General features: G+C 68.9%; 99 protein-coding genes and 1 tRNA gene (2 of these 100 cut by a window edge). 35 read left to right on the top strand and 65 right to left on the bottom strand.

The genetic code is table 11. The features are described from left to right. The 3 genes from dksA to ACMGER_RS17265 all read right to left on the bottom strand — a co-directional run. Nucleotides 1–467, bottom strand: the 5' portion of a protein-coding gene (gene dksA, locus ACMGER_RS17275) for an RNA polymerase-binding protein DksA (protein WP_436813397.1). It extends 1 nt beyond the left edge of the window; only the first 467 of its 468 coding nucleotides appear in the window; it begins with the start codon at nt 465–467; its stop codon straddles the left edge of the window (only 2 of its three bases are visible, at nt 1–2). 734 nt (nt 468–1,201) lie between these two features. Next, on the bottom strand, nt 1,202–1,906 hold the full coding sequence (locus ACMGER_RS17270) for a hypothetical protein (RefSeq protein ID WP_436813396.1): 705 nt from the start codon (nt 1,904–1,906) through the stop codon (nt 1,202–1,204). A 180-nt stretch (nt 1,907–2,086) separates the two neighbouring features. Continuing rightward, nucleotides 2,087–2,599: a host attachment family protein gene (locus tag ACMGER_RS17265; protein ID WP_436813395.1), complete on the bottom strand. Its 513-nt coding sequence runs from the start codon at nt 2,597–2,599 to the stop codon at nt 2,087–2,089. 90 nt (nt 2,600–2,689) lie between these two features. On the opposite strand from ACMGER_RS17265, the gene serS reads away from it, so the two are divergent. The 5 genes from serS to ACMGER_RS17240 are packed head-to-tail and all read left to right on the top strand — an operon-like array spanning nt 2,690 to nt 7,142. Next, a complete protein-coding gene (gene serS / locus ACMGER_RS17260; RefSeq protein WP_436813394.1) occupies nt 2,690–3,970 on the top strand; it encodes a serine--tRNA ligase in 1,281 nt (426 codons plus the stop codon). Between the two features lie 7 nt (nt 3,971–3,977). After that, nucleotides 3,978–4,322: a DMT family protein gene (locus tag ACMGER_RS17255; RefSeq protein ID WP_436813393.1), complete on the top strand. Its 345-nt coding sequence runs from the start codon at nt 3,978–3,980 to the stop codon at nt 4,320–4,322. A 36-nt stretch (nt 4,323–4,358) separates the two neighbouring features. Further along, nucleotides 4,359–5,690 carry a 30S ribosomal protein S12 methylthiotransferase RimO gene (rimO, locus tag ACMGER_RS17250; protein WP_436813392.1) on the top strand — a complete coding sequence of 444 codons (1,332 nt, stop codon included), beginning with the start codon at nt 4,359–4,361 and terminating at the stop codon, nt 5,688–5,690. 45 nt (nt 5,691–5,735) lie between these two features. Then, nucleotides 5,736–6,677: a hypothetical protein gene (locus ACMGER_RS17245; RefSeq protein ID WP_436813391.1), complete on the top strand. Its 942-nt coding sequence runs from the start codon at nt 5,736–5,738 to the stop codon at nt 6,675–6,677. A 33-nt stretch (nt 6,678–6,710) separates the two neighbouring features. After that, a complete protein-coding gene (locus ACMGER_RS17240) occupies nt 6,711–7,142 on the top strand; it encodes a YbaN family protein (RefSeq protein WP_436813390.1) in 432 nt (143 codons plus the stop codon). 9 nt (nt 7,143–7,151) lie between these two features. Here ACMGER_RS17240 and ACMGER_RS17235 read toward each other — a convergent pair whose 3' ends face one another. Both ACMGER_RS17235 and tpiA read right to left on the bottom strand, forming a co-directional pair. Then, nucleotides 7,152–7,346 (bottom strand): hypothetical protein, encoded by a 195-nt coding sequence (locus ACMGER_RS17235; RefSeq protein ID WP_436813389.1) that lies wholly within the window; start codon nt 7,344–7,346, stop codon nt 7,152–7,154. Between the two features lie 99 nt (nt 7,347–7,445). After that, on the bottom strand, nt 7,446–8,195 hold the full coding sequence (gene tpiA, locus ACMGER_RS17230) for a triose-phosphate isomerase (protein ID WP_436813388.1): 750 nt from the start codon (nt 8,193–8,195) through the stop codon (nt 7,446–7,448). Between the two features lie 114 nt (nt 8,196–8,309). On the opposite strand from tpiA, the gene ACMGER_RS17225 reads away from it, so the two are divergent. Together ACMGER_RS17225 and trpE are read left to right on the top strand one after the other, a co-directional pair. Beyond that, the gene (locus tag ACMGER_RS17225; RefSeq protein ID WP_436813387.1) at nt 8,310–10,265 is read left to right on the top strand and encodes a SurA N-terminal domain-containing protein; all 1,956 of its coding nucleotides are present in this window, start codon (nt 8,310–8,312) and stop codon (nt 10,263–10,265) included. A gap of 1 nt (nt 10,266) precedes the next feature. Continuing rightward, complete coding sequence (gene trpE / locus ACMGER_RS17220) at nt 10,267–11,754, top strand: anthranilate synthase component I (RefSeq protein WP_436813386.1); 1,488 nt, start codon at nt 10,267–10,269, stop codon at nt 11,752–11,754. A gap of 145 nt (nt 11,755–11,899) precedes the next feature. Here the strand turns inward: trpE and ACMGER_RS17215 are convergent, their stop codons facing one another. Beyond that, nucleotides 11,900–12,352, bottom strand: a complete 453-nt coding sequence (locus ACMGER_RS17215; protein WP_436813385.1) for a hypothetical protein — start codon at nt 12,350–12,352, stop codon at nt 11,900–11,902. Nucleotides 12,353–12,431: 79 nt separating this feature from the next. Between ACMGER_RS17215 and ACMGER_RS17210 the strand changes: the two genes are divergently transcribed. From ACMGER_RS17210 to moaC, 4 genes are read left to right on the top strand one after another with little or no spacing between them, the layout of a single operon-like run. Further along, nucleotides 12,432–13,016: an anthranilate synthase component II gene (locus ACMGER_RS17210; RefSeq protein ID WP_436813384.1), complete on the top strand. Its 585-nt coding sequence runs from the start codon at nt 12,432–12,434 to the stop codon at nt 13,014–13,016. Next, nucleotides 13,013–14,008 carry an anthranilate phosphoribosyltransferase gene (gene trpD / locus ACMGER_RS17205; protein WP_436813383.1) on the top strand — a complete coding sequence of 332 codons (996 nt, stop codon included), beginning with the start codon at nt 13,013–13,015 and terminating at the stop codon, nt 14,006–14,008. The genes ACMGER_RS17210 and trpD overlap by 4 nt, the downstream gene beginning before the upstream one ends. Beyond that, complete coding sequence (gene trpC, locus ACMGER_RS17200; RefSeq protein WP_436813382.1) at nt 14,005–14,781, top strand: indole-3-glycerol phosphate synthase TrpC; 777 nt, start codon at nt 14,005–14,007, stop codon at nt 14,779–14,781. Before trpD ends, trpC begins: the two co-directional genes overlap by 4 nt. After that, a complete protein-coding gene (gene moaC / locus ACMGER_RS17195) occupies nt 14,778–15,254 on the top strand; it encodes a cyclic pyranopterin monophosphate synthase MoaC (protein ID WP_436813381.1) in 477 nt (158 codons plus the stop codon). Before trpC ends, moaC begins: the two co-directional genes overlap by 4 nt. 250 nt (nt 15,255–15,504) lie before the next feature. Here moaC and ACMGER_RS17190 read toward each other — a convergent pair whose 3' ends face one another. Further along, nucleotides 15,505–16,278: a winged helix-turn-helix domain-containing protein gene (locus ACMGER_RS17190; protein WP_436813380.1), complete on the bottom strand. Its 774-nt coding sequence runs from the start codon at nt 16,276–16,278 to the stop codon at nt 15,505–15,507. A gap of 235 nt (nt 16,279–16,513) precedes the next feature. Here ACMGER_RS17190 and ACMGER_RS17185 point away from each other — a divergent pair, with 235 nt between their 5' ends. After that, a complete protein-coding gene (locus ACMGER_RS17185; RefSeq protein ID WP_436813379.1) occupies nt 16,514–17,878 on the top strand; it encodes a serine hydrolase in 1,365 nt (454 codons plus the stop codon). Nucleotides 17,879–17,912: 34 nt separating this feature from the next. Then, complete coding sequence (locus ACMGER_RS17180; protein WP_436813378.1) at nt 17,913–18,683, top strand: hypothetical protein; 771 nt, start codon at nt 17,913–17,915, stop codon at nt 18,681–18,683. A gap of 72 nt (nt 18,684–18,755) precedes the next feature. Here the strand turns inward: ACMGER_RS17180 and ACMGER_RS17175 are convergent. Then, nucleotides 18,756–18,845: transfer RNA gene (locus tag ACMGER_RS17175), tRNA-Ser, on the bottom strand. A gap of 134 nt (nt 18,846–18,979) precedes the next feature. On the opposite strand from ACMGER_RS17175, the gene hspQ reads away from it, so the two are divergent. Continuing rightward, nucleotides 18,980–19,360, top strand: a complete 381-nt coding sequence (gene hspQ, locus ACMGER_RS17170) for a heat shock protein HspQ (protein WP_436813377.1) — start codon at nt 18,980–18,982, stop codon at nt 19,358–19,360. A gap of 58 nt (nt 19,361–19,418) precedes the next feature. Here the strand turns inward: hspQ and ACMGER_RS17165 are convergent, their stop codons facing one another. Beyond that, complete coding sequence (locus tag ACMGER_RS17165) at nt 19,419–22,010, bottom strand: TonB-dependent receptor plug domain-containing protein (protein ID WP_436813376.1); 2,592 nt, start codon at nt 22,008–22,010, stop codon at nt 19,419–19,421. A gap of 268 nt (nt 22,011–22,278) precedes the next feature. On the opposite strand from ACMGER_RS17165, the gene rplU reads away from it, so the two are divergent. The 12 genes from rplU to lptG all read left to right on the top strand — a co-directional run bounded on the left by rplU (nt 22,279) and on the right by lptG (nt 33,721). Continuing rightward, nucleotides 22,279–22,659: a 50S ribosomal protein L21 gene (rplU, locus tag ACMGER_RS17160; RefSeq protein WP_436813375.1), complete on the top strand. Its 381-nt coding sequence runs from the start codon at nt 22,279–22,281 to the stop codon at nt 22,657–22,659. 23 nt (nt 22,660–22,682) lie between these two features. Further along, on the top strand, nt 22,683–22,952 hold the full coding sequence (gene rpmA, locus ACMGER_RS17155) for a 50S ribosomal protein L27 (RefSeq protein WP_233786138.1): 270 nt from the start codon (nt 22,683–22,685) through the stop codon (nt 22,950–22,952). Between the two features lie 150 nt (nt 22,953–23,102). Beyond that, nucleotides 23,103–23,657, top strand: a complete 555-nt coding sequence (locus tag ACMGER_RS17150) for a GNAT family N-acetyltransferase (RefSeq protein WP_436813374.1) — start codon at nt 23,103–23,105, stop codon at nt 23,655–23,657. A 64-nt stretch (nt 23,658–23,721) separates the two neighbouring features. Further along, the gene (locus ACMGER_RS17145) at nt 23,722–24,300 is read left to right on the top strand and encodes a TetR family transcriptional regulator (RefSeq protein WP_436813373.1); all 579 of its coding nucleotides are present in this window, start codon (nt 23,722–23,724) and stop codon (nt 24,298–24,300) included. Between the two features lie 4 nt (nt 24,301–24,304). Next, entirely contained in the window at nt 24,305–25,357 is a 1,053-nt protein-coding gene (obgE, locus tag ACMGER_RS17140) for a GTPase ObgE (RefSeq protein WP_436813372.1), read from the top strand. 112 nt (nt 25,358–25,469) lie between these two features. Then, nucleotides 25,470–26,579 carry a glutamate 5-kinase gene (gene proB / locus ACMGER_RS17135; RefSeq protein WP_436813371.1) on the top strand — a complete coding sequence of 370 codons (1,110 nt, stop codon included), beginning with the start codon at nt 25,470–25,472 and terminating at the stop codon, nt 26,577–26,579. A 187-nt stretch (nt 26,580–26,766) separates the two neighbouring features. Continuing rightward, nucleotides 26,767–27,666: an NAD-dependent epimerase/dehydratase family protein gene (locus ACMGER_RS17130; protein ID WP_436813370.1), complete on the top strand. Its 900-nt coding sequence runs from the start codon at nt 26,767–26,769 to the stop codon at nt 27,664–27,666. Nucleotides 27,667–27,734: 68 nt separating this feature from the next. Further along, nucleotides 27,735–27,980 (top strand): acyl carrier protein, encoded by a 246-nt coding sequence (locus ACMGER_RS17125; RefSeq protein ID WP_436813369.1) that lies wholly within the window; start codon nt 27,735–27,737, stop codon nt 27,978–27,980. Between the two features lies 1 nt (nt 27,981). Next, nucleotides 27,982–29,244, top strand: coding sequence for a serine palmitoyltransferase (gene spt / locus ACMGER_RS17120; RefSeq protein WP_436813368.1), 1,263 nt, complete (start codon nt 27,982–27,984; stop codon nt 29,242–29,244). A gap of 102 nt (nt 29,245–29,346) precedes the next feature. Next, a complete protein-coding gene (locus tag ACMGER_RS17115; RefSeq protein ID WP_436813367.1) occupies nt 29,347–31,323 on the top strand; it encodes an ATP-binding protein in 1,977 nt (658 codons plus the stop codon). Nucleotides 31,324–31,424: 101 nt separating this feature from the next. Beyond that, nucleotides 31,425–32,624, top strand: a complete 1,200-nt coding sequence (lptF, locus tag ACMGER_RS17110) for an LPS export ABC transporter permease LptF (protein ID WP_436813366.1) — start codon at nt 31,425–31,427, stop codon at nt 32,622–32,624. A gap of 5 nt (nt 32,625–32,629) precedes the next feature. Beyond that, nucleotides 32,630–33,721, top strand: a complete 1,092-nt coding sequence (gene lptG / locus ACMGER_RS17105; RefSeq protein WP_436813564.1) for an LPS export ABC transporter permease LptG — start codon at nt 32,630–32,632, stop codon at nt 33,719–33,721. Between the two features lie 159 nt (nt 33,722–33,880). On the opposite strand, the gene ACMGER_RS17100 is transcribed toward lptG, so the two are convergent. Continuing rightward, nucleotides 33,881–34,990: a fatty acid desaturase family protein gene (locus ACMGER_RS17100; protein ID WP_436813365.1), complete on the bottom strand. Its 1,110-nt coding sequence runs from the start codon at nt 34,988–34,990 to the stop codon at nt 33,881–33,883. Nucleotides 34,991–35,110: 120 nt separating this feature from the next. Here ACMGER_RS17100 and ACMGER_RS17095 point away from each other — a divergent pair, with 120 nt between their 5' ends. After that, nucleotides 35,111–36,262 carry a GNAT family protein gene (locus ACMGER_RS17095; RefSeq protein WP_436813364.1) on the top strand — a complete coding sequence of 384 codons (1,152 nt, stop codon included), beginning with the start codon at nt 35,111–35,113 and terminating at the stop codon, nt 36,260–36,262. Between the two features lie 253 nt (nt 36,263–36,515). On the opposite strand, the gene xth is transcribed toward ACMGER_RS17095, so the two are convergent. The 6 genes from xth to ACMGER_RS17065 form a co-directional block, all read right to left on the bottom strand. Continuing rightward, nucleotides 36,516–37,289, bottom strand: coding sequence for an exodeoxyribonuclease III (xth, locus tag ACMGER_RS17090; protein ID WP_436813363.1), 774 nt, complete (start codon nt 37,287–37,289; stop codon nt 36,516–36,518). A 10-nt stretch (nt 37,290–37,299) separates the two neighbouring features. Continuing rightward, nucleotides 37,300–37,641, bottom strand: coding sequence for an iron-sulfur cluster insertion protein ErpA (gene erpA, locus ACMGER_RS17085; RefSeq protein WP_436813563.1), 342 nt, complete (start codon nt 37,639–37,641; stop codon nt 37,300–37,302). Between the two features lie 61 nt (nt 37,642–37,702). Next, the gene (locus ACMGER_RS17080) at nt 37,703–38,896 is read right to left on the bottom strand and encodes a M23 family metallopeptidase (protein WP_436813362.1); all 1,194 of its coding nucleotides are present in this window, start codon (nt 38,894–38,896) and stop codon (nt 37,703–37,705) included. Between the two features lie 112 nt (nt 38,897–39,008). Then, nucleotides 39,009–39,803 carry a ferritin-like domain-containing protein gene (locus ACMGER_RS17075; RefSeq protein ID WP_436813361.1) on the bottom strand — a complete coding sequence of 265 codons (795 nt, stop codon included), beginning with the start codon at nt 39,801–39,803 and terminating at the stop codon, nt 39,009–39,011. Beyond that, entirely contained in the window at nt 39,800–40,264 is a 465-nt protein-coding gene (locus ACMGER_RS17070) for a peroxiredoxin (protein WP_436813360.1), read from the bottom strand. Before ACMGER_RS17070 ends, ACMGER_RS17075 begins: the two co-directional genes overlap by 4 nt. After that, nucleotides 40,264–42,933, bottom strand: a complete 2,670-nt coding sequence (locus ACMGER_RS17065; protein WP_436813359.1) for a bifunctional [glutamine synthetase] adenylyltransferase/[glutamine synthetase]-adenylyl-L-tyrosine phosphorylase — start codon at nt 42,931–42,933, stop codon at nt 40,264–40,266. The genes ACMGER_RS17070 and ACMGER_RS17065 overlap by 1 nt, the downstream gene beginning before the upstream one ends. Nucleotides 42,934–43,002: 69 nt before the next feature. Between ACMGER_RS17065 and ACMGER_RS17060 the strand changes: the two genes are divergently transcribed. After that, nucleotides 43,003–43,194, top strand: coding sequence for a hypothetical protein (locus ACMGER_RS17060; RefSeq protein ID WP_436813358.1), 192 nt, complete (start codon nt 43,003–43,005; stop codon nt 43,192–43,194). Here the strand turns inward: ACMGER_RS17060 and ACMGER_RS17055 are convergent. From ACMGER_RS17055 to ACMGER_RS17045, 3 genes are all read right to left on the bottom strand, one after another. Next, nucleotides 43,178–43,813: a sigma-70 family RNA polymerase sigma factor gene (locus ACMGER_RS17055; protein ID WP_436813357.1), complete on the bottom strand. Its 636-nt coding sequence runs from the start codon at nt 43,811–43,813 to the stop codon at nt 43,178–43,180. The two genes, ACMGER_RS17060 and ACMGER_RS17055, sit on opposite strands and share 17 nt — an antisense overlap. A gap of 79 nt (nt 43,814–43,892) precedes the next feature. Beyond that, nucleotides 43,893–44,039 (bottom strand): hypothetical protein, encoded by a 147-nt coding sequence (locus ACMGER_RS17050; protein ID WP_436813356.1) that lies wholly within the window; start codon nt 44,037–44,039, stop codon nt 43,893–43,895. Nucleotides 44,040–44,082: 43 nt separating this feature from the next. Then, nucleotides 44,083–44,886 (bottom strand): response regulator, encoded by an 804-nt coding sequence (locus ACMGER_RS17045; protein ID WP_436813355.1) that lies wholly within the window; start codon nt 44,884–44,886, stop codon nt 44,083–44,085. A 240-nt stretch (nt 44,887–45,126) separates the two neighbouring features. Here ACMGER_RS17045 and ACMGER_RS17040 point away from each other — a divergent pair, with 240 nt between their 5' ends. The 3 genes from ACMGER_RS17040 to ACMGER_RS17030 all read left to right on the top strand — a co-directional run bounded on the left by ACMGER_RS17040 (nt 45,127) and on the right by ACMGER_RS17030 (nt 47,272). Further along, entirely contained in the window at nt 45,127–45,294 is a 168-nt protein-coding gene (locus ACMGER_RS17040) for a NepR family anti-sigma factor (RefSeq protein WP_436813354.1), read from the top strand. A 10-nt stretch (nt 45,295–45,304) separates the two neighbouring features. Continuing rightward, on the top strand, nt 45,305–46,876 hold the full coding sequence (locus ACMGER_RS17035; protein ID WP_436813353.1) for a sensor histidine kinase: 1,572 nt from the start codon (nt 45,305–45,307) through the stop codon (nt 46,874–46,876). A 261-nt stretch (nt 46,877–47,137) separates the two neighbouring features. Further along, the gene (locus ACMGER_RS17030; protein ID WP_436813352.1) at nt 47,138–47,272 is read left to right on the top strand and encodes an entericidin A/B family lipoprotein; all 135 of its coding nucleotides are present in this window, start codon (nt 47,138–47,140) and stop codon (nt 47,270–47,272) included. A 38-nt stretch (nt 47,273–47,310) separates the two neighbouring features. Here the strand turns inward: ACMGER_RS17030 and tatC are convergent, their stop codons facing one another. The 8 genes from tatC to argS form a co-directional block, all read right to left on the bottom strand. Then, the gene (gene tatC, locus ACMGER_RS17025) at nt 47,311–48,090 is read right to left on the bottom strand and encodes a twin-arginine translocase subunit TatC (RefSeq protein WP_436813351.1); all 780 of its coding nucleotides are present in this window, start codon (nt 48,088–48,090) and stop codon (nt 47,311–47,313) included. Further along, nucleotides 48,087–48,491: a Sec-independent protein translocase protein TatB gene (gene tatB, locus ACMGER_RS17020; protein ID WP_436813350.1), complete on the bottom strand. Its 405-nt coding sequence runs from the start codon at nt 48,489–48,491 to the stop codon at nt 48,087–48,089. The genes tatC and tatB overlap by 4 nt, the downstream gene beginning before the upstream one ends. A gap of 58 nt (nt 48,492–48,549) precedes the next feature. Continuing rightward, nucleotides 48,550–48,774: a twin-arginine translocase TatA/TatE family subunit gene (locus ACMGER_RS17015; RefSeq protein ID WP_436813349.1), complete on the bottom strand. Its 225-nt coding sequence runs from the start codon at nt 48,772–48,774 to the stop codon at nt 48,550–48,552. A 27-nt stretch (nt 48,775–48,801) separates the two neighbouring features. Next, a complete protein-coding gene (gene scpB, locus ACMGER_RS17010; RefSeq protein ID WP_436813348.1) occupies nt 48,802–49,377 on the bottom strand; it encodes an SMC-Scp complex subunit ScpB in 576 nt (191 codons plus the stop codon). After that, nucleotides 49,374–50,102 carry a segregation and condensation protein A gene (locus ACMGER_RS17005; RefSeq protein ID WP_436813347.1) on the bottom strand — a complete coding sequence of 243 codons (729 nt, stop codon included), beginning with the start codon at nt 50,100–50,102 and terminating at the stop codon, nt 49,374–49,376. The genes scpB and ACMGER_RS17005 overlap by 4 nt, the downstream gene beginning before the upstream one ends. A gap of 18 nt (nt 50,103–50,120) precedes the next feature. Further along, nucleotides 50,121–51,125: a beta-N-acetylhexosaminidase gene (gene nagZ, locus ACMGER_RS17000; RefSeq protein WP_436813346.1), complete on the bottom strand. Its 1,005-nt coding sequence runs from the start codon at nt 51,123–51,125 to the stop codon at nt 50,121–50,123. A 604-nt stretch (nt 51,126–51,729) separates the two neighbouring features. After that, nucleotides 51,730–52,458, bottom strand: a complete 729-nt coding sequence (locus tag ACMGER_RS16995; protein WP_436813345.1) for an SPOR domain-containing protein — start codon at nt 52,456–52,458, stop codon at nt 51,730–51,732. Beyond that, nucleotides 52,455–54,185 (bottom strand): arginine--tRNA ligase, encoded by a 1,731-nt coding sequence (gene argS, locus ACMGER_RS16990; protein ID WP_436813344.1) that lies wholly within the window; start codon nt 54,183–54,185, stop codon nt 52,455–52,457. Before argS ends, ACMGER_RS16995 begins: the two co-directional genes overlap by 4 nt. A gap of 208 nt (nt 54,186–54,393) precedes the next feature. Between argS and ACMGER_RS16985 the strand changes: the two genes are divergently transcribed. Continuing rightward, complete coding sequence (locus ACMGER_RS16985) at nt 54,394–54,720, top strand: hypothetical protein (protein ID WP_436813343.1); 327 nt, start codon at nt 54,394–54,396, stop codon at nt 54,718–54,720. 179 nt (nt 54,721–54,899) lie between these two features. On the opposite strand, the gene ACMGER_RS16980 is transcribed toward ACMGER_RS16985, so the two are convergent. The 37 genes from ACMGER_RS16980 to ACMGER_RS16800 all read right to left on the bottom strand — a co-directional run bounded on the left by ACMGER_RS16980 (nt 54,900) and on the right by ACMGER_RS16800 (nt 106,275). Further along, a complete protein-coding gene (locus ACMGER_RS16980) occupies nt 54,900–56,054 on the bottom strand; it encodes a DUF1501 domain-containing protein (protein WP_436813342.1) in 1,155 nt (384 codons plus the stop codon). A gap of 5 nt (nt 56,055–56,059) precedes the next feature. Beyond that, on the bottom strand, nt 56,060–57,571 hold the full coding sequence (locus tag ACMGER_RS16975) for a DUF1800 domain-containing protein (RefSeq protein WP_436813341.1): 1,512 nt from the start codon (nt 57,569–57,571) through the stop codon (nt 56,060–56,062). Between the two features lie 95 nt (nt 57,572–57,666). Further along, the gene (locus ACMGER_RS16970; protein ID WP_436813340.1) at nt 57,667–58,836 is read right to left on the bottom strand and encodes a deoxyguanosinetriphosphate triphosphohydrolase; all 1,170 of its coding nucleotides are present in this window, start codon (nt 58,834–58,836) and stop codon (nt 57,667–57,669) included. Next, on the bottom strand, nt 58,833–60,512 hold the full coding sequence (locus ACMGER_RS16965; protein WP_436813339.1) for an SPOR domain-containing protein: 1,680 nt from the start codon (nt 60,510–60,512) through the stop codon (nt 58,833–58,835). Before ACMGER_RS16965 ends, ACMGER_RS16970 begins: the two co-directional genes overlap by 4 nt. A gap of 152 nt (nt 60,513–60,664) precedes the next feature. Then, nucleotides 60,665–62,140: a cell division protein FtsZ gene (gene ftsZ, locus ACMGER_RS16960; RefSeq protein WP_436813338.1), complete on the bottom strand. Its 1,476-nt coding sequence runs from the start codon at nt 62,138–62,140 to the stop codon at nt 60,665–60,667. A gap of 114 nt (nt 62,141–62,254) precedes the next feature. After that, on the bottom strand, nt 62,255–63,517 hold the full coding sequence (ftsA, locus tag ACMGER_RS16955; RefSeq protein WP_436813337.1) for a cell division protein FtsA: 1,263 nt from the start codon (nt 63,515–63,517) through the stop codon (nt 62,255–62,257). A 15-nt stretch (nt 63,518–63,532) separates the two neighbouring features. Then, nucleotides 63,533–64,417, bottom strand: coding sequence for a cell division protein FtsQ/DivIB (locus ACMGER_RS16950; protein WP_436813336.1), 885 nt, complete (start codon nt 64,415–64,417; stop codon nt 63,533–63,535). Then, a complete protein-coding gene (locus ACMGER_RS16945) occupies nt 64,414–65,331 on the bottom strand; it encodes a D-alanine--D-alanine ligase (protein ID WP_436813335.1) in 918 nt (305 codons plus the stop codon). Before ACMGER_RS16945 ends, ACMGER_RS16950 begins: the two co-directional genes overlap by 4 nt. After that, nucleotides 65,328–66,230, bottom strand: coding sequence for a UDP-N-acetylmuramate dehydrogenase (gene murB, locus ACMGER_RS16940; RefSeq protein ID WP_436813334.1), 903 nt, complete (start codon nt 66,228–66,230; stop codon nt 65,328–65,330). Before murB ends, ACMGER_RS16945 begins: the two co-directional genes overlap by 4 nt. Beyond that, nucleotides 66,227–66,421, bottom strand: a complete 195-nt coding sequence (locus ACMGER_RS16935) for a hypothetical protein (protein WP_436813333.1) — start codon at nt 66,419–66,421, stop codon at nt 66,227–66,229. The genes murB and ACMGER_RS16935 overlap by 4 nt, the downstream gene beginning before the upstream one ends. Next, nucleotides 66,418–67,830 (bottom strand): UDP-N-acetylmuramate--L-alanine ligase, encoded by a 1,413-nt coding sequence (gene murC / locus ACMGER_RS16930; protein ID WP_436813332.1) that lies wholly within the window; start codon nt 67,828–67,830, stop codon nt 66,418–66,420. Before murC ends, ACMGER_RS16935 begins: the two co-directional genes overlap by 4 nt. Beyond that, complete coding sequence (gene murG / locus ACMGER_RS16925) at nt 67,827–68,936, bottom strand: undecaprenyldiphospho-muramoylpentapeptide beta-N-acetylglucosaminyltransferase (protein ID WP_436813331.1); 1,110 nt, start codon at nt 68,934–68,936, stop codon at nt 67,827–67,829. Before murG ends, murC begins: the two co-directional genes overlap by 4 nt. A gap of 10 nt (nt 68,937–68,946) precedes the next feature. Continuing rightward, nucleotides 68,947–70,164: an FtsW/RodA/SpoVE family cell cycle protein gene (locus tag ACMGER_RS16920; RefSeq protein ID WP_436813330.1), complete on the bottom strand. Its 1,218-nt coding sequence runs from the start codon at nt 70,162–70,164 to the stop codon at nt 68,947–68,949. Further along, nucleotides 70,161–71,549 carry a UDP-N-acetylmuramoyl-L-alanine--D-glutamate ligase gene (gene murD / locus ACMGER_RS16915; protein ID WP_436813329.1) on the bottom strand — a complete coding sequence of 463 codons (1,389 nt, stop codon included), beginning with the start codon at nt 71,547–71,549 and terminating at the stop codon, nt 70,161–70,163. The genes ACMGER_RS16920 and murD overlap by 4 nt, the downstream gene beginning before the upstream one ends. After that, a complete protein-coding gene (mraY, locus tag ACMGER_RS16910; RefSeq protein ID WP_436813328.1) occupies nt 71,546–72,616 on the bottom strand; it encodes a phospho-N-acetylmuramoyl-pentapeptide-transferase in 1,071 nt (356 codons plus the stop codon). Before mraY ends, murD begins: the two co-directional genes overlap by 4 nt. After that, nucleotides 72,616–74,007 (bottom strand): UDP-N-acetylmuramoyl-tripeptide--D-alanyl-D-alanine ligase, encoded by a 1,392-nt coding sequence (locus ACMGER_RS16905; protein WP_436813327.1) that lies wholly within the window; start codon nt 74,005–74,007, stop codon nt 72,616–72,618. Before ACMGER_RS16905 ends, mraY begins: the two co-directional genes overlap by 1 nt. Next, nucleotides 74,004–75,419 (bottom strand): UDP-N-acetylmuramoyl-L-alanyl-D-glutamate--2,6-diaminopimelate ligase, encoded by a 1,416-nt coding sequence (locus ACMGER_RS16900; RefSeq protein WP_436813326.1) that lies wholly within the window; start codon nt 75,417–75,419, stop codon nt 74,004–74,006. Before ACMGER_RS16900 ends, ACMGER_RS16905 begins: the two co-directional genes overlap by 4 nt. Before the next feature lie 248 nt (nt 75,420–75,667). Then, nucleotides 75,668–77,377, bottom strand: coding sequence for a peptidoglycan D,D-transpeptidase FtsI family protein (locus ACMGER_RS16895; RefSeq protein WP_436813325.1), 1,710 nt, complete (start codon nt 77,375–77,377; stop codon nt 75,668–75,670). Next, the gene (locus tag ACMGER_RS16890) at nt 77,374–77,958 is read right to left on the bottom strand and encodes a hypothetical protein (protein WP_436813324.1); all 585 of its coding nucleotides are present in this window, start codon (nt 77,956–77,958) and stop codon (nt 77,374–77,376) included. The genes ACMGER_RS16895 and ACMGER_RS16890 overlap by 4 nt, the downstream gene beginning before the upstream one ends. Beyond that, on the bottom strand, nt 77,958–78,908 hold the full coding sequence (rsmH, locus tag ACMGER_RS16885; protein ID WP_436813323.1) for a 16S rRNA (cytosine(1402)-N(4))-methyltransferase RsmH: 951 nt from the start codon (nt 78,906–78,908) through the stop codon (nt 77,958–77,960). The genes ACMGER_RS16890 and rsmH overlap by 1 nt, the downstream gene beginning before the upstream one ends. Next, nucleotides 78,905–79,351: a division/cell wall cluster transcriptional repressor MraZ gene (locus tag ACMGER_RS16880; RefSeq protein ID WP_436813322.1), complete on the bottom strand. Its 447-nt coding sequence runs from the start codon at nt 79,349–79,351 to the stop codon at nt 78,905–78,907. The genes rsmH and ACMGER_RS16880 overlap by 4 nt, the downstream gene beginning before the upstream one ends. A gap of 368 nt (nt 79,352–79,719) precedes the next feature. Continuing rightward, nucleotides 79,720–82,785 carry a TonB-dependent receptor gene (locus ACMGER_RS16875; RefSeq protein WP_436813321.1) on the bottom strand — a complete coding sequence of 1,022 codons (3,066 nt, stop codon included), beginning with the start codon at nt 82,783–82,785 and terminating at the stop codon, nt 79,720–79,722. A 501-nt stretch (nt 82,786–83,286) separates the two neighbouring features. Next, the gene (locus ACMGER_RS16870) at nt 83,287–84,009 is read right to left on the bottom strand and encodes a 3'(2'),5'-bisphosphate nucleotidase CysQ (protein WP_436813320.1); all 723 of its coding nucleotides are present in this window, start codon (nt 84,007–84,009) and stop codon (nt 83,287–83,289) included. 8 nt (nt 84,010–84,017) lie between these two features. Next, nucleotides 84,018–85,979 carry a sulfate adenylyltransferase subunit CysN gene (cysN, locus tag ACMGER_RS16865; RefSeq protein ID WP_436813562.1) on the bottom strand — a complete coding sequence of 654 codons (1,962 nt, stop codon included), beginning with the start codon at nt 85,977–85,979 and terminating at the stop codon, nt 84,018–84,020. Between the two features lie 77 nt (nt 85,980–86,056). Further along, nucleotides 86,057–86,956, bottom strand: a complete 900-nt coding sequence (gene cysD / locus ACMGER_RS16860; protein WP_436813319.1) for a sulfate adenylyltransferase subunit CysD — start codon at nt 86,954–86,956, stop codon at nt 86,057–86,059. Between the two features lie 59 nt (nt 86,957–87,015). Continuing rightward, nucleotides 87,016–88,074, bottom strand: a complete 1,059-nt coding sequence (locus tag ACMGER_RS16855; RefSeq protein WP_436813318.1) for a potassium channel family protein — start codon at nt 88,072–88,074, stop codon at nt 87,016–87,018. Between the two features lie 177 nt (nt 88,075–88,251). After that, nucleotides 88,252–91,407, bottom strand: a complete 3,156-nt coding sequence (locus ACMGER_RS16850; protein ID WP_436813317.1) for a TonB-dependent receptor — start codon at nt 91,405–91,407, stop codon at nt 88,252–88,254. A gap of 162 nt (nt 91,408–91,569) precedes the next feature. Then, nucleotides 91,570–93,201, bottom strand: a complete 1,632-nt coding sequence (locus tag ACMGER_RS16845) for an alkaline phosphatase D family protein (RefSeq protein WP_436813316.1) — start codon at nt 93,199–93,201, stop codon at nt 91,570–91,572. Nucleotides 93,202–93,405: 204 nt separating this feature from the next. Beyond that, the gene (locus ACMGER_RS16840; RefSeq protein ID WP_436813315.1) at nt 93,406–96,669 is read right to left on the bottom strand and encodes a TonB-dependent receptor domain-containing protein; all 3,264 of its coding nucleotides are present in this window, start codon (nt 96,667–96,669) and stop codon (nt 93,406–93,408) included. A gap of 95 nt (nt 96,670–96,764) precedes the next feature. Then, nucleotides 96,765–97,763 carry a FecR family protein gene (locus ACMGER_RS16835; protein WP_436813314.1) on the bottom strand — a complete coding sequence of 333 codons (999 nt, stop codon included), beginning with the start codon at nt 97,761–97,763 and terminating at the stop codon, nt 96,765–96,767. Beyond that, on the bottom strand, nt 97,732–98,334 hold the full coding sequence (locus ACMGER_RS16830) for an RNA polymerase sigma factor (protein ID WP_436813313.1): 603 nt from the start codon (nt 98,332–98,334) through the stop codon (nt 97,732–97,734). Before ACMGER_RS16830 ends, ACMGER_RS16835 begins: the two co-directional genes overlap by 32 nt. Before the next feature lie 109 nt (nt 98,335–98,443). Further along, nucleotides 98,444–99,529, bottom strand: coding sequence for a hypothetical protein (locus ACMGER_RS16825; protein WP_436813312.1), 1,086 nt, complete (start codon nt 99,527–99,529; stop codon nt 98,444–98,446). A 171-nt stretch (nt 99,530–99,700) separates the two neighbouring features. Further along, complete coding sequence (locus ACMGER_RS16820) at nt 99,701–100,654, bottom strand: N-acetylglucosamine kinase (protein WP_436813311.1); 954 nt, start codon at nt 100,652–100,654, stop codon at nt 99,701–99,703. Then, nucleotides 100,651–101,793 (bottom strand): SIS domain-containing protein, encoded by a 1,143-nt coding sequence (locus ACMGER_RS16815; RefSeq protein ID WP_436813310.1) that lies wholly within the window; start codon nt 101,791–101,793, stop codon nt 100,651–100,653. Before ACMGER_RS16815 ends, ACMGER_RS16820 begins: the two co-directional genes overlap by 4 nt. Next, nucleotides 101,786–103,069 (bottom strand): D-tagatose-bisphosphate aldolase, class II, non-catalytic subunit, encoded by a 1,284-nt coding sequence (locus ACMGER_RS16810; RefSeq protein ID WP_436813309.1) that lies wholly within the window; start codon nt 103,067–103,069, stop codon nt 101,786–101,788. Before ACMGER_RS16810 ends, ACMGER_RS16815 begins: the two co-directional genes overlap by 8 nt. Nucleotides 103,070–103,138: 69 nt before the next feature. Next, nucleotides 103,139–104,059: an EamA family transporter gene (locus ACMGER_RS16805; protein WP_436813308.1), complete on the bottom strand. Its 921-nt coding sequence runs from the start codon at nt 104,057–104,059 to the stop codon at nt 103,139–103,141. Continuing rightward, nucleotides 104,056–106,275, bottom strand: a complete 2,220-nt coding sequence (locus ACMGER_RS16800) for a glycoside hydrolase family 36 protein (protein ID WP_436813307.1) — start codon at nt 106,273–106,275, stop codon at nt 104,056–104,058. The genes ACMGER_RS16805 and ACMGER_RS16800 overlap by 4 nt, the downstream gene beginning before the upstream one ends. Nucleotides 106,276–106,447: 172 nt before the next feature. Here ACMGER_RS16800 and ACMGER_RS16795 point away from each other — a divergent pair, with 172 nt between their 5' ends. Continuing rightward, nucleotides 106,448–107,524: an amidohydrolase family protein gene (locus tag ACMGER_RS16795; RefSeq protein ID WP_436813306.1), complete on the top strand. Its 1,077-nt coding sequence runs from the start codon at nt 106,448–106,450 to the stop codon at nt 107,522–107,524. A 113-nt stretch (nt 107,525–107,637) separates the two neighbouring features. Here the strand turns inward: ACMGER_RS16795 and agaR are convergent, their stop codons facing one another. Next, nucleotides 107,638–108,417, bottom strand: a complete 780-nt coding sequence (agaR, locus tag ACMGER_RS16790) for a transcriptional repressor AgaR (RefSeq protein WP_436813305.1) — start codon at nt 108,415–108,417, stop codon at nt 107,638–107,640. A gap of 178 nt (nt 108,418–108,595) precedes the next feature. On the opposite strand from agaR, the gene ACMGER_RS16785 reads away from it, so the two are divergent. Then, on the top strand, nt 108,596–111,499 hold the full coding sequence (locus ACMGER_RS16785) for a TonB-dependent receptor (RefSeq protein WP_436813304.1): 2,904 nt from the start codon (nt 108,596–108,598) through the stop codon (nt 111,497–111,499). Between the two features lie 150 nt (nt 111,500–111,649). After that, nucleotides 111,650–112,023: the beginning of an aminodeoxychorismate synthase component I gene (gene pabB / locus ACMGER_RS16780; RefSeq protein WP_436813303.1), read on the top strand. Its footprint extends 1,375 nt past the window's final position; the window shows 374 of its 1,749 coding nt (coding positions 1–374); its start codon is at nt 111,650–111,652; its stop codon lies off the right edge, out of view.

Raw genomic sequence — 112,023 nt, 5'->3', positions numbered from 1 at the left:
CAGTCGTCACGCGAGACGCGCTCGTTGCGCTCGTGCCGCTCCTGCGCCTCGACCGTCATCGTCGCGATCGGCCGCGCCTCCAGCCGCGCGAGCGAGATCGGCTCGCCGGTGACCTCGCAATAGCCGTACTCGCCCTCGTCGATCCGGCGCAGCGCCGCGTCGATCTTGGCGATCAGCTTGCGCTGGCGGTCGCGGGTCCTGAGCTCGATCGACCAGTCGGTCTCGCTGGTCGCGCGATCGGCGAGATCGGCCTCGCGCAGCGAGTCGGTCTGGAGCTGGGACAGCGTCCCCTGCGCCTCGCGGTAGATCGCTTCCTTCCAGGCATTGAGCTTCTTGCGGAAATATTCCTGCTGCCGCGGATTCATGAACGGCTCGTCGGCGCTCGGCCGATAGCCGTCGGTGCCTTCGTCATTCGCTGGAACGCGCCAGGCCTCGAAATCGCCCGACGGATCAAGAACAGTGGCCATCCCCAACTCTCCAAACCGGCTTTCCCCGGTCCGAGACCGCCCCGGGAGACCGCCTTTTCCCTGCGTGGCCTATAGGGAAAGCCGCGGCCCTCCACAAGCGGCCGGTCATTCTTTCCACAGCTCTATTTCGCCGGAGATCGCGAGGCGCTGAGCGGAGCTGCCGGCGGATGTTGAGGAATGGCCGGGAAACGCCCCGTCCGTCGCACCAAGTCGCTGAAAATGTCCCCGAATAGAACATTAACCATGATCTCGAGCGGCGCCCCGCGTGATTTTTGCAAATTGGGACCGGAACCATGGTTAATGCCGTTGCACTTAACGCTTTGTTCTGCACTTCTTTCGCATGGCGCAACGGATAGCTGCATGACGCAGCGGCCGCGCTGGACGGAAGAGTGGGACATGTCGGTACGGATGGCTCTCGCTAAATTGTGCGCCTGCGCGGCAGGGGGGGCGCTGGTCGGTGGCGGCGCGGTGCATGTCGCCGAGCAGGCGCAGGCCAAGCGCATCTATTCGAGCAAGGTCGCCAAGCCGCGAATCGTGAAGAAGCGCGTCGTGCGCAAGGTCCGTGTCGCTGCGCGCCCGGTGTGCCGGGCGGCACCGGGGACCAAGATCACCCGCAGCTATATCGGCACCGGCGCGTCGCGGCGGCTGCGCTGCATCGTCACCCGCACCACGACCACCACGACGCCGGCGGTGGTGATGACCGCGCAGGGCGCGCCGATCCCGCTGCCCCCGCCCTACACCGGATCGAGCGGCGAGATGCCGATCGTCGCAGGCGGCGGCGGTGGCGGTGGCGGCACCGTGCTCGGCGGCGGCGGTTTCGGAGGTTTCGGCGGCGGCTTCTTCGCCGGCGGCTTCTTCGGCGGCGGTGGCGGCGGTTCGGGTGGGGTCGTCATCTCCTCGACCTCGTCATCGACGGGCGGGTCCACCTCCACCTCGACCGGCGGTTCGTCGACGTCGAGCGGAGGCTCGTCGACATCGACCGGCGGTTCCTCCAGCTCGACTTCGAGCGGCGGCTCCTCCTCCTCCACGTCGAGCGGCGGTTCCTCGTCATCGACGTCGAGCGGCAACGTCAGCTCGACCTCGTCCTCGGGCAACGTCAGCTCCACCTCGTCCTCGGGCAACGTCAGCTCCACCTCGTCGTCGAGCGGCGACGTCTCGTCCTCGACCTCGTCGAGCTCAAGCGGCGACGTGTCCTCGTCGACCTCGTCCTCCACGTCATCCTCGTCGTCGGGCGACGTCTCGTCGTCGACCTCATCATCGACATCCAGCTCGACCTCCTCCTCGACGAGCAGCGGATGGTCGTCCAACGGCGGCTGGAGCTCGAACGGCGGCCACGGCAGCAGCACCAGCAGCTCGAGCAGCGGCAACCCGACGCCGGTACCGGCGCCGCCGATGGTCCTGCTGTTCGGCGGCGCCGCCGCGGCGCTGGTCGCCCGCAAGCGCTTCGCCAAGAAGGTGGCGGCCGCGAAGGATTGAGCCGCGCCGCCATTAGAGCCTCGGATGCAGCGGAATCGTGCTCCTGCGAAGGCAGGAGCCCTGGACCACTGGCGTATCGCTCGCCGCCTGAGCTCCTGCCTTCGCAGGAGCACTAGCACTGCTTCAATCCGAGCAAGAGGATTCTAGTCGGCGGCGGTCAATGCCTGTTCGATCTGCGGAACGGTGTGGCCGGTCAGGTCCTTGCCGATCTCCGCCGCCAGCCGGTCGCTGACCTCCTTGTGATAGTGTTTCCTGAGCTCTCCCAATGTCTTGGGCGGGGCGACGATGATCAGCGATTCGAAATCGTTGCGCAATGCGCGTTCCCTGAGCAGCGCCGCGGTCTCCGCTGCGAAGCGATCCTCCTCGAGCTGGTGGAAGTCGGTCTCCTCCATGCTCCCGCGCGAGGGCGCGAACTGGGCGCCGCCGCCGCGGGCGTGCATCGATCCGTTCCGCGCCACCGCGGGCGCGCCGGGGCCCGACTGGGTGGAGGAAGCGCGGCCGGCGGCATCGCTCTTCTGCTCGCCGTCCCTAGGATTGGGCTTCACCTCATGGTGCTCGACCTGCAGGTTGATGCGACCGGCGTCACCTTCGTTCCTCAGCATCAGCATCTTGCGACCGTCGGCGACGACGACCACCGCATCGTGCGGAACTCGCATGGGCTTCTCCTCTTTCTCGTTGCCGTCAACCAACGCCCTGGGTTCCGCCGGGGTTGCGCCGCTCACCGCCCCCCGCCATAGCCCCGCCCCATGCACGACATCCGCCTGATCCGCGACGATCCCGCCGCCTTCGACGCCGCGCTCGCCCGCCGCGGGCTGGAGCCCCAGGCCGCCGGCCTCGCCGCGCTCGACGAGCGCCGCCGCGCGCTGATCACCGAGATCCAGGTGGGCCAGGCACGCCGCAACGAAGCCTCCAAGGCGATCGGCGCGGCCAAGGCGCAAAAGGACGAGGCGACGGCGCAGGCGCTGATGGCGGAAGTGGCGGCGCTCAAGGAGCGGCTGCCCGCGCTCGAGGACGAGGAGCAGCAGGTTGGGCACGAGCTCACCACCCGCCTCGCCTCGATCCCCAACCTGGCGCTGGCCGACGTGCCCGACGGCGCCGACGAGACCGACAACGCGCTGGAGAAGACCGTCGGCGAACCGCCGGTCCTTGCTTTCGAGGCGAAGGAGCATGACGCGCTCGGCCCCGCGCTCGGGCTTGATTTCGAGACCGGCGTGGCGCTCGCGGGCGCGCGGTTCACACTGCTGCGCGGGCCCGCCGCCCGGCTCCATCGCGCGCTGGGCCAGTTCATGCTCGACACGCTGACGCGCGAACACGGCTATGAAGAAGTCGTGCCGCCGCTGCTGGTGCGCGACGAAGCGGTCTACGGCACCGGCCAGCTCCCCAAGTTCGCCGAGGACCTGTTCAGGACCACCGACGGCCGCTGGCTGATCCCGACCGCCGAGGTGAGCCTCACCAATATCGTCCGCGAGCAGATCCTCGCCGAGGAGACGCTGCCGCTGCGCTTCGCCGCGCTCACCCCCTGCTTCCGTTCGGAGGCGGGCGCCGCCGGACGCGACACGCGCGGCTATATCCGCCAGCACCAGTTCGAGAAGGCGGAGATGGTCTCCGTCACCACCCCCGAACAGTCCGAGGCCGAGCATGAGCGGATGACCGCCGCCGCCGAGGACATATTGACCCGGCTCGGCCTCCCCTTCCGCCGCATGAAGCTGTGCACCGGCGACATGGGCTTCTCGGCCGCCCGGACCTACGATCTCGAAGTGTGGCTGCCCGGCCAGGGGCGCTATCGCGAGATCTCGAGCTGCTCGACCTGCACCGACTTCCAGGCGCGCCGCATGAATGCGCGCTGCCGGCCGGCGGGTGAAAAGGCGACGCGCTTCGTCCATACGCTCAACGGCTCGGGGCTGGCGGTGGGACGCACGCTGGTCGCCGTGATCGAGAACTACCAGCAGCAGGACGGCGCGGTCGCGGTGCCCGAGGCGCTCCAGCCGTATCTGCGCGGCCTCAACCGACTCGAACCCAGCGCCTGAGCCGGCGATGATCGAGCGCATCGCTCCGATCCTGATGCTGCTCGCGTCGAATGTATTCATGACGTTCGCCTGGTACGGTCACCTGCGCTACAAGGCGCAGCCGCTCGCGATCGTGATCGTGGCGAGCTGGGGGATCGCCTTCCTCGAATATTGCCTCGCCGTTCCGGCCAACCGCCTCGGCAGCGCCGTCTATTCGACCGCCCAGCTCAAGGCGATGCAGGAGGTGATCACCCTCACCGTCTTCGCGGTCTTCTCGGTCCTGTGGCTGGGCGAGCGGTTCACCGTCAATCATGCCGTCGGTTTCGCGCTGATCGCGCTCGGCGCCTGGTTCGTATTCCGGGGGCCGCTCTAGCTTTTTGCGCGCAATTCACTATGTGCGCGCGCACTCATGGCAACCCAACTCCCTCGGCCGCCCCGCGTGGGCATGGTGTCGCTCGGCTGTCCCAAGAACCTGGTCGACAGCGAGCGCATCCTCACCAAGCTGCGCGCGGATGGCTATGCGATGTCGCAAAACTATGCCGGCGCCGACGTGGTGCTGGTCAACACCTGCGGTTTCCTCGACAGCGCCAAGGAGGAGAGCCTGGAGGCGATCGGCGAGGCGATCGCCGAGAACGGCCGCGTCATCGTCACCGGCTGCTTCGGGAAGGAGGCCGAGGTCATCCGCGAGCGCTTCCCCAATGTCCTCGCGATCACCGGCGCCCATGAATATGAGCAGGTCGTCGAGGCGGTGCACGAGGCTGCGCCCGCCGTCCCGTCGCCCTATCTCGACCTGGTGCCGGAGGCGGGGCTCAAGCTCACGCCGCGCCACTACAGCTATCTGAAGATCTCCGAGGGCTGCAACCACCGCTGCGCCTTCTGCATCATCCCGAGCCTGCGGGGCGACCTCGTCAGCCGCCGCCCCGACGCGATCCTGCGCGAGGCCGAGAAGCTGGTCGCCGCCGGCACCAGGGAGCTGCTGGTGATCAGCCAGGACACCTCGGCCTACGGCGTCGACATCCGCCACCAGCCCCGCATGTGGAAGGGCGGGGAGGTGCGCGCGCACATGACCGATCTCGCCCGCGAGCTGGGCAGGATCGCGCCCTGGGTGCGGCTGCATTACGTCTATCCCTACCCCCATGTCGACCAGGTCATCCCGCTGATGGCCGAGGGGCTGGTGCTCCCCTATCTCGACATCCCCTTCCAACATGCGAGCGAAAAGGTGCTGCGCGCGATGAAGCGCCCGGCCAACAACGCCAAGGTGCTGGAACGGCTGCGGAACTGGCGCAGCATCTGCCCCGATATCGCGATCCGATCGACCTTCGTGGTCGGTTTCCCCGGCGAGACCGAGGAGGATTTCCAGTTCCTGCTCGATTGGCTCGACGAGGCACAGCTCGATCGCGTCGGCGCCTTTCGTTTCGAACCGGTCGAGGGCGCCAGTGCCAACGCCCTCCCCGATCCGGTGCCGGAGGAAGTCAAGGAGGAGCGCTACGCGCGCATCATGGCGAAGACAGCGGCGATCTCCGCCGCCAAGCTCCAGGCGAGAGTAGGTCGTACGCTCGACGTGATCATCGACGAGGTCGGCGAGGATGGCGCCACCGGCCGCTCCACGGCGGACGCGCCCGAGATCGACGGTCAGGTGTTCCTGCGCGATGCCGGCCACCTCGCTGCGGGCGACATCGTCCGCGTGACGATCGAGGACGCCGACGAGCACGACCTTTATGGCGCGCCGGTAACGGCTTAAGCGCCTCCCGGTCGCCCGAAAGGGCTCGCAGGAATAGGGGGTGGCATGGGTATGAGGTCGCTGATCGCGCTGGCGACCTTGTTCATGGTCGGTGCCGGCCCCTCCGACATCGCCGTCGCCCATATCGACCCGCTGACGGTCGCGGACGACGATTTCGCGCGCCACCGCGACCCCGCCGAATGGCGCGGGCTGGAGGCGAGCCGCATCACCTTCACCGAGGAGCGCGCGACCTGGCGGCTGTGGCGCATCGCCGATCCGGCGCGGCCGCAAGGGCCGCTCTGGTTCGTGCCTCACGACAACGAGAATGCGGGTTTCGAGGCGGCACTGGCCGCGGTCCGCCGATATGGCGGCACGCTGATCGCGGTCGATTCCGGCGTCGCCGGACAGCGCGACGGGCAACGGCTCAACCGCGCGGTCAGGTTCGGGCGGCCGATCGATCCCAACCGCAACTTTCACGACGGCCTGCCGCGCTATCCTTCGCAGGTGCTGGCGGCGGTCGTAGAGGGCGCCTGGCCGATCATCGCGCTCCACACCAACGCCAGGGGCTATGATCCCACCGATTCGACCTGCCCGCCCGAAGGCGACACTTCCGGCAACGGCATCATCTCGATCCGCTACTGCGATGCCACGCTGCGCCCGAGCCGGTCGCAAGGCCGCGCCTATCCGTTCGACGATGACGATACGGTCGCCTTCGCCACCTATCTCGCCACGCAGTCGGAAAGCGACGCCTTCTGCAACGACGCGATGCTCGCCGCCGACTTCAACGTGGTGCACGAACGGGTCGTCAACAGCGACGGCTCGCTGTCCAACTATGCCGTGCTTCACCACCTCGATTACCTCAACTTCGAGACGCAGGACCGCGGGCTCGACCCCGCCGAGCTGGCGAAGGCGCGCGACCGGCTGCTGTGGATGATCGACCGCGCCATGGGCATGTGCGCCGGGCCCGAAAAGCGGCCGAGCCCCCTCCCCGCCCTGACATTCCGCTGATAGGCTCCCGTCGGTGCCGAGGGAGACGATCGCGTGAACAAGCGGACCGGACGCGATGCACCGTCTGAACGGGAACCTCCGCGCTCAGGCGAGCTCTCGCGACCTGTGTGGCTGGCGCTGGGCTGGCTGTTCACGGCGCTCGGCTTCATCGGCGCGCTGCTGCCGCTGATGCCGACGACGATCTTCCTCATCCTGGCCGCCGGCTGCTTCGCCCGCTCATCGCCGCGGCTGGAGAGATGGCTGCTCACGCATCCGCGCTTCGGCCCGACCCTCAGGGCCTGGCGTGAGGACGGGGCGATCAGCCCGCGCGCGAAGGCGATGGCGTGCGGCGGGATCGCGCTCGGCTATGCGCTGTTCTGGTGGGGAGCGCGGCCGAGCCTCACGGTCGACCTGATCGTCGCCGCCGTGATGGTGGCCTGCGCCGCGTTCATCCTCAGCCGGCCCGCTCCGAGGCCGGTCGAATGAAGGGCGCCGTCAGCCGCGGACGCGGCGCCGGACGGGCGGGACCAGGGGCTGCGGCGTTTCGCCGCGCTCCAGCGCTGCCGCGCGTTCGGAGAATTCCACCGCCAGCTCCTCGAGCCCCTGCCGCGTCTCCTCGTCCCCGACCGCCCTGGCCAGGCGCAGACATCTGAGGGCTTGCTCATGCAGGAACAGGATTTCGGGAAGCATGGCGGCGGACTCGGCTGGTTCGGCGCCTCAGAGCGCGCAACCAGTCGATCTGGCAAGTAAACTCCTGTAAAATCTCGCCATCCGATCGACGAGGGGAAATTATCCGATCCGCGCCGCCGCCTCGACGATGGGCACGAACTTGGCTGCGGTCAGGCTGGCGCCGCCGACCAGCGCACCGTCGACATCGCTGGTACGCATGATCGCCTCGGCATTGTCGCCGGTCACGGAGCCGCCGTAGAGGATGCGGATGCGGTCCGCCGCGTCGCCGACCATCATCCGCATCTTGGCGCGCGCGATCGCATGGATCGCGGCGATCTCGTCCAGCGTCGGCGTGCGTCCCGTGCCGATCGCCCAGCGCGGCTCGTAGGCGAGCGTCAGCCAGTCGCCGTCGGCATTCTCGGGCAGCGACTTCTCGATCTGCGCCTGCACCACGCGCTCGGCGCGGCCGGCGTCGCGCTCCGCCTCGGTCTCGCCACAGCACAGGATCACGCGGAGGCCCTGGCGGTACGCCGCCGCGGCCTTGGCCCAGGCGTCATGGCTGGTCTCAGCATGGTCGGCGCGCCGCTCCGAATGGCCGACGATAGTGAAGACGCCGCCGGCCTCCCTCACCATCGCGGCCGAAATGTTGCCGGTGTGCGGCCCTTTGTCGTTGGCGTGGACGTCCTGAGCGCCGATCGCGAGACCGGGCTGACGCTCGGCGGCGAAGTGGATCAGCGTCGCCGGCACCGCCAGGGCGACGTCCACCGCCGGTGCCGCCTTCGCCGCCGCGGCGATCGTGTCGAGCTCGATCAGGCTCGCGCGGTCGCCGTGCATCTTCCAGTTCCCCGCCACCAGCTTGCGTCGCGTCATGTTCTCTCCATCGGCTCCTATGTCCCGGATAGCGCGGTGGCGCTTGCACACAAGCTTGATGGCGCCCGCGCACCCCCCTAAAGCGTCGCCTTCCACCGATTGCGCAAGGCCGCCATGCTCAGCTTATTCCGCCGCATCATCTATTCGCGCTTCGGCGTGATCATCACGCTCGGCGTGCTGGCGATCATCGCGCTGGCCTTTGCGGCGGGCGACATCACCGGGCTGCGCGGCAGCAACCAGGGTTCGCTGCTCGGCGGCAACGTGGCCGAGGTCGGCAAGGTCAAGATCGGCGAGGCGGAGCTGCGCTCGCGCGTCAACGTCGCGCTCGACGCCTATCGCCAGCAGCAGCCGGCGCTCGACATGACGACCTTCGTCAACGGCGGCGGTCTCGACGCCGTGCTCGGCCGCACGATCGACGGCCTGGCGCTGCAGGAGTTCGCCCGCTCGGTCGGCATGGCGATGAGCAAGAAGGCGGTCGACGGCGAGATCGCGAGCATCCCTGCCTTCCAGGGCCCCGACGGCAAGTTCAGCCAGCAGGCCTATGACAACATCCTGCGCCAGCAGCGTCTCACCGACCAGCAGATACGCGAGGACATCGTCCGCGAGGCGCTGGCGCGCCAGCTGCTCGCGCCGACAATGGGCGCCTCGCAGGTCCCGGAGCAGCTCGCGCTGCCCTATGCCTCGCTGCTGCTCGAGCGGCGGCAGGGTACGATCGGCTATATCCCGGTATCGGCGGTCGACTTGGGCGCGCCGCCGCCCGATGCCGAGCTGCAAGCCTATTACAACCGCAATCGCGGCCGCTACACGCTCGGCGAGCGCCGCGTCGCGCGCTACGCGATCGTCCGCTCCGCCGACGTCGCCGCCAACGCCAAGCCGACCGAGGCGGAGATCGCTGCCGCCTACAAGAGCCAGGCCCCCCGCTTCGCCGCGACGGAGAAGCGCAGCATCACCCAGGTGGTGGTGCTCGACCAGTCCGGCGCCAACGCGATCGCGGCCAAGGTCAAGGCAGGCACGTCGATCGACGCCGCCGCGCGCGCCGCAGGCCTCGAACCGAGCAAGTTCACCGGGCTCGACAAGGCCGCCCTCGCCCGCCAGACCGCCCCGGCCGTGGCCGACGCCGCCTTCGCCGCGCCGGGGGGCGCGGTGATCGGGCCGGTGCGCTCGCCGCTCGGCTGGCACGTCGCGAAGGTCGACAATGTCGAGGCGGTGCCTGCCAAGTCGCTCGAACAGGCACGTCCGGAGCTCGTCGCCGAGCTGACCAAGACCAAGACGACCGAGGCGCTCGCCAAGATCCACGACAGCATCGACGACGCGATCGGCGAGAGCGCGACCTTCGACGAGATCATGGCCGACGCCAAGCTGAAGGGCGAAGCGACCAAGCCGCTGCTCGCCGGCGGCGTCGATCCCGATACGGCGCCCGGCACCAATCCCGATCCGCTGATCGCGCGCATCGCCGGCGCGGCCTTTACCGCCGAGCCGGGCGACGCGCCACAGCTCGTGCAGATCGATGCGGACGGCAGCTTCGCGGTGGTGGGCGTGGGCCAAGTGATCCCGGCCGCGCCGCGCCCACTGGCGCAGATCAAGCAGCAGGTGCTCCGCGACTTCGCGATCGACCGCGCGCTCAAGACCGCGCGCGAGCAGGCGGTGCAGGTGGTCGCGAAGGCCGGCAAGGGCATGTCGCTGGCGCAGGCGCTGGCCGAGACCAGGCTCAGGCTGCCGCCGACCCAGCCGCTCGACATCTCCCGCGCCCAGCTCGCCGCCCAGCGCGCGCAGCTCCCGCCGCCGGTCGCGCTGATGTTCTCGATGCGCGCCAAGACCGCGAAGATGGTCGAGGCGCCCAATCGCAGCGGCTGGTTCGTGGTCTATCTCGACCAGATCCACGAGGGCAATGCCAAGGGCAACAGGGCGGTGATCGACCAGACCCGCGCCGGCCTCGGCAGCGTCTCAGGCCGCGAGCTGGCGGAGCAGTTCACCGCTGCGGTGCGGGCGCATGTCGGCGTCAAGCGCAACGACGGCGCGATCGCCAAGGTGCGCGGCGAGCTCACCGGCGGCGGGGCGGGCGTGCAATAAGGTGACGGAGGGCGTTGCCGAAGCGCGCGCGGCGCTCGCCGCCGGGCGGCCCGCGCTGCTGTGGCGCCGGCAGGTCGCCGACACCGAGACGCCGGTCGCGGCGGCGCTCAAGCTGATCGAGCCGGGGCGCGGCGACTTCCTGCTCGAATCGGTCGAGGGCGGGTCGGTGCGCGGGCGGCACAGCCTGATCGGGCTGGCGCCGGACCTGGTGTTCCGCGCGCGCGGCGATGCCGCCGAGGTCAACCCGGACTGGCTCACCGATCGCGACGCCTTCGCGCCGGCCGCGGAGCCGGCGCTGGCGGCGCTGCGCGCGCTGGTCGCCGAATGCCGGATGGAGGTGCCGCCGGAGCTGCCGCGCGCGCTCGCCTGCCTGGTCGGCTATTTCGGTTACGAGACGGTCGGCCTGGTCGAGCGCCTGCCGCGGGCGCCGGCGAGTCCGCTCGACCTGCCCGACATGATCTTCGTGCGGCCGACGGTGCTGCTGGTGTTCGACCGGCTCGCCGACGCGCTGTTCCTGGTCGCGCCGGTGTGGCCGGGCGGATCGATCGATGCCGCGGTGGAGCGGCTCGACGCCACCGCCGCGCGCTTGGCCGCCGCGCAGCTGCCGCCGCCGGTGCGCGCCGATCATGCGGCGGTGGAGCCGATGCCGGTGCTGCCGGAGGGGCGCTATCGCGAGATGGTGCTGCGGGCGAAGGACTATATCGTCGCCGGCGACATCTTCCAGGTGGTGCTCGCCCAGCGCTTCGCCGTGCCCTTCACGTTGCCGCCGTTCGAGCTCTATCGCTCGCTCAGGCGCGTGAATCCGTCGCCGTTCCTCTACCACCTCGACCTGCCCGGCTTCGCGCTGATCGGCTCGAGCCCGGAGATCCTGGTACGCGTGCGCGACGGCGAGGTGACGATCCGCCCGATCGCCGGCACCCGCCCGCGCGGCCACACCGCCGCCGAGGACGAGGCGAACCGCGAAAGCCTGCTCGCCGACCCCAAGGAGCGCGCCGAGCATCTGATGCTGCTCGATCTGGGCCGCAACGACGTGGGACGCGTCGCTTCGGCGGGATCGGTCAAGGTGACCGAGAGCTACGGCATCGAATTCTATAGCCACGTCATGCACATCGTCTCGAACGTGGTCGGCCGGTTGCGGCCCGACCGCGACGCGCTCGACGCGCTGTTCGCGGGCTTTCCCGCCGGCACCGTCAGCGGCGCGCCCAAGGTGCGCGCGTGCGAGATCATCGCCGAGCTGGAGCCGGAGACGCGCGGCGCCTATGCCGGCGGGGTCGGCTATTTCTCGCCGGACGGGAGCATGGACAGCTGCATCGTGCTGAGGACCGCGGTGGTGAAGGACGGCATGATGCACGTCCAGGCCGGCGCCGGCATCGTCGCCGACAGCGACCCCGCCTATGAGCAGCGCGAATGCGAGGCCAAGGCCGGGGCGCTCATCGCCGCCGCCCGAGAAGCCGTGGCGCGGGCGGGCGAGGCGGGGTTCGGGCAGTAAATTCCCTCTCCCGACGGGAGAGGGAGGGAGCCGCGAAGCGACGGAAGGGTGAGGGTGTCTACGCCGGCGAGGTCACCCTCACCCTTCCCACCGCCTTCGGCGGCGGGCCCCTTCCCTCTCCCAAAAGGGAGAGGGATTCTGCGAATCAATCCTCCGGATCGACCTGCTGGCCGTTCTTCTTCGCCGCCTGCTCGGCCGCCCAGGCCTGCAGCATCTTCATCGTGCAGCCGGTCTGGCCGTTGGTGCCGATCGTCGAGCAGCTGTTCGGCAACACCTTGCGACCATCCTCCATCGCGCGGTCGGCCTTGACCGCCCAGGAGGTGCTCGGCGCGGTCTGCTTGGGCCGGTCGCGGAGCTGCTTGGGGATGCGATAGGGCTCGTCGAGCGTCGAGCAGACGACGATCTCCTCCGCGGTCGAGCGGGGGCAGGACTGGCCTGGCGTCAAGGTAACGCTGCGCACGCGCTTCACCTCGCCGCCCTGGGTGTCGGCCACGGTCTGATTTTGCCCCTGCGTCTTTGCCTGGGCCTGGGCCGGCGCCTGGTCCTGAGGCAGCGCCGGAGCGGCAGCGAGCAGCGCGGCGATCAGCGGAACGATCATTCGGGGAGACTCCTCGGGCTTTCAACGCCTCAAGCACAGCGCATGTTGCGCTCTCCTGAACGGCGGCTATGGCGAAATCATGATCCTGGTCGTCGACAATTACGACAGCTTCACCTGGAACCTGGTCCATTATCTGATGGAGCTGGGGGTCGAGGTCGAGGTGGTGCGCAACGATGCGTTGACCGCAGCCGAGGCGCTCGCGACGGGCGCCAGCGGCATCCTGCTCTCGCCAGGGCCGTGCACGCCCAACGAGGCGGGCATCTGCCTCGACATGGTCGCCGCCTGCGCCGAGGCGCGCCGGCCGCTGCTCGGCGTGTGCCTGGGGCATCAGGCGATCGGCCAGCATTTCGGCGGCAGGGTCGTCCGTGGGGGCCTGATGCACGGCAAGACCTCGCCGGTGCGTCACGACGGCACCGGCGTGTTCGCGGGGATTCCGTCGCCCTTCACCGCGACTCGCTACCATTCGCTGATCGTCGAGGAGATGCCGGACACGCTGATCGTCAATGCCGCCGCCGACGACGCGAGCGTGATGGGGCTGCGTCACCGCGACCTGCCGATCCACGGCGTCCAGTTCCACCCGGAGAGCATCGCCACCGAGCACGGCCATGCCCTCCTCGCCAATTTCGTCGCGACGACCGGCGACAACCGCAGGGCGGCGGCGTGACCACCTTCGCCCGCCTGCCCGATCCCGCGACACCGCTCAGCCACGAATCGGCGGCGCAGGCCTTCGCCGACATCCTCGACGGCCGCGCCAGCGAGGAGGCGATCGCGGCTTTTCTCATCGGCCTCACCGAGCGCGGCGAGACCTCGATCGAGATCGCCGAGGCCGCGCGGGCGCTGCGCGAGCGGCTGATCCCGATCGCAGCCCCCGAAGGCGCGATCGACGTGTGCGGCACCGGGGGCGACGGCCACCACACGCTCAACGTCTCGACTGCGGTCAGCCTGGTGGTGGCAGCGTGCGGCGTGCCGGTCGCCAAGCATGGCAACCGTGCCGCCTCGTCCAAGGCCGGGGCCGCCGATACGCTGGAGGCACTCGGCCTCGATATGGAACGTGCCGGAGGGCAAGCGGAGGCGACGCTCCGCGATCTCGGTATCTGCTTCCTGTTCGCCGCCAACCATCACCCGGCGATGCGCCGTATCCAGCCGATCCGCCAGCGCATCGGCCGGCGCACCATCTTCAACCTGATGGGCCCGCTCGCCAACCCGGCGCACGTCACGCGCCAGCTGCTCGGCATCGCCCGGCCGGATTATGCCCCGGTCTATGCCGAGGCACTCGCCAGCCTAGGCACGACGAGCGCGGCGATCGTTTCCGGCGAGGAGGGCCTGGACGAGCTCTCCGGCGCCGGCCCCAGCATCGTGCTCCGCGTCGGCTGCCCTGCCCTGCCCGACCGCATCGTGCCCGAAGACGCCGGTCTCGCCCGCTCGCCGCTCAGCGAGATCCGCGGCGGCGACCCCGAATATAACGCGCTGGCGCTGCGGCGGCTGCTCAAAGGCGAGCCGAGCGCCTATCGCGACGCGGTCGTCCTGAACGCCGCCGCCGCGCTGGTGATCGCAGGCCAGGCCGCCGACCTCAGGGAAGGCGCGGCCACGGCCGCCGCCGCGATCGACACCCAAGCGGCCGAAAAGCTGCTCGACGCCTGGATCGCCTACGCATGAGCGACATGCTGACCCGCATCCTGGAGGTGAAGCGGCAGGAGGTCGCCGAACGCAAGGCGCGCGCGACGGTCGCCGATCTCGACGCCCGGCCGACCACGCCGCCGCGCGGGTTCCGGGCGGCATTGGAGAGGGCTTTTCCGAGCCACGCCCTGATCGCCGAGATCAAGAAGGCGAGCCCCTCCAAGGGCCTGATCCGTGCCGATTTCGATCCGCCGGCCCATGCCCGCGCTTATGCGGCCGGAGGCGCCACGTGCCTGTCGGTGCTGACCGACGAGCGCTTTTTCCAGGGCGCCGACGACTATCTCGTTGCCGCCCGCGCGGCCTGTCCGCTGCCGGTGCTGCGCAAGGACTTCATCATCGATCCCTGGCAGGCTGCCGAGGCGCGATCGCTCGGCGCCGACGCGATCCTGGTCATCGTCGCCGCGCTCGACGACGGCCAGATGGCGGAGATCGAGGCCGCCGCGATCGAGCGCGGGATGGATGCGCTGGTCGAGGTGCACGACGAAGCCGAGCTCGATCGCGCACTTCGCCTCAAGTCGCGGCTGATCGGGGTCAACAACCGTAATCTCAAGGATTTCACCGTCGACTTCGCCCGTACCTATGAGCTCGTCGGCCGTGCGCCGGCGGACTGCACCTTCGTCGCCGAGAGCGGCCTCGCCACCCGAGCCGATCTCGACGCGATGGCCGAACATGGCGTGCGCTGTTTTCTGATCGGCGAGGCGCTGATGCGCCAGCGGGACGTCGAGGCGGCGACGCGGGCGCTGGTGGGATGAGCGAGCTCACCCACCTCGACGAAACCGGCGCCGCTCGGATGGTTGACGTTGCCGGCAAGCCCGTCACTGCCCGCCGCGCGGTGGCGACGGGCCGCATCACCATGTCCGCAGACGCGGCGGCGGCGATCCGGGAAGGAGCGGTCAAGAAAGGCGATGTCCTCGCGACAGCCCGAATCGCCGGGATCATGGCCGCGAAGCGGACGGCGGAACTGATCCCGCTCTGCCACCCGCTGCCGCTGACCAGCGTCGCGATCGACCTCGAAGTCGGCGATACCTGGATCACCGCCACCGCCTCCGCTGCGACCGATGCGAGGACCGGCGTCGAGATGGAGGCGCTCACCGCCGTCACCGTTGCGCTGCTGACGATCTACGACATGGCCAAGGCGCTCGACAAAACCATGGCAATCGATGGCGTGCGGCTGATCGAGAAGACCGGCGGGAAGTCCGGCGACTGGCACGCACCGGAACGCTGAGGATCGTTGCCGGCCGCGCTTTGCCGCGCTGATCCCTGATATCTGGATCGTTTCGCAATGGAGGGAGAAAAGACCCGCCGATACACAAGGACGCGGTGCACGGCTGTGTGTGGCGGGCCACGCCCGATGAAGATGAGCACTACACCTACGCTGTAGCACTACGATCGTAGCCGAGCATGCGTTCGCCGGGCCAAGCAGCCGTGGCGCGTAGCACTACACGATCCCAAGCTGGCCGCGGAAGGAACTGCGCTCAGGCCCGCTGATCGAGGGCGTGCGCCAAGGCAATGGCCATCCGCTCGGCAAGCTCGCGTTGCAGCGGCACATAGTCGTTGCTGTCGGTCCTGGCGGCAAACTCGCCCGTCCACAGTATGCCGCCGTTTCCTTCCTGCACGAGCGTCAGCGTGACGACGGTGCGTGCTGGAGTCTGCCGGACGCCGACGCGAACATGCAGGTCTGCCCGGCTGCCGTCGGCGATGAGACCATAGCCTTCGGGCAAGCGGCGGCTGGCCTGTGCCAGAAAGCTTTCGCGAAGGCCGGCGTTGAACTTCGGGAACAGGACATATTCGCACAGTCCCCGCACCGGCTCGATTGCGATCCGCTGCTGTGGAGCGGGCATGCCGATCTGCGCCCATACCGCGCCGCCGGCGACAAGCGTCGCGAGCGCACCGCCTGTGATGGCAAGCCATCCGAGCCGGCGCCGCGGCGGATCGGCGGTCACCTCGGCAAGAGCACCAATGAAGCGATAGCCTGAGCGCGGCCGTGTCTGGATGTAGCGCGGCGTCTCCGCATCGTCGTCGAGCAAGGTACGAATCCGGCGAATGCAGGTGTTCAGCGCCGCGTCGCCGCCCGTGCCCGCGCGCGGCCAGAACCGATCGAGCAGCTCCTGACGGCTGACGATGCAGTCGCGATACGCGATCAGATAGGCCAGCACCTCGACCGTCTGCGGCGATGCCTCGAGCCGGACCGCGCCTCGAAAGACGCGGAGCGCGGCGGTATCAAGCCGAAACTCATCGAAATGGATCATTACCCGATCCTACAACGGCACTAGCCATCTCGAAAGATGTCAGACCAGGTCACGAGATGTCATTGGGCCTTTTCCTTCCAGGCGGGTACCAATTGCCGCGATGTCGAGACCGCCGGTCACCCTCCCCTTCAGTCGCCGCCATATGCTCGGCTTCACCCTGTCCGGCATTGTCGCGGCGGTGACACCGCCGTCGCGCGCACCGGCGCGTCCGGTTTCCGGAGACGTAGCAAGGGACATGGATTCCATCCTCGATAGCACCGTATCGGCCTATGGCACCGTCGGCTATTCGGTGGCAGTGCTTCGCGGCGGCACGCTGGTCCATGCCCGTCACGCGGGGCTGGCGGACCGCGACACCGGGACGCCTGTTACCGGCCGCTCCGTCTATCCGATCTTCTCCATCTCGAAGCTATTCTTGGTCGTTGAGCTGCTCAAGGCCGCGGAGCGCGGCCGCATCGATCTGGCGATGCCGCTCCGCAAGATCCGCTCCGGATTGCCCGAGGCCTGGCAGGAGATAACGCTCGCGCAGGCTATCGCGCATGTCTCGGGGCTGCCGGACTATTTTCCCAATTTGGTCACACCGAGCGTGGATACGGTCTTCGCGAGGCTGCGCGACCGGCCGTTGCGCTTCGCCCCGGCGACGCGCAACGACTACAACCAGACCAATTTCCTGCTCGCGCGCGAAGCGCTGGAGCAAGCGACCGGCATATCGCTGACGGCGTTGGTCGCGCGGCAGCTCGAGGGGGCCGGGATGCGCCACACGGGTTATCATACCGGCTATCCCGGCGGCACGGTTTCGCTGCCGGGCTTGGTGACCAGCTATCGGCCGCTTGCGAAGCGCGATGGTCCGCCGGCGCGCCTAACCGTTCCCTCCTGGCCCGAATATATGTTCGCCTCGCTGGGCGTCTTCACCACGCTCGCCGACATGATAGGCTGGAGCCGGGCGCTGCTCCGCGGCGACCTTTTGCCTGTCGAGGCGCTGCGGGCATCCTGGGCGCCGTTCGCGATGACATCGGGCCGACCTGCATCGCATACTCATGGCTGGGAATATGCGCGCCATGACGACGTCACCATCGTCGGACATGGCGGCGACAATCGGCTGGCCTGGCGGCACTTCTTCCGCACGGCCGATCCGGACGACTGCGCTACCGTGATCTATTTCGACAATGGCGGCCGCATGAGCTTCGACAGCCACCGTGTCGCCGCCTTGCTGGCTGACCGTGTGATGCCCGGCGCCGCAGGCCCGGCCGAAATTCATGAGGAGCGCCTCTACCGCGGGCTCGCATCGGGCCATTGGGGCGAAGCGATCGCCGAGCTGCGCGCGGCCGTCTCCGGCGCAGGTGCGGAGGCAATCGTCAATCGCGTCGGCTACGACGCGCTCTATCGGTTCGATCCGCATACGGCGCTGCTGCCGTTCGGGTGGAATGCGCGGCAGTTCCCGAATTCGTCCAATGCCCATGACAGCCTGGGCGAGGCCCATCACGCAGCTGGAAACCTTGCCGATGCCCGCCAAAGCTACGCGCGTGCCCTGGCGCTAGACCCGGGCAACACGCGCATCCGGACGGTCCTGAACCAGCTCGCCTCGCAGCCGCCGACCCAATGACCATTGTCCAATCCGAATAGAGCGAGGATCATCGATGTGCTTCCGATTTGTCAGCTGGATGGGTGTTGCGTTTCTACTGGTAGGCGGCGCAAGTCCCGCGCTGGCCGATCCGACCGAGATAGAGGTGCGTGTCCTTGCTCGGGGCGCCAAATTCCTTGGCGGCTATCAGGCGCCGGTACGCGTCATCCTGACCGACGCTGACACCGGCGAGGTGCTCGCCCAGGGCCTGACCTCGGGCACCACCGGCGACACGCAGCGCATCCTGAGCAGGGGCGACGACAGCGGCGGCAGGCTCTCGACACCCGACTCCGCGGTCTTTCGCGCCACGCTCGACCTCGACCGCCCGCAACGGGTCACCGCAAGCGTTACCGGTCCGCTGAGCCAACCACAGGCAGCGACAACCGCGACGAGCACACAATGGATCCTACCTGGCCGCAATCTTACCGCCAAGGACGGGTGGCTGCTGGAGCTGCCCGGCTTAATCGTCGATGTGACAACGCCGGCCGCTTACCAATCGGTGACGGCCGGTACGGTCGTTCCGCTGCGCGTGAGCGTGACGATGCTGTGCGGCTGCCCGATTTCGCCGGATGGCCCCTGGCGCGTCAGCGATACCGGTGTCGAAGCCTTCGTCGAGGTGGACGGTGCGCCGCCGCGCAGGCTCACGCTGGATTTCGACGCGGCGACCTCAATGTTCGGCGCGTCAATTCAAACGGAAAGGCCCGGACTGCACGAAGTCGAGATCCGCGCATGGATGGGGCCGAGCAACAATGCGGGTGTATCTCGTGTCGCATTCTTCGTCCGCTAGTCCACCGCCCTGTGCCGTCGCATTTACTACGCTGGCGTAGCTGCTGCGGCTTATGGGCAGGATACGGCGGTGTGGCGGAGAGGGAGGGATTCGAACCCTCGGTACGGTTACCCGCACAACGGTTTTCGAGACCGCCCCGATCGACCACTCCGGCACCTCTCCGCACGAGATCGGGCGCACCACGGCGGCTTGTTGAGGAGCCGCCGCCGGTCGTTGGAGCCGGGGCGATTAGCGGAGAACATCGGCGGCCGCAAGCGCTCGCTTGTGCAGGGGCGAAAGCGCATTAGATTACCGTCATGACTCACCTTCCCACCCGCACTGAGGCCTTCGAACCCGGCGTACCGATGCCGCCGGTAGCGAGCGCGCGTTTCGCGATCGGCGAAGTGGTGCGCCACCGCATGTTCGACTTCCGCGGGGTGATCTTCGACGTCGATCCCGTCTTCGCCAACAGCGAGGAATGGTATGAGGCGATCCCCGAGGACATCCGCCCGCGCAAGGACCAGCCCTTCTACCACCTGCTCGCCGAAAATGCGGAGTCGAGCTACATCGCCTATGTGAGCCAGCAGAACCTGGTTCCCGACGACAGCGATGAGCCGATCGACCATCCGGCGATCAGCGGACTGTTCGACCGGTTGGTCGACGGCCGCTACCGGCTGAGGCGCGAGCACCGGCATTGAGGACGCCAGAAGGGGGCGCGAGGCCCCCTTTTCCGTCTGAGGCGGGTTTCCCGTCGCCTCAGAAATTGAATGCGGCGCGGCCGTACAGGAAGCGGCCGTTGAAGCCGAACGGCGAGAAGCTCGAATAGGGCAGATAATAGCTGTTGGGCGTGAACGGCGCGACCAGCGGCACGCGGTCCGGATAGACGTCGAACACATTGTCCGCACCCACCGCCAGCTCGATCCCATCGAGCGGGCGCACCCGCACCTCGACGTCGGTGACCCATTTCGGCGACAGCGTGTAATCTCCCGCGACGCTGCCCTTGGGCGCATCGATCGCACCGCCGGTGCCGGGCGAGAACACCTCGCCATAGCGGTTGGTGCGCAGCGTCGCGCCGACCGGTCCCAGATCCCAGTCGAGCGCAAGGTTGAGCTTGGTCTTGGGCTGGCCGTCGGTCAGGCGATAGCTCTCGGTGCGGCCGAACAGCACGATGCCCGGCAGCGACGGCAATTCGGCGCGGTCGGTGATCCTGGTCTTGTTGTAATTATAGCCGGCAGTCAGCACGAACTTGCCCGCGCCGAACTCCGGCAGACGATAGGTGCCGACGATGTCGACGCCTTGCGTGCGCGTATCGACACCGTTCACGAAGAACCGCGCCGAGGTGACGTTGGTGATCCCCGCCCCAGTGAGCAGCGCGACCACCGCCGCGCCGGTGAGGTTCTCCGTCAGCGTCACCCGGTCGTCGATCTTGATGTTGTAATAGTCGGCAGTGATGCTGAGCCCGCGCACCGGATTGAGCGCGATGCCGCCGGCAAGGTTGAGCGCCTTTTCCGCCTTGAGCTGCCTGCCGCCGAGCGCTAGGCCGACCGGGCTGGTCGCCGGGAAGGTTCCAACCTCGATCAGCTGACCGCCGGTCAGGTTGGTCGAGGTGGTGGTGAAATATTGCTGTGCTAGGCTCGGCGCGCGGAAGCCGGTCGAGATCGACCCGCGGATCGCGAACCCCTTGATGGGCTCGAAGCGGGCGGCCGCCTTGCCGTTCACCGTGTCGCCGAAGTCCGAGAAATGCTCGTAGCGGCCGGCGAGCTGGACGGTGAAGGCGTCGCTGACGTCGGTATCGAGCTCGACATAGCCGGCGAAGCTGTCGCGCGAGACGTCGACCTCGTTGTTCGGGCGGAAGCCGGGGAACACCTGCGCCCCGCCCGCGGCGTTGTAGGGCGCCGCCGAATAGGGGCCGTTGATGTAGCTGTTCACGTCGCCGGCGGTGATCTTGAAGTTCTCGTTGCGCCACTCGGCGCCGAAGGCGATTCCCAGGCGCTTGACGAAATCGACGGCGAGGTCATGGGTGACGTCGAGGTTCGCGGTGGTCTGGCCGAAGGCGAGCCCGCCCGCGTCGAACTTGCGCGGGCTGGCGACGCCGCCGAGCGACGCGTTCCAGCTGTTGCTGACGCCATAATTGAGCTCGTTGGAGCCATAGACGATCGACAGGTCGGCGTTCCATCCTTGCGCGAACTCGCCCTTGACGCCGACCGCGCCGGAGACGTCCTCGATCTCGCTTTCGATGAACGGCAGGTAGCCGTCGGGATAGAAGGGGACGAACGTGCTGGTCGAGGCGGCGAAATCGCGATTGCGCGAATCGTTCGATCGGCGGAAGAATCCCGCGCCCGAGGCATCGCGGATGCCGTAGCTGCCGAAGCCGTAGAGCTCCCAACCGGCGCCGAGGTCCGCCCCCGCGTTGACGAAGAGGTTATAGTCGGTCGCCTTGCCGTCGCCATATTGGTGGTTGAACCGGTCGAAGGTCAGCTCGCGTGCGTCGCCGACATCGAAATACTGCCGACGCGGATCGGCGCCCGAGCGGTTGGTGGGATCGCGGTCGCGGAACTGGGCGGAGAAGGTGAAGTAGCCGCTCTCACCGATCGGCAGGCCGAGGCGCGTGGCGAGCGTCAGTGTCTCTCCGTCGTGACGGGTACGCTCGTCTCCGTAATCGAGCTGGAGGATGTCGCCCTGCGGATTGGCGCCGGGAGCGGCCACCGCCGGCAAGCCGGCGGGACCGGTCACGACGCCGCGGACGTCGTAGACGTCATCCATCGTCGTGACGTACTTGCCCCAGGTGACGGAGCCGCTGACGCCCTCCTTGCGCGAGAGCTGGATGTTGATCACACCGGCGATCGCGTCCGAGCCATATTGCGAGGAGGCGCCGTCGCGCAGCACCTCGATGCGGTCGATCGCGATCGGCGGGATCTCGTTGAGGTCGACCGAGGTCGAACCGCGCCCCACCGAGCCGTTGAGATTGATGAGCGCCGACTGGTGGCGCCGCTTGCCGTTGATCAGCACCAGCGTCTGGTCGGGCGCGAGACCGCGCAGCGTCGCGGGCCTGAGCGAATCGGTGCCGTCGGTGAGCGACGGCTGCGGGAAGTTGAACGACGGGACGAGCTGGTTGAGGACCTTGTTGGTCTCGGTATAGCCCGAGTTCGTAAGCTGGTCGCCGCCGATCACGTCGATCGGCACCGGGCTGTCGGCGACGGTGCGGCCGCCGATGCGGGTACCGGTGACGACGATGGTATCGGCCGGATCGTCGCTGGGCGGTGGGGCCTCCTGGGCGAAGGCGGGGCCGGCGGCGAGCGCGATGGCGGAGACGCCGACCGACAGAATCGCGACGAGGGGATGACGCATGGCTCGGAACTCCCTGTTCGATCGACGGGAGCCGTGCCGCCCCCTGTCACGATCAACCTGAGCCGCGACGGGTCATGTCACAAGATCGTCATCTTTCGCCGTCCAGTAGAAAGCCTATCGTTGTTGCAACGCGGCAACACGCCGTTGCCGACGCCAAATCGCCGCGCGACGGTTGACAGAAGCGCCGCTCTCGATTAGCTGCGCCGTTCCTCCCGTGCCGGTGTTCCGGTGCGGGGCCACGCATTTTGAGAAGAGTTCGAGAAAGCCCATGTTCGCAGTCGTGCGCACGGGCGGCAAGCAGTATCGCGTTGCCGCTGGAGACAAGATCGTCGTCGAGAAGATCGACGGCGAGGCCGGCGCGTCGGTGACGCTCGGCGACGTGCTGCTCGCAGGCGAGGGCTCGGAGCTGCAGCCGACCGACGGCCTTACCGTCGCGGCCGAGATCGTCGCCCAGGCGAAGGGCGAGAAGGTGGTGATCTTCAAGAAGCGCCGCCGCCACAACTATCGCCGCAAGGCCGGCCACCGCCAGCAGCACACGATCCTGAAGATCGTGTCGATCGGCGCCGCCGAGAAGAAGGCGAAGGCCGCACCGAAGAAGAAGGCGGAAGAGGCCCCGGCCGCGGACGACGCGGCTGCGGCGCAGGCTTAAGAGATCAAGCGAGAGTATAGGCAATGGCACATAAGAAAGCAGGCGGCTCTTCGCGCAACGGTCGTGATTCGGCCGGCCGCCGTCTCGGCGTGAAGAAGTTCGGTGGCGAGGCTGTCGTCGCCGGCAACATCATCGTGCGCCAGCGCGGCACCAAATATTATCCGGGCACGAACGTGGGCATGGGCAAGGACCATACCCTCTTCGCGCTCGTCGACGGCCGCGTCGCGTTCAAGGACGGCAAGCTTGGCCGCAAGTTCTGCACCGTCGAGATGATTCCGGCCGCGGCCGAATAACGGGCAACCATCCGGGTTGCCCACCAGGGCGACCCGGGTTCCGACATCGGAACCAGCACAAGGGAGACGGGTCGCCCCGGCTCCCTTTTTTCTTGCTCCCTCCCACCGGTCGCCCGCCGCGGGCGTGCGACGAAGACGAGGAGAGTGCCGATGTTCGCGAGGACACCAAGACTGACGCTGCGGCCCGGCTGGGCGGAGGACGCCCCTGCCCTCGCCCGCGCGGTCGCGCACGAGAGCGTGGCGACGAAGCTGTCGCGCCTGCCGTGGCCCTATACCGAGGTGGATGCCGCGGCGTGGCTGACGATGGAGCGCGGCCCGGACGACGTCTTCTGCCTCATCCTCGCCCATGAAGGCGGCGAGCAGCCGCGGCTTGTCGGTGCCATCGGCCTGCACCCCGCCGGCGAGGGCGCGCACGAGATCGGCTATTGGCTGACGCCCGACGCCTGGGGGCGCGGCTATGCGACCGAGGCGGGCAAGGCGATGCTCGGGATCGCGCGCTACGGCCTCGGCGTGCGGCATCTCGTCTCCGGCCATTTCGTCGACAACCCCGCCTCGGGCCGGGTGCTGCGCAAGCTCGGCTTCCGGCCGACCGGGCGGATCGAGCGGCGCGAGTGCCGCGCGCGCGGGCGTCGCGTGCCGTGCGCGACCTACACGCTCGACCTCGCCGCCGAGGACGAGCGACCGGCGATGTGCATGGCGGCATAAAGCCCTTTCCCCTGAAGGGGAGAGGGAGTTTTCTTTTACAACGACTTGGCTCTACAGACCTCCAATGCTCGCCGCCCGCAAACGCCTCTCTCCCGAAGAATCGCGCGATGCCGCGCTCGACGCCGCGCGCGCCTTGCTGGTCGAGCAGGGGCCGCAGGCGGTGACGCTGAAGGCCGTCGCGGCGCGGATCGGGCGCACGCACGCCAATCTCCTCCACCATTTCGGCTCGGCGGCGGGACTGCAGCGCGCGCTGATCGAGCGGATGGCGGATTTCATCACCACCACCATCCGCGAGGCGGTGTTCCGCGCCCGGGAGGGCGACCATAATCCACGCGAGGTGGTCGATCTCGCCTTCGACGCCTTCGGCCGGGGCGGCGGCGGCGCGCTGGCGAGCTGGATGATCCTGTCGGGCAACGAGGACGCCCTCGATCCGATCCTGACTGCGATCCACGACCTGGTCGAGGAGCTTTCGCAGGATCATTCCAAGGAGGAACGGCCGATCCAGGACGAGACGCTCCAGCTCGTGCTGATGGCGCTGGGCGATGCGCTGCTCGGCGGCCCGATGGCGCGCGCGCTCGGCCTTCCCCGCGAGCGCGCCCGCGAGATCGCGCGCGCCGCGCTCATGCACGACCACCAGGACTGAGCGAATGCATTTCCTCGATCAGGCCAAGATCTATGTCCGCTCGGGCGCAGGCGGCCCCGGCGCGGTCAGCTTCCGGCGCGAGAAGTTCATCGAGTACGGCGGTCCCGACGGCGGCGACGGCGGCAAGGGCGGCGACATCGTGTTCGAGGCGGTGGCCGGTCTCAACACGCTGATCGACTTCCGCTACACCCAGCATTTCCGCGCCCCGCGCGGCAAGGGCGGCGCCGGCGCCAACCGGACCGGCGCGGGCGGCAAGGATCTGGTGATCAAGGTGCCGGTCGGCACGCAGATCCTGGCCGACGACGAGGAGCGCACGCTGCTGCTCGACATGACCCGGATCGGCCAGCGCGAGGTGTTCCTGAAAGGGGGGGACGGCGGTCGCGGCAACATGAGCTACAAGAGCTCGACCAACCGCGCCCCGCGCCAGCACGGCACCGGCTGGCCTGGCGAGGAGGCCTGGGTGTGGCTGCGGCTCAAGCTGCTCGCCGACGCGGGGCTGCTCGGCCTGCCCAATGCGGGCAAGTCGACCTTCATCAACGCGGTGTCCAACGCCAAGGCCAAGGTCGGCGAATATGCCTTCACTACTACGCGGCCCCAGCTCGGCGTGGTGACGCACAAGGGGCGCGAGTTCGTGCTCGCCGACATCCCCGGCCTGATCGAGGGCGCGGCCGAGGGCGCCGGGATCGGCGACCGATTCCTGGGGCATATCGAGCGCTGCCGGGTGCTGCTCCACCTTGTGGATGCCCATGGGGATAACCCTGTGGATGCCTATCGCGTGGTCCGTCAGGAGCTCGAAGCCTATGGCGCCGACCTGACGGGCAAGCCCGAGGTGATCGCGCTCAACAAATGCGACCTGCTCGACGAGGAGCTGACCGAAGCACTGTCCGCCGAGCTGGCCGAGGCGAGTGGCGCAGAGGTGCTGCCGATCTCGGGCGCGACCGGCGCGGGCGTCGAGGCGGTGCTCGACCGGCTGATCGAGGCGATCGGACCGGGCGAGCCCAGCCCGGTGCCCGAGCAGGACGAAGGCGAGGACGCGGTGGAATGGTCGCCGGTTTAAAGGACCTCTCCCCTTCAGGAGAGAGGGTTGGGAGAGGGGCTTGGTCCCAAGCCGCTACGCCTGAGGCACTGCCCCTCTCCCCGACCCTCTCCCCGCAAGCGGGGAGAGGGAGATGAGCGCCTTCTCTCCCGCCGCCTGTCCGCGCCTGATCGTCAAGATCGGGTCGGCGCTGCTCGTCGATCCGTCCGGTGCGATCCGCAGCGCATGGCTGGCCGGCATCGCCGCCGCGATCGCCGAGCGCACCGCCGCCGGACAACAAGTCGCGATCGTCTCCTCGGGCGCGATCGCGCTCGGGGCACGACGGCTCAAGCTGGTCAAGGGCGGCCGCGCCAGCCTGGAGGACGCGCAGGCCGCCGCCGCGACCGGGCAGATCGCGCTCTCCTCTGCCTGGGCGGAAGCGCTCGGCGCACATGGACTCACCGCCGCGCAGATGCTGGTGACGCTCGACGACCTCGAGGATCGCCGTCGCTATCTCAACGTCGCCGCGACGCTGGGCCGGCTGCTGAAGCTCGGCGTCGTGCCGGTGATCAACGAGAACGACAGCGTCGCGACCGAGGAGATCCGGTTCGGCGACAACGACCGTCTCGCCGCGCGCGCCGGCGCGGCGGCGGGGGCGAGCGGCGTGGTGCTGCTGTCCGACGTCGACGGCCTCTACGACCGCGACCCGGGCGCGCCCGGCGCGGTGCACATCCCCTTGGTCGAGCGCATCGACCGGCGCATTGTCGCGATGGCAGGTACGGGTTCAACGTCGGGCATGGGTTCCGGCGGCATGGCGTCGAAGATACAGGCAGCACGCATCGCCACCGCCGCGGGTGCGCATCTCGCGATCGTCTCGGGTCAGGCGGAGCGGCCGCTCGATGCACTGGACGGCGGGCGCTGCACCGTGTTCCTGGCCGAGAAGGCGGCGCCGGCGCGCAAGGCATGGCTCGCCGGCGGGCTCACCGCCAAGGGCGCGATCCATGTCGATGCCGGCGCGGCCAAGGCACTCGGGCAGGGCCGCAGCCTGCTCGCCGCCGGCGCGACGCGGATCGAGGGGCGATTCGCGCGGGGTGATCTCGTCACCATCGCCGGGCCGGACGGGACCATCGCGCGGGGCCTCGCCGAATATGACGCCGCCGACGCCGCCCGCATCGCCGGCAAGCGCAGCGACGAACATGCCGCGATCCTGGGCTATGCGGCGCGCTCGGCTCTGGTCCATCGCAGTAACATGGCGCTGGTGTGAGTATGGCAGCTTCAGGAGGTAAGCCCCTCCCCTTCAGGAGTGTCAGGTGAACCGCGCCCCGCGCGGTTCAGGTCAGGCCGGGGGCCTGACCGACCTGACACCGGGCTGGGGTGGGGACTATCCTCGGGCGAGCTGGCTTGCGGCACTCCCCCACCCCAACCCCTCCCCTGAAGGGGAGGGGCTTTAGATGAAACTCGCGGTCACCGGAGGCACCGGCTTCGTCGGCGGTCATCTGCTGCATCTCGCGATCGATGGCGGCCATGAGGTCCGTGCCCTCACCCGCCGGCCGCAAGCCGAACGCACAGGCATCGCTTGGATCGAAGGCACGCTCGACGACGATGCTGCGCTCGGCCACCTCGCCGAAAGCGCCGATGCGGTGATCCACGTCGCCGGTGTGGTCAACGCACCCGACCGCAAGGGCTTCGTCAGAGGCAACATCGAGGGCACGCGCAAGATGCTCGCCGCCGCGGAGAACGCGGGCGTCCGCCGTTTCGTCCACGTCTCCTCGCTCGCCGCGCGTGAACCCCAGCTTTCGGTCTACGGCTGGTCCAAGGCCGAGGCCGAGAAGCTGGTCACCGCCTCGCCGCTATCCTGGAGCGTGGTCTGCCCGCCCGCGATCTACGGGCCCGGCGACATGGAGATGCTCGAGCTGTTCCGGCTCGCCAGACGCGGCCTTGCGCTGCTGCCACCGGGCGGACGGCTGTCGGTGATCGAGGCGAGCGACCTCGCCCGCCTGCTCCTCGCGCTCGCCGCCACCGATGAGCGCCTCAGCTTCGATGCCGACGACGGCAAGCCCGGCGGTTGGAGCCACGAAGAGTTCGCACGGGCGATCGGCGATGCCGTCGGCCGCCGTGTCGCAACCTTCGCCGTGCCCCGGCCGATGCTGATGGCCGGGGCGCAGCTCGACCGGCTGATCCGCGGCAAGCGCGCCAAGCTCACCCCCGACCGCGTCGCCTATTTCTGCCATCAGGATTGGGTGATCGATCCCGCGCGCCGTCCGCCCGCGCGGCTCTGGTATCCGCAGGTGCCCACGCCCGAGGGTCTTGCCGCCACCGCCGCCACCTACCGCGCGGCCGGGCTGCTGTGATCCCGCCGCAGGCGCGACAAGCTTCAGCCCCATTTGCCTGCCACTCCGCACCGAACTAAGGACCGGCCATGAACGACCGCAATCAGATCTTTGAGACCGTCAAGGCGCAGATCGAACCCTTCAACAAGAAGGGTGTCACCTTGACCGAGAGCACCACCTTCCAGGGCGACCTCGAGTGGGACAGCCTGACCGTGATGGATTTCGTCGCGGCGATCGAGGACGAGTTCGACATCATCATCACGATGAACATGCAGGCCGAGATCGAGACGGTCGGTCAGCTCGTCGACGCCGTCGCCAAACTCAAGGACGCGTGACGTGACCGAAGCCGCCGCCACCGCCGACGCGCCGCCCGAGAATCCACCCGCGGTCCCCGCCGAGCGCGATCTCTTCTCCAAGTTCGACCCGCTGATCGCCGAGCGCGAGGCGCTGCTGGCGAGCGGCGTGCGCGATCCCTTCGCGATCGTGATGGACGAGGTGAAGTCCCCCACCCTCGCTGTCATCAAGGGCAAGGAGACGATCCTGCTCGGGACCTACAACTACATGGGGATGACCTTCGACCCCGACGTGGTGCAGGCAGGCAAGGACGCGCTTGACGCGTTCGGTGCAGGCACCACCGGCAGCCGCGTGCTCAACGGCACCTACCAGGGCCACAAGGAGGTCGAGGAGGCGCTGAAGGAATTCTACGGCACCGAGCACGCCATGGTGTTCTCGACCGGCTACCAGGCCAACCTCGGCATGATCTCGACGCTCGCCGGCAAGGGCGAGTACATCATCCTCGACGCCGACAGCCATGCCTCGATCTACGACGGCTGCGCGATGGGCAATGCCGAGGTCGTCCGGTTCCGCCACAATTCGGTCGAGGACCTCGACAAGCGGCTCGGCCGCCTGCCCGCCGAGGCCGGCAAGCTGGTGGTGCTGGAGGGCGTCTATTCGATGCTCGGCGACATCGCGCCGCTGCCGGAGATGGTCGCGGTCGCCAGGAAGCACGGCGCGATGATCCTGTGCGACGAGGCGCACGGCATGGGTTTCTTCGGCCCCAACGGCCGCGGCGTCTACGAAGAGCTGGGCTGCGAGGGCGACATCGACTTCGTCGTCGGCACCTTCTCCAAGTCGGTCGGCACCGTCGGCGGCTTCTGCGTCTCCAACCATCCGAAGTTCGAGGTACTGCGGCTCGTCTGCCGGCCCTATGTCTTCACCGCCTCGCTGCCGCCGTCGGTGGTCGCGACTGCGGCGACCTCGATCCGTAAGCTCATGTACGCGGGCAACAAGCGCGCGCACCTGTGGGAGAATTCCCGCCGGCTCCACACCGGCCTCAGGGAAATGGGCTTCACGCTCGGCACCGAGACGCCACAGTCGGCGATCATCGCCGTGATCCTGCGCGATCAGGACCAGGCGGTCCGGATGTGGCAGGCGCTGCTCGAGGGCGGGCTCTACGTCAACATGGCGCGTCCGCCCGCGACGCCTGCGGGCACCTATCTCCTGCGCTGCTCGCTCTGCGCCGAGCACACGTCGGACCAGGTCGAGACCATCCTCGGCATGTTCCGCGCCGCCGGACAGGCGGTCGGCGTCATCGGCTGAGAGCCAGTTGAAATGCGCCGTCAGGCACATTTCAAGACAGGCTCTGACCGCGCGAAAGCGGCGCTTTGCCCCGCGCTTCGGGCCATGTAAGATAGGCGCGGAATGACCGAACGGGCCGCAACCGGGGGCGCGGGCCTGCTCCACGCGCACTGGCGGGCGATCATGATGCTGGTCGCCGCGCTGCTGAGCGCCGGCGTGCTCATCGCACTGATCGTGGTACTGGTCGGCGCCAACCGCGAGCGCGACGCGGCTCTGCGCGCGCAATCGCACAGCTATGAGGTGATGATCATCACCCGCAGCCTGTCGGGCAGGATGGCGCAGGCGGAGGCGGCGCTGGGCCGCTTCGTCATCAGCGGGGACAAGTCGCTCGGCCAGCTCTTTTCCGACGAATGGGTGCAGGCGGGCGCCCAGATCGACCGGCTTGACCGCATCACCAACGACAATCCCACGCAGCAGGGCCGCGTGTTCGCGCTGCGTCAGGCCTATCGCGAGCGCAGCGACCAGCTCTCGCTGATCGCGCTGTCGACGAGCTACAAGAAGAACGCCCAGGCGCTGGCGCTCTATTATGAGGCGCGCAACAGCCCGGCGCTCGCGCGGATCGAGACGCTGCTCGACGGCTTCATCACTACCGAGCGCGAGCTGCTCGACACGCGCACCGCCGCGGCCAATGTCAAGGTCGAGCAGTCGAATTTCGCCGCCAAGATCTTCGCGGCGTTCGGCGTGCTGCTGGTGCTTGCGACGATCGGCTTCGGCTGGCTGGCGATGCAATCCTCGGAGGAACGCGCCCGCGCCGCCGCCGAGGCGGAGGCCGAACGGATGCGCGCCGGCGAGCTGGAGGCCGCGGTCGAGGTCGCGACGCACGAGCTCCATGCCGAAGCGCGCGAACGCGAGGCCGCCGAAGCCAAGCTCCGCCAGATGCAGAAGCTGGAGGCGGTCGGCCAGCTCACCGGCGGCATCGCCCATGATTTCAACAACATGCTGGCTGTCGTTCTCGGCGGGATCGAACTGGCGCGACGCCGCTTCCTCGAAGGGGACAAAGACAAGGACGTCATCCGCCACCTCGACAGCGCCGAGGAGGGCGCCAGCCGCGCCTCCGCGCTCACCAGTCGCCTGCTCGCCTTCGCCCGCGCCGAGCCGCTGCTGCCGCGCTCGGTCGATCCGGCGACGCTGATCCGCGACATGTCCGACCTGCTCGACCGCACGCTCGGCGACGGCGTCCAGATCGACGCGAGCGGCCTCACGTCGAGCTGGAACGTCTGGGTCGATCGGGATGGATTCGAGAATGCGATCCTCAATCTCGCCGTCAACGCGCGCGACGCGATGGAGGGACGCGGCCGGCTGACCATCTCCACGGGCACCGCGGCGCTCGCCGACAACGAAGTGGGGCGATGCGCGGTGGGCGACTATGTCGCGATCAGCATCCGCGACACCGGCTGCGGCATGGCACCGGAGGTGCTCGAGCGCGTGTTCGAGCCCTTCTTCACCACCAAGCCGATCGGCAAGGGCACCGGCCTCGGCCTCAGCCAGGTGTTCGGCTTCGCTCGACAATCGCAAGGCGACGTGGCGATCGCGTCCGCGCCTGGCGAGGGCACCACCGTGACGATCTACCTGCCGCGCGACATCTCCGCCGAGGTAGGTCTTTCCGCCGTGGCGCCCGCGGCCGTCGAGGAGCCGCTGGGCTCGCCCGGGCAGCTCGACATCCTGGTGATCGAGGACGACCGACGCCTGCTCGCCGCCACCGTCGAGCTGCTGCGCGAGCTTGGCCATCGCCCGGTCGCGTGCGGCGATCCGGCCGCGGCGCGCGTCGCCGCCGACGCAATGGAGTCGATCGACCTCGTCATCTCCGACGTGCTGATGCCGGGGAAGACCGGCCCCGAGCTGGTCGCGGAGCTGACCACCGCCATTCCCGACATCGCGGTGCTTTACGTCACCGGCTATGCGGGCGACGAGCGGGAGGCGGCGGGATTCGGGGACTATGAGGTGCTGCGCAAGCCCTTCACTCTCAGCGCCCTCGCCCGCGCGATCGAGACCGCCACCGCCGGCCGCACCATCCCGCCGCCCGCGATCGCGGCGGAGTAGCCATTTCCTGCCTCCGGCTGCCCAACTTTCCTTTTGCGCGTTACGACCGCGCCACTATAGCCTCTCCAGCCCAGTTTCCCGGAAGCCCGTCACCGCCCAGCATGACCTCGATCGATCGCTATCTCGCGCGGCTGATCGCGGTGCCGCTGTTCTCGACGCTGGTGATCGCGGCGATGCTGCTGGTGCTCGACCGCATGTTGCGCCTGTTCGACTTCGTCGCGACCCAGGGCGGACCGGTGAGCGTGGTGTGGAAGATGCTCGCCAACCTGCTGCCCGAATATCTCGGGCTCGGCATCCCGATCGGGCTGATGCTGGGCATTCTCCTCGCCTTCCGCCGGCTCGCCACCACGTCCGAGCTCGACGTGCTGCGCGCGGTGGGGATGAGCTACACGCGGCTGCTGCGCGTGCCCTATATGTATGCGATCGCGCTCGCGCTGGTGAACCTCGCGATCGTCGGCTTCGTCCAACCCTATGCGCGCTATGCCTATGAGGGGCTACGGTTCGAGCTGCGCTCGGGCGCACTCGGCGCCTCGATCAAGGTCGGCGAGTTCACCAATTTCCCCAACAACATCACCGTCCGCATCGAGGACAGCAAGGACGGCGGCCGCGAGCTCTCCGGCATCTTCGTCTACAGCCGGCTCAAGGACGGCAGCTCCTACGCGGTCACCGCGGAAAAGGGCCAGTTCCTGCGCACCGAGGACATGGAATCGATCGTGTTCCGCCTCACCAACGGCACGCTCGTCCAGCACACGAACGATTCGCCCGTCCCGCGCGTGCTGACCTTCAGCTCCCACAGCATTCCGATCGCGCTGCCCAAATACGGCAGCTTCCGCGGCCGTGGCGGCCGCAACCTCGAGCTCACTCTGCCCGAGCTCGCCCGCATCGGCGCCGATATCCGGGCGCCGGAGGAACTGCGCGACACCAGCCGCGCCGCCTTCCACTTCCGTCTGGCGGAGGTCGCGACGATGTTCCTGCTGCCGCTGCTCGCGGTCGCGCTCGGCATCCCGCCCAAACGCTCGACCTCGTCGCTCGGCGTGTTCCTGTCGATCGTGATGCTGGTCAGCTACCACAAGATCAACGAATATGGCGAAGCCCTGGGCGGGCTCGGGCGGATCGACCCGCTGTTCGCGCTCTGGGGCCCGTTCGCTGTCTTCGCCGCGCTGGTGCTGTGGATGTATTATACCGTCGCCCATGTGCCGGGCGGGCAGCCGATCGGCGTGCTCGAGCGCGGCTTCTCCAAGCTCACGGCGGCGATCCTGCGGCGCCTGCCCGGCCGGCGCCGGCGGGAGGCGGCGGCATGAACAACATGCCCAGTTTTTTCCCGTCGCGCACGGTTACGCTCTACATGGCGCGGCTGTTCCTGACGCGCACCTTCGCGATCCTGTTCGCGCTCGTGCTGGTGCTGCAGGCGCTCGATCTCCTGTCCGAAACCGGCGACATCCTCGCCCATCCGGGCAACGGGCAGGCGCAGATCCTGCAATATGTCAGCCTGCGCGTGCCGCAGATCATCGCGCAGTTCCTGCCCTTCGCCGTGCTGCTCGGCACGATCATCACCCTGTCGACACTCAACCAGAATTCGGAAGTGATCGCGCTCAAGGCCTCGGGCCTGTCGGCGCATCAGGTGTTGGCGCCACTGATCGTGGCCAGCATCGGCGTCGCCGCCATCTCGTTCGTGTTCAACGACCGCGTGGTGAGCCGCGCCACCGCGACGCTCGGCCAGTGGCAGCGCGTCGACTACGGCCCGCTGCCGGTCGACCGCGGCGAGCGCAGCAACGTCTGGGTGCGCGCCGAAGACAGCCTGATCCAGGTGCAGCAGGTACGCGGCAAGGGCGATGCGGTGCAGCTCGCCGGGATATCCGCCTATCAGCGCAGCGGCGGATCGCTGACCGCGATCATCACCGCCGACAGCGGCCGGCGCGAGGGCAAGGGCTGGCGGATCGAGAATGCCCGCCGCTTCGACGTCGCGCAGGGCACGATCACTCCGCTCGGCAGCCTCCACGTCGGCGACGGCGTGCGGCCGGACCAGTTCACGCTGGCCAATATCGATGCGGACGGCATGTCGTTCGGCGCGCTGTCGTCGGCAATCGGCGACCTCAGGGCGGCCGGGCGGCCGACCAAAGCGCTCGAAGGCACGCTGTGGCACAAGCTGTCCGGCCCGCTCTCATCGGTGCTGATGCCACTGCTGGCGGCGGTTGCGGCGTTCGGCGTCGCGCGATCGGGCAAGCTGTTCATCCGTGCGGTGATCGGCATGGCGCTGGGCTTCGCCTATTTCGTCGCCGACAATTTCGCGCTGGCGATGGGCAATCTCGGCGCCTACCCGCCCTTCCTCGCCGCCTGGGCGCCGTTCCTGCTGTTCCTGCTGGTCGGCGAGGCGGTGCTGGTCAGGACGGAGGAATAAGCTCCTACGTCATCCCGGACGAAAGCCGGAATCTCGTGCGGGGGTGCAATACGGCCTGAGAGCCTGTTTGGAAATGCGCCAGACGGCGCATTTCGGCGGCACCGGCCCGCTTTTCCAAACAGGCTCTGAGATCCCGGCTTTCGCCGGGATGACGTGAGGTCAGCGGCGGGTTGAGACGGCGAAGGTGCTGCGCACCAGCCGGTCGAGCAGGCCCGGCAGTCCCCGGTAGTTGGCTTTGTGATAGGGCGACTGCGGGTCGAGCGCCGCCGACAGGCGGCGGTGCGCCTCGCCCAGCGCATGATAGGGCAGTCCCGGCAGCAGGTGATGCAGCGCGTGGTAGCGCAGGCCGACCGGCGCCCACAGGAACGGCAGCAGCGCCGGCGGCGGCACATTGACCGAATCGAGGAACTGCGCGGTCACGCTCATCGGCTCGCCGTCATTCTCCCACAGGTGCGCGACGAGCGTGCGGACCTGGTTGATCACCATCACCGCCGAGATCACTGCCAGGAAGATCAGGAAGGCACGGAGCGACAGCACGCCCGTCGCCGCGGCGACCATCAGCGCGATCGCCCAGACGCTGGTCGCCGCTTCCAGCCGGTGCCACAGCGTCTTCACCTCGCCCTCGGGCGCGCGGCGTTCGAACGAAGGATTGATCGCCAGCGCCGAATAGCGGGCAACGACGAGCGCGCGCAGGCGCGGGAACAGCACCGACAGGGGTGACAGCACGCCCCAGCGGATCAGGAAACCGACCGGCGCCAGCGCCGACACCAGTACGAACAGCGGCACCGTCCACGGCTTCATCAGCGCGAGCGGCAGATATTCGGGATCCTCGGCCGTGCCGTAGCGCGTGCGCGCGTGATGGAGGTTGTGGACGCCCTCGTACATGAACGACGGCGCCATCAGCGGGATGCCGACCAGCAGGTTCCAGCCGAGCCGGAAGCCGGGCAGTGCCGAATGCTTGATATGGCTGACCTCATGGATGAAGCTCGCCGCACGATAGAGCGCGAGCACCGCCACCACGCCGGCGACGATCGCCCAGCCGGCCGACGGCGCCAGGATCGCACCGGCCAGCGCGGCATAGCCGACCAGCACCGATGCGAGCATATCGGTCCAGTAGACCACGGGCTTGGGCTGGTTGAGGTCGCGCGAAAGCTCCGCCGCCGCGCGCAGCAGCGTCTTGTCGTCGGGCGCGCGGACCACGCGCGCCGGGGCGGCCGCCTTGGGCGCGGGCGCCGCGGACGCGCGGTCGAGGGTGATCGAGCTGTTCATCGCCTGGGGCATTGCCCTCAGATAGTGGCTATATGTAGGCAACAACAGGGGCGGCTTGACAGCGCGCCGCCAAGGCGGGACTTCACGGCCCCACACAACCTAGCTCCGGCGGCTCCAGCAATGTCCTCGCTCACCATCCGGCCGGTCACGACCAAGGCCGATCGCAAGACCTTCGTCGACCTGCCCTTCCGCCTCTATGCCGACGATCCCAATTGGATACCGCCGCTCAAGTCCGAAGCGCTCGGCCTGATCACTCCGGAGAAGAACGGCTGGTTCAGCCATGCCAAGGCGCAGCTGTTCCTCGCCGAGCAGGGCGGGCACGTCGTCGGCCGCATCTCGGCGCACATCGACACGCTGGCGCTTAAGCAGCCGCCCGAGCAGGGCTTCGGGCCAGGCGTCGGCCAGTGGGGTCTGTTCGAGGCGGAGAGCGAGGAGATCGGCCGCGCGCTGATCGCCCGCGCCGAGAAATGGCTGCGCGAGCAAGGCATGAAACGCGCGCTCGGTCCCGTCTCGATGTCGGTGTGGGAAGAGCCCGGCCTGCTGATCGAGGGCTACGACCACCCGCCGACGGTGATGATGGGCCACGCCAAGCCCGAATATCGCGGCTGGATCGAAGACGCCGGCTATCAGCCGGTCAAGCAGCTCCTCACCTATGAGCTCGACATCACGCAGGGCTTCCCGCCGATCGTCGAGCGGATCATCAAGTCCGGCGAGCGCAACGAGCGCATCCGCATCCGCGAGGTCGACAAGTCGAAGTTCGACCAGGAAGCGGCGATCATCCTCGACATCCTCAACGATGCCTGGTCGGACAACTGGGGTTTCGTCCCGCTGACGCCGCCCGAGATCAAGGACGTCGGCGTCAAGCTGAAGCCGATCGTGTTCAACGACCTGATCCGCATCGCCGAGCTCGACGGCCGCCCGGTCGCGTTCATGATCACGCTTCCCGACCTCAACGAGGCGATCAAGCCGCTGAACGGCAATCTCTTCCCGTTCGGCTGGGCGAAGCTGCTGCTGTGGCTGCGCCGGCCGCGCGTGCGGACGATGCGGGTGCCGCTGATGGGCGTGCGCAAGGAATTGCAGGCGTCGCGCATGGCGAGCCAGCTCGCCTTCATGATGATCGAATATATCCGCCGTGCCTCGGTCGCCCGCTATGGCGCGAGCCGAGGCGAGATCGGCTGGATCCTCGACGATAACCAGGGAATGCGATCGATCGCCGAGACGATCGATAGCAAGGTCAACAAGATCTATCAGATCTACGGCAAGGACCTGTGACGGCCGGCGGCGACGCATTCGCGCCGCCACGTACGGTCACGTCATCGCTTGGATCGTTCCGTGGTGAGCGGATCGAAGTTCTCGGTCGCGATCCATTGCTCACGCGTGAGGCACCTGCGTTTGGGCAGGCGAGAACCGGTCAACTGCTGCCTGACGCAATAGCGGGTCTCGGCACGGCGGCCGTTTACAGATGTGATGTGCAGTTGGTGGGACCGAGACGGACGTTCGGCGCGGCTCTATCCCGATGCGCCCGCTATTGGCGCAGCCTCACCCAGGTCGGGGCGTGGTCGCTCGCCTTCTCGCGGGCACGATAATCCTTGTCGACGCCGGCCGAGTGGAAGCGGTCGGCTGCCATCGGGCTCAGCAGCAGGTGGTCGATGCGGAACCCCGCGTCGCGCTGCCACGCACCTGCCTGATAATCCCAGAAGGTCCACACGCCGCCGCGCGGATATTGGGTACGCAGCGCGTCGGTCCACCCCTGCGCCAGCAGCGCGCGGTATCCTTGCCGGCTTTCGGGCTGCATCAGCGCGTCCGACTGCATCGCGCGCACCGAGAAGACGTCGTCATCGTTGGGTATGACGTTGTAGTCGCCCGCGAGCGCCACCGGCCGCTCCTCGGCAAGCAGCTCGCGCGCCCGCGCCGCTAGCCGGCCGATCCAGCGCAGCTTGTAATCGAACTTGGGGCCGGGCGCGGGATTGCCGTTGGGGAGGTAGATCGAGGCGATCACCACCCCGTTCACCTCGGCCTCGAGATAGCGGCTGTGCTCGTCTTCCGGCTCGCCGGCGAGGCCGCGATGGCGCTCGACCGGGTCGGCGCCCCTGGCGAGCACCGCGACGCCGTTCCAGCCCTTCTGCCCGTGCCATACGGCGCCATAGCCGGCGTCGCGGACCTCCTTCTCGGGAAAGCCGTCGTCGGCGGCCTTCAGCTCTTGGAGGCAAACGACATCCGGCTGCTGCTCGGTCAGATACTCGATCAGGCGCGGGAGCCGCGCCTTGATGCCGTTGACGTTGTAGCTGACGATCTTCAAGCGACGCCGCTCAGACCGAGAAGCTCGACCCGCAGCCGCAGCCCGAGGCGGCGTTGGGATTGTTCACGCGGAACGCCGCGCCGCCGAGGCTCTCGACGAAATCGACCTCCGCGCCGCGCACGAGGTCGAGGCTGATCGCATCGACCACCAGCCGGATGCCATCGGTTTCGACGATCGTGTCGTCGCCCTCCGGCGCATCGGCGAGGTCGAAGCGGTACTGGAAGCCCGAGCACCCGCCCCCCTCGACCGACAGCCGCAGGATCGCGGGCCTGCCCTGGCGTTCGGCGATCGCCGCGACGCGTGCCGCGGCGGCAGAAGTAAGTCCGATCTCGGAAGCGGCGAGCGTGACCATGACGCTGAGATAGGCGACGCCGGTGCCGGCGGCAACCGGCAGCCCGTTCAGTTTCGGCCGATCAGTTGCCGGTCGCCGGCCCACCCATCGCGACCTGCTGCCCGTGCGCGGCGCGCGCCTGGATCGCGACAAGCGTGCTCGACGGCTGCAGGAACGGCACCGGATTGACCGCGCGGCCGTCGATGCGAACCTCGTAATGGAGGTGGCTGCCGGTCGACCGCCCGGTCGAGCCCATCAGGCCGATGAGCTGACCGCGCTTCACGCGGGTATTCGGCGTCACCAGGATCTTGGACATATGCCCGTAGCGGGTCTCGATGCCCTTGCCGTGGTTGATCTCGACGAGATTGCCATAGCCCGACGCGCGGCCGGCACGGGCGACGATGCCGTCCGCTGTCGCGTAGATCGGCGTGCCGATCGGCCCGGGGATGTCGACCCCGGCATGCATCGCGGCGACGCCGCGGAACGGATCGGACCGAATGCCGAAGTTGCTGGTGAAGCTCAGGTTCTGCACCGGCTGCATCGACGGGATCGAGATCGCGCCCTGCTCGAGCGTGTCGAGCTTCTTCCACGTCTGGAACAGCGTCTTGAACTGCACGTCGGAATCGGCGGCGGTGTTGATCTCCGCCGCCGCATCGGCGCTGTCGGCCGCCTCGAACGGCCCGCCCATGCCGCCGCTGACGAAGCGTTCGGGTCCGATGCCGAGGCGCCGCAGATGGTTGGTCGTCATCGCCAGCCGCTCCTCGGTCGCGCGCTGTGCGGCACGGGCGAGCGCGACCTGACGCGCTTCGATCCGCTGCAACGGCGCCAGCACCGAATTCTTCCCGTCATCGACCGAAACCGGCTGGATGGCGGCGATGAGCTTCTCGGGATCGCCCTTGCCGGAGAGCACCGCCGCGATCAGCGCCTGGCGTTGCTCGACGCGCGCGGCATGGACGCGGGTCGCGAGCTTGAGCGCGGCGACGTCGGCCTGCATCGCCATCATCTCGGCGCGCATACGGATCATCCGCGCCTCGGGCGAGGCCGGCACGCCGGCGATGCCGGTGGCAACGACCGCGCCGACCGCGGCCGAGGCGACGCCATAGGCGGAAAAGGCGAGCGTGACGGCGGCGGTGCCGGCGAGCAGCGCCTGGGCACGGCCGGAGATGCTGAAACGGCGCAGCGCCTTACCGTCGTGGAAGATGAAGTCGCGGGTGGTGAAGAGCGACCGCACCCGATCGATGCGGCTCGAGACATTCCGGAGGGCTGTAGCGACCATCGATCCCCGCAACAAAAGAAAGCCCCTCAGGCCGGCAGCCCGAATGGCGATTCGTCCTGTCCCGTGTGGAACCCCCTCCGCACCAAGACGTTGAGGGTTGTTGCTCGACCGCTCAGCGCTGGGCAATAGGTGCGTAATATTCCCGCGTCAGACCGGCTGAGTTGCGCGCCGAGTCGTTGAACGGAGGTTTCAACGCGCCCCGAAAATACTGAGAAACAAGGCGTTGCCACGTCGTTTCGGATACGATTCGTTTTTCCGCGCAGGCTGATTCGAACCAGCGCGTGCCGGCGCGCACGTGACGGACCTCGTCGGTGACGATGCGGCTGAGGATGCGCGCGGTGGCATGATCCCCTGCCTCCTCGAACCGCACGATTGTCCCCGGTGTCACGTCCAGTCCGCGCGCCTCCAGCACCATCGGCACCACGGCCAGCCGCGCCAGCGGATCGCGCGCGGTCGCTTCCGCCGCTTCCCAAAGGCCGTCGTGCGCGGGCATCGCGCCGTAACGGCTGCCGAGCGCCTTCAACCGCCGGTCGAGCAGGGCGAAATGCATCGCCTCGTCGGCGCCGACCCGCATCCAGTCGTCGGTGAAGCCGCGGGGGAAATGCGCCCCGAACCGCCCGATCAGGTCGAACGCCAGGTCGATCGCGACGAACTCGATGTGCGCGAGCGCGTGGATCATGGCGATGCGGCTGCGCTCGGAGCCGGCGCGGCGGCGCTTCGGCATCCGGTTGGGGGGCAGCAGCTCGGGCTCGGCGGGCCGCGCCGGACGCTCCGGCATGGTGACGTCGAACGCATGATCGAGCCGTCCCAGCCGCCAGTCGCGCGCGGCCTTGCGCGCCGCGGCGACCTTGGCGTACGGATCGGCGGTGAGCAGCACCGCCCGCGCGGCTTCGGCGACGCCGGTCACAGCACGCGCGCGGCCGCCAGCACCTCGGCGGCGTGCCCGGCGACCTTCACCCTGCGCCAAGCCCGCGCGAGCGTGCCGTCGGCGCGGAACAGGAAGGTCGCGCGCTCGATCCCCATGAAGCGGCGGCCATACATCGACTTCTCGACCCATGCGCCGAGCGCCTCGATCAAAGCACCATCAGGATCACTCGCGAGCGGCACCGTCAGGTCGAATTTCTTGGTGAATTTCTTATGACTTGCCGGCGTATCCTTGGAGACGCCGAGAACCTGCACGCCGGCCGCCTCGAACTCGGACATCAGCGCCGTGAAGTCCTGCGCCTCGCGGGTGCAGCCGGTGGTGTCGTCCTTGGGATAGAAATAGAGCACCAGCGGCTTGCCGACGAAGCCGGCGAGCCGCAGCGGTGCGCCGTCGCTGCCGATCAGCTCATGGTCGGGGAGCCGCTCGCCTTCTTCGATCGCCATCACCGTTCTCCGATCACCGAATTCCATGCCGCACGCACGCTCTGCCGGGTGCCCTCCAGCGTTGCAAGCACCGCCGCCCAGTCGGGCAGCGACAAGGCGCGCGCGACCAGCGCCTGCGTCGCGAGCGGCGGCGGCTGGCAATCCGGCGCGACGAGACGCATCGTCACCAGCAGGCGCGTGAGGAAGTCGTGCGCCGCCCGCAACTCGCCCGGCAGGTGCCCGGCCTCAACCAGCAGATCGATCGCGCGGCCGAGGTGCGGGTCGAAGCCGGTGCGCCGGGTGAGCTGCGCGACATGGACGACGAACTCGAGGTCGACCAGCCCGCCGTCGAGCAACTTGGCGTCGAGCGGCCCCGCCGGCGGCTTGTGGGTGGCCATCTCGATGCGCATTTTGGCGGCATCGGCGACGATGTCGCGCTCGGGCCGGTCGCCGGCGAGGACGCGGGCGATAATCGTGCTCACCTCGGCCCGCGCCTGCGCCGAGCCGAAGACCGGGCGCGCGCGGGTCAGCGCCATGTGCTCCCAGGTCCAGGCGGCTTCGCGCTGATAACGGTCGAAGGCGTCGAGCGAGACCACCAGCGGCCCCGACGTGCCCGAGGGGCGAAGGCGCGTGTCGATCTCGTAGAGCGGCCCCGACGCGGTCGGCACCGACAGCGCGCCGCTGACACGCTGCGCGAGGCGATTATAGTAAAGCACTGCGCCGAGCGGCTTTTCCCCATCCGACTCGGCGGCGAAATCTCCCGTGAACAGATAGATGAGATCGAGGTCGGAGGCATGGGTCAGCGCCGCGCCGCCCATCCGCCCCAGCGCCAGGATCACCAGCTCGCTGTCCGGCACGCGGCCGTGGCGCACGGCGAACTCCCCGGCGGTGGCGGCGGCAAGTACGTCCACCGCCGCCTCGGCTACCCGGGCATAGCCGGCCGAGACCTGGAGCGGGTCGCTGGTACCGGCGACGATCTGGGTACCGAGCGCGAAGCGGCGCTCGCCGACCGTGCGGCGCACGCCGTCAAGCAGGCGCTGGTAATCGTCCCCCGCCTCGCGCGCCGCCATCTCCGCGGCGAGCGCGTCGACCTCCCCGACCGGGTCGAGCGCGGAGGCGTCGAGCAGGCCGTCGAGCAGTTCGGCCCGCCGCCCCAGCGCGTCGGCCAGCGTCGGCGCATAGGCGAGCACGGTGGTGAGCAGCTTGAGCAGCGGCGGCCGCGCCGCGACGAGGTGGAGCACGTTGATCGCGCTGGGCAGCCGCGCGAGGATCGCGTCGAAGCGGATCAGCGCGGCATTGGAGTCGGGCGCCGCGCCCAGCGCGCGGACCAGTGCCGGCAGCACCGCCTCCAGCGCCGCCTGGGCAGGCGCGCTGCGCAGCGCCGGATAGGTCGCCGACCGCCACGTCGCGATCAGCCGCGCCGCCGCCGCCGGATCGGCGAAGCCGGTGGCGGCCAGCGGCTCGATGCCGCCGGGAAGCTGCGGTGCACCCTCGCCGTCGAGCGCGCCGTAGATGCGCTCGACCCGCTCGACGTGCGGGCGGAGCAGATCGAGCAGTTCGCCTCCGTCGGCGAGGCCGTGCAACCGCGCGACGCGGTCGAGCCCCTCGCCCGTTTCCGGCAAGGCATGGGTCTGCCGGTCGTCGATCATCTGGACGCGGTGCTCGATCGTCCGCAGCAGCGCATAGGCCTCCGACAGCGCCGCCGCTTCGTCGGGGTCGATCCGCCCCGCCTCCGCCAGCCGCGCCAGCGCATCGCGCGTCGCCGGCGTGCGCAACGCCGGCTCGCGGCCGCCGTGGATGAGTTGGTGGATCTGGGCGAAGAACTCAACCTCGCGAATGCCGCCGCGCCCACGCTTCAGGTCATAGCCCGGCCCGAACACCTGCCCGCGCACATGATGGTCGCGGATGCGGGCGGAGATGCCGCGGATCTCGCGGATCGCCCCGAAATCGAGCGCGCGGCGCCACACGAACGGGCGGATCGTCGCCAGGAACGCCTTGCCCAGCGCGACGTCGCCGGCCGCGGCGCGGGCACGGATGAACGCGGCCCGCTCCCACGGCAGCGCCTGCGATTCATAGTAGGAGATCGCCGCCTCGACCGGCAGCACGATCGGCGTGACCTCCGGCGAGGGCCGGAGGCGCAGGTCGACACGCAGCACATAGCCGTCGCCATCGCGCGTCTGCAGCAGCTCGACCACCCGCCGCCCGATCCGCACCGCCGCCTCGCCCGGCTCGTCGCGTTCGCGGCGCGGCAGCGTCGCCGGGTCGAACAACAGGATCGGATCGATGTCGGAGGAATAGTTGAGCTCGCGGCTGCCCTGCTTGCCGAGCGCGATCGCCGCGAGCCCCGCCGGCGGAGCGTCGGGCACGCGCTCACGGATCGCCGCAGCAATGGCACTGTCGAGCGCATGGTCGGCGAAGGCGGTCAGGGTCTGCGTGGTGCGGGTCAGATCGTAGAGGCCGGCGAGATCGCCGATCGCCGCGATCAGTGCCAGCCGCCGTCGCTCGAGCCGCAGCCGGCGGCCGACCGACATGTCGGGATCGCCGATCGCCGCCGTTGCGAGCGGATCGGCGAGCGCCTGCGCCACGCCGTCGACCAGTGCCCGTTCCCGCTCGATCAGCCCTGAAAGAAACGGCGATTCCGCCGCGGCGCGGGCGAGCGCGTGCTCGATCCTGTATCCTGTATCCGACATCGCCCGCTTGACGGTCGATCGCCGGGATCAAGTCAAGCAACAATTCCGTACCTCGTTGGTTTTAGGCGCATGACTCAGATGCTCGGCCACTCCGCACGCAACGAGGCGACGGTCGTCGAACGGCCGCGCGCCGGCGATGCGATCGGGGTCGCCCTGCGTGAGGCCTATGAACGCGATCTCGGGATGCCCGACGACCTCGCGGCGCTGCTCAGCCGACTCGATGGCAGCGACGTCGGCAACGGCTTCAGCCGTCGCGGCTGAGCTCGTCGACCTCACCCATGATCGTGTCGAGTGCCGACTGGCCGCCGGCCTCGTGCTCGCGCCGTGACGGCAGCTTGCCTTCGCTGAGGATCGATTCGAGCGCCACGCGGCCGCGTGCGACGCGGCTCTTGATCGTGCCCACCGCGACGCCGCAGATCTCGGCCGCTTCCTCATAGGCGAAGCCGCCCGCGCCGACGAGGATCAGCGCCTCGCGCTGCGGCTGCGGCAGGTGGAGCAGCGCGCGCTGCATGTCGGTCAGCTCGACGTGACGGTCCTGGCTGGCCGGCGCGGCGAGCAGCCGGTCGGCGACGAGGTCGTCCCATTCGCCCTTGAAGCGGGCACGGCGCATCTGGCTGAGATAGAGGTTGCGCAGGATGATGAAGGTCCAGGCGCGCATGTTGGTGCCGGCCTGGAAACGCTTGCGCGCGGCCCACGCCTTGAGCAGCGTCTCCTGGACGAGATCGTCGGCAAGGTCGCGGCTGCCCGAAAGCGAACGACCGAAGGCGCGCAAGTGCGGGATCACTTGGGCGAGCTGCTCCTTGAACTCGGGATCCGCGAGTGCGACGTGCGGTGCAGCCGGCCCGGCGGTGTCGTCGGCGATATCGTCACGCTCGGTCATCGTGATCCGTTCTTGAGTCGCGCTGAACATAGGCACGCTGATGGATTTTGCGAGGAGGGGGGCGCCCGATGGGTCTCGCTCAGCGGAGCACGAGGATGGCGAAGATTATGATGAGGAGGGCAAGCGAAATGCCCAGGATGTAGCGGGTCATGCCGGGAGTCGCGCCGGCGCGGGCGCGCTCGGCGTCGACGTGCTGCACTCCGTCTTGGTCGATTTCGTCAGCCATGCCCCCTCAACACCTGAGAACCGTTTTGGCTCCGTAACTTGGGTCAATTTGCCGGCACGGTCGCCTGGTCGAAGAACAGTGCCTGGCTGATCGCCGCCTTCACGGTCGAGCGCTGGAACGGCTTGGTGATGAGGAAGGTCGGCTCGGGCCGCTCACCGGTCAGCAGCCGTTCCGGGAAGGCGGTGATGAAGATCACCGGCACACTGAATTCGGCCAGGATGTCCTTGACCGCGTCGATGCCCGAGCTGTCGTCGGCGAGCTGGATGTCGGCGAGCACCAGGCCCGGCCGGTCCTCCATCGCCAGTGCCACCGCCTCGTCGCGGGTGACGGCGACGCCGGTCACCTCATGGCCGAGGTCGCGGACGATCGCCTCGATGTCCATCGCGATGATCGGCTCGTCCTCGATGATCAGCACGCGGGCGCGGGTCTGTTTCTCGATCTCGGCCAGCGCGGCGGCGACTAGTCCGTCGACCTCCTGCGGCGTCTTGTCGATCAGATAGGCGGCGTCCTCCGTGGTGAACCCCTCCATCGCCGTCAGCAGCAGCGTCTGGCGGGAAACCGGGGCGATCCGGGCGAGTCGCGCGCGGGCGATCGCCTCGTGATCGCTCTCCGGCGCAACTTCCGGCACGCGGCCGTCCTCCGGGTGAGTCGAACCCCAAATCGCCTGGAAAGTGCGATAGAGTCCCAATCTGGGATCGACGTCGCGCGGAAATTCCTCCGGCGCGGCGACGATCGCTTCCAGCGTGGCGCGAACATAATGGTCGCCCTCGGACTGGCTGCCGGTGAGCGCGCGGGCGTAGCGCCGCAGGAAGGGGAGATGCGGCGCAAGCTGCTGTCCAAGCGACATTTCGGCGTTTTTCTCCGTCGTAAAGCCCTGTCGTGCGGGGCCATCCGCCCGACAGCTTAAATCTTTCGGCACAAGGGAGAAGGCCCCTCCCCGCATTTTGCGCCGCCCTTGGGAACAATCGAAGCGGTATTTGGTTTCACCGTTCGCCCACGATCGCGTTGTGCGCGGCGGCAATGGCGTTTACCCGAATGCCTGAGCCTTGATGTTCCCCGGCCCTGCCGGGCCCGGAGGGGGGAAGACGTGCGTTCTGAGAAGACCGATTCTGACCCGAAGATGCGAAAGAAGGGAGAGCGGAAGCAGAAGCGAGACGACCGCAGCGTGGGCGAGGCATTGCGCGCGGTCTACCAGGATGCTGTTTCCGAGAATATTCCCGACGAAATGCTCGACCTGTTGAACAAGCTGGGGTAGCCGCCGGCGGATGGATGACGTTACCGGTCCCCCTGAGGGCGACCGCGCATTGCCAGCACTGGCGCGGATGCCGACAGGCGCCAAGCTGTTCCTCATCCTGAGCGCGGCGCTGTTGCCGCTCGCGTTGATCGCGGTGTTCGCCGCGCTGCAGACCACGCGCACCGCCGACGTCGAGAACCGCGCCGCGCTGCGGGTCGCGACCGGCGAGGCGGCGCGCTCGCTCGCGATCGAGCTGGTCGGCGACGCCAATGCGCTGCGATCGGCGGTGGCGGCGATCGAAGCCGATCCGGGCGACACCGCGGTCTGCGCGAGGACACGCGGCGTGTTCGCTCCCAGCCTTCCCGCCGGCGCCCGCTATGCCGTGATCGACCGCACGGGGCAGCTTCGCTGCGGTGGGCCCATCGAGGCCGAGGCTCCAAAGCCTGGCCCGAACGCCGTTGCGGTTCAACTGCTGCGGGACGGACTGGTGCTGGGCGTCACCGGCGGGAGCGGCACGGCGCGAGCGACCGCCTTCTTCCCGACCGCCTATCTCGCCGACATCGCCCGCCCGAGCGGCTTCCTGCGTGCCTATGGCACCAAGCTGGTCCGCGACGAGGACACGCTGGACCTGCGCCAGCTTTCGGGCGCCATGCTCTCTCGCCGCGAGCGCGACAACAGCCCGATCGGGCTCGATCGGCTCGTGCTGCACATGGAGGTCGACAGCGCGCCGATCACCTCGGCGGTGCTGGCGGCGATGCTGCTGCCGGTGCTGATGTGGGCGGCCGCAGCGGGGATCGGCTGGTTCGTGGTCGATCGGCTGCTGATCCGGCCGCTCCGCCGGTTGCGCGCACGGGTCGGCGCCTATACGCCAGGCACCGTATTCGATCCGGGCGAGTTCGGCGCGATTCCGGCGCACGAGATCCGCGACCTCGGCGACACCTTCGCCGACCTGACCCGCACCATCAGGGACCATGAATCCGATCTGGCCGCGGGCCTGACGCGTCAGACCAAGCTCACGCGCGAGGTCCATCACCGCGTCAAGAACAACCTCCAGGTCATCACCAGCCTGATCAACTTCCACGCGCGCAGCGCCGTGGATGCCGAGGCAACCGCCGCCTATGCCGCGATCCAGCGCCGCGTCGACGCGCTCGCGGTGGTGCATCGCCACCATTTCGCGGAGCTCGAGGAAAATCGCGGACTGGGCCTCAGATCGGTGATCAGCGAGCTGGCGGCCAATATCCGCGCGACGGCGAGCGGCCGCAGCCGCGACTTCGGATTGGCGCTGGAGATCGATCCCTATCTCGTCTCGCAGGATACTGCGGTGGCGGTCGCCTTCCTCATCACCGAGCTCGTGGAAATGGCGATGGGCGCCAGCCCCGCGGCGCAGCTCCGCATCTCGGTGAAGCCCGGCGAGGATCAAACCCACGCCCTCATCCGCGTGAGCTCGCCCGCGCTGATCGAAACCGAAGGGCTGCGCAAGGCGATTGCGGAACGCTACGGACGGGTGATCGAGGGCCTCTCCCGCCAACTGCGCTCGCCGCTTCATCACGAACCGCTGACCGGTGCGTTCGAGATCGCGATCACCATTACCGGCCGTGACTGAGCGGCATCAAAATTTTTTCAGAAGGCGGGAACCGGGGGTCATGGGAAGCGTTCTGCGCATCGGATAGTGACCTTTTGCCCCCCCGCTCTCGCTATCCAAGACATGGGCCCGGAAGCGTCTACCTCCCCCCCCCCCGGTGACGCTTCCGGGCCTAACATTTTTTCCGAACAACCTGATCTTCACCACGTTCACCGCACGTCGGGAACGAAATTCCCGAGTCGATCATTTCACTCGCGCAATCACCGCTCATGGAGTGCCGACATGCGTAAGATTACCGCCGCTTTCGCCCTTGCCGCCGTCCTGGCGCTAGGTGCGTGCAACACCGTCGAGGGTGTCGGCAAGGACGTCTCCTCCGCCGGCGACACGGTCGCGAAGACCGCCGACGATTCGAAGTGACCTGATGAACGGGGCCGCGCCGACCGCGCGGCCCTTTTCTACGCCTTGGAAGCCTCGGTCGCCTCGGCTCGCTTGGCTTCACGCTGCCGCTGGCGTTCGGTGAACCAGATGCCGATCAGGGCAAGCTCATAGAGCAGCACCAGGGGAATCGCGAGCAGGAGCTGCGAGCCGATATCCGGCGGCGTCAGCACCGCCGCCAGACCGAACGCCGCGACGATCGCGTAACGGCGCGCGCTCACCAGTTGCTTACGAGTGACGATGCCGGCACGCTCGATCAGCATCAGCACGACGGGCAGCAGAAAGGCGAGCCCGAACGCGAACAGGAACTGCATCACGAACGACAGATAATTGCCGACCGACGGCAGCGCTTCCTGCTGCACGCCGCCGAGATCGCCCTGGTAGCTCAGCAGGAAGTGCAGCGCGATCGGGATCGCCATGTAATAGGCAAGCGCCGCGCCAGCGATGAACAGCACCGGCGTCGCGATCAGGAAGGGCAGCAGCGCGCGCTTCTCGTTGCGGTAGAGGCCGGGGGCGACGAACTGCCAGAGCTGGTTCGCGATCACCGGGAAGGAGATCATCATCGCCGCGAAGAAGGCGACCTTCACCTGGACGAAGAACGCCTCGAAAATCTGGGTGAAGATGACCTTGTTCTGGCCGGCATGGACCAGCGGCTGGACCAGGAAGGAGAAAATCTCGCGCGCGAAATAGAATGAGGCGCCGAAGCACAGCACCAGCGCGACCACGCAATAGAGCAGGCGACGCCTGAGCTCGATCAGATGGTCGAGCAGCGGGGCCTGGGTGTCGTCGATGTCGTTCACGGGGCGGTCTTGCGCGGTTCGCCGAGCGGCAGCTCGGGGGCATCGGAAGGCTCGGGCTTGATCTCGGGCATCGGGGTTATCGCCGGCTCGGGCACCTCATCGACGGAAGGCAACGCGGTCGCTTCGGCCTCGACGGGCGCCGGCAAGGCAGGAGTCGACGAATCGAGCGGATGCTCGCGCATGATCCGCGCATTCTCCTCCGCCCATTTCTTCTCCATCTCGGCGAGCTCGGCCTCGCGCACCATCGCGTCGAAGCCGGAGCGGAACTGGCGGGCGACGCCGCGCGCGCGGCCGACCCAATAGCCGGCAAAGCGCATCGCCTTCGGCAGGTCCTTGGGACCGATGACGAGCAGCGCGACGATCGCGACGAGCAGGAATTCGGAAGGCGCGATGTCGAACATTCAACCGTCCGCGGCGCGCCGACCGGGGCCGGCGCGCTCCAGGCCTAAGAGGGAAAGGTCAGCGCTCCTTGCGGACGCGCTCGGATTCGGAGCTAAACGACGGCTCCGGAGCAGCGCGCTGCCCCTCGATCCGCGTCGGCTCGTCTTCCTCCGCCATGCCCTTCTTGAAGTTCTTGATGCCCTTGGCAACGTCACCCATCATGTTCGAGAAGCGACCGCCGCCGAGGACGAGGATCGCGATCACGCCGAACACCAGCCAGTGCATCAGGCTGAAACCACCCATCGAAAATCTCCTTGTGCCGAAACCTATCTAGTCGTCCTCGGCGTCCTTTTCCACGGCATTCTCCAGGGCCAGGTCGATTGGATCGAGCAGGCCGGCAGCCTTGAGGTCGTCGATGCCCGGCAGATCACGGCGGCTGACGAGGCCGAAATGGCTCAAAAAGGCGGATGTCGTCGCATAGATGAGCGGCCGCCCGGGCACCTCGCGGCGGCCGGCGGGACGCACCCAGCCCGCCTCCATCAGCACGTCGAGCGTGCCCTTGGCGGTCTGGACGCCGCGAATCGCCTCGATCTCGGCGCGGCTGACCGGCTCGTGATAGGCGATGATCGCCAGCGTCTCGATGCCCGCGCGGCTGAGCTTGCGCGGCTCCTCGCGGTCGCGGCGGAGGAGATGGGCGAGATCGGCCGCGGTCTGGAAGTGCCAGCGCCCGCCACGCTCGACCAGCTCGATGCCGCGGCCGGCATAGGCCTCCGCCAGCGCCTTCAGCGCTGCGGGCACATCGGCCTCCGGGCCGAGATGGAGGCGGATGTCGGCCACCGTCAGCGGCGATTCGGATGCGAACAGCACCGCCTCGACCGCGCGGGCAAGGTCGTCGGGCGGCGTCATGCCAGCGCCCTGAGGTACAGCGGGGCGAAGGGGGATTTCTGGCGGAGCTCCACCCTGCCCTGCCGTGCGAGCTCGAGCGCGGCGACGAAGCTCGAGGCGAGCGCCGACTTGCGGTAGCTGCCATCCGCTTCCTCGGGCAGGAAGCTCTCGATCGTCGCCCAGTCGATCGCGGCACCGATCAGCGTCGAGACGCGCTCGATCGCTTCCTCCAGCGTCATCACGTCGCGGACCGCGACGACGTGCATCACCGGACGGGTGCGCGCGCTGACCCGGCCGTAGGCGGCGATCAGGTCGTAGATCTCGACCTCCCAGAGCGCCTTGCGGACGGTGCGCAGGCCCTCCGGCGCCCCGCGCAGGAACACGTCGCGGCCGAGCCGGTCGCGGGCGAGCAGCCGGCCGCCCGCCTCGCGCATTGCGTTCAGCCGTTCGAGGCGGAGCTGGAGGCGGAGCGCCAACTCCTCGGGGCTGGGCGATTCCTCGGGATCGCGGGGCAGCAGCAGCGCCGACTTGAGATAGGCCAGCCAGGCCGCCATCACCAGATAGTCGGCCGCGACCTCCAGCTTGAGGTCCCGCGCGGCGTTGATAAAGGCGAGATACTGCTCGACGAGCTGGAGGATCGAGATCGCCTTGAGGTCGACCTTCTGGTTGCGGGCGAGCGCGAGCAGCAGGTCGAGCGGACCTTCCCAGCCGTCGAGGTCGAGCGTCAGCGTGTCGGGATCGCTCATCCGGTGCAGTAAAGCAGGTCAGGCGAGCGCCAGCAATTCGTCGCGCTTCGCGATCAGCTCGCCGAAGTCGCCGTCGGGCCGCGACACGCTGGCCATGGCGCGGTCGAGGCGGGCGCGGCTCTCGGGCGCGATATCGCCGAGACGCTCGGCGATATCGACCATCTCGTCCATGCGGCCCCAGCAGTCGAGGACGATGTCGCAGCCCGCCGCGATCGCCGCCGCCGCCTTCTCGCCGGCGGTGCCGGACAGTGCCTTCATGTCGATGTCGTCGGTCATCAGCAGGCCGTCGAAGCCGATGCGGCCGCGGATGACCTCGTGGATCACCGTCGGCGAGAGCGTGGCGGGGCGGTCCGGGTCCCAGGCCTTGAACACGACGTGGCAGGTCATGCCCATCGGCGCCGAGGCGGCGAGCGTGCGGAACGGGCGGATGTCCTCCTCGAGCGCGGCATCGTCGGCGTCGACCACCGGCAGCTCGTGATGGCTGTCGACCGCTGCGCGGCCGTGACCCGGCATGTGCTTGATCACCCCGACCACGCCGGCGCGCGCCAGCCCCTCCAGCGCTGCGCGGCCGAGCGCGGCGACCTGCATCGCATCGCCGCCGAAGGCACGATCGCCGATCGCCGTCGTCGTCTCCGGGAAGCGGCGGTCGAGCAGCGGCGCGCAATCGACGGTGATGCCGACCTCGGCCAGCATCAGACCGAGCGCATGGGCGTTGGAGCGGACCGCCTCGATCGCCGACATCGGCGCGGTGTCGTAGAGCGCGTCGAAGGCGGCGGCGGCGGGAAATGCCGGCCATTCGGGCGGGCCCATGCGGGCGACGCGGCCGCCCTCCTGGTCGATCAGGATGGGAAGGTCGTCGCGGCCGGCGAGGCTGCGCAGCTCGTCGGTGAGCGCGCGGACCTGGGCGCGGTCGACGGTGTTGCGCTTGAACAGGATGTAGCCGGCGGGCTCGGCGGCGGCGAAGAAGGCGCGCTCGTCGGCGGTGAGCGACGGGCCGGACAGGCCGTAGATGACGGGCTTCATGCCGTTTCCCTAGCCGGTCGCGGCGGGCTTGTCGAAGCTCATCGGACAGGCGTGAAAAGTGGCGGAAAACCGTCGAAGGTCACGAAAGTCACGGGTAGAAACGGGCCCCGTCCAGACGAGGTCTCCGGTGCCGGGAACTCCAAAAAAGTTGACTAAATTGACTCAGGTCACGTGTTTGCGAGCCGATCCGTCTTGACGCTGCGCGGATGCGGCGGGGACGCGGCGGCAACGCGCCAGGGACGCGACAGCAATGCGACACAGGCGCGACAGCGACGCGGCGCGAACGCGACACCGAGGCGACACTAACGCGACAGTGGCGCGGCATGGGCGAGATCGACGAGGTTAAAGAGCGGACCGGCGCTCGAGCGGACCGGACCGAGCGAGCCAAGCAGGCGGAATCCTACGTTGCAAGGGCGACTAGACTATTCGTCCGAGAGCGGATCGACACTCAGCAATTTAGCCCCTCCCCTTCAGGGGAGGGGTTGGGGTGGGGGCTCTCCACAAGCGCAGGCTCGGTGAGACGGCACACCCCCACCCCCAACCCCTCCCCTGAAGGGGAGGGGCTTAAGACTTAGCCGCGCGAGGTGCGTCGATGTCGATCCCCCTAATTCGGAACGAAGCACGCCTCGCCGGCGACCTTGAGCTTCCCGCACAGCGCCGTAGCCGCGCCCGCGCTGCCGGCGTTGACGCGGAGGCGGTAGACGGTGCGGTCGTTGACCTCCGCCTTCTCGACCGACTTGCCGAGCGGGGCGAGGTAGGTGATGCGCTTCGAGAGCTGCGCCCAGGCGGCGTTGGCCGCGGCCTCGCTCGGGAAGGAACCGAGCTGGACCAGCGAGCCGTGCCCGCCCCCGCCGCTCGCGCGCAGCGTCGGCATCGTCGGCGTCCTGGCGGTGAGCGTGCCGCCCGACGGCGGAACCGCCGCGACCACCCTGGCCGTGCCCTGCGTGCTCTGGCCTTGCGCGGTCGCGGTCCTGCCGGCGACGGGCGTCTCGGGCACCGCGCCGGTGTCGATCGCGCCGTTGGCGGCGCTGCCTTCGGAAGTGGCGAACACGGTGTCGCCCTCCCCGTCCGCCTTCATGCCGCCGGGCTGGTCGGGCTTGACCTTATAGTCGCCGGGCGGCGCCTTGATCAGCTCGCCGGTGCCGCCCGTGGTGCGATGGTTGCGCCACCAGTTGTAGCCGTAGATCGCGACCGCGAGCAGCATCAGGCCGAGAATGATCGCGGCGATCACGCGCGAGATCGACGGGCCCTCACGATAGTCCTCCTCGGCGGATTCGAGCCAGGGAAGCCGATCCTCCTCGCGATAGCCTTCCGCCTCGTCCGCGGTGGTCATCCGCCCATCTCCTCGACAGCCTCCACGCCCATGATCGCCAGGCCGTTGCGGATAATCTGCCCGATCGCATCGGCCAAGGAAAGCCGCGCGGCGGAGAGCGCTGTATCATCCGGGAGCAGGAAACGGCGTGACGGATCGCCGTTGCCCATGTTCCACAGCGCGTGAAACTCTGCCGCCAAGTCGTAGAGATAAAAGGCGATCCTGTGCGGCTCTCGCGCCGCCGCCGCCGCCTCCACCACGCGCGGGAACTGGGCGGCGAGCTTCACCAGGCCGAGCTCCACCGTATCAAGACGGGACAGGTCGGCGGGCGGCAGCACCAGCCCCGCCTCCGCCGCGCGCCGGTGGAGCGAATGGACGCGGGCGTGGGCATACTGGACATAGAACACCGGATTGTCCTTCGACGCCTCGACCACCTTGGCGAAATCAAAGTCCATCTGGGCGTCGGCCTTGCGCGTCAGCATGGTGAAGCGGACCACGTCCTTGCCGACTTCACGCACGACATCGGCAAGCGTGACGAAGTTGCCGGCGCGCTTGGACATCTTGACCGGCTCGCCGGCGCGCAGCAGGCGGACCATCTGGACGAGCTTGACGTCGAACCGCGTCCTGCCGTCGGTCAGCGCCTGCACCGCCGCGACGATGCGCTTGACGGTGCCGGCATGGTCGGCGCCCCAGATGTCGATCAGCTGGTCGGCGTCCTGCGCCTTCTGCCAGTGATAGGCGAGGTCGGCACCGAAATAGGTCCAGCTGCCGTTGGACTTCCTGATCGGCCGATCCTGGTCGTCGCCGAAGCGGGTCGCACGGAACAGGGGCAGCTCGACCGGCTCCCAATCCTCGAGGGTCTCGCCCTTGGGCGCCTCGAGCATCCCGTCGTAGATGAGGTCGTGCTCGCGCAGCCACGCCTCGGCCGCCTCGGGCTTCTTCTCGGCCTGGAGCTCGGCTTCGGAGGCGAAGCGGTCGTGGTGGATGCCGAGCAGCGCGAGGTCGGCCCTGATCAGCGTCATCATCGCCGCGACCGCGCGCTGGCGGAAGATGGCGAGCCATTCGCTCTCGGGCTTGCCGACATAGCGGTCGCCGAACTCGGCGGCGAGCTCCCGGCCGACGGGGACCAGATAGTCGCCGGGGTAGAGCCCTTCCGGGATCCCGCCGACAGCCTCGCCGAGCGCCTCGCGGTACCGGAGGTGCGCCGAACGGGCGAGCACGTCAACCTGGCCGCCGGCGTCGTTGACGTAATATTCGCGGATCACCTTGTGTCCGACGACCTCGAGCAGGCTGGCGAGCGCGTCGCCGACCACCGCGCCGCGGCAATGGCCCATGTGCATCGGGCCGGTCGGGTTGGCCGAGACATATTCGACGTTGACGGTGATCCCCTCGCCTGCCCGCGAGCGGCCGTAGTCGGCACCGTCGGCGTGGATCGCTTCCAGCTCGCTGCGCCAGGTGGCGTCGTCGAGCGTCAGGTTGATGAAGCCGGGGCCGGCGACCGAGACACCGGCGACGCCTGGTACCTTGGCCAGCTCGGCCGACAGCGCCTCGGCGAGCGCGCGCGGGTTGGTGCCGGCGGGCTTGGCCAGCACCATGGCGGCGTTGGTGGCGAGATCGCCATGCGAGGTGTCCCGCGGCGGCTCGACGGTGACCCCGCGTCGCTCCAGCCCCGCCGGCAGCGCGCCCGACGCGGCGAGCGCGTCGAGGGCGGCATCGAGATGGGCGGCGAAACGGGCGTAGAGGGTCATCGCTGGATCCAATGGATAAGGAAGTGGCGCCGCTTAGCGGCTTCAGGGTCCGAGGTCACGAGGCGCCGTCGATTGCATATGATGCAACTGCGATCGCAACCAATGATTTTGACGGAACTTTGTGCATCGCAATATAAATTGTGCATCGCAACAGAGACGCTGCGGAGGGGGTGCTGACGGCCTGCGTTTTCCAACGGGAGGTTACGTCATGACCAAGTTCTTCAAGCTCGCCCTCGCCACCACCCTCGCCCTCGGCGCCACCAGCGCCTTCGCCGGCGAGCCGGCCAACAGTTTCCGCCTCGACGGCCGCACCTACACCTACAACACCGAGACCGACGCCGCCGGCAACACCGTGCTCGTCGGCCGCGCCCAGCCCGGCGGCGACTTCCGCCTGATCGTGCGGGGCGGCCGCGTCAGCGGCGACGTCGCCGGCCAGCCGGTCGCCTTCACTGTCGCCGAGAGCCGCGGCGCCGCCCGCCACGCGCAGTTCGCGGCCGCGGGCTCGACGGGCGTCGAGACCGCCGCGCGCGACTGATCCCGCCGGTTGTTTGCGTGAAGAAGGGCGCGGCTGTCATGGCCGCGCCCTTTCTCGATTCCAAGCTCGAAGCGGTTCAATGCTCCTGCGAAGGCAGGAGCTCAGGCCGCGAGCGGCACCCCTGTAATCCAGGGCTCCTGCCTTCGCAGGAGCACGATTCACTCGCTTGTGTCGGGGCCTTAGGCCCGCGCCAGCCCTTCCACCGGCTTCACCGGTCCGACGCTCGGGAACAGCGCCTTCGCCATCTGTGCGGGTTCGATGCCGAAATGCTCGGCCGCCGCGCCGGCGATGAAGGCGTCGAGGCTGGTGGTGGGCTTGAGATCGCGGCCTTCGTAGAGATTGGCCTGGGCGAGGCCTGGCCAGTCGGCGATCACCCGCCCGCCCCTCACCGCGCCGCCGAACAGCATCGCCGCCGACGCGGTGCCGTGATCGGTGCCGCCGGTGCCGTTGACCGCCACCGTGCGGCCGAACTCGGTCGCGACCAGCACCATCGTGTCGGGCCACAGCGGGCCCATCCCCGCCTTGAGCGCGCCGATCATCGCGTCGAGACCCTTCAACTGCGCGGCGAGGCGGCCGCGCTGGCCGGCGTGGGTGTCCCAGCCGCCGGTCTCGATCATCGCCACCCGCGCGCCATCGGCGGGCGCGATCAGCCTGGCGGCGAGCGCGCCGGTGGCGGCGGCGTTCTGGCCGTTGTTGGCGGCGAGGTCGCCGGTGATCTGGCGCGTCGCGACCGCCTGTTCCCACAGCTCGTGGAGCTGCGGGTCGCTGGCGTAGAGCGTGGTCACGCGGGCGATGAGGTCGTCCGAGGCATCGGGCAGCGCCGAAGGGGCATAGGAGGCCACGTCGACCTTGCCGCGCAGCGCCATCGGCACCGTCGCGGCGATCGCCATGCCGCGCTTCTCGGGCTCGGGCAGCACGCCGAGCAGGCGGTTGAGCCAACCGTCCTTGACCGCATAGGCGCTGGCGCCGCCGGTCTCGAGCACATTCTGCCCGTCGAAGTGCGAGCGGTCGCGATAGGGCGAGGCGACCGCGTGGGCGAACAGCGCCTCGCCGCCCTTGTAGAGCCCGGCGACGCCGGCGAGCGAAGGATGCAGCGCGAACATGCCGTCGAGCTTGGCACCCATCGCGAAGTCCTCGGCCAGCGGCCCGCGCGCGGGGGCGAAGGCCGGATCGCCGACCGGCGCCAGCGTGCCGAGCCCGTCGGCGGCGCCGCGCTGGATGATGAAGACGAAGCGCCGGTCGGTCGGCGCCGCGGCGAAGGCGATGCGCGGCGCCAGCGCCGACAGCGCGGCGGCGGAGCCCCAGGAGACGAAACGGCGGCGGGTGACGAGCATCTGGGCTATCTCCGCATGAATTCGGGGGCGACGAGCATCAGCGCCACCGCCTGCTGAGGGCTTTCGGCACGCGCGATCGCCTGACGGGTGGCGGGCGTGAGCGCGCCGGGGAAGAGCTGTTCGGCCCGCGCGCGGGCGTCGATCACCTGGCCGGCGCGGGCGGCGTAGCGCTCGGCCGCCTCGACGCGGCGCATGATCGCGTCCGGGCCGGCCCAGCTTCCCGCGATGTCGTCCCAGCCCGAGGGCTGGCCCGGCTTCCATACCGGCTGCCCGAGCTGCTGCTGAAGCCCGAACGCTTGCTGCGCGCCGATCTGGCGCATTCCCAGGCCCCGCATCATCGAGACCGACCATTCCCACGGTGTCTTGAACTTGGCCGGCTGCGGCGCCCAGGCCTCGGGCGAGTCGATCAGCGCGCGATAGACGGCCGGAAGGTCGCCGCCGGACTTGAGGAACGCCTGCTCGCAGCGCTTCACCGCCGCGGGCGGCGGATCGTCGGCGACGAAATGGCGGACGAGCTTGGTGGCGACATGCTTCGCGGTGGCGGGATGGACGGCGAGGTCGTCGAGCACCGCGGCCGCCTGCGCCTCGCCCTGCTGCGGATAGCTCTTGCCCATGATCGTGCGCGCGCCGGGCTCGTGCAGCTGCGGCAGGAACAGGAAGTCGCCGGGATTGCCGGCCCTGCGCGCGCCGCCGCCGCCCCGGCCGAGCCCGGCCGTCGTCCAGCCGGTCATCGCGCGGGCGAACTCGGTGACGTCGGCCTGGCTGTAGCCGGTGCGCACGCCGAGCGTGTGCAGCTCCATGATCTCGCGCGCCAGATTCTCGTTGAGACCGGGGCGGCGGCGCGGATTGCGCTGGGACACGCGGGCGCCGAACGGCGAGTTGGGGCCGATCGATTGCGCCTGGTCGAGGTAGATCAGCATCGCCGGATGGCGCTCGACGGCGCGGAGCATGTCGCGGAAGCTGCCGAGCACATGCGGGCGGATCGCGTCGAACTCGAACGGACCGGCGAGGCCGATCATCTCGAGCTTGTCGGCGGAAACGGCGAAGTGATTGGCCCAGAAATGCACCAGCCGCTCGACCATCGGCGCAGGCGTGACCAGCGCCGCATTGGCGCGCAGGCCCACCGAATCGACATAGACCTGCCGGTTCTGCCGCTGCGCGAGCCGGCGCGCTTCCATGACCGGGTTCGTCGCCATGGCGGCGGACGGCGGCGGGGGCTGCTGTCCGCCCATCGCCGGCGCCGGCTGCGCATTCATGGCCGGCGGCGTCGTTGCGCCCGGCATGAGTGCGCCCATGGCCTTGCGATCCGCGCGGTTCTGGCGCTGCGCGTCGAAATAGGCGGCGAGATCGGCCGAGACGGCGGCGGTGCTCGGCGCCGCGGCGAGCGCGGAGGGGCGCGGCTGATAACGGTCGAGCTGGTCCAGCAGATAGGCCTTGGGATCATCGGGCGCGCCGTCGTCCGGCCGGGCACCAAGACCGAAACGGTTGAGCGCGATGGCGGCAGCAGCGGCGGTCATGATCGTCCTCGTCGGGTCATCCGAAGATGATGGACCCGACATGTCGCAGAAATTTACCGGCTCGTCGGTTCGTCGCGCAAATCGGGCAGTTGGTGTCAGAACGCCTCGGACAGCGCAGGTTTCCTGCCGGTGATCGCCTCGTAATGGCGCGCTGCGTAACGGTCGGTCATGCCGGCGATGAAGTCGGCGATGTGGCGGCTGCGGCCGGGCTCGTCCTCCGGCAGGCGTGTGCGCCATGCCTCGGGCAGGTGGCGGGGGTCCTCGCGATAGGCGGCGAACAGGCCGGCGACGATCTCGCGCGCGACGCCGGCAGCGGTCAGCTGCATCGGGTGGTGGTAGAGGTTGGCGTACATGAAGCGCTTGAGCATCCGCTCCTCCTCGCGCATCGACGCGGAGAAGCGGACGAGCGGCTCGCCGGCGGCGCGGACGTCGTCGACGCTGGCGACACCCTTGGCGGACACAGCGGCGCGGGTCTCGGTGATGAGGTCGTTGACCATCGTGCCGATCTGCGAGCGGACCAGCTCGCGCACCAGCCTGTCCCGCGGCACGTCGGAGTGGCGCGCGCGCACCGCATCCCAGCCGCGCGCGACCATCGGCACCTCCAGGAGCTGATCGAGCGTCAACAGCCCGGCGCGCAGGCCGTCGTCGATGTCGTGGTTGTCATAGGCGACGTCGTCGGCGATCGCCGCGACCTGCGCCTCCAGCGATGGCCAGCTGTGGAGGTCGAGCGGGAAGGTCGCATCGGCCTCGGCGAGCGCCCAGCCCGGCTCCCAGATTGGGCCGTTGTGCTTGGCAAGCCCCTCCAGCGTGTCCCAGGTGAGATTGAGGCCGCTCCAGCGCGGATAGGGCGAGTCGAGGTGGGTGACGACGCGCAGTGTATGACCGTTATGATCGAAGCCGCCCTGCCCGGCCAGCGCCGCCTGCAGCGCATCCTCGCCGGCATGGCCGAAGGGCGGATGGCCGATGTCGTGGGCGAGGCACAGCGCCTCGGCCAGGTCCTCGTTGAGGCCGAGCGCGCGGGCGATGGTGCGGCCGATCTGCGCGACCTCCAGGCTGTGCGTCAGGCGCACGCGGAAATGGTCGCCGTCGGGCGCCATGAACACCTGGGTCTTGTGCCTGAGGCGGCGGAAGCTGATCGAATGGATCACCCGGTCGCGGTCGCGCTGGAAGGCGTCGCGGGGGCCGCGTTCGGGATCGCCCGGCTCGGGATGGAGTCGCCCGCGGCTGCGCTCGGGGTCCGCCGCCCAGGGCGCGAGCGGCCTCATCTCGCGCCGAGCTTGTCGATCTTCTGCCCGGCCGGGCTCTGCCAGACGAACGCGGAGGAGCCGTCCTTGGCGAGCTGGTTGACGAAGGCCATGGCGTCCCCTTGCGTCTTGAACGGGCCGGCGAGCAAGCGGTTTGTCGCGCGCAGCGGCGTGGTCCACGCCGTCTTGCCGCGGAAGGCGGACGGCGATCTGGCGGCGAGGCGTTTCCAATCCTTGCCGAGGTCGGCCGCGTTGGCTCCGCCCGCGACCTGTACCCAGATGCGCGCGGGTTCGGTCTTGGCGGGATCGGGCTTCTTCGGCTCGGCTTTTCTCGGTTCCGGCTTCCTTGGCGAGACCTTGGCTGCAACGGCGGCAGGGGCGGCCTCGGGCTGCCTCGGTTCCGCTTTCCTGACCGTGACCGGACGCGGCGGAGGAGATGCCGCCGCGGACCGCTCACCGAGCTCGGACGCCGGGATGCTGATCCTGGCGATGATCGCGGCGAGCACCGACTGGCCGGAGCTCAGCGATGAGGCCGGCGCTGGAGTCGGGGTTCGCACCGGCGTCGCGGCAGAACCGACCGTGCGCGGCACCGCGCCCGGCGATGACAGGGACGTCGAAGCAGCGGCAGGTGCGGGCGCGACGGTAGACGGCGCAGGTGCCGGAGCTGGTGCGGGCGCGGGTGCCGGGCGCGCGGGCACGGTGTCGGCGGTCATCGCCCAGTTCCGAGCCGGCGTCTCGCGCCTCGGCGCGGTAATCACCGTCGGCGTGCGCGGGGCGGTGCTTGCGAGCTGCACCGGCGGCGGCGCGGGCGCGGGCGTCGGGGCCGTCGTGGGAGCCGGCGACGGGATGCGGCCCTGCGGCACGCGGCTGGCGCGACTGTTCGCCCCGACGCGAGGCCGGCCGGCCGCTGCGGCCACCGCCGTCGGCGTCGTCGGCGAGCCGGTCTCCGGCAACGGGACCAGCGGCGGCGCCAGCCGGGCGTCGGCGGTGCGCGCGGGCGTCGGTGTCGGCTCACCGAAATGGACGGCGAAGGCGCGGTCGGCCGGCGCCAGCGCGGCCAGGCGGCGGAAGAACGGCGCCATCGCCGTGCCGTTCGGCATCATGCTGGTCGCGATCCGTTCGGCGCCCGGCACGTCGCCGGTCATCGCCAGGATGAACGCGCGGGCGCGCCATGCCGGCCGGTCGCTGCGCCGCAGCAGCGGGTCGAGCAGCTGCATGGCCTCGTCGCGCTTGCCCGAGATACCGAGCGACAGCGCGAGCCGCCGTACCGTCTCGTCGTCGCGATCGGCATCCAGCGCGCGGCGATAGTCGCGCTGGGCATAGCCGGGCTGGCCGATCAGGTCATAGGCGAGGCCGCGCTGCGCCAGATAGCTCGTCATCGGCGCGCCGGCGCGCTCGGCGCGGCCGTAGTAGCTGAGCGCTTCCCCAGGCCGTTCGAGCAGCACGAGCGCCCCCGCCTTGCCGGCGAGCACGCGTGCGTTGCCGGGCGAGACGCCTTCCGCCCGGTCGAAGAACCGCATCGCCGCCTGCGGATCGCCGAGCCTCACGCTGAGGTCGCCCGCGGCGATCAGCGCATTGAGGTCGCGCGGATTGGACGCGAGCACGCGCATCTGCGCGGCCAGCGCGTCGGCGTTGGGCGTAGGCGGGGGCACGATCTCCTGCGCCGGCAGCATCACCGGCGCCGCGATCAGGGCCACGACGGAGAGGCCAGCCCGCAGGACCGTCGAAAGCTTCATGACCGGCAACGGATCAAGCCGACGGCAGGTGAACGGGCGCTGACCATGCACCTCCACCTCGGCCAGCCGAGCCGGAGCGGCGACAGGCCGCGCCGGCCGGCTTTCCCTTTCGATTACTGATTGTTCTGGCGATGGAGGAAGCGCGGGATGTCCGGCGGGTTGCGGTCGTCGGCCGAATCATCGGCCTTGCCACGGCCCGACATGCGCTCGAACAGCGTGCCGCCCGAGCGCGGCCGGGCCGCCTCGGCCGGAGCCTCGGGCTCCTCGGCGACGCCGGTCAGCCAGCGGCGACGGATCGTCGGCTCGGGCGCCGGCGGCGGAACGTCGCGGGCGATGGCCGGCTGCGGCGGCTTCTCCGGCGCGACCTGCGATTCGGCGCCGAGCACCAGCTCGTCCTCCGCCGGCTCCTCGGCCGGGGCGGCGAGGCTGGACGTGAGCTCCAGCGCGTCGGCTTCCTCCGGCTGCGCCGCTTCCGCAACCGCCTGCGGCTGCGGTCCGGGTTCCGGCGCCGCAGCGGCGGGCTCCGGCGTCGCGGCCGGCGTCACCGGCTCCGGACGGCGCGGCGTGTTGAACGAGAAGACGCGCGGCTGCTCGGCTACCGCCGCAGCCGCTTGCGCCTGGGCGTCGACGTCGATGCCGGTGGCGACCACCGACACGCGGATCTTGCCCTCCAGCTCGGGATTGAACGCAGAGCCCCAGATGATGTTGGCGTCCGGATCGACCAGCTCGCGGATGTGATTCGCGGCCTCGTCGACCTCGAGCAGGCGCATGTCCTCGCCGCCGGTGATCGATACGATCACGCCCTTGGCGCCGCGCATCGACACGCCGTCGAGCAGCGGGTTGGCGATCGCCTTCTGCGCCGCCTCGATCGCGCGGCTGTCGCCGCCGGCCTCGCCCGTGCCCATCATCGCCTTGCCCATCTCCTGCATCACCGAACGGACGTCGGCGAAGTCGAGGTTGATGAGGCCGGGCATGACCATCAGGTCGGTGATGCCGCGCACGCCCTGCTGCAGCACCTCGTCGGCGAGCTCGAAGGCTTCCTTGAAGGTGGTGTTGGCGTTGGCGATCAGGAACAGGTTCTGGTTGGGGATGACGATGAGGGTGTCGACGTACTTCTGCAGCTCTTCGATCCCCGCCTCGGCGGAGGCGGCGCGGCGCTTGCCCTCGAACGCGAACGGCTTGGTCACGACGCCGACGGTCAGGATGCCCATGTCGCGCGCCGCCTTGGCGATGACCGGCGCCGCCCCCGTGCCCGTGCCGCCGCCCATGCCGGCGGCGAGGAAGCACATGTGCGCGCCCTCGAGCGCCTTCTGCACCTGCTCGATCGTCTCCTCGGCGGCGGCGCGGCCGATCTCGGGCCGCGAGCCGGCGCCGAGGCCCTGGGTGATCTTCGCGCCGAGCTGGATTCGCTGCGGCGCGGCCGACTGCTTCAGCGCCTGCGCGTCGGTGTTGGCGACGAGGAACTCGACGCCCTGCACTTCGGCCCGGATCATGTTGGCGATGGCGTTGCCGCCCGCGCCGCCGACGCCGATCACGGTGATGCGCGGCGTCAGCTCGTCGACGTCGGGCGGAAGGAATTCGATACTCATCGCCTGGTCTCCCCCGGAGCCTCGAAGAACGCCGGGCCCCTCACATAATCATCAATCTTCTGCACGATCCGCTTCCGCTCTCCTAGCGCAAAGTCGCGCCGATGTCGCAAATCCTTAATAGTTCGCTTTGAACGCCGCCAGCAACCGCCCGAGCACCGCCATACCGCTCGGGCGCACCACCATCTGGCTGCGCGCAGGCTCGATCGACCGCAAATCGACGGGATCGGACGCGGCGAAGGCGGCGAGGCCCGCCAGCGTCGCGAAGGCAGGGCCCGAATGCGCGTCGGGCAGCGCGGTCAGACCGCGCGGGCGGCCGACGCGCACCGCGCTGCCGAGCGCCTGCTGCGCATAGTCGGCGATGCCGCGCAGCTCCGCGCCGCCGCCGGTCAGCACGAGCTGACGCCCGACCGGATCGGCGAAGTCGAGCCGCTTCAGCTCCTTCTGCACCTCCGCCATCAGCCGTTCGAGCCGGGCGCGGATCACGGTGTTGAGCTGGGCGCGGGTAATGCGGTGGCCGTCGGGCTCGACCTCTGGGTTGACCGGCGCGATATCGACCATCTCGTGGTGATCGCGCGGCGACATGTTGGCCGAGCCGTGGAAGCACTTCAGCCGCTCGGCCTGCGCACGGCGGGTGCCGAAGGCGGAGGCGATGTCGTCGGTGATGTCGCCACCGCCCATGCCGATCGAGGCGAGGTTGGCGAGCACGCCGTCCTTGAACACCGACACGTTGGTGACGCCCGCGCCGATCTCGACCAGCGCGACGCCCAGTTCGCGCTCCTCCTCGGTCAGGCAGGCGAGGCCGGTCGCGACCGGCGCGGCGATGATCGAGCGCACCTCGAGATGCGCCGAGCGGACGCAGAGGTCGAGGTTGCGGACCGGCGAGCCGTCGGTCGCGACGACATGGATGTCGACTCCGAGCCGGTCGGCGTGGAGGCCGAGCGGGCGCTTGACGCCCCCCAAGCCGTCGAGCGTGTAGCGGGTCGGCTGCGCGTGGAGGATCATGCGGCCGCTCGGGTCGATCGCCTCGCGGCCGGCCTTGAGCAGGTCGTCGATGTCGCCCTGCTCGACACGGTGGCCGCCGAGGTCGACCTCGAGCCGCAGGATGTCGGACAGGAGGCCGCCGGCCGAGAAGCTGACCCACACCTCCTCGATATTGGTGCCGGCGATCCGCTCGGCCTGCTCGACCGCCTCGCGTACCGCGGCCTCGGTCGCGATCATGTCGGCGATATAGCCGCGCTTGACGCCGCGGCTCTCGCGCTGGCCGGTGCCGAGCACGACCAGCTCGCCGCCGTCGCCCTTCTGCGCGATCAGCGCCGACACCTTCGACGATCCGATGTCGAGTGCGGTGATCAGTCCTTCCGGTGCCGTCTTCGCCACTGTTCTATCCCCCAATCATTCCGTCGCGGCGGTTTGCGCCGTTGGCCGATCCACCACCCGCCCCGGCATACGCACCACCAGCCGGTCAGGATCGCGCATGTCGAAGCGAAGATAGCCGCGCCCGAGCAGATGGTCGCGCGCCTCAAGTTCGGCGAACTTGGCGAGCGCGCGGGCCGAAGCCTGCTCGCCCTCCGGCAGCGAGAGCTGCTCGCCGCTCCTGAAGGTCAGGTCCCAGCGACGGTCGCCGACCCAGGTCGCGGCCTTGACCTGGCGCTTGAGCGCGGGCGCGGCCTGGATCAGCGCCTGATAGGCGGGCTCCTGCGCGTTGGCGCCCTCCCCGATCACCAGCGGCAGCGGCGGCATCGCATTGGGATCGACCGGCTCCAGGATCTTGCCGGCGGCGTCGATCAGCATCAGCTGGCCCTGGCTCTGCCAGATCGCGGCGGGCTGGCGCTCGACGATGTCGATGACCAGCGTGTCGGGCAGGCGGCGCGAGACGCGGGCGTCGGCGATCCAGCCATAGTCGAGCAGGCGTCCGCGCACCCGATCGAGGTCCACCAGCGGCATGGCGCGCGATTGCTGGTCTGTGGCGACGGCGTAGACCGACATGCGGTCCATGCGCTTGAGGCCGGTGATCTCGATCTGCTCGACGCGGAATCCGGCGCGGCCGACCCCCTCCGCCATCGCCGCGCCCACCGCGCCGGGGATGCCGAGCCAGGTTGCCATCGCCAACAGCACCGCCAGCGCCGCCGCGAACATCGTCCAGCCGATCCAGCGGCGCAGCGTCTCCTCGCTGACCGGAAGCGCGGCGATCGCCTGGTCGAGCAGGCCGACCTTCTTGGCCGGCTTGCGCTGCTGCGGCCGGCGCTTGATGTTGCCGCGGGCGGGGGCGCGGCTCATCTCAGCGCCTCGTCGACGATGATCTGCACCAGCTCGGCATAGCTGATGCCGAGATGGCGTGCCTGCTCGGGCACCAGGCTGAGCGGGGTCATGCCGGGCTGGGTGTTGACCTCCAGCAGGAACAGGCCGGCGACGCCCTGCTCGTCGTCCCAGCGGAAATCGGCGCGCGAGCAGCCCTTGCAGCCGAGCAGGCGATGAGCCTCCAGCGCTACGCCCATGCACGCCTCCGCGATCTCGTCGGGGATCGGCGCGGGGAAGAGGTGCTCGGTCAGGCCGTCGGTGTATTTGGCATCATAGTCGTAGAAGCCGCTCCTGGGCTTCAGCTCGGTGACGCCGAGCGCGCGGTCGCCGAGCACGGCGGTGGTGAGCTCGCGGCCGCGGATGAAGGGTTCGGCGAGCAGCTTGTCGAACTCCTGCCAGGGACCCTTGACGTCGCAGCCGATCGGGTTGCCGTAATTGCCGTCGGCGGTGACGATCGCGACGCCGACCGACGAGCCTTCGTTGACCGGCTTCAGCACGAAGGGCCGCGGCAGCGGGTCGCGTTCGTAAAGCTCCTCCGAGCGTACCATGCGGCCGCCGGGCATCGGGATGCCATGCGGGACCAGCGCCTGCTTGGTCAGCTGCTTGTCGATCGCGACGACCGACGTGGCGAGGCCGGAATGGGTATATTTGAGGCCCATCAGGTCGAGCATACCCTGGACGGTGCCGTCCTCGCCGGGCGTGCCGTGGAGCGCGTTGAACACCAGGTCGGGCTTGGCGTCGGCGAGCCTCAGGGCGACGTCGTGCCCCATGTCGATGCGCGTCACGCGATGGCCGAGGCTCTCGAGCGCATCGGCGATGCCGCTGCCCGACGACAGCGACACCTCGCGCTCGGCCGACCAGCCGCCCATCAGAACTGCGATGTGCAGCGTCATGCCGGCATCCCCACGCGCTGGATCTCCCATTCGAGCGTCACGCCGGAATGCGCCTTCACCTTCTCGCGGACCTCCTCCCCCAGCGCCTCGATGTCGGCGCTGGTGGCGTCGCCGAGGTTGAGGAGGAAGTTGCAGTGCTTCTCGCTCACCTGCGCGTCGCCGCGGCGCAGGCCGCGGCAGCCGGCGGCGTCGATCAGGCGCCAGGCCTTGTCGCCGTCCGGGTTCTTGAAGGTCGAGCCGCCGGTGCGGCTGCGCAGCGGCTGCGAGGCCTCACGCTCGGCGGCGATGCGGTCCATCTCGGCGCCGATCGTCTGCGGGTCGCCGGGCGTGCCCTCGAACAGCGCCTCGACCACGATCGCGCCGGCAGGGATTTCGGAATGGCGGTAAGTATAGCCGAGCTTCTCCGCCGGCCAGGTCTCGATCGCGCCGTCGCGAGTGACGACGGTCGCCTCGACCAGGATGTCGCTGGTGTCGCGGCCGTAGGCGCCGGCGTTCATCCGTACCGCGCCGCCGATCGTGCCGGGGATGCCGCGCAGGAATTCCAGCCCCGCGATGCCGGCATCGCGCGCGGCGCTGGCGACGGTGATCCCCATCGCCGCGCCGCCCGCCCGCACGCGGTTGCCGGGTTCGATGTTCACCTTGGCCATCGTCTTGGGCAGGCGGACCACCACGCCGGGCACGCCGCCGTCGCGCACGATCAGATTGGAGCCCACGCCGACCGGCAGCACAGGGACATCCGGATCGAGCGCGGCCAGGAAAGCGGCGAGCGACTGGATGTCGTCGGGCCGCACCAGCCATTCCGCCGGCCCTCCGGTGCGGAACCAGATGAAGTCGGCGAGGCTGCCGTGATGCTCGACCGATCCGCGCAGCGGCGGGAGCGCGGTGCAGACGGCGCTCATTTCCACCCCCACAGGCTCGCCCAGGCCTTCCACGCCTTGAGATTGGCCTCGGCCGCCTTGTGCGTCACCTCCTGCGCCGCCGCGATCTGTGCGCTAAGATCGAGCCCGCGCTGGGCCGCGTCGAGCTGCGCCTTCTGCGCGCGCAGGATCTCGCGCTGCATGTCGACCATGGTGGAGAAGAAATCGCTCATGCCGCCACCCGCGCCTGCTCGATCGCCGGAGCGAGGCCGGCCGCCCATTTGGTGATGTCGCCGGCCCCCAGGCAGATCACCTGGTCGCCCGGCACGATCACGGCGGCGAGCGCCTCCGCGAGCGCCTCCGGACCCGCGATCGGCAGCGCGGCGCGGTGGCCGCGGCGCTGCAGCCCTTCAACCAGCGCGGCGGCGTCGACGCCCTCGATCGGCGCCTCGCCCGCGGGATAGACCGGGGCGACATAGACGATGTCGGCGTCGTTGAAGGCGCCCTGGAACTCGTCCATCAAATCGCGGAGACGCGTGAAGCGGTGCGGCTGGACCACCGCGATCACCCGGCCCTGCGCGCTCTCCCGCGCCGCCGCCAGCACCGCGCGGATCTCGACCGGGTGATGGCCATAGTCGTCGATGATGACGGCGCCATTCACCTCGCCGACCTTGGTGAAGCGGCGCTTGACCCCGGCGAACTTGGCGAAGCCCTGCTGGATCGTCGCATCCGGGATGCCGAGCTCCAGCGCCACGCCGATCGCCGCCAGCGCGTTCTGGACATTGTGACGGCCGGGCATCGGCAGGTCGATGTTCTCGATCGACCGCGTCGTGCCGTCGCGATGGCGGATGATCGCCTCGAACCGGTTGCCGCCCGGATAGGGGGTGACGTTGACCCCGCGCACGTCCGCCGAGGCGGCGAAGCCGTAGGTGACGATGCGCCGGTCGCGCACGCGCGGGATGATCGCCTGCACCTCGGGATGGTCGAGGCACAGCAGCGCGGCGCCGTAGAAGGGCACGTTCTCGACGAACTCGACGAAGGCGTCCTTCACCTTCTCGAAGCTGCCGTAGTGGTCGAGGTGCTCCGGATCGATGTTGGTGACGACGGCGATGGTGCCGTCGAGGCGGAGGAAGCTGCCGTCGCTCTCGTCGGCCTCCACCACCATCCAGTCGCTTGCGCCGAGCCGGGCGTTGGAGCCGTAGCTGTTGATGATGCCGCCGTTGATCACGGTCGGATCGACGCCGCCCGCATCGAGCAGCGCCGCGACCATCGAGGTGGTGGTGGTCTTGCCATGGGTGCCGGCGACCGCGACGGTCGACTTGAGCCGCATCAGCTCGGCGAGCATCTCCGCGCGGCGCACCACGGGGATGCGATGGCTGAGCGCGGCCTCGACCTCGGGATTGCCGCGCTTGATCGCGGTCGAGGTCACCACCACCGCGACATTCTCGACGTTCTCGGCGGCGTGGCCGATCTTCACCGCGATGCCGCGCTCGCGCAGGCCCTGCACGACATAGCTGTCGGCGACGTCCGAGCCCTGCACCTTGTAGCCAAGGTTGTGCATCACCTCGGCGATGCCCGACATGCCGATGCCGCCGATCCCGACGAAGTGGATGACGCCGATGTCCGTAGCGACGCCCCTCATGCCGCGGCCCTCTGCGTCTCGAGGCTCTCGACCAGATTGGCGAGATCGCGCGCAGCATCCGGGCGGCCGCACTTCTTCGCCCGCGCGGCAGCGTTGGCGAGCGCGGCGGGATCGAGCCCGAGCTTCTGCATCTGCTTGGCGAGCTCGGCCGGGGTGAACTGCGGCTGCGGGATGGTGCGGGCTCCTCCGGCTTCGGTGATCTCGCGCGCGTTGGCGGTCTGGTGGTCGTCGGTGGCGCTGGGCAGCGGCACCAGGATCGCCGGGCGGCCGGCGGCGGTGAGCTCGGCGACGGTCGAGGCGCCCGCGCGCGCGATCACGAGATGCGCCCAGGCGAGATGCTCCGGCAGGTCGGGCAGATAGGTCGCGATCTCGGCCGGGATGCCGTGCTCGGCATATTTGGCGCGGACCTGGTCGATGTCCTCGATCCGCGCCTGGTGCGTCACCTGGAGGCGGCGGCGGAAATGGACCGGGAGCAGCGCGAGGCCGTCGGGCACGACCTGGCTCAGCACGGTGGCGCCCTGGCTGCCGCCGGTCACCAGCACGCGGAAGATGCCGTCCTCCTCCAACACCGGATAGGGGCGCTCGCGGATGTCGAGGATCGCCTGGCGGACGGGATTGCCGACGAGATGGGTCTTGCCGCGCCAGCTCTCCTTGAGCCGCCCGACGTCGGCATAGGAGGTGGCGATCGCCGCCACCCGTCCCGCGACGAAGCGGTTGACGCGGCCGAGCACGGCGTTCTGCTCATGGATCACCGTTGGAATGCCCGCCGAGAAGGCAGCGAGCATCGCAGGGAGTGCGGGGTAGCCGCCAAAGCCGATCACCGCAGACGGCTTGAAGTTGCGGTAGAGCTCGATCGCCCGGGCGCGGCCATCCCACATCTGCTTGGCCGCCCTGGCCCAGCCGATCGGGCCGCCGGAAAGACGTCCGGCGGGCAGGACATGGGTCTGCACGTCCTCGAACAGGCCGGGGAAGCGTACCCCGCGCGCGTCGCTCACCAGCGCGACGCGGTGGCCGCGCGCCGATAGCTCGGCGGCGAGCGCCGCGGCGGGGACCATATGGCCTCCGGTGCCGCCTGCGGCGAGGACGTAGTGGCGTTCCGATCCCATGCTCTTCCTGTCACCTCACGATATAGGGCGAGCGGGTCAGATACGGGTTGCGACGGGTAAAGGCGAGCAGCAGTCCCATCCCCAGCGACAAGGCGATCATCGACGAGCCGCCGTAGCTGATGAACGGCAGTGTCATGCCCTTCGACGGCAGCAGGCCGGTGTTGACGCCCATGTTGATCGTCGCCTGCACGCCGAACTGCGCAGCGAGGCCCGAGGCGGCGAGCAGGCGGAAGGCGTCCTCCTCGTCGAGCAGCTTGACGAACACGCGCACGACGATGGCGAGGAACAGGACGGCGATGATCGCGCAGGCGAGCAAGCCGAACTCCTCGCCGACCACCGAATAGATATAGTCGGTGTGCGCCTCGGGCAGCTTGAACTTGACGGTGCCGCCGCCGGGGCCGGTGCCGGTGACGCCGCCGGCGGTCAGCGTCGCATGGGCCATGTCGGTCTGGTAGTGGTCGGTCCCCGCCCCTTCGCGATCGGGGAACAGAAAGTTGTCGATCCGCAGGCGCGCGGTCGGGTAGAAGAGATAGGCGGCAATGATGCCGGCGAACCCCGCGCCGAACAGCGCCCCGATCGCCTTGGGCGATACGCCGGAGATCATCAGCAGGATCAGCCACACGCTGGAGAAGACGATCGTCTGGCCGAAGTCGGGCTGAAGCATCAGCAGCGCGGCGACCGCCACCGTCAGCAGCCCGGTGACGATCAGCATCGGCAGCTCGGGATCGCGCGCGCGCAGCGACAAGAGCCACGCGGTGGTGACGATGAACAGCGGCTTCAGGAACTCCGACGGCTGGAACTGCGCGACGCCGACGCCGATCCAGCGCCGCGCGCCGTTGACGGTGACGCCGATCACAGGCACCGCCATCAGCAGGACCAGGAAGATCACCGTGCCGGCGATCGCCATGCGCCGCGCGACCGTGATCGGCAGCATCGACACGACCAGCAGCACCGGGATCGACACCGCGACCCAGGCGGTCTGACGCCAGAAATAATACATGGGCGGTATCTGGTGCGCGCCCTCGGAATACCGGACGGCCGAGGCGGGACTGGCGGCGGCGACCGCGACCAGGCCGATCGCGATCAGCAGGAAGACGAGGAACAGGAGCACGCGGTCGAGCTCCCAGAACCAGATCGCGATCGGCCCCTGATTGCCGCGCCCGAAGCGCTGCTCCATGCGGCCGCGCAGACCCTTGGGGGCCGCGGAGGGACGAGCGGCGTCGGTCATGCCAGCGCCTCCACCGCCGCTCGGAAGGCGCGGCCGCGGTCTTCATAGTCCCGGAACTGGTCGAACGAGGCGCAGGCGGGCGAGAGCAGCACCGTCTCCCCCTCCCCTGCCCTTGCGGCGGCCTGGGTCACCGCGGCGGCGAGCGTACCGCTCTCCTCGACCGGCATATGTGGGCTGAGCAGGCGGGCGAACATCGGCCCCGCCTCGCCGATCGTATAGGCGCGCGCGACGTGACCGAAGTGCGGAGCGCAGGCGTCGAGGTCGTCGGTCTTGGCCTGGCCGCCGAGGATCCAGTGGATGCGATCGAAGGCGGCAAGCGCCGGGGCGGTCGAGGTGGGATTGGTCGCCTTGCTGTCGTTGACGTAGGCGACGCCGTGCCTGACCGCGATCCGCTCCATGCGGTGCGGCAGGCCGGGGAAGGTCTCCAGCCCCTCGTCGATCGCGGCGTTGGGAATGCCGAGCGCCTCGCACGCGGCGATCGCGGCGAGCGCGTTCTGGGCGTTGTGCGGGCCCTGCAGCGCCGGCCAGCGCGACTGGTCCATGCAGACGCCGGGGGCGATCTTCGTCACGTCCTCGGCGCGGCCCGAGCGCGAGATCTGGCGGGCGATCGCGGCGGAGGGCTCGTCGCCGATGCCGATCACCGCGGTATGGCCCGGCGACTGCATCGCGAACAGCCGCGCCTTGGCGGCGGCATAGGCCTCGAAGCCGTCGTAGCGGTCGAGATGGTCGGGGGTGATGTTGAGCAGCACCGCGACGTCGCAGTCGAGGCTGTGGGTGAGGTCGATCTGGTAGCTCGACAGCTCGAGGACGTAGACGCCGCCTTCAGGCAATGGCTCCTGCCCTAGGATCGGCAGGCCGATGTTGCCGCCGAGCCGCGCGGGCAGGCCGGCGGTCTCGCAGATGTGGTGGATGAGGGCGGTGGTGGTCGACTTGCCGTTGGTGCCGGTGATGCCGACCACCTTGTGCGGCGGCAGCGACGGGCGCGCCTCGGCGAACAGCTCGATGTCACCGATCAGCGGGACGCCGGCGGCACGGGCATGATCGGCGATCGGGTGGCGGTTGATCGGCACGCCGGGCGAGACGACGACGCCTGCGAAACCGATGAGGTTGACGGTGAGCGGGTCGGCAAGCACCAAAGCCCTTTCCCCTCCGGGGAGAGGGTTGGGAGAGGGGGAGTGCGGCACAGTCGGTGAGTCCCACTGCCCCTCTCCCCCACCCTCTTCCCAAAGGGGGGAGGGAGAAAGGGCAGCCCTTGCCTCCTCCTTCGCGTCCCACGCCACCACCTCGGCACCGCTCGCCAGTAGCGCCTGCAAGGTCGCGGTGCCGGAGCGCGCCAGCCCCAGCACCGCATAGCGTCTGCCGCGCCAGGCCGGATTGGTGATCATCTGAGCTTCAGCGTCGACAGGCCGGCGAGCGCCAGCACCAGCGCGATGATCCAGAAGCGGATCACCACCGTCGGCTCGCTCCAGCCCATCTGCTCGAAATGGTGGTGGATCGGCGCCATGCGGAACACGCGCTTGCCGGTGCGCTTGTAGAAGAACACCTGGATGATGACGCTCAGCGCCTCCACCACGAACAGGCCGCCGATGATGCCGAGCACGATCTCATGGTGCGCGACCACCGCGATCGCGCCGAGCGCGCCGCCGAGCGCGAGGCTGCCGGTGTCGCCCATGAACACCGCGGCCGGGGGCGCGTTGAACCAGAGGAAGGCGAGCCCCGCTCCCACGATCGCACCGCAGAAGATGGCGAGATCGCCCGCGCCCGGGACGTGCGGAATGCCCAGGTACACCGCGTATTTCGCGTTGCCGGCGAGATAGGCGATGATCATGAAGGCGACGCAGGCGATGATCACCGGCATGGTTGCGAGGCCGTCGAGGCCGTCGGTCAGGTTCACCGCATTGCCGAACGCGACGATCGTGAACGCCCCGAACAGGATGTAGAAATAGCCGAGGTCGAACGAGAAGCTCGAGAAGAACGGCACGTAGAGATGCGTGCCGTTGCCGCGGGTGATGAGCCACGCCGCGCCGGCGGCGATGACGAACTCGCCGAGCAGGCGGAGCCTGCCGGAGACGCCGGCGGTGCTCGCCTTGCGGACCTTGTCGTAATCGTCGAGGAAGCCGATCAGGCCGAAGCCCAGCGTCACGAACAGGCACGCCCAGACATAGGCGCTCGCGAGGTTCATCCACAGGAAGATGGCGAGCGTCATCGCGGTCAGGATCATGAGCCCGCCCATCGTCGGTGTGCCGCGCTTGGCGAGGTGGCTCTGGGGGCCGTCGGTGCGGATCGGCTGGCCCTTGCCTTGGCGGATGCGCAGCCAGCCGATGAAGCGCGGGCCGATGATCAGGCCGAACAGCAGCGCCGTCGCCACCGCGCCTCCGGTGCGGAAGCTCAGGTATCGCAAGAGGTTCAGGACCCCCGGGAAGCCCAGCTGCTCGGCAATCCAGTACAGCATCAGCCCCCCACCCCAACCGATTGCCTGGCCAGCGCCGCGACCACCGCCGCCAGCCCGATCCCGTTCGATCCCTTGACGAGAACCGCATCCCCCGGCGCCAGCTCCGCCATCAGGCGGTCGCGCGCGGCTGCGGCGTCGGACACATGGACGAAATCGAGATGTCCCTCAAGGACTTGCGCGAGCGGCGCCATCTCCTCGCCGACCAATATGGCGTAGGAAAGCCCCGCTTCGCCGATCGGGTCGGCCAGATCGGCATGATAGGCGGCGCTCTGCTCGCCGAGCTCCCGCATTCCGCCGAGCACGGCGATGCGGCGGCCGGGCTCGCGGGCCAGCACGGCCAGCGTCGCTCGCATCGAGACGGGATTGGCGTTGTAGCTCTCGTCGATCACCAGTGCGGTGCCGTCCCGCACCTCGACCAGCAGGCGCGCGCCGCGACCGGGCAGGCCTGGCAGCTCGCCGAGCGCGAGACCGGCGAGGCCGAGGTCACCGCCCGCCGCATCGACCGCGGCAAGCACCGCTAAAGCGTTGGAAACCCAGTGATTTCCTGGGTGGACGACGGTGAAGCTCAGCTCGCGCTCCTCGCCGATCGCGGCGCTGACGAAAGTGCCGCCGTTAGCCGCCGGCATCGTTTCGATCGCGTGGACGTCGGCGCCTTGGTCGAGGCCAAAGGTGACGATGCGGCCGGCGTAGGGCCCGGCGGCGGCGATCAGGCGGTCGCGGTGGGGGCTGTCGTAGGGGATGATCGCGGTGCCGCCGGGTTCGAGGCCCTGGAAAATCTCGCCTTTCGCGTCGGCGATCGCACCTTCGTCGGGGAAGAACTCGGTATGGGCAGGGGCGATCGCGGTGACGATGGCGATGTGGGGGCGCACCATCGCAGTCAGCGCGGTAAGCTCGCCGGCGTGGTTCATGCCCATCTCGAACACGCCGAAGCGGGTCGCGGCAGGCATCCGGGCGAGGCTCAGCGGCACGCCGGTGTGATTGTTGTAACTCTTGACCGAGCGGTGGACAAAGCCTTGATTCGCGCGGGAAAGCGCCTCGGCCAGCGCCTCCTTGGTGCCGGTCTTCCCGACCGAGCCGGTGACGCCGATCACCGTCGCCCGGGTACGGGCGCGGGCGGCACGGGCGAGCGACTCCATCGCAGCCATCGTATCCGGTACCCGGACTGCCGGGTGGTCGGTCGGCTGGCTGACCAGCGCGCCGGTCGCGCCGGCGGCGATCGCCTTGTCCAGGTAGAGATGGCCATCGGCGGTCTCGCCCTTGAGGGCGATGAACAACGACCCTTTGGACACTTCACGAGAGTCGAACGCAACATGGTCACACGCGAAGTGACGGTTGGCGGTGCCGCCCGTTGCACTTTCGATCTCGACGGATGTCCACAAGGGAGCGCTCATGCCGCCACCTCGCGTGCCACCGTCACGTCGTCGAAGGGCAATATGAGATCGCCGACGATCTGGCCCTGCTCGTGACCCTTGCCGGCGATGAGGACGATGTCCTCGGGGCCTGCCTCGGCGATGGCATGGGCGATGGCGGCGCGGCGGTCGCCGATCTCGATGGCGTCCGGCGCGCCCTTGAGGATCGCGGCGCGGATCGCGGCGGGATCCTCGCTGCGGGGATTGTCGTCGGTGACGATCACCAGGTCCGCCCGGGCAGCGGCGACCGCGCCCATCTCCTCGCGCTTGCCGGTGTCGCGGTCGCCGCCGGCGCCGAAGGCGACGATCAGGCGGCCGGCGGTGTGGGGCTTCAGCGCGGCGATCGCCGCCTCCAGCGCGTCGGGAGTGTGGGCATAGTCGACATAGACCGGCGCCCCGGTCCGCGTGATGACCGCGCGCTCGAGCCGGCCGCGCACCGGCGCCAGCCGCGAGAGATTGGCAAGCGTCGCCGCGACGTCGCCGCCGGTCGCGACCACCAGCCCTGCTGCCGTGATCGCATTGGCGGCCTGATAGGCGCCGATCAGCGGCAGGGTGACCTTATGCTCGCGCCCTTCGGCGGCGATCACCAGCGCCTGGCCGAGCAGGGTCGGATCGCGTGAGACGATGCGCAGCGTATCGCCGTGCTCGCCGACCGTGACCAGCTTGAGGCCGCGCATCCGGGCGAGGTCGATCACGCGCTCGGAATGGGGATCGTCGACCCAGACCACCGCGGTCCCGTCCGCGTCGATCACCTCGGAGAACAGGCGGAGCTTGGCGGTGAAATAGGCGGCCATGTCGCCGTGATAATCGAGATGGTCGCGACTCAGATTGGTGAAGGCGCCCGCGCGGACCGACAGCCCTTCCGTGCGGTACTGCGACAGACCGTGGCTCGACGCCTCGAACGCGAGATGGGTCACGCCCTCGCGTGCGAGGCCCGCCACGTTCGAGAGGAAGGTGACGATGTCCGGTGTGGTCAGCCCGGTCGTCACCCGATCGTCGGCGGTGGTGACGCCGAGCGTGCCGATCGAGGCGGCATGGAAGCCCGCCATCCGCCACAGCTGGCGCGTGAGCTCGACGGTGGAAGTCTTGCCGTTGGTGCCGGTGACCGCGACCGCCGTCTCCGGAAAGGGCGCGAAGAACCGCGCCGCCAGCCGGGCGAAACGCTCGCGCGGATGGGTGTCGGCGATGTGGAGCGCGCCCTCGACCCGCGCTTCGGGCCGCGCGACCACGGCGATCGCTCCGCTCGCGACCGCCTGGGGGATGAAATCCTCGCCGTTGACGCGCGTGCCCTCGAACGCGCCGAACACGGTGCCGGGCGCGACCTTGCGGTGATCGATGGCGAAACCGGTCACGGCCGCGTCGTCGCCGTTGCCGGTGAGCTGGCCCAGCCTCATTTGGGGCGCCTCATTTCAGCCATTTGCCCTCTCCTCTTGATAGGGGAGAGGGATACCGCAGCTTGGCTGCGCTTGCGCGCCTAGCGGAGGTTGGGAGAGGGGTAGAGCGAGGCGGAGCCTCGCGCGCTTGCGATGCAAGCGCCCACCCCTCTCCCAGCTCCGACTAAGGCGTTGCTGCGCAAGACCTAAGTCTGCGCAACCCTCTCCCCTCCACAGGAGGGGAGAGGGCGTAGGGTGTCGATCCAACCTCACTCCGCCAGCCCCGGGTCCTCGCCGGGCTTGTGCCAGATCAGCGCCTGCAGGTCGGACACGTCGACGTCGCGGTTCATGTCCGGCTGCACGCCAAGCAGCGGCCCCGTGCGCATGATGAGGCGGCTCACCACCGGCGCGGCGGTATAGGCGGCGGTGGTCAGGCCAAAGGATTCGGCATTGCCGACGGGCGAATCGAGCATTGCGATCACCACATAGCGCGGTGCGTCCATCGGGAAAGCCGCCGCGAACGTCGAAACGTTGACATGTTTCGAATAACCGCCCGCGCCGGCCTTTTCCGCGGTGCCGGTCTTGCCGCCGACGCGGTAGCCGAGCGCCTCACCCTTCCGGCCAGTGCCGTCGAGGACGATCAGGCGGAGCAGCTGGCACATCCGCGCGCTGGTCGCCTCCGAGATCACCCGTCGGCCCGCGGGGGTATGGCCCGGCTCGACCTTGAGCAGCGTCGCCGGCCGCCAGATGCCGCCGTTGACCAGCGCGGCATAGGCGCTGGCGAGATGGAGCGGCGTCACCGCGATGCCGTGGCCATAGGCGGTGGTCATCACCGTGGTCCGCGCCCAGAAACGCGGCCACAGCGGGTGCGCCTTCTCGATCTCGATGTCGGGCGCGGTGTCGAAACCGAGCTTGCGGAACATCGCCGACAGCTTCTCCTGCCCCATCTCGTCGGCGATGCGGGCGGTGGCGATGTTCGACGAATGGATCAGCGTCTCGGGAATGTTGAGCCAGCGCTTCTGCGCGTGATCGTCATGGATCCTGAAGCGGCCGACCTGGAGCGGCTGCGTCGCGTCGAACCGCTTCGCCATCGAGGTGACGGTGCCGGTGTCGATCGCCGCGGCGATCGCGATCGGCTTGAATGCGGAGCCGAGCTCGTAGACGCTCTGCGTCACGTTGTTGAGCAGCGTTCCCTCGCCCGAGCGGACCTTGTTCGGGTTGAAGGTCGGCAGCGACGACATGGCGACGACTTCACCGGTGTGGACGTCGAGCACGATGCCGGCGGCGCCCTTGGCCTGGAACGACGTCATCGCCCGGCCGAGCTCGCTCTCCAGTGCGCCCTGGACGCGCAGGTCGAGCGACAGCGCGACCGGCTGCGATCGCAGCGCCGGGTTGGTGAGGCGCGCGTCAAGCGCCTTCTCCATGCCGCGCACGCCGTGCCGCTCGGCATTCAGATAGCCTAGCGCCTGCGCTGCCAGCGCCGATTGCGGATAGAGCCGCTCGGGCTCGCGCGCGAAGGTGATGCCGGGTTCGCCGAGCGCGTTCACCGCCGTCACCAGCTCGGGCATCGCGCGGTGGCGGAGGTAGGTGAAGGGCGCCTTCAGCGTGAGCAGGCGGTAGTAATAGGACGGATCGCGCTCCGGCATCAGCGCCGCCAGCTTCTGCGCCAGCTCGACCTTGTCGCCGATGACGTTGCCGGGCTGCACGCCGATCGACCAGGCGTCAATGGTGCGCGCGAGCGACGCGCCGTTGCGGTCGACGATGTCGCCCCGGAGCGGCACCAGCGCCGCGGCGGCGTCGCGCGCGGTCGCCGGCTCCGCCGACAGCGCCAGCCAGCCGAGCCGGCCGACGATCAGCAGCGTCGCGAAGACGAACAGCAGCATCAGGATCGTCAGGCGCAGATGCGCCACGGCGACCAGCGAATGCCGGCCGCTCTCCCGGCGGCGCTCGACCGCGGCAGGAGCGACGAGGACGATCAACGCAGCGCCGCCGTCTCGCTGCGCGCGCGTGCCATGACGTCGCCGATGGTGGATTCGCTGAGCAGCCGGTGGTCGAGCATCGCCACCGCCTGCGCCCGGCCGGTGGCGACGGCGCGCCTGACCTCGCTCGACGCGACCTCGACCACAGCCGGCGCCGGGCGCTGCGCCGGAACGGCGGCAGGGGCGGCAGCCTGGGCGGTGGCGGTGCTCGCCGTGGCGGGCTGCAGCTCGGATTCGTCGATGCCCGAGGGCACCACCAGCGAGGCATATTGCGGCGCCGCGCCGTCGCCGAGCGGCTGCAGCGACGCGAGCGCGGTGTCGCTCGCCAGATACTGGTCGGGGCGCGGCGCGGTGAGCGCGAGCACCTCGCCGTTGTAGCGCTCGAGCTGGGCGAGGCTGGCGCGCGTCTCGAACTCGGTCTCGAGGCTGCGGATGTCGCGCTTCGCCTGCACGATCGCGCGATCGACCGATTCGACGCGGCCGCGCTCCGACGCGACCGCCGAGGTCACCATGTAGCAGGCCGGCAGCACCGTCGCGATGCCGAGGACCCAGCCGAATCCCTTGAAGCTCATCGACGCCATTACTTGTCTCCCAGGGTACGCCACGGCGCGGCGGCGGTGCGCCGCGCCACCCGCAACGTCGCCGACCGCGCGCGCGGGTTACGCGCGATCTCGCTCTCGCTGGCGCGGACCGCCCGCGCCGGTGTCTCGAAGCTCGGATCGTTCGCCGCCTGCACCGCCGGGCGGTGGCGCGATCCGGCGGACTCGCCGCCGCTGCGCTCGCGCAGGAAGCGCTTGACGATGCGATCCTCCAGGCTGTGGAAGGTGACGACCGCCAGCCGGCCGCCCGGCTTCAGCACGCGCTCGGCCGCCTCCAGCCCCTCATTCAGCTCGTCGAGCTCGCGATTCAGGTGGATGCGGATCGCCTGGAAGGTGCGGGTCGCCGGGTCCTTCTTGTCGTGCGGCTTGTGGCCGAGCGCCTTGCGCACGACCTGGGCCAGCTCGCCGGTGCGCTCGATCGGGCGTCCGGCGACGATTGCCCGGGCCACGCGGCGGGCGCGCGGCTCCTCGCCATAATGGTAGAGCACGTCGGCGATCTCGCCCTCGTCGGCGGTGTTGACGAAGTCGGCGGCGGTCATGCCCGAGCGGCTCATCCGCATGTCGAGCGGCCCGTCGGCCTGGAAGGAGAAGCCGCGATCGGGCTGGTCGAGCTGCATCGACGAGACGCCGATGTCCATCGTCACGCCGTCGACCGGGACGAGGCCGCGCGCGCCCAGCTCGCTCTCCATCGCGGAGAACGGCGCCTCGATCAGCGTCAGCCTGCCGTTCGCTTCGGCGACGAGACGTTGACCGCCTTCGACCGCGACAGGGTCGCGGTCGAAGGCGGCCACCTCGGCTCCCCGCTCGAGGAACGCCTGCGTGTAGCCGCCCGCCCCGAAGGTCGCGTCGACGTGGCGCTCGCCGGGGGCGATGACGAGCGCGTCGACGACCTCGTCGAGCAGCACGGGGATATGCGGGCGCGCGGCGGTCATCCGCGCGCCTTCCGGTTGGCCATCATATGCGCGCAGCGGCCCTTGAGGCGGGGGCTCGCCTCGTCCGACGCGAGCAGCACGTCGGGCGCCCAGATGTTGAAGGTGGGGCCGGCGCCGACGAAGAAGGCCCAGTCGGCGATCTTCGCCTCGTCCTTGAAGAACTCGGGCAGGATGAAGCGGCCGCTGGGGTCGAAGCTGGCGCGCTCGACGTCGCCGAACACCGCCTCGCGCTGGCGCTCGATCTCGCGGATGTCGACGCCCTCGTCGGCCATGCGGCGGAAGCGGCGCTCCTCCGAGAGCGACCAGGCGGTGTCGTAGGCGCGCAGGCACGGCAGCGTCGGGTGGAAGCCGACGACGACGATCTTCGCCTGCGAGTTGCGGTCGATGGTCGAGCGGAAGTCGGCGGGGATGGCGACGCGACCCTTGGGGTCGACGGCCTGCAATCCCGCTCCTTCGTAAAGACCCGCCTCGTCCACTTTGCCGTTTCCACGGGCAAACGGCTCCCCGCCTCCGGAATCGGTTTCCCGAGCCCAGGATCAGCTCATGCAGGCGGGAGTCTGCCCCTCTGATTGTTCGTTAACAAAAATGGCTCGGGGCCGCAATGGTTTTAGCTGCCATGTACGGGGAAAATCTGCCTGGAACGGGGAAAACTGACTAGAATCTTCGTTTGATCCAAATTAGTTCCTGTTTCGTTTACAGCGCTCCCGCTGCGGCCGAGGGATGGGTTTCACCGACAGAGCCAGGACGTTCCCGGACAAACGAAAAGGGCGGCCCGAAGGGCCGCCCTCCCGATCCGGCGAACGGATGAGCGTCAGAACTTGAAGCTGGCGCCCGCCCGGAACACGCGGCCGATGACGCCGGCATAGTGCCAGGTCGGCAGGTAGTTGGTGCCCGAGTAGGACGCTGCCGCGAGCGGCGCCCGCTCGTTGGTGACGTTGTTGATCGTGCCGAAGAAGGTGAAGTTGTCGTTGACCTTATACGCCATGTTCAGATCGGCGTAGATGAAGCGCTTGATTGAGCACTGACCCTCGTAGAGCGCGGCATTCTCGCACGACAGGTCGATATTGCCGTCGTCGTCCGGGCTCACCTCGTCCGCCGCCACCGACTTGATGCGCGAGACGTAATAGGTGGTCGCGGTCACCGAGAAGTCGCCGATCTCGAGCGTGTTCTGCCAGTTGCCGCGCCACTTCGGCGTGCCCGCGCCTGACGACAGCTCGTACGGCCCGAGCGTGCCGACGTACTTGCGGACGACGCCGTCGCCGAAGTCGACGTTGAACTTGAGGATCGCCGTGACGTCGAGGCGGCTGGTGAACTTCACCGCGTCGCTGAACGGCACCGTCGCGGTGGCCGAGAAGTCGAGCCCCTCCGTCTTGAAGTAACCGGCGTTGACGTAGGGCGCGTTGATCACGAGGACGCGCGGCAGCGCGTTCGGGAACAGCGGATCGATCGCGTCGACCGCGCCGACCGAATAGCCGGGAAGCGTGGCCACCGCGGCGATCGCGTCCTGCAGGTTCGTCGCCGAATAATAAAGCTCACGGGCGCGGCCGAGATCCGGTCCGGCGACGATCACGTCCTTCTTCTTGACGTTGTAATAATCGACGGTGAGGCTCAGCCAGCGGGTCGGCTGGGCGATCAGGCCGGCGGTGAAGCTGCGCGACGTTTCCGGCTTCAGGTCGGGATTGCCCTGGAAGCCGCCGCCCACCGAGTAGGGCCGGTTGTAGGGATTGTTGGCCGCAGCGCCGCCATGCGCGTCGACGAAGGAATCCGGCGGCGTGAAAGTGACGAAACCGGGGAAGCTCGACCGCGGGTTGCTCTCGGCGAAGGTCGGGGCGCGGAAGCCCTCCGAATAGGTGCCCCGCAGCGCGATCTGGCGGATCGGGGTGAACTTGAAGCCGACCTTCGGCGAGAAGTGATCGAACCCTTCCGAATAATGGTCGTAGCGGCCCGAGGCGGTGACCTCGAGCTGCTCGAGGATCGGCGCGCTCAGTTCGAAATAGGCGGCCGACACCGTGTGCTTGCCGAAGGCGGCCGCGGTGTTGCCGTAGTTCTCGAGGTCGGGATTGATGCCCGGATTGTTCAGCGTCTCGCGGCGCACCTGGCCGCCGACGGCGAGCTGCAGCGGACCGCCCGGCAGCTGCATCAGCGACTTGGTGATCGAGGCGTCGAGCGAGGCCATCGACGTATAGGCGCGCGACACGATGTCCGGCGCGACCATCTGGCGCACGGCATCGGTGTTCAGGCTGGGGTCGATGAAGTTGTAGGCGCCGGTGTTGATCGCCTGCCGGAGCCCGTCGATGCTGATGGTGCCGAAGGTGGTCTGGCGATAATTGTCGCGCGCGCCGACCGCCTCGACCCGCCAGTTCCAGTCGTCGCCGAACTGGCCGTTGAGGCCGATCGCGCCGCGGATCAGTTCGTTGTTGCGATGCGACCCGGCCATGATGTCGCCGAAGCGATAGTAGATGCGGGCCGCGCCGTTGGCGGGGTCATCGGCAAAGGCCGCCGCATAGGGGTTGTTCGGATTGAGCTGGCGGCCGGCCGTGGCGGGATTCGCGCAGTCTACGCCCGACGGACAGATCCAGACCGGTAGCACCACGCCCGGGTTGTTCGACGCCACCGTCGGCGGCGCACCGTACGGCTGCCGCTGGCGGATCGATGCCGGCAGGCCCAAGATGTCGACCTCGCTTTGCGCGTAGGTGCCCAGCGCATAGGCCTCGATATTGTCGCTGAGGCGGAGGCTGAGCCGGCCGGTGAAGCTGAAGCGCTCCTGCTTCGGCTGGACCTGGCCATATTCGTAGGTGGTGTCATGACGGCAGCTGGTGCCGCGGCTGGCGCCGCTCGCTACGGTGAAGGTGCCGTTCGCGCAATCGAGGTTAAGCGGAGTGAAATTGCTGTACGGCTGCACATTGCCATTGGCATCGATATAGGTGCCGCTGGGCGTAAGCGTGGCGCCGCCGGTGAACGGATCGTTGAGGTTCGACTGCGTGGTCAGGGCGACAACCGGCGTCACCGTACCGAGGGCGGAGGTGCCGGTGATCGAGTCGTCGTCGTTGTTGTTGTCGGAAAGCCCGATCGAGCTCAGGTCGTTGGTATTGAACGGAAAGCCGACATCCTGCACCGAGACGCGGCCGTCGCGCTGATATTCGCCGTTGATGTAGAAGTTCCAGCCGGCCGCCTCATAGTCGCCGATGCCGGCGGTCAGGTTGGCGCGGTAGCGCGAGGCATAGCCGTCCTCGCCCACGCCGGCCTCGACCGTGCCGGCGACGCCGGTGAACTGCTTCTTCATGATGATGTTGACCACGCCGCCGATCGCGTCGGCGCCATAGGTCGAGGACGCGCCGTCCTTCAGCACCTCGACCCGCTCGATCGCGCTGAACGGGATCGAATTGAGGTCGGTATAGGCGTTGTGGCCATCGTCGTTGAGCGGGAAGTTGGTCGAGCGCAAGCCGTCGATCAGCACCAGCGTCGACGAGACGCCGAGGCCGCGCAGCGAGACCGCCTGGCCGCCCGCGGAGAAGCCGCTCTGGAAGCCGGTCGAGATCGAACCGGCGCTGTCGGCGGAGACCGAGCGGATCGCGTCGGCGATGTTGGTGACCCCCGCCTTGGCGAGCGTGTCGCTGGTCAGCACGGTGACGGGCGAGGCGGTCTCGGTGTCGGTGCGGCGGAACAGCGTGCCGGTGACGACGATGTCGCTTCCGGTGCTTTGGGTATCGGGCGTCGTCGCATCGGTCTGTTGTTGATTGATGTCGGCGGCCGTCGGCGTCTGCGGCTGGCCTGACTGAGCGGGCTGGGCATCCTGCGCGAGGGCCGGTGAAACGAAGGCACCCGTCGAGATCAACAACGTGGTGGCCAACAGATGACGACGAAGGACTCTGATCATGCAACCCCCATTGAACGCTGGTCAGCAGTAGCGCTGCCGGACCGATGGAGGCGCCATGGTCAATTCTTGACGGTCATGGTCAACACAAAAGTTTCCAAAGTAAGAACATTTGTTTCTCAACTGTTGCTGATAAACCACAATTGCTTTCTGGAAACGGCTGCGGCCCACACCCGCTGTGCGGGCATATGACAGCATATCCCGGTGCGACGCGACGGCGCAGCGGCTGATCAAGAGGGATGCCGTCGTCCTCGACGAGCGTTTTTCCGGGTCATCGGATTGGCGGCAAAACGGCCGGCCGAAACCCGCCGCATGGGCGAGGTTTCCTGTCCCCTTGGAACTTGAGCTTTCGGAACGCCGAAGGTGTTCGGCGGCAGCCCGAGCCTGGTGCGGGACCGTCGAGCCGCGGCGGGCGGCGCGATCAGCGTCCGCCGTGGCACGCCGGGCGGCTATATGGTCCGAGGTGAAGGGCGGCCGCTCGATACCGCGGTCCGCAGCGAATAGTCAGCCGCGGACCAGCCTCAGCACCGGTTGGGCCAGCTCCGGCCGGCAGATCAGCAGATCCGGCAGATAGGTATCGACGCAATTGTAGACGAGCGGGCTGCCATCGAGGCGCGAGACGTGCAGGCCCGCCGCCAGCGCCACCGCGGCGGGGGCGCAATTGTCCCAGACATATTGGCCGCCGGAGTGGAGGTAGACGTCCGCCTCGCCCAGCACCACCGCCATCGCCTTGGCGCCCGCCGAGCCCATCGGCACCAGCTCGGCGCCGATCGCGGCGGCGATGCCGGAACATTCGTGCGGCGCGCGCGAGCGGCTGACGACCATGCGGGGCGGATAGTGGAGCGGCGTGGGCGGCGGCGGGGCGTCGGTCGCGATCACCAGGCCGCGGGCGGGCAGCGCCACCGCGCCGGCCGCGGGCGCGCCGTCGATGCTGAGGCCGATGTGGACCGCCCAGTCGTCGCGCCCTTCCGCATATTCGGCGGTGCCGTCGAGCGGATCGACCACCCACAGCCGCGAGGCGGCGCAGCGGGCGGGGTCGTCGGCCGCCTCCTCCGACAGCACGAAGTCGCCGGGGCGGGCGGCGGCGAGGCGGACGGCGATCAGCGCCTGCGCTTCGCGGTCGCCGGCGTCGCCGAGCGCGCGGCCGGGTGCACGGCCCCGGCGCAGGTCGAGCAGCAGCGCGCCGGCTTCCTCGGCGATGGCGTGGGCGAGCTGGGCGTCGGTCATCGTCGAGGTCATATCACCGGCGTCCAGGCGCCGATCACGCGATCGACGATCAGCTCGGCGGCTTCCTCCGGCGACATGCGGGTGGTATCGATGCGGATGTCGGGGTGCTCGGGCGGCTCATAGGGGCTGGAGATGCCGGTGAAGTTGGCGATCTCCCCTGCCCTCGCCTTGGCATAGAGGCCCTTGGTGTCGCGTGCCTCCGCCACCTCCAGGGGCGTGTCGATGAAGATTTCGACGAACTCGCCCTCGGGCAGCAGGCCGCGCACCAGCTCGCGCTCGGCGCGGAAGGGGGAGATGAAGGCGGTGAGGACGATCAGGCCGGCGTCGGTCATCAGCCGCGCCACCTCCCCCACCCGGCGGATGTTCTCGACACGGTCGGCGTCGGAGAAGCCGAGGTCGCGGTTGAGGCCGTGGCGGATGTTGTCGCCGTCGAGCAGGAAGCTGTGCTTGCCGAGCGCGTGCAGCCGTTTCTCGACCAGGTTGGCGATGGTCGACTTGCCCGAGCCGGAGAGGCCGGTGAACCACAGGAGGCGCGGCGATTGGTGCTTCTGGGCGGCGTGCGCCTCGCGGGTGATCTCGATCGCCTGCCAATGGACGTTACGGCTGCGGCGCAGCGCCCGCGTGATCATGCCGGCGGCGACGGTGCGGTTGGTGAGCTTGTCGATCAGGATGAAGCCGCCGAGGTCGCGGCTCTCGGCATAGGGGGCGAACGGGATCGGGCGGTCGAGATGCACCTCAACCACACCGATGTCGTTGAGGCCGAGCGTCCTGGCCGGCAGTTCGGCCAGAGTGTTGACGTCGATCGCGTGATCGGGCTCACGCACGCTGGCGGTGGCCGAGGTCGCACCCGACTTCAGCCAATAGCCGCGGCCGGGCTGGAGCGGCTCGTCATCCATCCAGACCAGCGTGGTCTGGAACTGGTCGGCGACCTCGGGCGGGCTGTCGGCGGCGGCGATGACGTCGCCGCGCGAGCAGTCGACCTCGTCGGCGAGCGTCAGCGTGACCGACTGGCCGGCGACCGCCTCCTCGAGGTCGCCGTCGAGGGTGACGATGCGCGCGACATGGGAGACGCGGCCGGAAGGCACGGTGCGGATGCGGTCGCCGGGGCGGACGGTGCCGGCGGTGATCAGGCCCGAGAAGCCGCGGAAGTCGAGGTTGGGCCGGTTGACCCATTGCACCGGCATCGCGAACGGCCTGGCGGCGTCGCGATCGGCGTCGATCTCGACCGTCTCGAGATGCTCGATCAGCGTCGGACCCGTGAACCAGGGCGTGTGCTCCGAGCGCGCGGCGATGTTGTCGCCGCCGAGCGCGGCCATCGGGATCGCCGCCGCCTCCGCCATGCCGATCGAGCGGCCGAAGGCGGCGAAATCGGCGACGATCCGGTCATAGGCCACACGGTCCCAACCGATCAGGTCCATCTTGTTCACCGCCAGCACGATACGGCGGATGCCGAGCAGGTTCACCAGGAAGCCGTGGCGCCGCGTCTGGGTGAGGATGCCCTTGCGCGCGTCGACGAGGATCACCGCGAGGTCGGCGGTCGAGGCGCCGGTGACCATGTTGCGGGTGTATTGCTCGTGCCCCGGCGTGTCGGCGACGATGAACTTGCGGCGCTGGGTCGCGAAGAAGCGATAGGCGACGTCGATGGTGATGCCCTGCTCGCGCTCGGCGGAGAGGCCGTCGACGAGGAGAGCGAAATCGAGGTTCTGGCCCTGGGTGCCGACGCGCCGCGAATCCGCCTCCAGCTGGGAGAGCTGGTCGTCGAACACCGTGCGCGCGTCGTAGAGCATCCGGCCGATCAGCGTCGACTTGCCGTCGTCGACCGAGCCGCAGGTGAGGAAGCGCAGGAGGGACTTGTTCGCCTGGCTCTCGAGGTAGGCGTCGATGTCGGCCGCGATCAGGGCGTCGGGTTGGTAGCCGCCAAGAGCCCTCTCCCCTCCGGGGAGAGGGTTGGGAGAGGGGCCGGGCCGCAGGCGCCGGTCTCGGCGAGACACCTGCCCCTCTCCCCGGCCCTCTTCCCAAAGGGGAGAGGGAGTTAGGTTGGCCCCCATCAGAAATAGCCCTCCGCCTTCTTCTTCTCCATGCTCGCCGCCGCGTCGTGATCGATCGCGCGGCCCTGGCGTTCGCTGGTGGTGGTGAGCAGCATCTCCTGCACGACCTCGGACAGGGTGGCGGCATTGCTCTCGACCGCGCCGGTCAGCGGATAGCAGCCGAGCGTGCGGAAGCGGATCGAGCGCTCCACCGGCACCTCGCCGGGCGCCAGGCGGAAGCGGTCGTCGTCGACCATCAGGATCAGGCCGTCGCGCTCCACCGTCGGGCGCGGCGCGGCGAAGTAGAGCGGGACGATCTCGATCCCCTCCCGCGCGATATATTGCCAGATGTCGAGCTCGGTCCAGTTGGAGAGCGGGAAGACGCGGATGCCCTCCCCTTTCGCCTTGCGCGCGTTGTAGAGGCGCCAGAGCTCGGGACGCTGCGCCTTGGGGTCCCAGCGGTGCTGGGCGGTGCGGAAGCTGAACACGCGCTCCTTGGCGCGGCTCTTCTCCTCGTCGCGGCGGGCGCCGCCGAATGCCGCATCGAAGCGATAGTGGTCGAGCGCCTGCTTGAGGCCCTCGGTCTTCCACAGGTCGGTGTGGAGGCTGCCGTGGTCGAAGGGATTGATGCCGCGCGCCTCGGCCTCCGGGTTGCGCCACACCAGCAGCTCCATGCCCGCCGCGGCGGCGGCGCGGTCGCGGAGGTCATACATCGCGCGGAACTTCCAGGTGGTGTCGACGTGGAGCAGCGGGAACGGCGGCGGCGCGGGGAAGAACGCCTTGCGCGCCAGGTGCAGCATCACCGCCGAGTCCTTGCCGATCGAATAGAGCATCACCGGACGCTCCGCCTCGGCGGCGACTTCGCGAAGGATGTGGATCGACTCGGCTTCGAGACGGTCAAGATGGGTCAGGTGCGGCATTGCCGGCGATATCTAGGCGGCGGCGCCGAAAAATCGCGCAAACAATTGTTGCACCGGCCCTAAGCCTGTCTCTCCCGTGACGTGCCGGGAACGATCTCGACGATCTGGTCGCCCGCCGCGAGCGCGCGCGCCTCGGCGTCCCAGAAGCCGAATACGTTGTCCCCGCGATAGATGCGCACGCCGAGGCCAGTCTCGATCGAAGCGAGCGGGCAGCCGACCTCTGCCGGAGCCACCGCACGCTCGCGCAGCGCAACGCGACCATGGGCGGCGGCGAGGTCGGCGAGATAATCGGCGATGTGGGGGCCGTGCGTCGATCCGGCGAGCAGCAGGCCGGCGAAGCTGGCGGGGTTGATGACCGTGTCGGCGCCGGCCTGGCGAGCGAGCGGCTCGTTGTCCTCGGAGCGGATCACGACGCTGATCGGCACTCGGGGCGCGATACAGCGCGCGGTCAGCACGATCAGGATCGAAGTGTCGTCACGGCCCGCGGAGACGATCAGCGCGCTGGCACGGTCGAGCTTCACCGCCTCCAGCGTGGCGTTGCGGGTGGCGTCGCCGTCGATCACCGCCACGCCGCGCTCCTCGGCCTCGGCGAGCGCGGCGTCGCGTTCCTCGATCACCACGATCGAGCCGGGGTCGGTGCCGCGGCGGATCAGCTCGCTCACCGCCTCCGACCCGCTGGTGCCGTAGCCGGCGACGACGATGTGACCGTGCAGGTTCCGCTGGATGATGCTCATCCGCCATCGCTCCCAAACGCGCTTGAGCAGGAAATCATAGGCCGTGCCGAGGAAGATCAGCCAGACGAACAGCCGGATCGGCGTGACCACGAAGGTGTCGAACAACCGCGACTGCGCGGTGACGGGCACGATGTCGCCATAGCCGACGGTGGTGATGGTGATCATAGTGAAATAAAGCACGTCGACGAAGCTGACGTGTCCGTCGAGGTTGTCGCGCAGGCCGTCGCGGTCCAACCAGTGCACTGCGAGCGCGATGCCGATCAGCCCGAACGCCAGCGCGACCCGCCACAGCAGCGAGAGCCAGGCGGGCGTGCCGCTCTTGCGCTTCAGGCGCAGCGATCGGTCGCGAATGGTGACGGTCCCCGGCATCGGCACGGCGGACATTAGCGCCAGTCCAGGCGGGAGGGAATCTCACTGTCCCTCTCCCGATGGGAGAGGGAAGGAGCAGCGAAGCTGCGGGAGGGTGAGGGTGACTGCGGCCGGCGTTGATCACCCTCACCCTCCCACTCGGGCTGCGCCCGAGCGGGCCCCTCCCTCTCCCGGAGGGAGAGGGAGAAAGGGTCAGAACCGGCCGCGGATGCCGATCAGGACAGTGCGGCCGGGGTTGTATTCATTGAACGTCGCGTTGGGGTATTGGAAGTAGCTGCGCTGCGCTTCCTTGGTGATGTTGATGACGTTCAGCACCAGCGTCGGCAGATAGTCGTTGTCGAACATCTTGCCGAGATCGAGGCTGCCCGAGAAATCGAGCTGCGAATAGTCGCGCCCGAAGATCGCGGCGTCCGGGATGCCGTTCTGGTTGTCGCCCGATCCCTGCGAGCCTTCGTTGAAGGTGTAGGTCAGCCGCGCCGACACCGGCCCGCCGTCATAATAGCCGGTCAGCGTATAGGTGGTCGGCGCCACGCCCAGCGCCACCGCGGGCGCGCCGGCGCCCTCGCCCTTCTGGTCGATCAGCGTCAGGTTGCCCTGGAAGCCGAAGCCGCGGACGCCGATGTACTGCGTCAGGAAATCGAGCGGCTGGGTGATCTGGAATTCCAGGCCGTTCACCTTGAGCTTGCCGTCGGCGTTGACCTGCTGCTGCAGCACGATGTCCACATCCTCGGGGGACTGGCCGGGCTGCGCGCGCGACATCAGCGCGGCCTGCTGCGCCGCCGTCAGCGAGGCGAAGGTGATGCCATAGGGTGCGAGGAAGCTGAACGGCACCGTGCGCAGGCCGTTGACGGTGAAGCCGGTGATCGACTTGCGGAACGCCGCGACCGCGATCACGCCTTCGCCGCCGGTATAATATTCGAAGCCGAGGTCGATGTTGTCGGAGATGTAGGGATCGAGCTCGCTGTTGCCGAGCGTGCCGACGTCGGCCGAGGGCTGGACGAAGCTCGCGCCCGGCAGCATCGCGTTGGGATCGGGCCGCGTCATCGTCCGCGAGACCGACGCGCGCGCCACTGCGTTGCGGCCGATGTTGAACACCAGGCTCGCCGACGGCAGGAAGTTCGAATAGAGCGTGCGCGAGTTCGGGAAGGTGTCGATGTTCGGATAGCACGACCCGTCGAGCGCGAAGGTGGGGGACGTGCCCGGGCAGGTCGCGCCGCCCACGCTGTTGCGCGGATCGGGGACGCTGACCCGGCCGCCGACGATCTGCTCGGTGCGGACGTAGCGGATGCCGGCATTGAGGCGCAGCGTGTTCTCGCCGATGTCGATGACGCCGTTCGCCTCGGCGAAGATGCCGGTGACCTTCTCGCGGATCAGGCCGCCGTTGGCGCCGCTGCTGCCGCTGCCGGTCTCGGTCGCGCCCGCCAGCAGCTCGTCATAGTTGGTGTCGGCGCGGAACCTGTCCCAGTCGACGGTGACGAAGCCGTTGCCGCCGGGCTGCAGGTAGCTCGGCACCAGTGCGGTCGGCACACGCGAGCCGGCATAGACGAGCGGCGGGGAGCCGCTCGAATAGCCGGTGCCGTAGGCAGGATAGGTCGGATAGCCCGGAGGCGCCGCCGTGCCCGGCAGATTGGCGCCGTCGCAGACCGGCTGGCGGTTGGGCGCGGGCAGCGTGACATTGGGGCCGTTGCCGCAGATCAGGTTCTGCCAGGGATTGGTGTTGTCGAACGGCGTGATCCGGCGCTTGGTGTCGTCATAGGCGCCACCGACGCGGACGCTGAAGCGCTTCTCGTCGCCGAACAGCAGGCTGCCGCGGATGCCCTTGGTCTCGGTCTCGCGCTCCTCGCCGTTGAGGTTGACGCGACCGCCGCCGGCCCAGCCGAAGCTGTTCGGATCGTTGAGATCGACGTTGGTCGAGATGTCGGGGATGCCGCCGTTGTTGGTGTAGGTCACCGTCGTGCCGCTGCTCGGCGGCGTGATGACGAGGACGGTCGGGCTTTCGCGGCGGAAGGTGCTCTTGGTGTAATTGGCCTGGAGATCGCCCTTGATCCATTCGTTGATGGTGAACTCGGCGCCCGGATTGACGCCCCAATAGTCCTGCTTGTCGCGATAGGGCCGGTATTCGAGGAAGAACTGCGCATTGGCGTAGGTGCCGCCGGTGGCGGTGCAGCCCGCCGAACAGTCCGACTTGTCGTAGGTGGTGTTGAGCGGGATGATCGCGCCGTTGCGCACCACCCAGTTCATCGCGGTGCGGGTGAAATCGGTGTCGCGCTTGGCGTACATGCCGTCGACGTAGAAATGGAAGGCGTCGCTGGGACGCCACTCGAACGAGGCGAGCGCGTTGTAGCGCGTGCGCTCGCCGATCTCGGTACGCGGCCGGCCGAGGCGCGGCAGGATGCCGTTGTCGATCTGGTCGATCGTCGCGCCGGGATTGTGCGCGAGCAGGAAGGCCTCGTCGATCACGGTGCCCGGCGTGAGGCCGTTGCCGGCGTTGGCCGGGACGGTGCCGGGGATCGCCCAGTTGCCGCCGCCGGTCGCGTTGCGATTGGCGCTCGAGCTCTGCGCGGCGGACAGGTTCGGATTGGTCCAGCCGATCGTCTCGAACCCGTCGACGCGGAAGCGGTTCTTGACCGCCGCACCGCCGACGAGGATGCCGAAGTCGCCGAAGGTCGCGCTGGCGATCGCATAGCCGCGATACCCCCATTTGTCGGCGCTGCTGACCTTGGAGCCCTGGAAGCCGTAGCTGATGTAGGGCTTGGGATTGTCGAACGGGCGGGCCGAACGCAGGTTGACGGTGCCGGCGGCGCCGCCCTCCACCATCGAGGCGACCGGGGACTTGCTGACGGTCAATTGCGTGAACAGTTCGGTCGGGAGCAGATCGAGGTCCACCTCGCGGTTGGTGCTCTGCGCGTCGAAGCGGACCGAGGCGATCGCGACCGGCGCGCCGTTGAGCAGCACGCGGGTGAAGTTGGTGCCGAGGCCGCGGATCGCGACGTTGCTGCCCTCGCCCGTCACCTCGCGGGTGATGGTGACGCCGGGGATGCGGTTCACCGATTCGGCGATGTTGGTGTCGGGGAACTTGCCGATGTCCTCGGCGAAGATCGTGTCGGTGAAGCCGATCGAGTTGCGCTTCGCCTCGGTCTGGCTCTGCAGCGAGGCGCGGAAGCCGGTGACGACGATATCCTCCTGCTGATCGTCGGCGGTGGCGGGCTCCTGCGCGGCGGGCGGGGCGGCCTGCTGCTGGGTCTGCGCTTGATCCTGCGCGAGCGCCGGCCAGGATGCACCGGCCAGCAATGCCGCGATGATCAACGCGGCCGAACGGACAGGTGGGCGGGTGCGAAGCTGGGTCATGATCCTCTCCTGGCTGAAAGCGCCGCTGTTTTGGTAGCGGTCACATTCCGAAAGCTACGCAGGAGAGGACGGCCCTGTCAACGGTCCAGCGCACATGAAGCCGATATGTGCGGCGATCGACTGATAGCGTTATCTAGAGGGGCGGCGGCAACCGGTGTCCGGTCAGCCGCCGAATACCCTCCGTCCGCGGTCGACCGACATGCGGTGCGAGCCGGCAAGCGCCGTACTGCGGGCCTTGATCGTCTGCAGGAACAGCCACTCGCCGGTCACGCGCTTCGGCGTGATCTCGATCATCATGTAGCCGCGGCGGCTCGTGTCGGCCCATTTGAGCTCGGGATTGGCGGCGACGAAGCCCTTGGCGACGGTGGCGGGATCGGTGCCCATGCCGCCTTCGATCCCGCCCGAGGTGACGGCGTGGCCGGCGAACTCGACGCCGGCGGGCCGGCCGTCCTCGACCAGCGAATAGGCCCAGGCGTTGTGGCTGTCGCCCGAGAGCATCACCAGGTCGGCATCCGCCTGCTGCGCCGCCTTCAGCAGGCGCGAGCGTGCGGCGGGATAGCCGTCCCAGCGGTCCATCCACATCGGCAGGCCGAGCCTGGCGGCGCGGATGTTGTTCCTGAAGCCGTTGACGACACGGTCGCTGGCGTCGGGCCGGAGCCAGCCGACAGCGTCCGCGGGCATCACCGTGCGGCCCAGGATCGTGCCCATGCCGATCATCTGCCAGGCGGTGGTGCGGGCATTGGCCTTGAGCTCATGCGCCAGCCAGCTTTCCTGTGCGGTGCCGAGCATCGTCGCCGACGGGTCCTGCCAGGCGCCGTCGCGGAACGCCTCGAGCGCGGCGTCGGGATTCCCGGCACGGAAGGCGGCGCCGATGGCGGCCTGCTTCGTCCGGGCCAGCAGGCGCGATTCGGTGCGGTAGAGCGTGGCGAGCCTGCCCAGCGGATAGGCTTTCCACGGTTCGTCGGAGACCGGCATCCACTCGCGATAGACCTGCATCGCAGCGGCGCGGCGGGCGTTCCAGTCGCCTTCGCTCGCCGGCTGGTGATTGGACGCGCCGCCTTCCCAGCTGTCGTTGGCGGATTCATGATCGTCCCAGAGGGCGACCATCGGCGCCATCTGATGCAAGCGCTGGAGATCGGGGTCGGCGCGGTAGCAGGCATAGCGCAGGCGATAGTCGCCGATCGCGACCATCTCCCGGTCAGGCTCGACGATCCGGCCGGCGACCAGGTCCTCGGCATGGTAGGGCGCCATGCCATATTCGTAGACATAGTCGCCGACGTGCAGCCAGAGGTCGAGGTCGGATCGCGCCGCAGCGTGGCCATAGGCATTGAACCAGCCGATCGGCAGGTTCGAGCAGGAGAAGACGGCGAGGCCGAAGCGCGCGGCATTGTCCGCGGGCAAGGTCTTGGTGCGGCCGACGGGGGACTTGGCTCCATCGGGGGCGACGAACCGGTACCAGTAGACGGTTCCCGGCTTCAGCCCGTCGACGGTGATCTTAACGGTCCAGTCGCGATAGGCACCGGTCCGCACGCCGCCGCCCGCAACCACCTTCGTGAAACCCCGGTCGAGCGCCAGCTCGACGTCGAGCCGGACGATACCGTCGCCGGCCGCGGGCACGTAGCGGGTCCACAGCAGCATGGAATCGGGGCCGGGCTCGCCGCTCGCCACGCTGTGCGTGAATCCCTTCGCGCCGAGGAGCTCGGCCGCGAGGCCGCGGCCCGCCGGGAGCAGGAGCGCTCCCAGCCCGAGCGTGCCGCCGAGGACGAGGCTGCGGCGATCGATGGTCAGACCCATGATGAGCTTTCCTTAGGACTAGGACGGATCGACATTCGGCTAACTAAGCCCCTCCCCTTCAGGGGAGGGGTTGGGGGTGGGGACGTGCCTCACGCCAGCCGCCTGTGGAGAGCCCCCACCCCAACCCCTCCCCTGAAGGGGAGGGGCTGATTGTTGAATGTCGGTCCGCCCTCCGGATGGCGGCTGGGAAGATGGGTTCCCACTTCAGAAGACGCCCTTGATCCCGAAATTCCACATCGAGCCGTAGATGCTGTACTGCTGAACGCGGCTGGGGATGTTGGAATAGATGACGTCGGGCGCTTTGAAGATGTTGCGGCCGGCCAGCATCAGCTCGAAGTTCTTCGAGATCCTGTAGCTGGCGCTGACGTTCCACAGCTCGCGCGGGGCATGGTAGAGGATGCCGTTGTTGGCCGTGGTGGGCGTGTTGCCGAGCGCGCTGGTGCGATACTTCGACTGCGCGTTGCCGGTGAGCTGGATGTCGAACGCGCCGTAGCTGTAGCGGACGCCCCAGTTGGCCGACCTTTTCGGCATGTTCACGCGCACGCCGTCGGCATCGATCATGGTGACCGAGCCGCGCAGGCCGAGGCCCCGCAGCGCCCCCGGCAGGAAGGTGAGCTGCTGGTCGTATTCGAGCGTCAGGCCGGTGTTGGTGCTGGTGCCGGGCGCGTTCTGTGCACTGCGGAAGGTGTAGCCTGCATAATCGTCGGGGTCGTAGCCGACATCCTCCGGGTCGACCGTGATGCCGGTCACCTGCATGTCCTTGATGTCGAGCTTGTAGACGGACAGGCCGACGATGCCCGACGGCTCAAGGTAATATTGCAGGCTGGCGTAGTATTTCGTCGAATGCTCGGGTTTCAGCAGCGGGTTCGGCACGGTGACGATCAGCGTGTCGTCGTTCACCGAGACGACGCCGCCGAGATTGCCATAGTCAGGACGCAGGATCGACTGGCTGAAGGCGAGCTGGCCGACCAGCTTGTCGGTGAAGTCGTACTTCACGCCGCCGCTGAGGAACCAGTCGTCATAGTCGCCGCGGCGGGTGGAATAGGTGCCGCCGTTATACTGGTAGAGCAGGCCCTCGACAGTCGTCGCCGCGGTGCCCGCCGTGTTCACCGGATAGCCGGCCGCCGCGACCTCCGCGATCGGCCGGGTGTTCGCGACCTTGGCCGCCGTCCTGGTCTTCTCGTAGCGCAGGCCGAGGTCGAACGACGCGCGGCCGACCCGCGTCTGGGCCTCGAAATAGGCGGCGTAGATGTCCTCCTCGACGCGCTTGTCGTTGTCGAGCCGGCGCTTCAGGTTGCCGATCGTGTCCGGCGCGAAATATTCGGGATGCGCCTGGTAGATGTCGTACATGCCGTAGTTGCTGTCCGCGCGCCAGTTCTGCGCGTTCAGGTTGCCGGCGTCGAAACCGATGATCTGGAACTTGTAGTTCTCGGTCCAGGGAATGACGGCCGCGGGGTCCTTCTGGGTCAGGTCGCCGTTGGGACCGACATATTGGAATTGCTGCCAGGACCCTTCGTTGGTCCGCCAGTCGTTCTTGCGGGCGCCGATGCCGGCCATGAACGTGACCGGGAGCGCGCCCAAATCGAGCTTCTTCTTGAGGTCGAGATTGCCGCCGTACATTTCGTTCTTGGCGTCGGACTCTGCAGTGCGGATGTTGTTGCCGATGTCGTCGTCGCGGTTGAAGCTCCTCGGGTCGCCCCATGGACGGCCGGCGGTCTGCGTCAGCGTCCAGGCGTTCGAATCCTCCGACGCGCGGTCCATGGTGAAGCCGATGCGGGTGAGATAGCTGTCGGTGCGCTGGAAGAAGCCCTTGCTCACGTCGCGGAAGTGGAACGCGGAACTGGAATAGCTGCCGCGCAGCGTCGCCTCGAACGTGCCGTCCTTATATTCGAGCTTCGGTGCCACCAGCCAGGAGGGCGTGCCCGCATAACGGTGCGAATATTGGGTGTGGAGGCGGGTGTTGACGCCGTTGGGATCGACGACGATGTGCGTGCCCGTCGAATCCGGCGTGGCATAGGATCGCGTGGTCGTGCCGAAGATCAGGAAGGTATATTGGTTGAAATATTCGACGTCGTACATCGAATAGGTGCTGCGCACGCCGAAGGTGAGCTTGTCCGAGATCTTGTAGTCCACGGCCAGGTTGGCGGCCTTGCGATGCGTCCGCTTTGGACCTGGGCGCCACATCACCCGATAGGGCAGGACCCGGCCGTCGGCGAGATAGGACCAGTCGGTCTGGATCCGATCCTGCTGGACGTAGTTGGCGTTGTAGCTGGCGTTGAACGAGACGCCGAGGCGGCCGTCCAGGAACACGTCGGAATAGCCGATCTGGGCGGAGGGGTAGATGCGCGGGTGCTTGCGGTCGTCGGGGAAATAGGCCTGCGAGAAGCCGGAATCGGAGGTGCCGACGCCGCCGAGCTGGAAGCGGAACTGCCGCCCCTTGCGCTCGAACGCGTATTTGCTGCGCAGGTTGATGCTGCCGCCGGGGGCGTCGGCGTCCATCCGGGCGGTGAGCGTGTTGTTGAGCTCGATCGAGGCGATGCCGGTGATCGACATCTGCTCGAACGAGTTCTGGCGGCCGTTGTTGTTGTTCGACGTCGCCGTCGCCATGCGCGCGCCGTCGGTGGTGAAGGTCGAATATTTGGGATCGAGGCCGCCGATGCGCACGGCGGTGGCGTCCACCTCGGTATAGTCGAGCGACAGGCCGGGCATGTTCTTCAGGAACTCGCCGACGTCGCCCATGGTGAGCATCCCGTAATTGTCGGCGGGGACGACGTTCTTGGCGTTCATCGCGGCGCGGCGCTCCATGATCGCGCTCGCCTGACCGTCGCGCCGGCCGGTGATGGTGATGTCCTGGGGATTTTCCTCATCCGACGCGATGTAGGACGGCGCCTCCAACGCGAAGTTCAGCGTCGTCACCTGGTCCGGGGCGACGGTGGCGACCGCCGTCGCTTCCTGCAGGCCGGTGTATCTGACCGCGACGGTCGCCTGGCCGGCCGGCACGCCGGTGATGCGGAAATTGCCGCCGTCCTCCGAATAGGCGAGGATCGTCGTGCCATCGACGCGGACCTCGGCGTTGCGGACATATTCGCCGGTCGCGGTGTTGAGGATGCGGCCCGCGATGACGCCCTTGCCGGCGACCTGCTCCGTCGGATCGGTTTCGGAGGCGCGGGTCGAGCGCAGCGTCACGATCTGGCCGTCGTCGCTGACGATCCGGAGCGGCGTGCCGGCGATCAGGCGGCGCAGCGCCTCCCGCGCATCCATCGTGCCCTTGATCGCGGGCGTGCGCACGCCCGCCAAGTCGCGCGCGGAGGCGACGATCTGGAGCTGGGCCTGGCGGGCGAGCTCCGGGATCGCCTTGACCGCGGGCTGGGCCGGAATGTCGAAGCTGCGCACCTGCGCCTGCGCCGGCGCGGCGGCCGCCAGCGCGAGGACGATCGCCGTGCCGGACTGGACGGAATGACGGAACATCATGCTCTGCAACCCCCATTTGCTCGCGGCGATTGCCGCCCTTTTGGAGGCTGAGAGACTCTGGGCGGACGTTTCCGCCATCCGCCCAAAATATATTATAGACGATCCGTGCCACGGCTGAGGATGAGGACGTCGCCCCGCTGCTCGACGTCGGCGTCGAAGATGCCCGCGACCGCCCGGCTGAAGCCCGCCGGATCGCTGGCCGAGAACAATCCGGTGACCGGCTCGCGGGCCAGCGCCGGATCGCGGATCTCGATGCGGGTCCTGCTGTAGCGCGCGAATTCGGCGGCCGCCTGGTCGAGCCGCTCGCCCTCAAAGGCGATCTTCCCTTCGCGCCACGCCAGCTCGCGCGAGACGAGGTCGGGCGGGATCGCCTGCGGCACCGGCACCGCGGCGCCGGCCGCGACCGGCGGGAGGACGAGCCGGCTGTGCGCCGGCAGGACGACCGGCTCCGGCGCACCCGCCGCGCCCAGCGCGACGCCGCCCTGGTCGACCAGGATGTCGAGCGGCTTGCCGTCGAGCTTGCGGACGCGGAACGCCGCGCGCGCGGCTTGGAGGCGCGTATCGGTGACATCGACCAGGAACGGCCTGCGCTGATCGCGCACGATCGTGAAATAGGCCTCGCCGTAGAGCAGCTCGACGCGGCGCTCGCTGGCGCTGTAGCGCACGCGCACACTCGTCTCGGTGTTCAGCATCACCGTCGAGCCGTCGTCGAGCGTGACCAGGCGCACCTCGCCGAGCCCGGTGGTGATCGCCGCGGCCGGCGTGCTGATGCCGAGCGCGACGACCGACGCCGCCACCGCGCCCCCTGCCCCGGCCCAGGCGAGCAGCTTGCGCCGCGAGATGCGCGGGGTCGCCGGCGGTGCGGCCGCCGCGAACCGGCTAGGCTCGAACCGCGGGCCGAGCGCACGCGCCGATTCGCTCAGCATCGACAGGGCATCGGCGCGCAGCAGCGCGCCGCGCCGTCGCGGATCGCCGCTCAGCCACGCCTCGAGCGCCTGCGATTCCTCCTCCGAGAGCGGCCCCCGGTCGAGCCGCGCGATCCAGTCGGCAGCCTTTTCGTCAATGTGTCGACTGGATTCTCGTTCGGTCATCTAGAGGGGCAATCTCCAAGTCCCGGTGCCTAGAGGTTTCTGCCAGAGCTTTTCCGCCATGGCCAAACCAATCGACGAGGAAGCGCAGCCCGCGCGAGATATGCTTTTCGACGGTATTCTCGGAGATCGCCATGCGCGCGGAGATCTCGCGCTGCGACAGGCCGTCGACGCGGCGCAGGACGAAAGCCTGCTGGACCTTGGCCGGCATCGCCCCGATCGCCTGCGCGAGCCGGCCGAGCTCGTCGCGGTCGATCGCGACCTGTTCGGGCGAAGGACAATCGTCGGCATGGTCGAGCTGCGTCAGGTTCTCGACGGTGTGGATCGAAACGACCCGCGCTCGCCGGAGGTGCCTGGTGACGACCGATCGCGCGACCTGGAACAGATAGGCACGCGGATAACGGATGGCGCCGACCGTCTCGAGATCGGCGAGGATCGCATAGGATTCCTGGATGATGTCGTCGACCTCGAGCCCGAGCGGCTGACGGCGGGCCAGCCAGCTCCTGAGCGCCGGCTCATGCGGCAGGATGTTGCGAAGGAACCATCGCGTCCGTTCCCGATCGATCGCGCGCATCAACTGTCCCTGAAGGGGTGTAAACCGGCATCCGAAGCGCCGCCGAGGGCGGGGCCCGCGTGGGCCGCCCGCAACGAGTCGAAGCCGCGTTAGTCGCGAAATGTGACAGTCATTGTTCGCCGGCCGCTTCCGCCGCCGTCGCGGGGACGAACGGCTTCCGCGCGTCGCCGATCCAGCGCATGAGCGTGAGGTCGGCGGTCTGCGCGCCTTTGCCGCCGGAGTTCATCGCCACATAATGGAGCCCGCGACCGACGGGCTGGAAGCCGACGTCGGCCTTCTGGCTCCATCCGCGGATGCCGGTGGCAGGGTCCTTCAGTCCGTCACCGGCGAGGTCGAGGAGCAGCCCCTGCTCCCAACCCTTGCCGCCAGCGCCGGGCACGCCGACGAGATCGGAGCGCACGGGCCGCTCGCGGGCGTCGACGGCGAACAGCAGATAGTTGGGGAAGGACGGCTTCTTGCCCCGGTAGACGCCCAGGAACCAGCGCTGCAGCGTCTCGTCGTAGGCGAGGTTCTGCACGCCGTAGCTCGTGTTGCCGGTGCGGACGAAATATTTGCCGTGCACGGCGGCGGGGCCATGGTGATGCGGCGCGGCTTCGGTCAGCGGGCTCGCGTAGCGGCTCCAGTCGCTGACGTCGTACTGGAGCAGCACCTGGTGGTCGTTGTCGGCGCGTTCGGTGTTGCCGTAGATGCCATAGGCGACGGTGAGGTAGCGCGGTCCGTCGGTGCGGCCGAACGCCGGCCCGAACGCCACACCGTCGATGCCGGAGCAGCCGTAGCGGTGATCGGGCGAGGCGGTGACGTCGCCGCGGAACTTGCCGTCGTCGCCCTCGAACCTGCCGTCGCCGTTGAGGTCGGCGGAATAGTCCTTCACCACCTCGGGCAGATAGACGGTGCGGAAGATGTCGGTGCCGCCCGCCTCGATGCCGATGCGGTCGAGCCGGGCGACGTCGATCACGGCGATGTAGAAGGCCTTGTCGTCCTTGTATTCGAGCGAGCCGTAGACCTTCCCGTCGGCCGGGTTGAAGTCGAGGTCGCCGAGATGGCCCGTCCAGCCGACAAGCGTGCCGATCAGCCGTCCGCTGAAATCATATTTCGCGAGGAGATTGGTGAACGAGTAATAGATGAAGCCCCGCTGCACGTCGACGGCGATGCCCTGGACGTGGCCCGACGGCCAAGTGCCGCCGTTCTGCTTCAACGGCGGACGCGCGGGCGGCGCGGCGGCGGCGGGTGCTGCGACAAGGACGGTAAGCAGAAGGAGAAAGCACCGGGCAGCCCCGCGAGCAGTTTCGGCTTTGCTGGACACCACGCCCGATCACTCCCGTCGTTCAAAGGACGCGGCCGCTAATCGAAGCGGGTGACAGGCGTGTTACGGATCCGTGCGCGCTTCGCAGCCCGCCAACCGCTGGGCGTAGAGGGCGGCGCCATAGGCCGGGTCGTAACGCGGCTCGACCGCGGCAAAGCCTCCGCTGCCCGCCAGCTTCTCGAGGAAGGCGTCGCGCACCAGAGGCTCGCGCAGGAGAACGCCGCCCGACCAGGAGACCGGCACCCGAGCCTCGGGCGGGAAACCGAGCACGTCGCGCAAGGCAAGCGCCAGTGCCGCCAGTTCCTCGGCGGCACACACGAGGATGGCCCGTGCACCGGCGTCGCCCTCGGCCGCCGCGCGCGAGACCAGGCTCGCGAGGCCGGCGATCTCACCCCTCCCCATCCCGTCCCGGCCCATGATGCGTTCGCACAGGTCGAGGTCGTTGCGGAGCGACAGCGCCTCGACGATCCGGTCGTACAGCACCCCCTTGGGCGCGCGGCCGTCGCTCATACGGGAGAACAGGGCGAGCCCCCGGATCGCGATCCAATAGGCCGAACCTTCGTCGCCGAACACCTCGCCCCAGCCGCCGACGCGCGCCGCCCTGCCCTGGCGCTCGCCGTAGCCGATCGAGCCGGTGCCGGCGACGATGTTGATCCCGTCCTCGCAGCCGAGCGACCCCGCCCAGCCGCAGACGACATCGTTCCCGCAGGCGTAGCGATCGTGCCCCAGCAGGCGGCCGCAGGCGGCGTGCAGTTGCGGGTCGATGACATTGTCCTCGCCATAGGCGGGCAAGCCGAAGAAGGCGAAGCCGAGCGCGGCCGGGGCGATCCCCAGGTCGCCGCATACCGCACTGATGCCCTGTTCGAGGCGCCGCACCGCCTCGTCGAGGCCGACCTCGAGATGGTAGGTGGTCCCGGTGACGGCGCGCGCGATCACCGCGCCGGCGGCATCGATGCAGACGAACTCGGTCTTGGTGCCGCCGCCGTCGACACCAAGGAAGCAGGCGTCGGCGGTCATGCGGGCAGCGCGTGGATCCGCACGCCCTGCACGACGCGGTTCACCGTGCCGCTCGCGTTGGGGCGATCGGGCGCGAGGCCCAACGCCAGCGAGACATGGAGGCCGAACAGCTGCGCCGGCACGATGAAGGGGAAGAGCAGGTCCGCGTCGACCGCCTCCGCCATGCCGGCGACCGTGATGTCTGCGCCGTCCTCCGGCCGGGCGGAGACGGTGATCACCGCGCCGCAGCGGCCGTCGCCGCGCAGTTCCTCGACGATGTCGAGATCGTAGAGGCGGGTGAGCGGATCGTTGGACACGAATACCACCGCGAGCGTCTCGCCGTTGATGATGGTCTTGGGACCATGGCGAAAGCCGAGCGCGGTGTCGAATGCCGTCACCACCGCGCCGTCGCTCAGCTCCATGAGCTTCAGAGCCGCCTCGCGCGCCAGGCCCTTGAACACGCCGCTGCCGAGATAGACCACGCGCTTGAACCCACGCGCGGCCAGGTCGGCCACCACCGGCTCTGACCGTGCAAGCACATCCTCGACCGCCGCGGCGATGGCCGGGACGCGTGCGTCGAGCGCCACGATGCCGCCTAGGATCGACAGCGCCGCCAGCGTCATCGCGCTGAAGCTCGACGTCATCGCGAAGCCGCGGTCGTGAGTCGCCTCCGGCAGGGCGACGACATGGGTGTTCGCGCTCGTGCGCCGGCCCAGCTCGCCGTCGGGATTGCAGGTGACGACGAGGTGATGGGCTTCGGCGACGGTCGCGTCGACGAGGTCGACGGCGGCGATGCTTTCCGGACTGCTGCCCGAGCGGCCGAACGAGACGAGCAGCGTCGGCGCGTCGCGGCGCAGGTGCAGCGCCGGCGCGCTGACGATGTCCGTGGTGGCGATCGCCTCGACCGGGCGGCCGAGCAGGTTGGACAGCCAGGGCGCCAGGCACTCGCCGATGAAGGCCGAGGTGCCGGCGCCGGTCAGGACGATGCGCAGCTCCGGCCGGGCCAGCAGCGGCGCGACGAAGCCTTCGATCTCCGCCTGGCGCGCGCGCAGCATGGCCTGGGTGGCGCGCAGCGTCTCGGGCTGCTGCTCGATCTCCCGGCGGGTCCAAGGCGCCGGGTCGCTGCCGTCGGCATCGGGGGCGAGCAGGGTGTCAGGCATCGGGATGGCAGGCTCCGTGGTAGGCGTCGAGCGTGGCGGCGACATGCGCCATGACGAGCTCGGCAGGGTCGAGCGTGGCCCGGCCGGCGCGCACGGCGGCATAGGCAAGTGGGAGATGCTGGCTGACCAGCGGCAGCGGCGGCGGCGCCTCCCGCAGGTTGGCGAACAGCCGGTCCTGGGCGGCGGCGATCTCGGGGTCGGGCCAATAGTAGCGGATGCGGTCGGACAGGCTGTACTGGAGCTGGAGCCCGAGCGCCTCGCCGGTCGCGTGATAATATTTGCGCCAGTGCCTGGGTTCGGCGTGCATCCGGGCGGGCGTGACGTCGCGCAGGCGGGCGCGGCGCGGCGCGGCGACGGTCTCCGCCTCGATCGCGTCGAGCGCCCACAGCGCCTCGCGCAGCGCGAAGGTAACGCCGGGGCCGACCTTCAGGATCGCGAAATGGTCGCGCACCAGCGCGGCGAGCGCCTCCGGGGTCTGGTAATCGGTCGAATGCGCCTCGAAGACGATATGGTCGACCGGCTCGATCGCGCGGCTGAGCGCCGTCGCCCGCTCGGGACGATAGTCGACCACCTTGTCGTGGTCGAACTCCACCCCCGGCTGGACCACCGTCGCGATCACGCGGTCCCAGGCATCGCCGAGGCCGGCGTCGCGAAACAGGTCGCGATGCATGTCGACGGTGGCGATCGCCGCCTCGGGCGTCGTCACCGTCAATTCCTCCAGGTCCTCGGCGGCGCCGCCGGGCACGGGAACCTCGGTGCCGATCACGTACACCGGCGCGTCGTCCGCATCGCCCTCGAACGCGTCCTCGGCGGCACGGCACAGGCGGGCGGCGCGCTCGGCGATCGTGCGCTCCGGCAGCGGCACCGGGTCGTCGGCGCAGCTCATCGAGCAGTCGAGGTGGATCTTGCGGAAGCCGGCGCGGACATAGTCGGCCACCATCACCTCGGCCTTGGCCATCGCCTCGGCGGCGGGCAGCGCGGTCCAGGCGTTCGGGCCGAGGTGGTCACCGCCGAGCGCCAGCCGCTCGCGCGGAAAGCCGACCTTGTCCGCGATGCCATGCACGAAGTCGCGGAAGCCGGCCGGCACCATCCCGGTATAGCCGCCGTCCTGGTTGACCTGGTTGGAGGTCGCCTCCACCAGCGCGATCGGCTGGCCGGTCGCGAGCGCGTGCCACAGCGCCGCCTCGATCACCAGCGGGTGCGCCGAGCACACCGAGGTCACGCCGATCCGCTCGCCGGCCTTGTGCCGCAGCACCATGTCTCGAATCGCTTTCACGTCGGCTCCTTTCCGGATCGTCGTTAGCGATGAAATTCGTCTAACGCAATAAATCGAAATATAACGAAACTACACGGCTTCGGGAATCATCTCATCGTCCCTGGCATCGGGCTCGATGGCGAGGAGCAGCGACGCGACGATCGCGAGCAGGATGCCGACGGTCTTGAGCGGCCCCGGCATCACGCCCAGCACGACCAGCGAGATCAGCGCGGTGGCGAGCGGCGCGCCGGCATTGGCGAGCGGCGCGACGATGATCGCCTTGCCGTAGCGGAAGGCGAACACCAGGGTCAGCGCGCCGATCGCGTTGAGCAGCTGGATCACGGCGGCGAGGCCCGGGCCGTCCAGCCCCCAGTTGATCGGCCTGGCGAAGTCGGTCATCGCCCAGGCGGCCGGGATCAGCATCAGCCCGGTCAGCGTCATGTAGACGAAGATGCTCTCGGCCGACATGACGTGGTTCGCCGCCTTCATGAAATAGGCCTGCACGCCCCAGCACAGCATCACCACCAGCGCCGGCACCAGCCACGCCGCCGACGCCCCGCCCCCGCCGCCCGGCGCGAAGTCGAAGGTCGGCAGCGCCAGCAGCGCCAGCACGATGCCGAACGCGCCGAGCTTCCCGGTCCGCTCCCGCATCAGCAGGAACGAGAGGGCGATGGTCACGACCGGCGACAGCGAGATGATCGGGAAGATGAGATAGGCCGGCCCGCGCGCGACGGCGTAGAACAGCACCATCTGCCCGCCCGCGCCGAGCACGCCGATCGCCAGGCCGTAGCCGATCGCGCGCGGCGAGCGGTCGAGCTTCCACCCCGCCTGCGCCAGCACGACGAGCGCCGGCGGGATCATGGTCAGCGCCCAGACGCAATAGACCAATGTCTCGGGAAAGCCGTGCTGCGGCGACAGGCCGGAGAAGGCGCCCCACACGCCCCACAGGACGACGGTGACGAGCGCATTGGCGAGCCAGGCGCGGCCGGACGGCGCGGCGGCCTCGCTCACGCGGCGCCTCCCTTGGAGCTCGATCCATCCGGCTTGAAGTAGCCGTTCCCCGGCAAAGGCCGGGGCCCAGTTGCGGGCGGTTCGATACTGGGCCCCGGCCCTTGCCGGGGAACAGATTCAAGCTGGCCGAATCCGCCCCCAACAGGCGTGGCGCGGACCAGCAGGAACCGTTCGAACGCTGCGGGAATGGTGTTGCGCGTCCGGGTCGCGGTGCCGAGCGCGCGGCCGGTGAAGGCATCGGTCAGCGCGTAGCTCCCCTCGCCCAGCCCCCGCAGCGCGATCGGCCCGTCCCATTTGTCCGCATAGAAGGCATAGTGCAGCGCGCCGTCCTTCTCGATCGCGTGCGCCTCCGGCTTGTCGAAGCCGATGTCGTAGAGGCCGCCCAGATACGTGCCCTTGGCGAGCATGTTGGCCTTGTAGAGATCGATCCACTTGCGCCAGAGCGCCTCCTTCTGAGGCGTCAGCACGAAGCCGCCGGGCGGCAGCTGGGCGGTGGGCGTGGGCGTGTCCCTGGGCCAGGTGAACTTCGTCGAGGGGATCGCGCCGATCCCGTAGGTCGAGGCGAAGTCGTCGCGGCCGTCGCTGAGCTCGACATGGTCGCCGGAATAAGGCGCCGAGGGACCCATCAGCGCCTTGAACGTCTTGCCCTTCGAGCGGACCTGCCAGGACGAGGTAGGATCTGAGGCCGGCGTGTTGTTCATCGCCGGGATGTTGTGGAAGGCGAAGCTGTCGCCGCACGGGCAGAGCTCGACGATCGCCTGCGGGTTGATCGAGATCGCCTCGTCGTAGATCGCCTTCCAGAAATCCTGCAGCTTCTCGTAGGATTCCTCGGGCCGCGCGTGATTGTGCGCGGGGTTGTAGCAGGGCGCGACGCCGTTGAGGTGCTGGCCGTCGAGCTTCAGCCCCTCATAGCCCCAGTCGCCGATGATGCGGCGGACCTGGGCGCGGAAGAATTCCACGGTCGGCCGATAGGCCGGGCACAGGGTGAAAGCGCTCCACCAGCTGACGTTCTGCGCGGCGCCGTCGCGGTCGAGCAGCAGCATGTCGGGATGGTCGCGCAGCAGGTCGGTGCCCGGATCGACCGCGAGCGGCGCCAGCCACAGCCGCGGGCGCATCCCGGCGGCCTTGATGCGGTCGGCGAAGGCCTTCATGTCGGCGTCGCCGCGCGGGAACTTGGTGCGGTCGATTGTCCAGTCGCCCTCGGCGGTCTGCCAGCCGTCGTCGAGCACCGCCCATTCGAAGCCGAGCTCCTTCGCCTTGGGCAGCGTGCCGTAGACCTGCTCGGTGGTGAAGTTGCGCTCATAGCCCCAGGCGCACCAGATCGGGCCATAGCTCGATTCGGGAATCGCCGGCGCCGCCAGCCCGCGCTCGGCCATGATGCGGCGATAGGCGTCGAGCGGGCGGAAATGGTCGCCCACGTGCACCATCAGGAAGGCGATCGGGAGCGTCAGCGTGGCGCCGGGGGCGAGCAGCGTCGGCTCGTCGCCGGTAAGGCCGATGCGGGTGCCGTCGGGCTGCGCCGCCACCGGCAGCGAGACGAGACGCGGCACCGTCTCGACATGGCCGACCGCCAGCCCGACGTCGCGGCGCCAGACCACGGCGACGGGGGTGCCGCCGCCGTAATCGGAGCCGTTCATGCCCATGAAGTTGCGCTGCTCGAAGCCGGGGCCGACCTTCTGTACCCAGTCGCGTCGATCGGGATAGGAGGCGCCCGCGAAGCTCCAGGCACCGTCGGGATGCGCGAGCAGGTCATGGGTCGCGATCCGCCAGCCGGCGACGGCCAGCGGCGCCGTTCCCGTATTGCGGAAGCTCGCCTCGTAGAGCGCGAGGCCCGGGTAACGATCGAAGAAGGTGATCGCGAGCTGCTGCTCCACCGCGCCTTCGGCGGTGCCGCGGAGGCGATGCTGCCGTCCGGGACCATGCGGGCCGCTGACCGGCGCCTCTCGGTGGTCGAGCAAGAGGAAGCGGTCGACCGGGCGGCGACCGGCGAGGAACAGCGCCTCCCCCGCCGCGCCCGGCGTCACCGGCTTGCCGGCGTGCGACAGGGTCGAGCGCATCGCCGTGTCGAAGTCGATGGTCAGCGTGCCGTCCGACAGCCGCACGCCCGCCGGCGCGGCCGCCCAGGCCCGACCGGTCATCGCCGGGGCGGCGATCAGCGCGCCGCCGGCCATCAGGCGCCCGAGCATGGCCCGGCGGGTGACGGTGTTGAACGACATTGTCGCTGGCTCTCCTTCCATGGCCGGACTCGCCGTCGAGGCGACGAGCGGGCTTGAGAAAGAGCTTGCACCAACCGCTCGCGCGGCGCAAATCAAAAACGCAACATAATCGAGCGTTTCGTTTCGTTTTCGTTTGGAGGTCGCGATGCGGATGTTGACCAGGATAGTGGTTATGACCGGATCGGCACTGCTGGTCGGCGCCGCGCCGGAGGCGGGTTATGGGGAAGCGGATTTCGCCAAGGTCGCCAAGTTCGACGCGCATTTCCATGCCAACGTCGACGATCCGCGCTTCGTCAAGGTGGCGCGCCGCGACGGGTTCGAGCTGCTGTCGATCAACGTCGATTACCCGGATTTCCCGCCGCTCGCAGAACAGGCGAAGGTTGCCCATCGGATGCGGGCGGCCGATCCGGAGCATTTCCATTTCGCCACCACCTTCTCGATGCAGGGCTTCGGCACGCCGGGTTGGACGGAGCGCACGATCCGTGCGCTCGATGCGGCGTTCGCGCGCGGCGCCATCGCGGTGAAGGTGTGGAAGAACATCGGCATGGTCGCCAAGGATGCGCAGGGCAAACGCGTGTTCCTGGACGACCCGCGCTTCGACGGCGTGATGGCGCATCTCGAGCAGCGCGGCATCCCGCTGATCGCGCATCAGGCCGAGCCCAAGAACTGCTGGCTGCCGCTCGACCAGATGACGACGGAGAACGACCGCAGCTATTTCCGCGAGCATCCCGAATATTACATGTACCTCCATCCGGAGGAGCCGAGCTACGAGGCGCTGATGGCCGCGCGCGACCGGTTCGTGGCGCGGCACCCGAAGCTCGCCTTCGACGGCGCGCACATGGCGAGCCTGGAGTGGAGCGTGGACGAGCTCGCCCGCTTCTTCGATCACTATCCCAACACCGTCGTCGACCTGGCGGCGCGCATGTCGAACCTCCAGGTCCAGTCCAATGCCGACCTGGCGAAGGTGCGCGCCTTCTTCATCAAGTACCAGGACCGCATCCTGTACGGCACCGACCTGACCGACAGCCCGCCCGATCCCGCCGCCCGCGCGCAGAACCCGCCCGCGACCGGCAACTTCGCCGAGGAGGCGGACCGGGTGTGGCGCGCCGACTGGCGCTACCTGGCGACGCCGCTCAGCCAGCGGGTCGATGCGATCGGCGCGGATGCGAAGGGGCTGGACCTGCCGCGGGGAGTGATCGACAAGATCTATTGGAAGAACGCGCGGCGGTTCTTCCATCTCAAGGACTGATCGGGCGCGGACTTATTTGGGTGGGGGCAGCCCCACCTCCACCGTCACCCCGGACTTGTTCCGGGGTGACGATAGTGCGTGAAAACCGGTCGCCCTATCGCCAGGGCGAAACGTCAGACGATATGCAGCCGGAACCCCAGCCGGTCGGCGGCGGCCTGCATCCCGTCGGCCTCGGTCGCGTCGGTGACGAGGTCGTCGATCTCGCCGACGTTGAGGATGCGGTGGAGACAGACGCGGCCGAACTTCGAGCGGTCGGTCACCGCGATCACCTGGCGCGCGGCCTGCACCATCTTGCGGTTCAGCATCGCCTCCGGCTCGAAATGGGTGGTGATGCCGCGTTCGAGATCGAACCCGTCGACGCCCAGGAACAGCTTGTCGACATGGAGGTCGTCGAGCGCACCGACCGTCTGCGCGCCGTAGAAGGCGCGGTTGCGGCGCCTGAGCGTGCCGCCCAGCATCACCACCGTGATCCGCTCCTTGCGGGCAAGCGCGCATACGATGTCGAGATCGTTGGTCAGGACGGTGATGTCCTCGTCGTCCGGCAGGTGATGCGCGATCTGCAAGGTGGTCGTGCCCGAATCGAGCACGATCGAATCGCCGGGCTTCACCATCGACGCGGCCAGGACGCCGATCCGCGCCTTCTCGTCGATGTTGATCGCGCGCTTGGTCTCGACGGAGGGCTCGACCGCGACGTTCACCGCATCGGCGGAGATCGCGCCGCCGTAGGACCGCTCGGCGACGCCGCGCTTCTCCAGGAAGTGCAGGTCCTTGCGGATGGTCTGCACCGATACGCCGAACCGCGCCGCCAGCGGCGCCACCTGCACGCTGCCGCGCTCGCGCACGAGCGCACTGATCTGCTGACGTCTCTCGCTGGTGTCCCGGGTAACGGGCATGAAAACCTCCTGCTGCGCGATGCTTACCAGCAGGGCGCGCGCCCGACAACATCGCCTCTGTTTCGTTTCTTTTCCGTTTGACAGTGTTGCTACAGACGAGTTACGAAAACGAAATATATCGCGCCAACGGCTCAGCGGAGTCGGGCAGAATGTGGCGAAATATCAAAGGGGAACGGCGATGACGCGAGGGCATAAGTGGCGGACGGTGGTGCTCGCTGGAGCCAGCGCGACGGCGCTGCTGGCCGCCTCCGCGGCGCCGGCCCAGGCGAGCCAGCCCGACGAATCGCAGTCCTCGACCGCCGCACCCGAGCCATCGACGGTCCTGTCCGATCCGGCCCAGCAGCCCGAGGCCGCGGACGGCGCCGAGGCGGTCGCGGGCCCCGACATCGTCGTCCGCGGCGTCCGCGGCAGCCTGCTGCGCTCGATCCAGGCCAAGCGCGACGCCGACACCATCGTCGATGCCATCTCCGCCGAGGAGCTCGGCAAGTTCCCCAACCGCAACGTCGCCGAGGCGCTGGCCAACATCCCGGGCGTGACGGTGGGCCGCGACGGCCGCGGCGAGGGCCGCGCCATCACCGTCCGCGGGCTCGGCGAGAATTTCGCGATCACCACGCTCAACGGGCGCATCCTGCCGACCGACGGGCCCGACCGCTCCTTCTCCTTCGACGTGCTGCCGTCCGAGATCATCTCCGGCGCCGAGGTGCAGAAGGCGGTCCGCGCATCCGAGCTGGAGGGCAGCATCGGCGGCAACGTCGACCTGCGCACCGCGCGCCCGCTCGACCGCAAGGGATTCCACGCCTCCGCCGCGATCGAGGGCCAGTACAACGACCTGGTCGACAAGGGCGGCTACAAGATCACCGGCGTGGTCAGCACCACCTTCGCCGACGACACCATGGGCATCGTGCTGGGCGGCAGCTACAACAAGTACAAGTTCCGTACCGACAACCTCGGCGAATATTCGATCACCGACGGCACCGAGGCCGCCTATGGCGTCGACTTCAACGGCGACGGCCGGGTCAATCCCGACGCGAACGGCCCGGCCTATATCTGGCCCGATTACTACAGTGTCGGCTACGTCACGGGCGAACGTGAGCGGATCGGCGCGGCGGGATCGTTCCAGTGGAAGCCGTCGAGCGATTTCGAGGTGACGATCGACGGCCTCTACAGCCATTTCGACGTGACGCAGCACAACTACCGCTCGTCGAACTATCTCAACCCGCTCGGCGACGACGGGTCGCTGCGCTGGGACCCCGCCTCGATCCGGACCGACGACAACAACGTCGTCACCGGCTTCAACGTCAACGATCTCGTCGCCGAGGTGCTGACCACCGACGAGCCGCGCAAGAGCGAGACCTATCAGATCGGCGGCCGCATCGACTGGCGGGCGGGCGAGAAGTGGAAGTTCGCGCTCGACGGCTATTACGGCAAGGCCACCGACAACAGCGGCGGTCAGAACCGTTTCGTGGTGGCGGGCATCCTCGACGCCTCGGCGGCCTTCGCGACGCGCAACAACGGCCTGCCCGACCTCGCCATCACCATCCCCGGCGGGCGGACGCTCGACCAGGCGACCAACGACGATTTCCGCGCGCACTATATCGGCATCCAGGGCCAGAACATCGCGGACCGCACCCAGGGCGTGAAGCTCGACGGCGAGTATGAGGTCGCCAACGACATCTTCAAGTCGATCACCTTCGGCGTCGCCTGGACCGACCGCCGGAAGACCGTCGACCAGATCGACAACCAGTACACGACGTCGTGCAACTATTGCGGCTACCCGTTCACCTTCGGCCAGATCGGGGCGGACGTGGTCCAGCCGGGGCGCGAGAACATCCTGTCGAAGCGGCCGGGCAACTTCCCGCGCAACTTCCCCTATTTCGACATCGACACCTATCTCGCCGCGCTGCCGCGGGCGGACGCCAATCCGGCGATCCTCGATCCCAACAGCTGCCTGGACGAGACCGGGACGCCGATCCCCGGCTGTTCGCTGTCGCCCTACCCCGCCGGATACTCGACCCAGGTGATCGAGCCCGACCTGCCCGCCTCCTACCTCATCAAGGAGCGGACCTGGGCGGGCTATGTCCAGTTCAACCTGGAGGGCCAGGGCTGGCGCGCGGACCTCGGTGCGCGGCTGGTGTCGACCAAGGTGTCCTCGACCGGCTACGGCGCCTCGATCGCCAGCATCATCCCGCGTGTCGGCACGCAGGACAATGACGTGAACTTCAATCCCGTGGACGACATCACGGGCGGCGGCGACTATCTGCGCCTGCTGCCGGCGGCCAATTTCTCCTACGACATCGCCGACGGTTTCCGCGTCCGCCTCGCCGCCTCGCAGGCGATCTCGCGGCCGACCTTCGGCGAGCTGTCCCCGGCCAAGGACGCGACGTCGGCGCAGTCGGGCACCTACATCATCTACGACGCCGGCAATCCCAACCTGAAGCCGACCGAGGCCGACCAGTTCGACGTCTCGCTCGAATATTACCCGACCAACCGCCTCGCGCTGACCGCCGCGGCCTTCTACAAGCACATCACCAACTTCGTCTCGACGGTCCCGGTCGACGTGGTGATCACGCCGACCGACCAGCCCGCCAACCAGCAGCAGAACTTCGACTTCGTCGAATATCAGGTCGTCAACGGCGACAGCGCCAAGGTGTACGGGATCGAGGTCGGCGGCCAGTATTTCCTCGACAACGGCTTCGGCATCCAGGCGAACGCGACCTACAACCATTCGCGCGCCAAGTCGGGCGACGTCACCACCGACCTGCCGGGCGCGATCCCCTTCTCGGCCAACGCCAAGCTGTTCTACGAGAACCACGGCATCGGCGCGCAGGTCTCGTACAGCTACCAGTCGCGCTACGTCTACGCCCAGTCGGGCAACCTCGGCTACCTGCCGGTCAAGGAGGACCCGTACCACGAGATGTCGGCGAGCCTGTCCTACGACGTGACCAAGAACCTGTCGGTCTACGTCCAGGGATCGAACCTGCTCGGCTCGGCGATCAAGCGGTTCAACACCTATCGCAACGTGCCGAACTTCTACGAATATTCGGGACGCTCGTTCTTCTTCGGCATCCGCGGGCGGCTGTAGGACGGATTCCAATCCTCCCCCGCCAGGGGGGATTGGAACGGGCCGGCACCTGCGACCGGGCTCAGTCCTCCGGCCGGTGCAAGCCTTCTCGTCCACAACCGCCATATGCCTGTTGTTACGGCACGGAGCCGGTTCTAACAGCGCGGGATCGTGATCCGGTCGCTCCACTCAATCGGGCCCTTCGTGCTCATCGACGACGCGCGCGACACGGCGGCATCGAGCCTGCTGTTCCGATCTCCGGGCGCGATATTCGAGGCCAGGTCGTTCGATCAGATCGCACTGGCGCTTGGCCAGATGCGGGACGCTTTGGCCGCGGGCCATCATGTGGCCGGATATCTGGCCTATGAAGCCGGCGCGGCGGTCAATCCGAAGATACCCGTCCGGGATGCCGGCGAGCGCCTGCTGTGGTTCGGCGCCTTCGAAGCACCCGAGATCCTCTCGAGCGGCGAGATCATGCAGCTGTTGCCCGACGCCGAGGCGGCCTGGCTGGGCCCCCTGCGTCCCCGACCCTCGGCTGCCATGCA

The sequence above is a fragment of the Sphingomonas astragali genome (assembly GCF_051400615.1).
GTDB lineage: Bacteria > Pseudomonadota > Alphaproteobacteria > Sphingomonadales > Sphingomonadaceae > Sphingomonas.
The sequence above is the reverse complement of the archived record's forward strand: the minus strand, read 5'-3'. Positions and strand labels throughout refer to the sequence as shown.

What these genes read in the sequence shown, in the direction of transcription:
- ACMGER_RS17265 (WP_436813395.1), bottom strand. Translation starts at nt 2,599, where the DNA reads ATGCGAGTTCCGCACGATGCGGTGGTCGTCGTCGCCGACGGTCGCAAG.
- serS (WP_436813394.1), top strand. Translation starts at nt 2,690, where the DNA reads ATGCACGACATCCGCCTGATCCGCGACGATCCCGCCGCCTTCGACGCC.
- ACMGER_RS17255 (WP_436813393.1), top strand. Translation starts at nt 3,978, where the DNA reads ATGATCGAGCGCATCGCTCCGATCCTGATGCTGCTCGCGTCGAATGTA.
- rimO (WP_436813392.1), top strand. Translation starts at nt 4,359, where the DNA reads ATGGCAACCCAACTCCCTCGGCCGCCCCGCGTGGGCATGGTGTCGCTC.
- ACMGER_RS17245 (WP_436813391.1), top strand. Translation starts at nt 5,736, where the DNA reads ATGGGTATGAGGTCGCTGATCGCGCTGGCGACCTTGTTCATGGTCGGT.
- ACMGER_RS17235 (WP_436813389.1), bottom strand. Translation starts at nt 7,346, where the DNA reads ATGCTTCCCGAAATCCTGTTCCTGCATGAGCAAGCCCTCAGATGTCTG.
- tpiA (WP_436813388.1), bottom strand. Translation starts at nt 8,195, where the DNA reads ATGACGCGACGCAAGCTGGTGGCGGGGAACTGGAAGATGCACGGCGAC.
- ACMGER_RS17225 (WP_436813387.1), top strand. Translation starts at nt 8,310, where the DNA reads ATGCTCAGCTTATTCCGCCGCATCATCTATTCGCGCTTCGGCGTGATC.
- ACMGER_RS17215 (WP_436813385.1), bottom strand. Translation starts at nt 12,352, where the DNA reads ATGATCGTTCCGCTGATCGCCGCGCTGCTCGCTGCCGCTCCGGCGCTG.
- ACMGER_RS17210 (WP_436813384.1), top strand. Translation starts at nt 12,432, where the DNA reads ATGATCCTGGTCGTCGACAATTACGACAGCTTCACCTGGAACCTGGTC.
- trpC (WP_436813382.1), top strand. Translation starts at nt 14,005, where the DNA reads ATGAGCGACATGCTGACCCGCATCCTGGAGGTGAAGCGGCAGGAGGTC.
- moaC (WP_436813381.1), top strand. Translation starts at nt 14,778, where the DNA reads ATGAGCGAGCTCACCCACCTCGACGAAACCGGCGCCGCTCGGATGGTT.
- ACMGER_RS17190 (WP_436813380.1), bottom strand. Translation starts at nt 16,278, where the DNA reads ATGATCCATTTCGATGAGTTTCGGCTTGATACCGCCGCGCTCCGCGTC.
- ACMGER_RS17185 (WP_436813379.1), top strand. Translation starts at nt 16,514, where the DNA reads ATGGATTCCATCCTCGATAGCACCGTATCGGCCTATGGCACCGTCGGC.
- ACMGER_RS17180 (WP_436813378.1), top strand. Translation starts at nt 17,913, where the DNA reads ATGTGCTTCCGATTTGTCAGCTGGATGGGTGTTGCGTTTCTACTGGTA.
- hspQ (WP_436813377.1), top strand. Translation starts at nt 18,980, where the DNA reads ATGACTCACCTTCCCACCCGCACTGAGGCCTTCGAACCCGGCGTACCG.
- ACMGER_RS17165 (WP_436813376.1), bottom strand. Translation starts at nt 22,010, where the DNA reads ATGCGTCATCCCCTCGTCGCGATTCTGTCGGTCGGCGTCTCCGCCATC.
- rplU (WP_436813375.1), top strand. Translation starts at nt 22,279, where the DNA reads ATGTTCGCAGTCGTGCGCACGGGCGGCAAGCAGTATCGCGTTGCCGCT.
- rpmA (WP_233786138.1), top strand. Translation starts at nt 22,683, where the DNA reads ATGGCACATAAGAAAGCAGGCGGCTCTTCGCGCAACGGTCGTGATTCG.
- ACMGER_RS17150 (WP_436813374.1), top strand. Translation starts at nt 23,103, where the DNA reads ATGTTCGCGAGGACACCAAGACTGACGCTGCGGCCCGGCTGGGCGGAG.
- ACMGER_RS17145 (WP_436813373.1), top strand. Translation starts at nt 23,722, where the DNA reads ATGCTCGCCGCCCGCAAACGCCTCTCTCCCGAAGAATCGCGCGATGCC.
- obgE (WP_436813372.1), top strand. Translation starts at nt 24,305, where the DNA reads ATGCATTTCCTCGATCAGGCCAAGATCTATGTCCGCTCGGGCGCAGGC.
- proB (WP_436813371.1), top strand. Translation starts at nt 25,470, where the DNA reads ATGAGCGCCTTCTCTCCCGCCGCCTGTCCGCGCCTGATCGTCAAGATC.
- ACMGER_RS17130 (WP_436813370.1), top strand. Translation starts at nt 26,767, where the DNA reads ATGAAACTCGCGGTCACCGGAGGCACCGGCTTCGTCGGCGGTCATCTG.
- ACMGER_RS17125 (WP_436813369.1), top strand. Translation starts at nt 27,735, where the DNA reads ATGAACGACCGCAATCAGATCTTTGAGACCGTCAAGGCGCAGATCGAA.
- ACMGER_RS17115 (WP_436813367.1), top strand. Translation starts at nt 29,347, where the DNA reads ATGACCGAACGGGCCGCAACCGGGGGCGCGGGCCTGCTCCACGCGCAC.
- lptF (WP_436813366.1), top strand. Translation starts at nt 31,425, where the DNA reads ATGACCTCGATCGATCGCTATCTCGCGCGGCTGATCGCGGTGCCGCTG.
- lptG (WP_436813564.1), top strand. Translation starts at nt 32,630, where the DNA reads ATGCCCAGTTTTTTCCCGTCGCGCACGGTTACGCTCTACATGGCGCGG.
- ACMGER_RS17100 (WP_436813365.1), bottom strand. Translation starts at nt 34,990, where the DNA reads ATGAACAGCTCGATCACCCTCGACCGCGCGTCCGCGGCGCCCGCGCCC.
- ACMGER_RS17095 (WP_436813364.1), top strand. Translation starts at nt 35,111, where the DNA reads ATGTCCTCGCTCACCATCCGGCCGGTCACGACCAAGGCCGATCGCAAG.
- erpA (WP_436813563.1), bottom strand. Translation starts at nt 37,641, where the DNA reads ATGGTCACGCTCGCCGCTTCCGAGATCGGACTTACTTCTGCCGCCGCG.
- ACMGER_RS17080 (WP_436813362.1), bottom strand. Translation starts at nt 38,896, where the DNA reads ATGGTCGCTACAGCCCTCCGGAATGTCTCGAGCCGCATCGATCGGGTG.
- ACMGER_RS17070 (WP_436813360.1), bottom strand. Translation starts at nt 40,264, where the DNA reads ATGGCGATCGAAGAAGGCGAGCGGCTCCCCGACCATGAGCTGATCGGC.
- ACMGER_RS17065 (WP_436813359.1), bottom strand. Translation starts at nt 42,933, where the DNA reads ATGTCGGATACAGGATACAGGATCGAGCACGCGCTCGCCCGCGCCGCG.
- ACMGER_RS17060 (WP_436813358.1), top strand. Translation starts at nt 43,003, where the DNA reads ATGACTCAGATGCTCGGCCACTCCGCACGCAACGAGGCGACGGTCGTC.
- ACMGER_RS17055 (WP_436813357.1), bottom strand. Translation starts at nt 43,813, where the DNA reads ATGACCGAGCGTGACGATATCGCCGACGACACCGCCGGGCCGGCTGCA.
- ACMGER_RS17050 (WP_436813356.1), bottom strand. Translation starts at nt 44,039, where the DNA reads ATGGCTGACGAAATCGACCAAGACGGAGTGCAGCACGTCGACGCCGAG.
- ACMGER_RS17045 (WP_436813355.1), bottom strand. Translation starts at nt 44,886, where the DNA reads ATGTCGCTTGGACAGCAGCTTGCGCCGCATCTCCCCTTCCTGCGGCGC.
- ACMGER_RS17035 (WP_436813353.1), top strand. Translation starts at nt 45,305, where the DNA reads ATGGATGACGTTACCGGTCCCCCTGAGGGCGACCGCGCATTGCCAGCA.
- ACMGER_RS17030 (WP_436813352.1), top strand. Translation starts at nt 47,138, where the DNA reads ATGCGTAAGATTACCGCCGCTTTCGCCCTTGCCGCCGTCCTGGCGCTA.
- tatB (WP_436813350.1), bottom strand. Translation starts at nt 48,491, where the DNA reads ATGTTCGACATCGCGCCTTCCGAATTCCTGCTCGTCGCGATCGTCGCG.
- ACMGER_RS17015 (WP_436813349.1), bottom strand. Translation starts at nt 48,774, where the DNA reads ATGGGTGGTTTCAGCCTGATGCACTGGCTGGTGTTCGGCGTGATCGCG.
- scpB (WP_436813348.1), bottom strand. Translation starts at nt 49,377, where the DNA reads ATGACGCCGCCCGACGACCTTGCCCGCGCGGTCGAGGCGGTGCTGTTC.
- ACMGER_RS17005 (WP_436813347.1), bottom strand. Translation starts at nt 50,102, where the DNA reads ATGAGCGATCCCGACACGCTGACGCTCGACCTCGACGGCTGGGAAGGT.
- nagZ (WP_436813346.1), bottom strand. Translation starts at nt 51,125, where the DNA reads ATGAAGCCCGTCATCTACGGCCTGTCCGGCCCGTCGCTCACCGCCGAC.
- ACMGER_RS16995 (WP_436813345.1), bottom strand. Translation starts at nt 52,458, where the DNA reads ATGACCACCGCGGACGAGGCGGAAGGCTATCGCGAGGAGGATCGGCTT.
- argS (WP_436813344.1), bottom strand. Translation starts at nt 54,185, where the DNA reads ATGACCCTCTACGCCCGTTTCGCCGCCCATCTCGATGCCGCCCTCGAC.
- ACMGER_RS16985 (WP_436813343.1), top strand. Translation starts at nt 54,394, where the DNA reads ATGACCAAGTTCTTCAAGCTCGCCCTCGCCACCACCCTCGCCCTCGGC.
- ACMGER_RS16980 (WP_436813342.1), bottom strand. Translation starts at nt 56,054, where the DNA reads ATGCTCGTCACCCGCCGCCGTTTCGTCTCCTGGGGCTCCGCCGCCGCG.
- ACMGER_RS16975 (WP_436813341.1), bottom strand. Translation starts at nt 57,571, where the DNA reads ATGACCGCCGCTGCTGCCGCCATCGCGCTCAACCGTTTCGGTCTTGGT.
- ACMGER_RS16970 (WP_436813340.1), bottom strand. Translation starts at nt 58,836, where the DNA reads ATGAGGCCGCTCGCGCCCTGGGCGGCGGACCCCGAGCGCAGCCGCGGG.
- ftsZ (WP_436813338.1), bottom strand. Translation starts at nt 62,140, where the DNA reads ATGAGTATCGAATTCCTTCCGCCCGACGTCGACGAGCTGACGCCGCGC.
- ACMGER_RS16950 (WP_436813336.1), bottom strand. Translation starts at nt 64,417, where the DNA reads ATGAGCCGCGCCCCCGCCCGCGGCAACATCAAGCGCCGGCCGCAGCAG.
- ACMGER_RS16945 (WP_436813335.1), bottom strand. Translation starts at nt 65,331, where the DNA reads ATGACGCTGCACATCGCAGTTCTGATGGGCGGCTGGTCGGCCGAGCGC.
- murB (WP_436813334.1), bottom strand. Translation starts at nt 66,230, where the DNA reads ATGAGCGCCGTCTGCACCGCGCTCCCGCCGCTGCGCGGATCGGTCGAG.
- ACMGER_RS16935 (WP_436813333.1), bottom strand. Translation starts at nt 66,421, where the DNA reads ATGAGCGATTTCTTCTCCACCATGGTCGACATGCAGCGCGAGATCCTG.
- murC (WP_436813332.1), bottom strand. Translation starts at nt 67,830, where the DNA reads ATGAGGGGCGTCGCTACGGACATCGGCGTCATCCACTTCGTCGGGATC.
- murG (WP_436813331.1), bottom strand. Translation starts at nt 68,936, where the DNA reads ATGGGATCGGAACGCCACTACGTCCTCGCCGCAGGCGGCACCGGAGGC.
- ACMGER_RS16920 (WP_436813330.1), bottom strand. Translation starts at nt 70,164, where the DNA reads ATGACCGACGCCGCTCGTCCCTCCGCGGCCCCCAAGGGTCTGCGCGGC.
- murD (WP_436813329.1), bottom strand. Translation starts at nt 71,549, where the DNA reads ATGATCACCAATCCGGCCTGGCGCGGCAGACGCTATGCGGTGCTGGGG.
- mraY (WP_436813328.1), bottom strand. Translation starts at nt 72,616, where the DNA reads ATGCTGTACTGGATTGCCGAGCAGCTGGGCTTCCCGGGGGTCCTGAAC.
- ACMGER_RS16905 (WP_436813327.1), bottom strand. Translation starts at nt 74,007, where the DNA reads ATGAGCGCTCCCTTGTGGACATCCGTCGAGATCGAAAGTGCAACGGGC.
- ACMGER_RS16900 (WP_436813326.1), bottom strand. Translation starts at nt 75,419, where the DNA reads ATGAGGCTGGGCCAGCTCACCGGCAACGGCGACGACGCGGCCGTGACC.
- ACMGER_RS16890 (WP_436813324.1), bottom strand. Translation starts at nt 77,958, where the DNA reads ATGGCGTCGATGAGCTTCAAGGGATTCGGCTGGGTCCTCGGCATCGCG.
- rsmH (WP_436813323.1), bottom strand. Translation starts at nt 78,908, where the DNA reads ATGACCGCCGCGCGCCCGCATATCCCCGTGCTGCTCGACGAGGTCGTC.
- ACMGER_RS16875 (WP_436813321.1), bottom strand. Translation starts at nt 82,785, where the DNA reads ATGATCAGAGTCCTTCGTCGTCATCTGTTGGCCACCACGTTGTTGATC.
- ACMGER_RS16870 (WP_436813320.1), bottom strand. Translation starts at nt 84,009, where the DNA reads ATGACCGACGCCCAGCTCGCCCACGCCATCGCCGAGGAAGCCGGCGCG.
- cysD (WP_436813319.1), bottom strand. Translation starts at nt 86,956, where the DNA reads ATGCCGCACCTGACCCATCTTGACCGTCTCGAAGCCGAGTCGATCCAC.
- ACMGER_RS16855 (WP_436813318.1), bottom strand. Translation starts at nt 88,074, where the DNA reads ATGTCCGCCGTGCCGATGCCGGGGACCGTCACCATTCGCGACCGATCG.
- ACMGER_RS16850 (WP_436813317.1), bottom strand. Translation starts at nt 91,407, where the DNA reads ATGACCCAGCTTCGCACCCGCCCACCTGTCCGTTCGGCCGCGTTGATC.
- ACMGER_RS16845 (WP_436813316.1), bottom strand. Translation starts at nt 93,201, where the DNA reads ATGGGTCTGACCATCGATCGCCGCAGCCTCGTCCTCGGCGGCACGCTC.
- ACMGER_RS16840 (WP_436813315.1), bottom strand. Translation starts at nt 96,669, where the DNA reads ATGTTCCGTCATTCCGTCCAGTCCGGCACGGCGATCGTCCTCGCGCTG.
- ACMGER_RS16835 (WP_436813314.1), bottom strand. Translation starts at nt 97,763, where the DNA reads ATGACCGAACGAGAATCCAGTCGACACATTGACGAAAAGGCTGCCGAC.
- ACMGER_RS16830 (WP_436813313.1), bottom strand. Translation starts at nt 98,334, where the DNA reads ATGCGCGCGATCGATCGGGAACGGACGCGATGGTTCCTTCGCAACATC.
- ACMGER_RS16820 (WP_436813311.1), bottom strand. Translation starts at nt 100,654, where the DNA reads ATGACCGCCGACGCCTGCTTCCTTGGTGTCGACGGCGGCGGCACCAAG.
- ACMGER_RS16815 (WP_436813310.1), bottom strand. Translation starts at nt 101,793, where the DNA reads ATGCCTGACACCCTGCTCGCCCCCGATGCCGACGGCAGCGACCCGGCG.
- ACMGER_RS16800 (WP_436813307.1), bottom strand. Translation starts at nt 106,275, where the DNA reads ATGTCGTTCAACACCGTCACCCGCCGGGCCATGCTCGGGCGCCTGATG.
- ACMGER_RS16795 (WP_436813306.1), top strand. Translation starts at nt 106,448, where the DNA reads ATGACCGGATCGGCACTGCTGGTCGGCGCCGCGCCGGAGGCGGGTTAT.
- agaR (WP_436813305.1), bottom strand. Translation starts at nt 108,417, where the DNA reads ATGCCCGTTACCCGGGACACCAGCGAGAGACGTCAGCAGATCAGTGCG.
- ACMGER_RS16785 (WP_436813304.1), top strand. Translation starts at nt 108,596, where the DNA reads ATGACGCGAGGGCATAAGTGGCGGACGGTGGTGCTCGCTGGAGCCAGC.